Raw genomic sequence first — 82,122 nt, forward strand, 5'->3', positions numbered from 1 at the left:
AAACTGGTAAGCTAGTCGAAGGTTCATTCGCATGGCTCCTTAAACAGTATTTTAATAGCTCCAATTGGCATAACCTTTCTAAAGTCACCCAAAAACAAAAAGAACTCATCCTTATGAAGGTATGTGATACCATAGGAAACATTCCATACCAAGCAATTGAAAAGAAACATATCATAGCCGGTGTTGAACGGCGTAAAGAAACACCAGCAATGGCTAGAAACTTTCTGAAAGCCCTTAATGGACTTTTTAATTGGGCAATTGATCAAGGTCTTTTGGAAAATAATCCAACTTTAGGCGTCAAAAAACCTCCTCTTAAAAATAAAAGCGGCTTTCCTGTTTGGACAGAAGAAGATGTTGAGAAATATTATCACAAATGGCATCATGGTACCCATGAACGTGTCTGGATTGATGTTCTTTTATATACGGGCTTGCGTCGTGGTGATGCGGTACGCATTGGCTGGAAAGATGTCAAAGACAATATTATTCATCTCAAAACAGAGAAAAGTAAATTCCAAACAGATGTTTTTCTTCCCATTTTACCGGAATTAGCTAAAACGCTTGAAACTGGTCCTATTGGAGAAGAAACATTTATCTGTAGTAAAGTGAATCAAAAATTCACCAAAGAAAGCTTTGGGAATGGATTTAGAGACGCTTGTAATGCGGCTGGCATTAAAAAATCGGCGCATGGATTAAGAAAATTAGCCGCAACACGTGCAGCTAATTCTGGAGCAACAGTATCACAACTCAAAGCAATTTTTGGCTGGACAGAAGATCAGATGGCATCCCTTTATACAAAGAGTGCAGATCGTAAAAGACTAGCTCTTGAAGCTATAAAAAAGCTCCAAAAAAGTTAGGGGCAGAGACAAAAAAACGTAATAGAATCAAAATTCATTAATTCCCTTATATTCTATATAATTCTTTGATTTTATTTACTCTATACCCGCCCCTTGGGCGTACCATGTTTCTTTTTTCTATGTGTAATATATTCATTTTATTTGTGTTTTTAAAAATGAGGGATGCATAAATAAAAATGAGGGAATAAGATTTTAAAAGGAATCTCTTCGTAAAAAGGATACAAGAATCATTAGGTGATTAATTTCTTTGTTGCATTTCGAGGATAGTGCTTTACTGCGCATAGTTAATAACAATAAGAATCGATAAAACATAAGAATTAGAAGATTCTAGCTCGCGATACGGTAATTTTATAAGTCATATTCTTGCGTATGCTGTTAATTTTTAAATTAAAACCAGCCGCATCATTTATACGTTTTTTTCAACCTTCAAAATTGAAGTTTATCTCAAACGCATTTTATATGAAGCATTTCTAATTACAGTGCCTTTGTTATCACATTAAACTTTTTATAAACAAACAGACCATAAGCTTAGAATTGAAATAGCAATATAAAAATAGTTTCTTATTCACCTAACACAACAAATCAAGAAACTATAATTCAGAATACGATCAACTTATTAAATGGAATCTCTGATAATAAAAATGCATAATCCCTGTCCCCCGGTGATCTAACTACCTTATCTATTAAACAGATTCTTCATCAATCATCGAATAATTATAGATTTGCAAACACATCACTTCTTTTCAAAAATTAAACCCTCCAACAAAATTTTACACTCTATTGATAATATATTCTAAAAGCTCATATTTGAATGCTTTTTTCCCTTGTTTTTACTTTTCATTATAAACTTGAAAGTGTTATACAAGTAGTATCGCTTAAAAGAAAAAGGATTTCTAATGGTAAAGATCAAAGTAGAAAACCCCGTTGTTGAACTTGATGGGGATGAGATGACCCGCATCATCTGGAAATATATCAAAGATAAATTAATCCATCCCTACCTCGACATTGATCTAAAATATTATGATCTTTCCGTCGTAAATCGTGATGCAACCAATGATCAGGTAACTATCGATTCTGCCAATGCTATCAAAAAATATGGGGTTGGTATAAAATGCGCAACCATCACACCTGATGAAGCACGCGTTAAAGAATTTAACCTAAAAAAAATGTGGAAATCACCTAATGGCACAATCCGCAATATTTTAGGAGGAGTCATTTTTCGCGAACCCATTATCTGTAAAAATGTCCCTCGCCTTGTTCCTAACTGGACAAAGCCAATTATTATCGGACGTCACGCTTTTGGTGATCAATACAAGGCAACAGATTTTAAATTTCCAGGAAAAGGGAAATTAAGTATTAAATTTGTCGGTGATGATAATCAAGTTATTGAACATGATGTTTTTGATGCTCCAAGCGCAGGGGTTGCCATGGCTATGTATAACCTTGATGAGTCAATTCGTGATTTTGCCCGCGCATCCTTTAATTATGGACTACAACGGAATGTTCCAGTTTATCTTTCAACAAAAAATACCATTCTAAAAACTTACGATGGTCGTTTTAAAGATATCTTTCAAGAAATATTCGATACGGAATTTAAAACTGAATTTGAAAACCGTAAATTATATTACGAACACCGTCTTATTGATGATATGGTTGCTTCTGCATTAAAGTGGTCAGGTGGATACGTATGGGCATGTAAAAACTATGATGGTGATGTCCAATCTGATATTGTTGCCCAAGGCTTTGGTTCTCTGGGTCTCATGACTTCTGTTCTCATGACACCTGACGGCAAAATTGTTGAAGCAGAGGCAGCACACGGCACTGTAACACGCCATTATCGTCAGCATCAAAAGAATGAAGAAACATCAACGAACTCTATTGCATCTATTTTTGCATGGACGCGTGGACTAGCGCACCGTGCTAAACTAGATAACAATGAGAAGTTAAAAAACTTTTCCACGACATTGGAAGAAGTTTGTATTAAAACCGTCGAAGAAGGTTTTATGACCAAAGATCTCGCACTTTTGATTGGGCCTAAACAAAAGTGGCTTTCTACAACAGGTTTCCTCGATAAAATTGATGAGAATCTCAAAAAAGCAATGGGCAATTAAGTTATTACTTAAATTAAAATTCAAAGCTCTAAACAGAGCTTTGAATTTCTCTTGGCAAATTCAAAGAAGTACCTTATAAGTAAAAAGAGGATAGATTTTTATTAAATAGCAAACAACAGTGAAAAAACAGGGCTGGTCTGCGCTTTTATTGGGTAAAAATGGTCTTTGCTTTTTAACGTTTACAGGTGGAGTTGTGTTACACGCCACCAACGTTTATATTGTTATTACTATTTTACCCTCTCTTATGAATCATATTGGCAGTGAAATATATTATTCTTGGGTGGCTACTGTCTTTATTACAGCTTCACTCGTGGGTACTTCACTTGCAACAAAAATATTAGGGAAATTAGGTCCTCGCAATGCGTATGTTATTTCTGGACTTATCTTCACCCTAGGCACTTTTATGTGCAGCATTTCTTCATCTATGCCATTGTTTTTAATAGGACGCTTTATTCAAGGATTTGGAAGTGGTTCTTTGTTATCCCTATCCTATTCCATGGTACGGATTGTTTTCAGCCCATCTTTATGGTCACATGCATTAAGTATTATCTCTGGAATGTGGGGAATATCAACCTTGTTAGGACCAGCAATCGGGGGGCTTTCTGTATATTATGGCCTATGGCGAGCATCCTTTTTGATCATTGGCGTATTAGCTATATTTTTCTCACTCATCGCCTTTAAATTTTTACCAAAAAAGAATGAAAACAATGTTCCAACACCCCCTCTTCCTCTTCTCCAGCTTTTCACACTCACCTTATTGATTTTTATTATTTCTGTTGGAGGGGCTATGGAGTCTACAATAGCAAAAATTTGCGGATTAGTTATCGGACTTAGTCTTCTCTTTGTTCTAGCAAAAATCGAATCATCTACCCCTCATCCTATGTTGCCCCGCAAATCCTTTTCTTTCTCTTCTGAAATCTTTTCTGTTTACGCATTGATACTCGTTATGACAACAGTCGTATACAGTATAGAACTTTATTTTCCACTTTTTCTTCAAGAGCTTCATGGGCAAGCTCCACTTATTGCTGGTTATATAGCAGCACTTATGAGCCTAGGGTGGACATGTGGAGCCATCTCAAGTGCTGGTCTCTCCACAAAAAAAATTCGCAACATCATTGTATACTCGCCCCTATTAAAACTGTTAGGCATAATGATTCTTTTATGGCTCATCCCAACAGAAGTTTCCGCGCTTGAATATATTTTTATTATTTGCTTAGCACTGTTTTCTATTGGAATCAGTGCGGGCATAGCATGGCCACATTTGCTCACAAGGATCTTACAATGTGCAAATGATGAAGATGCTCTCCGTGCCAGTGAATCCCTTACCTCTGTACAACTATTTTCAGCGGCCTTAAGTGCAACTTTAGCAGGAGTCATCACCAATCTTGCAGGCCTCTTTAATCCTGGAGGAACAATAGGAATGATCTTAGCAGCAAAAACTCTCCTTATAGTGCTCATGGGTCTTTTATTTTGTCTTGCTATTCCATTAGCACTGCGCATTTCTTACTGCATATTGAAAAATCCAACAGGACATTCCAATAACTAAAAATAAATATAAAAATTCCTTCTTCATTTAAAAAATGAAAAATATTAAGCATGCTTCTCCATATACCATGAGATGCAAAAAAACATTAATCCACACAAAGTTAGAACACTTCCTAAAACAGCTGTATATTCATAACTATAGCCCAATTTTAAAACTAATGCTCCAGATTCTGCACCAAGAGCGTTGGCAATATTAAAAGCAGACTGCATTAATGCTCCTGCCAAAATCTGTCCCTGTAGTGCAACATCCATAATTTTTGTTTGTATAGAAGGCATAGCAGCAAAAGAAGTTCCAACAAAAAAGCATCCTATTGCCGCTGTTAACGGAGCATAGGATAAAAAGAAAAAAAGAAAAAAAACAAATACGCTCCAAAGCATAGAAAAAAATATCATCGGCGAAATACCAATTTTAACGGCCAATTTAGGCCCCAAAAGATTTCCTACCACCATACCCAATCCAACTAACGGCATGATAAATGGTACCAACTCAAGTGAAACACCAGAAATATGCATTAATGTTGGCTTGATATAAGTGAAAACAGAAAATAATCCTGACGCTCCCACCGACACCATCAACAAAAGAAGCCATACCTGCTTTTGCTTTAATGCACCCATTTCTTGCAAAGGATTCGTTTTTGGAAAACTTGAATCACAAGGAAAAAAATTCCAAATAAGCAAACAACATAATAAAGCGATCATCCCCACAAGGACAAAAGCAATCTGCCAACCAATAAGTTGACCAATCCAAGTAGCACTGGGTGCTCCCAAAACGGTTGCAATTGTTAAGCCAAGCATAACATATCCAACAGCTTTAGAACGTTCTTTCATTTCTACCATTGAAGAAGCAACCATAGCCGCAAGTCCAAAATAGATTCCATGGGGAAGTCCACTGAGAAAGCGTAATACGACTAATATACTAAAATCAGAAAAAAAGGCACTAGCAATATTTGCTAAAGCATAAAAAAGCATCAATCCTATCAAAACAGTTTTGCGTGATACCTGAGCTGTTGCCATAGCTAAAAGAGGTGCTCCAATCACAACTCCTAATGCATAAGCAGAAATATATTGACCAGCGGTAGGAATATCAACATAGGAACTTCGTGCCATCTCTGGTAGTAGCCCCATTGCGACAAACTCTGCAGTACCAATAGCAAAACTCCCCACAGCAAGAGCAAAAATTATTAAACGCCGTATTCTCGAATCAATTCCCAATGCAAGAACCTTTTGTTGATAAGAATCCCTCATATCATCACTTCTGGATAGGAGTTTTAACCGTAGATATCTGTAATACACACAAATAAAAATTCAAAACATTGTTATACGCATGCCCAATAGTCCCCAATAAAGTTTTAGAAATATTTTGATATATAAAGCATTTTATGGAGTTTTAAGTAAGATTCTTTAATGAAAAACCTTTGAAAACCTCAAGGTCACAGACGTATTCACCTATTTTTATCAGATCTGCCAGATAATAAACTTTGTCTCCTCTTTTCAGCCATTGTAATTTTACAGTGAAAACTTTATTTTACAACGGTATACTATACCCTATAAATAATTCTAAAATTTGCTGAATAATGCATTTCAAACAAGTGAACAATATCTCATCATTATCTTGATACAAAGATAAAACTTCTCCCCCAAAATTATTGTTGCTTTATTTTGCTACCTGAATACAGATCCCCCAAATCGATAAGCTATAATTTCAACTTTAGGCCATTCTTATAAATTATTATAGAGTCTTTTAAAAATTCTCATGATAATAGTGCTTGGTTTCTAGATTTATTAAATACCCTCTTTTAGACATCTTTACCCCTCCCTCATCTAACAGAGGAATCGCATCAAATATCTAACTCACTATCTGTAAATTAAAATATTCACGTAAATATATTATGATTATTTTCAGATAAATTCTATAAACAAAGCAAAAAACAAATATAATAAATTTTGTATAAGTATGTTTATTGCTATTTTATAAATATGACAATTACCGTGATTAATATTTAATTTATTATGACATAATATCTATAGTTTTATTATATAAATAATATTACATAAATCTATCTTAAAGAAGATTTATATATAAAAACTTAAAAAATAAAATTATAACATTTTAAATGTTGTAATTTTATTTTAGTTTTATTTTAATTTTCTAAAAATTTATCTGTTCGATTGTATATAATCCATTCTTTACCTTTAGTAATAAAAAACACAAAGTAGCTCATAAAAATACAATTTTCATACTTCTTTAAGAGTTCGCTAACGCCTCATTAACATTGTTGCTGTAAACAGTCATCAGAAACAGAAAAACTGTTTTTCTCCGGATCAGGTAGCGCGTACCGGAGTAACAGTTTCTGTTTTTATCTAGTAATTAGAAAAAGAATATGTGCCCTATAAAACCGCACTGTTATATCCTAAGATAGTGGAATTTTATAATTTTGGAAGATGTTTCTAATTTCATTTTTTAGCTAAATTTGTAAGTGTGAGAATAAATTCAATAAAAAAATGAGGTGCTATATTACGATTAATATTTTAGCGTCCTTGTGCCCATAGAGCACGCGTTTCAGCGCAAAAATCGGCATAACAGCCTTCCTCAATGGCATCACGAATTCCCTGCATAAGTTGTTGATAATAAAAAAGATTATTCCAAGTCAACAACATCCCCCCAAGAGATTCACCAGATTTAATCAAATGATGCAAATAAGCACAACTATAATCATGTGCTGCTGGACAAAGTGACTGTGGATCAAGAGGAAGTGGATCTTCTGCATAACGCGCATTACGCAAATTAATTCTACCAAAGCGGGTAAAAGCTAAACCATGACGTCCTGCACGCGTCGGCATAACACAATCAAACATATCAACACCACGAGCAACACTTTGTAAAATATCATCAGGTGTCCCTACTCCCATAAGATAGCGTGGTTTATCCTCTGGTAAAATCGGACAAGTAGTATCCAATACTGCTGTCATAACACTCTGCGGTTCACCAACAGCAAGCCCTCCAATAGCGTAACCTTTTAAATCGATTTCTTTTAATGCTTGAGCAGAACGTTCACGCAGTTTCATATTATCACCACCTTGAACAATCCCAAACAATGCTTTATCTGGCTGATCTCCAAAAGCTGTTTTACAACGCTGCGCCCACCGCAATGAAAGTTCCATAGCTTCTTCCATTTCTTTTTCAGTTGCGGGTAATGCAATACATTGATCCAACTGCATCTGGATATCTGCACCAAGAAGTCCTTGAATTTCGATAGAACGCTCTGGACTCATTTCATAGTAAGCTCCATTAATGTAAGAGCGAAAAATCACACCTTGTTCAGTAATTTTACGGATTCCCGCCAATGACATAACCTGAAAGCCACCAGAATCGGTTAAAATAGGTCCGCTCCAGCGTGAAAATTCATGTAATCCTCCCAAACGCGCAACACGTTCAGCTCCTGGACGTAACATTAAATGATAAGTATTTCCCAAAATGATATCTGCACCAAGATCACGAATTTGATCCATATACATAGCCTTAACGGTTCCTGCCGTCCCAACAGGCATAAATGCGGGTGTACGAACACATCCTCGCCCCGTTATAATTTCGCCTCGACGTGCATACCCATCTTGAGCAATTTTTCTATAATGAAATGTCTTTATCATAACTCTCGTCTTTTTGATTCCACCAATGCATATCTCTATAGAAAGAAAAAAGATATCCCCTTACGAGCATTGTCAAAAGCTTTATGAATTAATTTTTGATTCGCTCAATATTGTAACCAGCATCAAAAATTAAACGAGATAAAAGAACATTTCTTGTTAAGAAATCACCATAATAAAAGTGATAATCTAACTCTAGAAAAATAGTAAAATCCTTATAATATCATACCTCAAAATACCTACGCTTATCCTTAACAGAACTGCAACATTATTATCACAATAATTTCATCTTCACATACTTCCATAAGCAGTAACTTTGTACCCATAGAAGAAAATTTTGAACGCATTATACAGCTTACAATATTCTTTAACTTTTACAGATAAAAATTTTTCATCTACTGGGCACAGCGATCCTCACGCTTAATAAAAGCGCAAATGAGCATAATCATTTATCCACTCACAATATTGAGATAGCTCTTGGCATTAGAGATAATTCACAAAAGAAATTAACGTGTAAATAAAAATACTTTAAAAAACTAAAAATGCTTTTTGTAAAGATTCTCAAATACCAAAAGCTCTATCGTAACATTAGAGGCTGAAAAAGCGTATGATGGTACCCGCTTGCTCCTTCATAAGCTTTAAAGAAGGTGGTACATAATAGATTTTATACTATTTATAGCTTTAAAACTATACATGCCATGAATATCATCGTGGAAGTGAACGTTGATATGTACTAAGAAATGCTTCTTAAAAAAACACGTAAATACGCAACACAAGTGTATTCCGTTTGGAGCATTCCTCTATTAAAAAACGAGAAAAATAAAAGCGTAAGTCCATGCATAATCTTCATTATTTAAAAGATATTGCATTAGATACTTTTAAAAAAGTAAAGTTGAATTAAAAAGGAGATGGCAAGACTAGCCATTTGTTTCACTTCTGCGCCTTTTTATATTCTTCTAAGATTAAACTGTCTTCTTATTTTAAAGATTACGCCAATATATATAAACGCTGGTTTTCCACCTTGCTAGGAAAACTGGATGAGCGAGTAAAGCTCTTATCCATCTTAATATGTGTTTCAAACATGCTTCTGCATTAGGATTGGATGTTGATTTACGAGCAGAAACAAAAGCACACGCTCTCTTAGAAAGTAACATCATAAAACCATTAAGACCGACAATGGATTGAAGAGAAATGCCGAATTTTTTATAAAACACTTTGCCAAACAACAACCATAATACAACAGACTTTGCGTTTTCTTATTCTGACAGGTGTTTGTACAAATCCGTTGCGTTATATTCTTCAGGAAGATCCGATTGAAGAAAATATATGGACAATGCTTAGCTCGAAATTATAAAAGGTAAGCGTGATACTACAAAAGAGTTTCGTGTGCCTTTATTGATCAGAAAAGAGTATTTTTTCTTAGAAACTTACAATTGAAATCAGTATAGTTTATACTATTCTACATCCGCAGCAATAATGGCTTTGGTAATTGAATCTGGATCTGCAACAGGTTCACCACGTTTAATTTTATCAACATTTTCCATACCTTCAACAACCTGCCCCCATATGGAATATTGACGATCAAGCCACGGAGCATCTGCAAAACAAATAAAAAACTGAGAGTTAGCAGAATTTGGATTCTGACTCCGTGCCATAGAAACTGTACCACGCTTATGAGAAAGATTTGAAAACTCTGCTGTTAAATTTGGTTTTTCTGCCCCTCCCATACCAGCACGTGATAAATTGAATTTTTCACTATCCTTCTTTCCAAATTGCACATCCCCTGTTTGCGCCATAAAACCATCAATAACGCGATGGAAAATAACATTATCATAAGCACCTTCCCGTACCAGTTCTTTAATACGTGCAACATGACAAGGTGCCAAATCAGCAAAAAGCTCAATAACAACTCTGCCCTTTGTTGTTTCAAGAATTAAAGTATTCTCTGGATTTTTATTCTCAGCCATATGGAAAGCTCCCTTGATTCATTTCTCAACTTGTAAAATAGCAGCATTAATAACATCAGGATTTTTTACAGATCCATTATTACTTGTCGTACCTTTTTTTATTTTATCAACAACATCCATCCCCTTTATAACCTCTCCAACAACCGTATACTGACCGTTTAAAAAATCAGCATCATCAAAACAAATGAAGAATTGAGAATTCGCGGAATCCGGATCTTGTGATCGTGCCATCCCAACTGTACCACGCTTAAACGGCTGTTTTGAAAACTCTGCCGGTATATTGGGATAATTTGAGCCCCCCATACCAACGCGTTTCAGATCAAAATCTCTACTGCCTTTTTTTCCAAATTCTACATCACCAGTTTGCGCCATAAAGCCAGGAATTACACGATGAAACACAACATTATTATAGGCCCCCTCCTCTGTTAATCTTTTGATTTGCGCAACATGTTTTGGCGCCAAATCAGGACGCAGGCGAATAATGACATCACCATCTTTGAGAGATAAAACAAGAAGACTTGCATCATTTGCAGGGCTAGAATTACCAGCGACAGCGGACAATGAAAAAAAACAAAACACACATATCAAAACAGCAAAAATTCTACGAGACACACTTATTCTCCTTTAAAGACTGGAATTTCGAGCGCAAAGCTTGTGCAACATTGGGCGGCACAAATGGTGTCACATCACCTCCCATAGAGGCAATTTGACGTACCAATGTAGACGTTATCGCACGCCCAGAAACACTTGCGGGCAAAAAAACAGTTTGCAATTCAGGAGCCAGAATGCCATTCATCCCTGCCATTTGCATTTCATAATCAAGATCAGTACCATCACGCAATCCGCGAACGAGAAATGAAGCACCAACTTCACGTGCCTTGTCAATGAGAAGGTTATTAAATGAAAGAACCTGCAACCGATTAGAATCTGCACCGAAAAAGTCTTTCCCTACTTGGGTAATAAAACCAACACGCTCTTCAAAGCTAAAGAGTGCTTTTTTGTCACCCTGTATACCTATAGCGACGACCACCTTATTAGCTAACACAAAACACCCTTTTAAAACATCAAGATGACCGTTTGTAAGAGGATCAAACGAACCTGCGTAAAGAGCAATTTTCATGACTTTACTCCTTCCTCTTAAAAATTATTTTTCTTCGCTCATATCAACTGTATCAGAATGCTTCTCACCTTCATCATCTAATGAACTCGTATCATCTTCAGGTTCAGAAATACGTTCAACCGATACGACTCTTTCACCTTTGGCTGTATTAAAAATTGTGACTCCCTTAGTTGAGCGCCCAGCAGTACGAATTCCCTCAACAGGGACACGAATAAGCTGCCCCCCATCTGACACCAACATAATTTGGTCTTGCGCCTTCACCGGAAAAGCCGCTACTAATTTACCAATTTCAGCTGTTTTAGATGGATCTGTTGCACGAATCCCTTTTCCACCACGTCCCGAAATCCGGAACTCATAGGAAGAAGAACGTTTACCATAACCAAACTCACTCACTGTTAAAAGCATTTGTTCACGTGTATGAAGTTCTGCATAACGTTCATCTGTTAACTCTGTTTCAACACCCCCATCTTCATCATCCAGAATGACAATATCTTCAACATCAGCATCTGCACCAGCAGCACGCCGTTCATTCATTACACGTTTAATATAAGCAGAACGTTCAATGGACGTTGCCTCGACATGCTCTAAAATTGTCATCGAAATGACTTTATCGCCTTTAGCTAAATTGATACCACGAACTCCCACAGAATTACGCCCAGCAAAGACCCGAACATCAACAACTGGAAAACGGATACATTGTCCATTGGCTGTTGTTAGAACAACATCATCATGTTCTGTACAGGTTTCAACAGAAAGAATTTCATCTTCTTCATCAAGTTTCATCGCAATTTTACCATTACGATTAACCTGAACGAAATCTGATAATTTATTACGACGCACAGTTCCACGTGTTGTCGCAAACATAATATCTAATGCACTCCAGCTCGCTTCATCTTCAGGCAAAGGCATAATCGTTGTAATACGCTCACCTTGTTGTAAAGGAAGCATATTGATCAAAGCCCGCCCACGCGATTGGGGTGTCCCCAGCGGCAGTCGCCAAACTTTTTCCTTATAAACAATCCCACGTGATGAAAAGAAAAGAACCGGAGTATGCGTATTAGCAACAAACAACCGCGTTACAAAATCCTCATCCTTCGTGGACATACCAGAACGCCCCTTACCACCACGTCGCTGTGCACGATAGGTATTAAGAGGCACACGCTTAATATAGCCACTATGGCTCACCGTTACGACCATATCCTCTGGCGCGATCAGATCTTCACTCTCCATCTCAGCGCTACCAAAACCAAATACGGTACGTCGCGGTGTTGCAAATTCCTCACGCAGAGCACTCAACTCGTCCTTAACAATACCCATAATGCGTACGCGCGATGCTAAGATATCAAGGTAATCAGCAATATCCACACCAATTTTATTCAATTCATCAGCGATTTCATCACGTCCAAGGGCTGTCAATCGTTGCAAACGCAATTCTAAAATAGCACGTGCCTGTTCTTCAGAGAGATTATAAGTACCATCCTCGTGGATAATATGACGAGGATCATCAATAAGTTTAATCAAAGGCGCGACATCCATCGCTGGCCAGCGTCGCTCCATTAACTGTGCACGTGCTGTCTGTGGATCAGGAGCTTTGCGAATAAGCGCTATAATTTCATCAATATTGGCAACTGCAAGGGCAAGGCCAACCAAAACATGTGCTCGCTCACGCGCTTTACGCAAAAGATATTTTGTTCGCCGACTGACAACTTCTTCCCGAAAAGAAACAAATGCACGAAGCATATCAAGCAACGTCATCTGTTCGGGTTTTCCCCCATTCAAAGCAACCATATTACAACCAAAGGAAGTTTGTAGCGGCGTATACCGATATAATTGGTTTAAAACAATTTCCGCAACAACATCTTTCTTCAGCTCAATAACAACCCGATATCCATCACGATCCGATTCGTCACGCAAATCAGAGATTCCCTCAATGCGTTTATCGCGCACCAATTCAGCCATTTTCTCAATCATTGTTGCCTTATTAACTTGATAAGGGATCTCACTCACAATAATTGCCTGCCGACCACTGCGAATTTCTTCGATATCAACTTTAGCACGCATAATGATTGAGCCACGCCCTGTTTCATAAGCTGCACGAACACCAGAGTGGCCAAGGATAATACCCCCTGTAGGAAAATCCGGACCAGGAATAATTTCAATTATTTTATCGAGTGTGATATCGGGATTATCAATCAAAGCGATACAACCATCAACGACTTCACCAAGATTATGGGGAGGAATATTGGTTGCCATTCCCACAGCAATCCCCCCTGACCCATTAACCAAAAGATTGGGAAAACGCGCTGGCAAGACAACCGGTTCACGCTCACGCCCATCGTAATTATCCTGAAAATCAACAGTATCTTTATCAATATCAGCTAAAAGTTCTTCTGAAACTTTTTCTAAACGACACTCAGTATAGCGCATAGCCGCGGGTGGATCACCATCAACGGAACCAAAATTTCCCTGACCATCAATTAATGGATTTCTTAAAGAAAAGTCCTGCGCCATACGCACTAATGCATCGTAAATTGAAGCATCACCATGGGGATGAAATTTCCCCATAACCTCACCAACAACACCAGCAGATTTACGATACGACTTATTGAAAGAAAGCCCCATCTCATTCATAGCATGAAGGATACGTCGATGAACAGGCTTAAGACCATCACGGACATCAGGGAGTGCACGTGAAACAATCACGCTCATCGCATAATCGAGATAGGAGCGTTGCATTTCATCAATAATACTGATTGGTTCAATACCGGTTAGCACATCACGTTCTGGGTGTGGAGTAAGATCGGTCACAATTTCAAAACTTTCAAAAAAGAATCATTTCACTTTATTTATAGCGAAAAATACACAAAAATGCTAATTTCTCTCCCATGACAAAAAAGAAATTTAACAATATTTTTCAAGACGTTATTAATTTATATTTTAAATTACCAATAATAATTAACAATTTTCACTTCGCTAAACTTCAAAAATCTGAAACAAGCAAACCATAAAATGATCATAATACTGCAATTTAAAGACTCTTAAAAAGGGACGTCATCATCTAATTTGTGTGAAAAACTTTCTCCCAATTGATTATTATTTTGACCAAAAGCATTTCTCTGATTTGAGTGACTATCGGCAAAGCCACCACTATAACTCCCCCCTTGACTTGCTCCTTGCTCCCCGCTCGCAGCTCCCCGCCCATCAAGCATTTGTAATTCGCCACGGTACTTTTGCAAAACAATCTCTGTTGTATAACGATCATTTCCATTTTGATCTTGCCATTTTCGTGTCTGTAACTGCCCCTCAATATAAATTTTGCTGCCTTTTTTTAAATATTGCTCTGCAACTTTGACAAGGTTTTCATTAAAAATAACAATACTATGCCACTCAGTGCGTTCTTTTCGCTCATTTGTATTCCGATCGCGCCAACTTTCTGAAGTAGCAATACGCAGATTTGCCACTTGATCACCAGAATTCAAACGGCGGATTTCAGGATCCGCACCAAGATTACCAATCAAAATAACTTTATTAAGGCTACCAGCCATCGCATAAACTCCAAAATTTTAATTTGTAAAATACTCTGTTCTATAACAGTTATAACCCTCTTGACCTTCAATTTACATGTCGCAATTGACCATCAATATGGGTATTGCTATCCTTTACCAATATTGTATTCAGTGTAATTATAACAAAAGATGATAAAAACGCATAGTTTATTCCACCACGAGAGAATAAAAAGCTGCTCATTTGTATTTTTTTCACAAAACTTATACCTTCCTTTTGCATTAAAGCAGTTAAACACATTATAATTCTAAAAAAACAGTTTTATTCCATTTTAGGTGCTCAATTTTTGCCACATATGCCAAGGATAAAGTATGACTCATCAAAAATATATCTCCATTCGCGGTGCACGTGAGCATAATCTTAAAAATATTGATCTCGATCTGCCTCGTGATAAACTCATTGTTATAACAGGACTTTCTGGATCAGGGAAATCATCCTTAGCGTTTGATACAATTTACGCTGAAGGACAACGCCGCTATGTCGAAAGCCTTTCAGCCTATGCACGCCAATTTTTGGAAGTCATGCAAAAACCCGATGTCGACCGCATAGACGGTCTCTCTCCAGCTATCTCCATTGAACAAAAAACAACCAGTCGCAATCCTCGTTCAACAGTAGGTACCGTTACTGAAATCCACGATTACATGCGTCTTCTCTTTGCACGTATTGGTATTCCTCATTCTCCTGTGACAGGACTTCCTATTGAAAGCCAGACAGTAAGCCAAATGGTGGATCAAATTATGGCCTTACCAAAAGGAACGCGAATTTTTATTATGGCCCCTTTGGTGCGAGGACGAAAGGGAGAATATAAAAAAGAGCTAACAGAACTTTTAAAAAGAGGATTTCAACGCGCTAAAGTTGATGGCAAGTTTTATGAAATCCCTGATATTCCACCTCTGGATAAAAAATATAAACACGACATCGATGTCGTGGTAGACCGCATTGTTGTACAGAAGGATATCACCTCTCGCTTGGCTGATAGTATAGAAACCTGTTTACAGCTAGCAAATGGGCTTGCCATTGCTGAAATGGCAGACCAACCCTTAGCACAAAAAGAAACAACAAAGGAATCTGCTCATAAATCAAAAAATGATACACACAAACGGCTCATTTTTTCAGAAAAGTTTTCCTGCCCTGTATCGGGTTTTTCTATTCCTGAAATTGAACCACGCCTTTTTTCGTTCAATAATCCTTTTGGCGCCTGTCCTCTCTGCGATGGACTGGGCATAAAAAAAGCAATGGATCCACTGAAAATTGTGCCCAATAAAAATCTTACCCTCAAGAATGGCGCCATTGCCCCTTGGGCTAAGTCAGATTCACTTTACTATAAACAAACCTTAGAAGCATTAGGAAAAGCTTACGGTTTCAAACTCACAGATCAATGGTGTGAACTCTCTAATGAAGCACAACAGGCTATTCTCTACGGTACAAAAAGAGATGAAATTTCTTTTATCTATAAAAATAATTCTGGTTCGCATAAAACGACCCAACCCTTTGAAGGAATCATCCCTAATATGGAGAGACGCTGGAAAGAAACCGATTCTGCTTGGTCTCGAGAAGAAATCGAACGTTATATGTCTTCTTCGCCCTGCCCAGCTTGTCACGGTTATCGTTTAAAACCAGAGGCACTTGCTGTAAAAATAAACGGAATGCATATTGGGCAAATATCAGATCTTTCTATTCTAAAGGCAGATGATTGGTTTGCCAATGTTCATCAATATCTCACAAAAAAACAACGTAATATCGCCGTACGTATTTTAAAAGAAATTCGTGAACGCTTGGCTTTTTTAAATCATGTAGGATTGGAATATCTTACCTTGTCTCGAAATTCAGGAACGCTTTCAGGGGGAGAAAGCCAACGCATTCGGTTGGCATCCCAAATTGGTTCTGGTCTTACAGGCGTTCTTTATATTTTAGATGAACCATCTATCGGTTTACACCAACGCGATAATGAACGCCTGTTGGAAATGCTGCGCCATTTGCGTAATCTTGGCAATACAGTTATTGTTGTTGAACATGATGAAGATGCTATTCTCACAGCAGACTATGTTGTCGATATGGGGCCTGCCGCAGGCGTTCATGGTGGAGAAATCATAGCGCAAGGAACACCGCAGGAAATTATAGAAAATTCAGCCTCTCTCACAGGCCAATACCTTTCAGGAAAAATGGCTGTTAAAATGCCGACAGAGCGACGCAAAATATCAAAAACGAAAACACTTAAAATCATCGGCGCCAAAGGCAATAACCTCAAAAATATCAATGCGAATATTCCTCTTGGAACCTTCACATGCATAACTGGTGTTTCTGGAGGAGGAAAATCAACATTTCTTATTGAAACGCTTTTCAAAGCAGCATCACATCATATCATGGGCTCTCATCACAGCCCTGCCAGCTATGACAAAATTGAAGGATTAGAATTTCTTGATAAAGTCATCGATATCAACCAGTCTCCTATTGGACGCACCCCACGCTCTAATCCCGCAACCTATACAGGCGCTTTTACACCGATTCGTGAGTGGTTTGCCGATCTTCCAGAATCAAAAACCCGCGGTTACAAAGCTGGGCGTTTTTCATTTAATGTTAAAGGAGGACGGTGCGAAGCATGTCAAGGTGATGGAGTCATCAAAATTGAAATGCACTTTTTACCTGATGTCTATGTTACTTGCGATGTCTGTAAAGGAAAACGCTATAACCGAGAAACACTAGAAATAAAATTCAAAGGACAGTCTATAGCCGATATTTTGGATATGACAATTGAAAAGGCAGAGGAATTTTTCCAAGCTATTCCCGCTATTCATAATAAAATGGAAACTCTCATTAAAGTAGGGTTGGGTTACATAAAAGTAGGACAGCAAGCAACCACACTTTCTGGTGGGGAAGCACAACGTGTAAAACTTGCGAAAGAACTTTCTCGTAAAACAACGGGACGTACACTCTATATTTTGGATGAACCGACAACAGGTTTACATTTTCATGATATTTCCAAACTTCTTGAAGTGCTTCACGAACTAGTCGAGCAAGGCAACACAGTTATAGTCATTGAACATAACCTTGATGTTATAAAGACAGCCGACTGGATTATTGATTTAGGACCAGAAGGTGGAGATCGCGGTGGTGAAATTGTTGCAATTGGACGCCCTGAAGACATCATTAAGGTTCCCGCTTCCTATACGGGAAAATTTCTAAAAGATGTTTTACTGCGCCCATCTCTCTATAATTCTAATTCTTAGAAACGCTTTCTATTGTAAAATACAGCATACTAACAAAGCCTGTACTTTTATTATTACCTGTAAACCAACACCTAATTCCAGTGGTGCAACACGTTTGAAGCAAAGACTAAAAACAATTTAGCGCTTTATAAGCTGTTTCAGTTGTCGTATTGCCAAATAGGAACGCGCACATAATTGCGTATTTATTCTCTGTTTTGTTTATACCTGAAACGACCAGACAACCTAAACTGGGAAGAATATGAAGTTTTAAGGGTATAAATAAATTTCTATATTTCCATTTCCTTTTAATTTATCTTTATGATTTTCCAAGGCATCCACAGCAATATCTTATAATGAAGATTGCCATTGCTTCACACTTTTATTTATCGCGTTCCTTAATGAAGATCACATTCCTCACGAAGGAACAAAACGCCCCAAACGGAATATATTTGCGTTGCCAATTCCCACATCTGTTTTAAAGAAACATTTCTCAATGCTCTCAAGCCCATTTCACAACGGCTCCTATGAATGCTATAATGATAAACTCATTATTATACACCACCATCTTTACATTTATGAATCGGCATCATCACACTCTTTTCCAATATTTGTCTTCCCTACTCCCTAATATTGTAAAGCCTTTAATTATCGAAAGCTTTCATAAAAAGCATTTTATTTCTTTTTTCAAATGTTGTTATCCACACACTCATAACTATTTATGATATATAAAAGTATCGTTTTGATTGATTGACGATAAAAAGATCTAAAATGAGAAAATCTTACGCTATTAGAGTTTCTCATTCAATGTGGAGAGCGTCTAATTATCCTTATAAGTCAAGATATTATCTAATAAAAAAGAAACAAAACTCTTTTATTATATTATTTGAATTCTGTATAAGAATTGTAAGTTTTTTTCCCAAAAAACAGTATTTGGCTGTATTCTACAAAAGAAACTCTCCTAACAGAGCATAGAGTGTCATTATTTTCGACTTTTTGTGCACAAAGTATCTGTTGGACATCTTACAGTTGTCAATATAATGTGATGCAGTCTAAAAAGACAAAATAACGTTGGAGATAATTTCAGCATGAAAAAAATTGAAGCCATTATAAAACCTTTCAAACTTGATGAAGTGAAAGAAGCGCTTCAAAAAATTGGGTTACATGGTATTACAGTAACTGAAGCGAAAGGTTTTGGTCGTCAAAGGGAACATACAGAACTTTATCGTGGTACGAAATATGTTGTTGACTTTCTACCTAAAGTAAAGATTGAAATTGTTGTGTCCGATGAAAAACTGGAACAAACTGTTGATGCAATACGTAAAGCAGCTCAAACAAAACATATAGGAGATGGAAAGATATTTGTCTTTTCCATTGATGATGCAATTCGTATAGGCACGGACGAAACCGGTATCGATGCCCTTTAATAAATAACGAGAAAATTCACTTTTTTATCCACCTCAACGCCATATTAAGGAAATTGAATATGACAACCGCATCAGATATTATCAAACAGATTACAGACAACGAAATCCGTTTTGTTGATTTACGTTTTACTGATCCACGAGGAAAATTGCATCACATTACAATGGATATCGCAGAGATCAGCGAGGATACTTTTAATGATGGTGTCATGTTTGATGGTTCTTCAATTGCTGGTTGGAAAACAATTAATGAATCTGACATGGTTTTAATGCCAGATCCAGCAACAGCACATATTGATCCTTTTTTTGCTCAATCTACTTTGGTCATATTTTGTGATGTACTTGATCCTGTCTCTGGTGAGTTTTATCGTAGAGATCCTCGTTCTATCGCCAAAAGGGCTGAGGTGTATATGAAATCTTTAAACATTGGAGATACAATCAATGTGGGTCCAGAAGCAGAGTTTTTTATCTTTGATGATGTGCGCTATAAAACGGACCCTTACAACACAGGGTTTAAACTCGATTCAAGTGAACTTCCCTCTAATGATGATACGGAATATGAAACAGGAAATCTAGGGCATCGCCCACGAATAAAGGGAGGCTACCTTCCTGTTCCGCCGATTGATTCCTGCCAAGATATGCGTTCTGAAATGCTCACAGCACTCAAGGATATGGGTGTACAGGTCGAAAAACACCATCACGAAGTAGCAGCAGGCCAACATGAATTGGGTATTCGTTTTGATACACTTGTTCGCGAGGCTGACAAGATGCAAATTTTTAAATATGTTGTACATCAAATAGCAAACAGTTATGGGAAAACAGCAACCTTCATGCCAAAACCAGTTTTTGGTGATAACGGCTCTGGAATGCATGTCCACATTTCCATTTGGAAAGATGGCAAACCCATTTTTGCAGGAAATGAATATGCCGGACTATCAGAAACCTGTTTGTTTTTTATCGGTGGTGTTATTAAGCACGCAAAAGCAATAAATGCTTTTACCAACCCATCCACAAACTCCTATAAACGTTTGGTTCCTGGTTATGAAGCTCCTGTTCTTCTTGCCTATTCAGCACGTAATCGTTCTGCATCTTGCCGTATTCCTATGAGCTCCTCACCAAATTCAAAACGCGTAGAAGTTCGTTTTCCAGACCCAACAGCAAATCCCTATTTGGCATTTGCAGCCCTTTTAATGGCTGGTCTTGACGGTATCAAAAACAAAATTCATCCCGGACATGCTATGGATAAAGATCTTTATGATCTTCCCTTAAAGGAACTTAAAGAAATCCCTACTGTTTCAGGAAGCCTGCGTGAAGCGCTTGAAGCACTTGACAAAGATCGTGGCTTTCTTAAAGCTGGCGACGTTTTTGATGATGATCAGATTAATTCCTTCATTCAAGTAAAGATGCAAGAAGTCTTGCGTTACGAAACAACACCCCATCCTGTTGAATTTGATATGTACTATTCTGTTTAAACAATCAATACGCATTCTTTTGATTTTTAAAATGGAGGCAAAAGCCTCCATTTTTGTGGATATTCGTCTCATGCAAAAGCGCAAGAGGCTTTTTGCTCGTCCGCTTTTCCTTTATAATGTGTTGAATCTCTTCAAATGAATTAACAAAGGTTTCTAATGCCGCGAATTTGTTTTCTCGTTCCCATTCTTTTATGCATTGTCTTTATCACATCAACAACTGAAGCACATACAATAACCAACCAAAAACTTACAACTCTTGAGAAAGCAACATCTGCTTATAGTAAAGCACTTAAAAATGCCGATGCAAATGCCATCTTAAATGCTATTCCTCCCCAAGTCATCAACCACTTAACCGCCAAAAAAAATCTTAATCAATCACAATTTCTACAAATCATGAAAAGCCAAATAGAACGGTTGGCAGAAAGTTACAAGATTGAAACGATCAACATTGATCAAAAACAAAAACGTGAAGGTACCCTTGATAATGGTACCCCTTATTTTGTTATACCCGTGGAGCTTGTAACCACAACAAATGCTGGGAAAAAATGCTCTATTCAAACTGAAATTATTGCCCTACTTCACGATAACCAATGGTATTTTATCCGTGGCAATGACGAAGCGCTCTTAACCATAACCAATGAAATATTTCCTGGACTTGATAAAGTAAAAACCAATCCTCAAAAAGTCACAAAAATACTCTGAGCGAAAAGAATGCACGTAAATAAAAGATTTTCCCCTATAAACAAGTTGTAACAATTGTAGCAGCAGCATTAAATTCAACTTTTTTATGAGCACGGCGTGCTATTGTTTCTTTATCCGTTCCCCATTGCTCCATCATCCAATCTTCATCTAAATGGGCAATAGACCAAGCATGATCAGCATCAATGTTTCCCGCTGCAACAGCAAGAGCAATGAGAGCAGATCCCGTTAATGTTGTCATCATATAAAGTGCAGCAAGCATATAAGCAGACTCAACTCTACGTAAATAATTACTGACTGCTTGAAGTGCTTCTGGTGATTGTTCCACATGCATCAGCCCTTCTGTCAAATAAAACCTTGCACCTAGCTTTTTTTCAGCCCAATCTAATAAAGGATCCCATTGTTCAGATTGTTTTTGCACCAACTCTTTAGGTGTTTGTGCACGATAAAAGATCATATCACATGCAACGAAACGCAATAAATCTTCAAAAACCGCCTGCATATCATCAGCGATACCATCAATAACAGTATTAACCAAACGCGTCATCGGCATTTTTGCAGGATCAACAACGTGCTTTTGGTTCTCAAATTCCTGAGCAACATATTCAGCAAACACTTCTGTTGGCACATGAAAATGACGCCTTGCGGGCGTTTTTACAGGACATTCATCCAACAAAATCGTAAAGCCGCCCTCCTCACAAGCGATCTTCACTTGCTTATAAAACCGTTTTGGGTGTGATTGGAATGAAAGATTTTGAACCTTTTGAACAGAACTCTTCTTATTCAATGGCATATCAACATGATCCAAAATCTCACGCATATTTGTTTACCTCTGATCTTTTCAAAAAAAACGACTGTTTCTTTAGGTTCTGTAGCTTGAATAAGGTTTAATCTGACCTTCTTAACGATTCCAAAGAAGAAAAAAATCTTGCCAATCTCAATCTAACTTAAGAGTTATATTTCATGTTTCTTTTACAAACAAGACAATGATGATTGCCTTTTATATATTTAATACAATCATAATAGTAAAACAATTTCTAAAAGTATTATCTTAATTAAGAAATTAAACATATTGAGTTTTATGGCAAAGATGTTCACGCCTTACCAATTTGCTTATTATTCACCTACAATAGTATTATCAATACGAACAGATTCAAAAACGCTTCTCATCTAAAAAATGATAGAGCAGTGCAGTTTACGTGTCATTCACCTTCGCTTAACCATTCCAATAATCCTCTAACATATCCAATAAATACCCTGCATAGAATTTTTCTGCTCAATTACTCCCCTAAAAGACGCTGTTTTACGGCATGATAGAATAATGAACAGACAAAATTATAATTGTAAATTTTCTTTCATATATACATTATTTTATAAAGCACTAAATTACTTAACGCATTGTTCTTGATATACTCTATCATATCACACTAATTTAAATTTAGTCGCATAATTAAAAGAATAGAGATCATGCAATCTGAAAATAATACTTTTATCTATACACTTGGCCCTGCAGATACTAACTGTGCAGCAGCAGCACAGTTATGGCTTGATAATCACAATCAAAATATTTTGTCCACTGACTCGAGATCCCGTATTATCTTATACGCAACTCTTGAAGAAGCATTTAATGAACTTGCTCAGAAAAAGGATGGATATCTCTTAAGCTGTGCTGCTTACCCTGATTTGCATACACTCATATTTACCCGTTTAGGTGATATGCAATTATTTGACAGCTTTATCATGCCTACTCACTCTATGGTTTTAGCTAAACGCAATAACGCTGATGAAATTAAAACCGTAGCGACTCATCCTGCCCCACAATCTCTGGTAGCTCATCAATATGACAAAGTATTTGCCAACAGCAATGCTGATGCAGCCGTTCTTTGTAAGGCTGAAAAAGCAGATGCTTGTATCACAACATCGGTTGCGGCAAATCGCTATAAGCTGAATATTATCGAAAATTTTGAACAAATGCCAATGGCCTTTTTGCTCCACTCACTAAAGTCAACTAATCATGAAAAAATCTGAAGTGCTTCTTTCCATTGTTAACTTAGCTGACAAATTCCGTATGCGCCAAGAACGAAATGGGAGCATTAAAGAACCAACTTCAGCAGATAATAATATGATCAATGAATTGATCACTCTGCTGAACCACCATGCCAATATTCTTGACGGATTATCTCCAAAACTTTTAGCGACCATTTCTGATGATCTTCTTCAGTGGATAATCAGCGGTTTAACGACCCCTCCTAAATTTGATAATACTTTGGCTGCTTTCAAAGCCCCATTACCAGATGCTCCCTTGTTTTTCTTGGCTCCAATGCGTGCAACAAATGGACCTGATCCAGAAGGATTCCGGCTGGAATTAGTTACAGGATATCGTCATGAAACGGCCTATCTTGCTGACGCCTCAAAATATACAAATAATTATCTATCACCTTTTCAATGTATAAAAATGGGAATAGCATCAAGAGGTTTTTTAGAAGGCAATTGCATTGTTCTATTCCCAGAATCTGTAGCAGCTGCTCAAAAAATTGATAAGCAAGCATTTGCTTTGTTTTTTTTTCAGTAAATTCTTTGATATTTACAACAAGCAAACAATTGTGGAAGCTGAACGTTTACTCGGTCGAGATAGTAAATTCCTGTTCGGTCAATTGCATAGTCGTAACTTATCTAAAGAAGACATTTACGATGCTCGCTGTTTGTGGGGCTATTATCATGACTATGCACATCATACCGGACCGCGGCCATTGGATAAAAATCTGTATATAAAATTAAATTGGTTTACAGGTCTTCTAGAAGAAACTAAAGTTGATTTAATTACAGTGCGTATTATGCTACAAAATCATCCAAAATTTTGGAAAGAAATAACTGAATTTATCCTATTAGAACGCATATTTCGTTATCCAAAAGATTCTGATCAGCATATGACATTCGATGCTGGTACAGGGATCTTGCTTTTTGAAATATTGATGCGGAACAAAGCATTGATTGAAACAAATCAAGGTTATCTTCAATTTGATTTGGAGCGTCTTGAAAAAGTAATAATATTGATGATAGCAGATATAGAAGCACTTGAAGCATTAGATGATGACGCTTATTTGGCAGGAGCTAAAGATTATATCCAAAATAATCTTGGTAAGCCGCAAACTTCACAGTCACGATTTAATTTTTCAACATCATCTTATGCACAGCGAGTGATTAGAGGATTAAATCATTGAGTTTTATAAAAGGACGATTATTATTATTTACTTTTGCCATTCTAGCATTGTTTTCCATAAGTTGGTTATTATCTAAGAATTTGGTTAGCAATATACCCGTCATGCATGCGGTTGGACTTAGGTTGTTTGCCACCGCTGCCACCTTATGGCTGATTGCAATATTTCGTGAGAAAGCTGTTTTCAGATCCCTACCATTGCTTTCCATGATACCTTCTTTTTTAATTCTCTCAGTGTTAGGATTTTCGCTGTATTTTGTATGCAGCTTTGGTGCATTAAAATCGCTCAAAGCCAGTGATTTAACCATGGTGCTCGCTACTATTCCAGGAATTACTTATATATTAGGTGCATTGACAAATGTCCTTAAATTCTCATGGCTGAAGCTTAGTGGAGTGATAATTGTCAGTGTAGCAGCTGTAGTATTCAATATAAATAGTGGAGAAGGTGGATACAACCTAATAGGAATAGCTCTTGCTTTAACAGCAGCACTTTCTTATTCTGCTTATGGCTTATTGTCTAAACGTTATCTTAAAAATCTACCTTTGCTCACCTCACTGGCTTGGATCACGACAATTTCTGCAGCATCATTTATGCCATTATTTATTTTTGATCCTGCCCCACTCTTCTATCTTAAGTTAGAAGATATATTTAAAATATTGATTTTAGGAACTGTTTGCTCGGCACCAGTTTACGTATTATATCAAAAAGTTTTAGCCGAAGGAGGCGTATTATACGCCAACACTATCGGCGTATTATCCCCTTTTGCAGTGATTGCATGTGAATGGATAATCGGCTCGAGCCCTTCTCTCAATATGATCAAAATAATTGCTATGATTGTAGTTGTTATAGGGATGACACTCTTATTTATAGATGCATCAAAGGTATCTACATGGCAACATAAACGCCATTCTCAAAACTCCAAATTTAATGAGGAAACAAAATGAAAAAACTCGCGTTAGTTTGCCAGCGCAATGCAAAATTACCATTTATATTTGAAGCAGCACAAGCAGCTAATATCGAATTAGTAATGATCTATGATACCGCTGAAAGCGTTCCCTCTCAACACCCCGCAGCAGTAACTTCAACTTGGCAACTTCCTGTTTTTGATAACCCAGAGGCAGCTCTAGACACTTTTGCAACGGAAGCAAAAGAACGCAATATTTCTGGGGTTATGACCCTTCGCGAAGAAGCCATCCTATGGACAGCTTTGGCTGCAAAAAAAATCAATACTCCAAGTATTGAACCAGAAGTAGCAGCATTAACCAGAAATAAATATCTCATGCGTCAAGCTTTCGCTAAAGCAGGCTTAAGAACACCAGGATTCTTTTATATAGATCATCCAGAAGACCTATCACAAACACAAGCCTTGGATTATCCACTCGTTATTAAACCCGTCTCTGGATGGGCAAGTACAGGCGTAATGTTAGCTAAAAATTCCGCCGAACTTCCTGATCTCATTAAAGCCGTATGGAATGTTCAGCATAAAGACATGGCACGTTTTAATGATAAAAATAAACCTGTAGGTTTAGTAGTAGAACAGTATTTGCCAGGAAAAGAGTTTGTCGTAGAATGCTTTGTTGATACAGCAGGTGTACACGTTCTGGCCGTTGGAGACAAGGGACAGCCTGAGGGACCATGGTTTGAAGAAACAATTTATCGTCAACGCTGTGATATAGATGATCCTTTAATTATTGCTTTATGTGAGGCTGCATGCTCTGGAGTTAAAGCTCTTGGTATAAATATAGGTGCTGCCCATGTAGAGCTACGCCTAGATGCTAATAATTTACCTTATATCATTGAGATAGGCGCTCGTATAGGTGGATCAGGTGTTTCCCATTTTATTGTTGAGCAAGGTACAGGGATTTCATTTGCAAAACTATGTATGAATGCCGCTTTAGCTGAACAAACCCCAGACCTTCCCGATATACTCCCAGCTAAAAAAGTGGCGGCAAATTATATTATTCCTCTTCGTGGTCATGGACGGTTTTCTGGATTTTTAGGTCTAGATAAGGTTGCACAGCATCCTCAAACCGCCAGAACTATCATTTTCTTTGAAACCAATCATCTTTCACCACCTCCACCAGCATTTGGTGGATATCCTGGTTTTATTTTCTCTGTTCATAACTCAAACGAAGAAGCACGCAATTACCATAAATGGCTCGATGATACCTTAAGCATCATATGGCAAAACATTGATTTATAATGATAATTTATCTTTATTCATATTGAATAAGAACCCCGATATTGTAGGATTTTCTCATTTTAAATCTGTTTATCAGATGGACAAATTTTTTAAAGCATTTGAGAAATGCTATAGCAGATAAAAATAAATCAACATGATATTTTCATATTTATTAAAGCACATGGTACCATTATTAAAAAATTCTGCACAAACAATGGTTTTAATTCCGATAGTAGAACAAAACTTTGAAAATCACATTTATTATTTTTAAAAAGATTGCTTAAAAATGATAGCGCAAACCACCAGAAAAATGAACTCCAGAAAAACCAGCCTTGGTTAACCTATGCTGATAGCTAAGATCACTGTGAAGTGTAACTTTAGAAGAAAACTGCGCATTGATACCCAAACCTGTTTCTAAGGAATAACCGAAAGAACCCAACTGGAAAACATCTTTAAAATGAACAAATTGTTCTTTATCAAAACAATGAGCAAGATGAATATTGCCATAAAAAGAAATTATACGATCCTTTTCAGAGGCTGTAAATGTTTTACTTAAACGCCCACCAACACGCATAAACCATTGATCTATTTTTTTCATCTCAACATCAAATCCATCAATATCACGAAACTTATCAAATTGAAGATGTTGATAAATAAGCTGAAGTTGCGGATCAAAAATAAGATCTTTATATCCTGTCATAGACACTTTACCAGCAGAAAACGACACGTTCAAAGGATTTGCTTTTAATGTCGCCGTCTTACCCCAAACACGGCTACGCACATCCCCTTTAAACAAACCATAAGATAAAAGACCGTCTACGTAAAAATCAGTGTAATGTTTCACACTAGCATATGCCGTAAATGACCATTTATTAAATGTACTCTTTTGACTTTGTTCCACGTTATGAGGTTGTAAGGAAAGCTTTCCATAGGTTCCCATAATCCCAAAAGATGTCGTACTATATGCACGCTCTATTGTTTTGAGCAAAATATCTGTTTTTATAGCGTTATAATCAACATGACCATCGTACCCATATTTAAGTGTAGAAAGATCTGAGACATAACGATAACTCCCACCATAACCGTGGACAGATAAAGCAAAGTTCCCTTCAACTTTTAATAGTTTACGAGGAATAGACCGCCTAACTTGCAACTGCTTTTGTTGATAACTAATATCCATGAGCCCAACATGAAACAACGCATTTGGTAACAAAAGATAGGTCGGAACTTGTGGAACAACCTCTCTGACCTTTAACTCAGAAGGGGGAATAGCAGACACCTCTAAAGCAGGCTGAATATATTTACTTTCAAGGCGGAAATCCCAAAAATCTCCATCTCCTTCAACCAATCTTTGAGAAGTTTGTGCATTTCCAAGAGCAGAAGCTGGACCATAAGCATGAAGATAATATTGGTAAGGCAAACCCTCTAATGCGATATAAGCACGATTTAACTGAAAAGAATCCTCTGCCGCTTTTCCAGAAACCTGAATAAGTGAAATACTATGAGCATTTTCACCGGTTGCTATCTCACCCTGATTTCCTGAAACAAATTGCACATAAACTGTCGTTTTTCCAGAAACATCACCATGTATCAAAAGCCGATCAGTTTTTTTATTATCGAGCAAACCATCACTACTGAGATGTGTATTGAGATAAATATCTGCCCTATCTTGTGCACTATAAACTTCTTTTTCTCCCTTCCCAATATGAAGTGTCTGATACTCCTGAAACATTGGAGTCTCAAAAGCAATAAAACTATCAGAAACTTTCACAAATGAAATAGACGAACTTGTACGGTTTGCAACTTGCAAATCGATCTCTCTTCTTTTTGTCAAAAACCATTTTGATCCCCCTGTTAAATAAAGCTCAGCAATAGAATCATCGGCAACACGAGTCCCTCCTATCAATGAAGAAGAATTAGCCAAAATCGCTACACTTCCCCCCTTTTCAGCTGTTAATAATAAGTCACCAAAAATTTTTGTACCTTCTGTTACTCCAATATAAATACGACTGTTATGGCTATGAACAGCTGTCCCATCTGGAACCTCAAAAATCGTCCTTTTCAAAAAGACAAGCCCCTGTTCATACGCATCATTTTCCTCATCCCTCTCAAAATACATACCATGTTTGTTACCTATTGCTTTAATTGTTGAATCTTCAATATTAACCCGTGAAATTAAAATATTTCCTTCCCTACCATTATTGGATGGTGTGTTAGAATCTTGTCCAACTGTTAAAACATGAACATCCGTAGAAATAATATTCGTATTTTTTACATAAACAGAACCCTGATGTTTTACATTGAAAACTGTAGGTGTAATTTTTTCATTTGTATTTTCTTTGTCTTCTGTTTTTTGATATTTTGAAGCAATGGTAACACCATCTAAAGTCGCACTCCCCCCTCTCCCCACATAAAGCGCAGCAGCATCATTCACATCAATAAATCCACTTTTCATCTGAATACCCGCATCAGCCCTAACGAAAAGAGCACTCTCTTGACAGATACCCAAACCTTCCACTTTAATTTTTGTATTCGTTAACGTAACAGATGCTCCTCGCTTCTCTGCATAAGCAGCAATCTGAAAAGCCTCAATTGTTCCACGATCAACCTCAATCATTCCATTATCAGCTTTAAGACCTATTGATACATTTTTAAAAGCTGAATCGCTCAAAACAATTTTTCCCCCTCGTGATACAAAAACACCATAAATATCTTCTATACTCGCAGTCCCTTCAACCTCTACACGCGTTGCCTGAATAACTGTATTTGGCTCCTGCACTACTATAGCAGCAGGTAACATGAGAGAACGATCCTCCCCATTCGTTTCTTTAACAGGCGCCGTGAATTTATATACTTTATCACTAATTGTATGCTTTGAACCATCACTGCATTCATAAGGTAATTTGTTTTTGTCACATGACAGTGATGTATATGAATGAGAATGTGCCTCAATATTTATATTTAACAAAAAAGAAAAAATAGCTGCTGTAAAAACGCACGAATACAAGTGATTGTTAGATACCTTGATTATCATTGTTTTTCAAAACTTTCTTTTTTCAACAAAAACAAAAAATGCTGGCAAAAAAATAAACCACAAATTAAACACAACAAGAATAAAACAAACAAAATTATTTTATTTTTTATGATAAATTACAGCATTCAATAATATGTTTTGTGTTTTATGTAAAGAAAGAACAAAAAGTTTAAAAATACCATTTAGGATGAAAATCCCTTTAAAGAATGCATCTCAAAAACCGCTGGAAACTGCAATTACAAAAGGCCAAAAAACCAATCTTAAAAAAACGTGAAAAAATGCGAATTTTGAAGAGATATAATATTCAATTTATCTCACCACCAAAAAATAAAAATACAACAAAATGAGAATAACTTTTAAGATTAAACGATTAAAACGTTTTAATAAAACACAGCACAAAAAGATACAGTATACGAAATCTATAACCGCATCATCTCTTCAACTACAACAAAAAAACAAGAAATTGCACACTAATGTATAAGCTAATGTACACAATTTCTATATTAAAAATGCTAGATATCTAACAAAGAAATTTGAATAAATAAAAAACTTCTCCTAATACCCTATCATCAATGATTTGAATTAATAAATGTAATATTTTAGATCTTTTGATAAAATCTAAAATACAGTAAAACACTCACCATTCTGAACTTAAAAAACACCAAAATAAAATTTCATCAAAATTAGCTCTATGAAAGCTATCTGTTTATTATCGTTAAAGAAGATATTTTAGCAAAGCTATTATTTGCCATTCTTTATATTGAATAAATTTCTCTAAACAACAACTCACTATCCTCCGCTAGCATCATCTGACAACAACACTATTGCCAATCTCGTAGCTGATGAATATAACTACATTAGAGACAAAAGAGCTATATTTCTCTCTTCTCCCGTTTAATATTTTTATTTAATTATTGCTTTAAAAATTAACGTTCTACTGTTGATGATCACTTGTGCAAAGCTTTTTTTATTTTCTGGCGCTTTTTATCATTTTCAAAACGTAACATCAAATCTCGCTCTTGTTGTGTCGAATTGGTTACACCAAAAGTATCATTGTCCATAACCTGCTGATACCCTGCTACCATTAAATTGACTAAAAATGAATCACTTCGCGGCGTTGATGAAAAATAGATTCCCTTTGAATCTTGTAATTTGTACCGATAACCTGCTTTAGTCATGCACTCATAAACTGCTGCAAAATCACTTGCACGCGAATCCATATTTTCAGAAGAAGCGTAGATTGGTTTCCAACCACATTTTGACAGTGCTTGTTGGACCATAGACTTACTGACACCAGACTTTTCCCATAATTCTAACGTCGATGGGGGAGGTTTGCTAATACACCCAGCAGAGCTTAATAAAATTATAGCACTCAATAATTTCAATGTTTTTTTCATTTCCCCCTCCGTCAATATTTACGATAGAAAGACTGATAAGTCTTCTAATATTTACTCACACGCAAGATGACTTTTGTTAGCATATAGATATTGAAGAAACAATCCCACCCCCCATGCAAAAACAAGAATGGAAGGATTTTTGATTACAGCAGCCTCAATACTTAAGGTTGACATTCAGGTTGTTCTTTATGCTCTTCACAATGAGGACTATTCAAACGCCTCTCGACACTTCGCTGAGGAATAACTGCATCAGGCTGACAAATTGGAAGATTTTTATATTTCTCACACCACTTCATTCTTCCCAATTTATCTTGGAAACCTGCTTGGATCATACATGCATTCACAGACTCCTCAGCATTGAATTTCTCATCAGTACTTGTTTCTGTATCAAGACGACCATCAAGATGCTGTACTCCACATTCTAACAGAGCTTTTTTGATCTCAAGCTGATCAGCACCGGATTTTTCCCATGCATCTACAGCTGTTCGAGAAGGCTGCTCAGGGTAGCATCCAGCCATAACAAATAAGGTTATCCCGCTTAATAATTTTAAAATCTGCTTCATTTTCCTATCCTTGAGTAATTTTGATATTACGAAACAATCTATAAATTATTTTACATGCTGTTTTTTATTTCCAAAACAATGATGAACATTATCAACCTATATTATTTTTATCTTTCCGAAGATTATGCCATAATTATTATATCAAAAATACGGTAAAATTATTACTAAAATCATCTATCTATCAACGATATGCTTATAATTATTATCAATATTTTGATTATAACCAAAATAGATATTTCATATTATTGCGCCAACAGTTGTGGTACCCATAAATAAATAGCATTGACATACTGAATTAAGCCCCCCGCGTACGGGTATGAGAAACATGAAGGTAGGGATTGTGATCGTCACAAACAGCAAGACTTAAGGTTTGCATTCAGGTGCATTTTTATATTTTTTACAAAAAGGGCTGTTCAAGCGCTTCTTGACACTGCGCCTCGGGATGACAGCGCCTGAACGACAAATCGGCAAGTTTTCAGCTCTAAAAGTATAACATGGTCCACCCGCTCTTGCTACCTCTTCATCTTTATAGCGGAAACCTGATTGAAGCATGCAAGCATAAGTTGTTGCTTTTGCATTGATGCTCTGCTTTCTGTTTTCTGGATCGACATCATAAGGAGTTGGCATACCACATTCTAACAAGCCTTTTCCTATCTCTGTAAAATCTGCTCCTGGTTTTTCCCAAGCAGTCAAATATCCTGAAGGAGGCTTATTAAACTGACATCCAGCTATACTTAACAAAGTTACAGCACTTAATAATTTTACGATGTGTTTCATTTTTTACTCCATGATCTAATTCAAGGCTTTTGTTCTAAATGAGATGTGCCATAAAATTTTTGGCATTTTGGACCCGCATCTCCAAGACAGGTATGGGGATTTATGGGATTTGTAGCCACTCTCTACCATTCTATCCAAACGTTACTGCCAGCAGGTATCGTTTCGTAGGTATAGCCATTACCGCCAATAATTCTGCTTACAAAGTCAAATTTATTCCCATCAAAACCTGTTTCATGCGTCTGTGAATGGCTGCTATGATGGTCTGTCATGCCAACAATCGTCATACTTTCCCCCATTACATTGATATCTTGACCAGAAATCAGATGAGAAGCAATAATCGTAGCATCTCATTGTACATCCATATCAACATTGCCTGTTGCCTCAAGGATAGAGAGAATTGTTGTTGTGTGTGTTCAAAGCTATTGGAAGATTTCTCGTGTAAAAAGCCACTTTTCGATGATTTTTTTGCTGGTTGTAGTGTTCTTGAGCGCCTTTTATGGTAATATTGAATAATTTTGCACCGAAATACAGTTGCGGAGTGCATTTTGTCCGCCTCCACTTGTAATAAAAATTACTCTCGTATCAATATTAAAAAATAAGTTTGATCCTTCCTCTTGTGAGAGCAATAATAACAAGAGTCGTAAAACTGTCACACGTTCATTGTTCTCTTTAATTTACTCTTCTATGAGATTTTATTGTAATACCTTGCTGCTGTTTATTAAAGTTTTTGTAAAAACAATGATACAATGCCTCATGTAACTTTGTTATCCACTATTTTCTACCAACGCCAATCCTCTTTGAGAAAAAATACATAAAGAACTTTATCTTCGCTTCTAAAAGCAATAGTAATTTTCTAAACAACAAAATTTAAACAACCAATTTTTTAAAGAGCTTAAAAAACAATTCCTACAATAACTTCTTTCGTGAAACAGAACTTCATTAATACGTTTAGAAAAAAATATCTGCCTATAATCATGTATCTGGTAAAATCTATTTGCACTGTTAGGCATTTTAACCTGAAAGACTTATATTGATGGCACAGCTCACCATCAAAAAAACGCCTAATATTTATATGATTTTGTCGTTACCGTAAGCAATGGCTCACAAAAACTTCCAAAGCAAAATAATAACGAGCAGATTTTTTCAATCTAGATTGTTCTAACCTTTAGAGAAAACAATCAAACACCTGTTTTCCTGATGACATCAGCTGTTTGTTTTGAGCTTTATCTCTATTCACATTTTATTGCTGTTTCTTTTGCTTAAAATTATAAAGTTTAAGTGCATAGAAACAAATAACAAGCCAAGCAATCCAAATAACACCTATAATTAAAACTGGTCGTGTCTCATCAAAGTACCATAGGAGAATAAAAATAAAAACCATAAATAAAATAGAAAAAATCGATCCTATTGGCCAAAATGGAATGGGAAATTTTAAACCATTCTGAGCTTCTTTAGGCATCTTAATTCGCATAAAAAATTGTGAAAGTAGAATCATCATCCAAACAAAAACTGTCGCAAATGTTGCCATTGCAGCAATAAGAAAAAAAAGCTTTTCATGATAAAAATAATTAAGGACAGCACCAAGAAGAAAAATACCGAAGATCATCAAAATAACAAAAACTGGTATACCGTTTTTTGATAAATATTGAAACTTTTTTAAAGCATAACCTTCCTGCGATAAACCATGGATCATACGACAAGCACCATACATTCCACTATTCATTGCTGAAATAGCCGCTGTAACAACAACAATATTTAAAATATTTGCTGCATATGAAATCCCAAGATTTTCAAAAATGGATACAAAAGGGCTATCCATGAGACCAATCTCATTCCAAGGATAAAGAGACATTAAAATAGCTAACGTCATGACGTAAAAAAGCAAAATACGAACTGGAGTAGAATTAATTGCCTTTGAAATCGTTTGATGAGGGTTTTGAACTTCCATAACTGCCATGCCAATGATTTCTATGCCACCAAAAGCAAAAACAACAACACTAAAGCAAGCTAAAAAACCAAACCAACCATTGGGAAAAAGTCCACCATTTTTCCATAAATTATGAACAGTAACGGTAGAAAAATCTGCACCTTCACCCCACCCCCAAAAAATAATTGCTATTCCTAAAATAATCATCGCAATGATAGCGATAACTTTAATAGAAGATAGCCAAAACTCTAGTTCACCATAGACTTCTACAGCCGCTAAATTAATACCTGTGATGATTAATGTAATACTCAGTGCCCATACCCAAGGAGCAACATCAGGATACCAAAACCCCATATAAGTCGCAAAAGCTGTAATATCAGCCAAACCAACAAGAATCATCTCAAATACATATGTCCATCCCGTTAAAAAACCTGCTAATGGTGATATGTAATTTGCCGCATAACGAGCAAAAGAACCAGGCAATGGATTATGAAGTATCATCTCTCCTAGAGCCCGCATAACCATAAAAATAGCTAAACCAGCAATACAATAGGCAATCAAAACACTCGGACCCGCAAGCTTAATTGCCTGTGCAGACCCATAAAAAAGACCTGTTCCAATAGCAGAACCAAGAGCTAAAAAAATAACTTGGCGCTTACTCATCCCTCTTTTCAGTTCATTTATTGCCATTTCTTTCCTTACTTTTTGAAATGCTGACAATCCACACCACGATAACAGCTCTATGAGAAATAAAGCCTCATGTTTCTTTCACAAATATATTTCAAAAAACATCGAAGACCAGCCAGTCCAACACTTTGCTCTAAACAATGAAAAAATACTTTTATTGCGAATTATTCAGCTTTTATAGCCTACAATTTCGTATTATTTTATTCAAATAAAGTGATAATGAATTTTTTCATAATTGTCATTTAATTCATTTCGTATTCTCTAGTTTTTTACAGAGAAAATTAACCTTAATGTAATCTAAACTTTTAGGCTTCTATTTCAGTGCACTGAAATAGAAGCCTAAAAATTCATAACAAACACATTAACTATGCATACAATTATTTTTTTGTTACTTTAAGCCAACTCTCTTTGAGCTTATAAAAAAACTTTTTACGCCAATTGAATAGCTCAATTAATGATAATACGAATCTCGCAAGTTTTCAAAAGTATGAGAAAGTGTATCTACAACCCATCTTTTAAGGACTCCAGCTGCCTTAACGACAAGCTTTCCAATGAAAAAAAAATATACGGTAAAAAGAGCATCTTTGATTGTTGGTCCGATGATAGCGTTCTCCTTACCTCTGGGAATTTGCCCTGATATAGCAATAAAATCTTTGTTTTTCGCTGAAATAAGAGGCTCTTTCTCTTGGGCCACTATCATAATGAAAACTTCCTCTGGAAAGCTACCTCTCCTAAAATTTGCATGAATCTCAAGAATTTGAGAGAAAAAAAGAACTGTTATTGAAACACATAATTTAGCACTTTTAAACATTCCTTTCTCCTTTTTTATTTTAAATATCAAAAATGAACTATAAAATTCATAAAGTATTAACAAATAAGAATAATATAAAATAAAACTTTTATTTTTACTCTATACAATACATATATTATAATTTATATTTATAGAAATATAATATCACGAATATATAATTCGTGGATATTATTTAACTTATATTAAAATTTCTGATATAAATCAGAAAATATAGGTGCTTTAAGTTTATAGTTTCTATAAAATAACATAATATCTAGTTAACTACAAAAATCAGATATATACAGTAATAAATATATGATTTATTAAATAATTCAAATATTGTATCGCTCCTCTATATTTTCATATGAGAAAGTTTTAAAATTCAATATCCGCCCTTCAGCATTGACCTTCAAACAAATACTATTGAAAACTTAATGAAGGAAAAATTGTTTCTGGTAAAACAGATAATAAGTGCCCTTCACGCACAAGTATATGTGCTTGATGAAGATCTGGAGCCAGATATCGATCTTCCTTAAGAGAAGCAACATTTTTTCGTAGACATTCCATAACGGATTGCAAAAAAGTACTTGTTTTTAAAGGTGCACGATATTCAATTCCTTGTGCTGCAACAAGCGTTTCAATGCCAATAAGTGTAAAAAGATTTTCGCTCATTACCAATAACCGACGCGCTCCATGGCAAGCCATTGAAACATGATCTTCTTGATTGGCAGAAGTTGGGGTTGAATCAACGGAAGCAGGATGGGCCATTTGCTTATTTTCAGACATTAAAGCTGCCGCTGTTACTTCAGCAATCATAAAACCTGAATTAAGACCCGCATTATGCGCTAAAAAAGCTGGAAGTCCATAAGAAACTGCTGGATCAACCATAAGAGCAATACGCCGTTGAGAAATAGATCCTATTTCACATAAAGCAAGAGCAATCTGATCAGCAGCAAACGCTACAGGTTCAGCATGAAAATTCCCACCTGATACAACTTCACCATTCCTTAAAATCAATGGATTATCTGTAACAGCATTTGCTTCAATAATCAGTGTTTTTGCTGCTGCCAGCAAAATATCAAAACATGCCCCCATGACCTGTGGCTGGCAACGTATACAATAAGGATCTTGTACACGCTCATCCCCCCGTAAATGTGCTGCACGAATTTCTGAATCCTCTACAAGCTTTTCTAATGTTTTCGATACAGCAATCTGCCCATAATGTCCTCGTAAAATATGGATATCAGGATGAAATGGCGCCGTTGATCCCATGATAGCATCTGTCGTCAAAGCCCCTGCCAACAATCCACCACACAATGCCCGATAACCTCGAAAAAGACCAGCAAGTGCAAGGGCTGTTGATGTTTGAGTTCCATTAATAAGAGCTAGACCTTCCTTTGCCTCTAAAATAATAGGGGACAATCCCGCTTTCTCTAATGCAACCGCCCCACTCATACGAATATTTTGAAAAAATGCTTCCCCTTCTCCCATCATAACAGCCGCCATGTGAGCAAGTGGAGCTAGATCACCTGAAGCACCAACAGACCCTTTTTCAGGGATGACAGGAATGACGCCCTTTGCAAGCATATTTTCCAGCAAATTTACCAATTCTAGACGAACTCCTGAAGCCCCTCTTCCTAAAGAGATAAGCTTTAAGCTCATTATCAAACGCACAATATTTTCAGCTAAAGGCTCTCCTACCCCACAACAATGGGACAAAATAAGGTTTCTCTGTAAAACAGCGACATCGTCCGCATAAATTTTAATGGAAGCCAACTTCCCAAAACCAGTATTAATACCGTACACAGGCTCACTTCCAGCAGCAATTTCAGCAATGCGCTGAGCCCCTTTCTCGATAGCTAAATGCGTGTCATTATGAAGTTTACTCACTTCACCATTAAAATAAATAGCTGCAAGCTCACTAAGCGTCACCTCGCTCGGTTTCAGTATAATAGTCATAATTTACTTTCTTTTTTTTATCAAAGTATAACGTTTAGCATTATTGATCCTTCTATAAAACAAAAAAAACTATAACGACTCTTTAAAGCGAGAATGCTTTCTTAAAGGTATTCCTTACAATGGAGTTATTATCCAAAAGTAGAATAGTTTACGATAAATGAAAATGAAATATTGACAAACACAACCAAGTCATGGATTTCAAAAATAGATAAAGCTTTAATTTATAATCATAATCTAGCATGCTTCATATTAAATGAGAGAGCTGAATATCTTAAAACTCTCTCATTCCAAATCTGTGTATGTTGAATAAATCAAAACCATTCGCTTGCACGTAATAAGCGAGATTGGCGTATGGATAAAACTGTAAAAAAGGACTAAAAACTCCTCTTATGAACCGTGTCAAGGGCTGTCGCAACATTGGGAGATGAAAGTGTGGATGGTGCAGGCTTATTCTTTTATGAAGCGTAAAGATGAAAAAATCAATGGATTTATTATCAAGCTATTCTTACTAAACTTATAAAAACCTTAAATAGATAGCTGTCACAATCTATCATGATTGCAAAAATCAAACTCTATAGAAAATTAAAAAACTTATTCAACACATCACAACAGAGAAGAAATTGAGCTTATTTGCGACTTCTAAAATTGTATTTAAAGCGCCAGATTAAACCTTGAAAAACACATCTTCAATAAAACCACATAAGAATCGGCCTAACCCGTTATTTAAAATAGAAAATAAAAGAAGTTTTCTTATATCAAAAAAAATAATTAATATATTGTTTTATATTATATCTTTTAAACAGAGAAATGCTTCATATAGCATATTTATATTTTACTTTTTTGTTATATTGAATCTGAATTTAGAGATAATTTCAAAATGAGTTGTTTTTTAAAGGTGCTTCCAAGCCATTACCTTTTTTACTACAAATTTCTGATTATGATAATTTTTTGTACTTTTTCAGTTGTTTTTGTCAAAATTTATTAAAAACACTCTCATTTAATAACAAAAAAAAATCATAAAAACAAAGAATTATCAAATATTTCTATTCAATCTACCTCTTCTTATTTTATAAAATAATCTGTTGTTAAACTGCAGTAAAAAAAGCGCTTCGATACTATAATGCACTGCATAAATTTTCTATTTAAACTCTCTCATATCAAGTGAACAATGAAAATCAGCGGTAATAAGATGTCAATGTGAATGCTGAAGAAAAAAACTTTCGCCCTCAAAGTCTGCCTTAATAAGGCGTTAATTTCCTGAATACCGCCCACTCTGATGTGCTAAAAGAGCAAAAGCAATCATCGATATCGGATTATCCTGCATACATATAGAGCTCACTTCGATACAAAAGCTCCAAATTGCCTTGCACTTCATATTTCTTTATCAATGCGACCAATTGCCGCAAATATTCTTCCCCATAGCAAGCAATAGCGCGTTGCGCTTGCGTTGAAGAGCGGCTCATTCCAATAAAAGCTTCAGATGGGATCATCATCGTCCAATTGTGCGTATGAAAAAAAATCTTTTCTGGATCTACCCCAAAGCCATCAGTCATTTCCTGTAAAAAATCAAAATTACGATAATAACGGGAATAATTCGGACTCATTTTCTCTAACAATGTCTCATAAGCCTCTAGAAATTCGCTATGCTTGAAATCACGATTATTTTGAATAACCGCCATGACACCATTGACTCGAAGTTGATCTGAAACAGAACAAAGCAACTTGGGACGATCCATCCACTGAAACGCTTGCGCTGCAATGACAAGATCAACCTCGCCAATTTGAGGCAATAGGTCTTCGGCACGGCCCTGATACCACTGCACCGTAGGAAATTTTTTTCGCCCCTGCTTAATCATATCTGCCGATACATCGATAGCATGATATTGGTGCTCATTTCCTAAAAATTTAACAATTCCCTCTAATGCGATGCCTGTCCCAGCACCCACATCCACAATGGACAAATGCTTTTTGTTCTTAAAAGGATGGAGCATGGTTTTAAATAAAGTAAGGGGATAGCGAGGACGATAACGATCATAATCATTAGCCAATCCATCAAACTTTTCACTTTGCCGCTGAACACTTTCTATCATAGGACTTTCACCCTCCTTCTCAATTACTACCATACATAATTAAAAAGCCTTTTTATCCAATGTATTAAACATAACTTCTAAAGGAGGAAAATAAGAACTGCCCTGACCTTCTATCTTTCCATAAGATTGATACTTACATTTTTCTCTTTTCCAATTGTTATCTGCACGTTGCGAAACCCAAAACTCCTACGAAAATAATATATTTTTCTGTAATAATAATTGATATAAATATTATTGATCTTTTATAAGATGACATCTATATTACTATTATTATTTTAACATCAACAAGTCACTTAAGCGTACCTAAAACGCAGAGAGATATCAATTTATTGATAAATACGCCTGTTTATAAAGTTCAAAATACTTTCCACCAAGAAAATAAACCCTATATAATACATAAAATATCTGTGGAGACATCTTTATGTTAAATGTACAAACTTCTTCAATGTTTAAAATATTAAAAAAATTTCCAATCGTGATTCTTTTGGCATGGTTAGTGCCATTTTTAAGTGGGTGCGGATTTAATACGATACCAACAAATGAAGAAAAAGCACATGCAGCATGGAGTGAAGTGCTCAATCAATATCAACGTCGTATAGATCTCATCCCCAATCTTGTAGAAACAGTTAAAGCTTACGCAGCTCATGAACAAAGTGTTTTCACAAATGTAATTGAAGCACGTGCTAAAGCAACACAAGTCAACATTAATGCAGATATGTTGAATAATCCAGAAGTTATGCAGCAATATCTCAAAAATCAAGCAAATTTATCAAGTGCACTTTCGCGACTTATGGCTGTTGTTGAAAACTATCCGGATCTTAAAGCAAACCAAAACTTTCTTGCTCTTCAATCACAATTAGAAGGAACAGAAAACCGTATTTCCGTTGCGCGCCGCGATTATATTGAAACAGTACGTGCCTACAATACTGCACTCAAAACAATGCCGACGATGATTTGGGCAAAATTATGGTTTCGTGATGCTAAACCTATGCCAACTTTTACCATCGATACTGATAGCCAACAAACACCAAAGGTTAATTTTAATTAATGAAATCATTTCGATACTCTTTGCAACGTATTGTATTTCCAAAATTATGGGCTTTTATCTGCTCTCTGTATTTAGTTGCTGCATTAGGAAGTATCGCTTGTTCGCAAATAAAATTTCCTCATTTAACAGGTTATGTTAATGATGTGGCTCATTTGCTCGATAATGCAACCAAGGAAGACTTGACAAAAAAACTGGCAGCACTGGAAGAGAAAACGGGAGATCAAATTGTTCTTGTAACACTCCCTACTCTTTCGGGCAACGATATAGAAACGTACAGCAATTCTCTTTTTCGTACATGGGGATTAGGCCAAAAGAAGATCAATAATGGTGTATTACTGGTCATTGCACCGAATGAACGCACAGCACGTATCGAAGTTGGATATGGTTTGGAAGGAGAGCTAACAGATGCTCTTTCCTCTGTCATTATTAATAGCTTCATGATTCCTAATTTTCGCGAAGGAAATTATCAAAAAGGAATTGCTGAAGCAGTTGATACAATTATCAAAGTTATTACAGAAAGTGATTCTGATTTTACTTTTCGCATCAAAGAAAAAGCTAAAATCGTTGAAGAACAACGTAAACAAGCTGAAAAAGAAGAAATGATTATAAATACAATCATGTTTCTCATTCTCTTTATAGTCGTTGGTTTGCCCATTCTTGCAATGATTTTTGGTAAAAAAGTGGGCCCACAAAAGTATCTCTGGCTGGGGATCATCTTCACACCTTGGTTTCTTAACTTAAGTGCCGGTGGCAGATATCCTGGTGGAAGGTTCGGTGGTCCTCGAGGTGGAGGGGGATTTAGGGGTGGTGGTGGATCATCTGGTGGTGGTGGTGCAACAGGAAGATGGTAAAAGGAACGTGGATTTTTAAGCGTAGCAAATCTTCTTAAGATAAAATTTATGAACGTATTCTCTTTTATTCAACAATTCTATACCTTACTCTATAATCACTTTTATTGATTACAAAATAAACTCAAACATCAAGATAAATATTACCAATGACATTTGAATTGAAACATACGGATCGTAATCACTTATCACATCATTTTAATGCAATTCTAGGAAATCCACCCGTTGAATGGAAGATAAGTGATCATCTAGTTGAGTATCCTGAAGCTCTGCGTTATATGCAAGAACGTGTAGAAAAAATTCTTGCAAAAACCGCGCATGAACAAGTTTGGCTTCTTGAACACCCTTCCCTTTATACAGCGGGAACGAGTGCAAATAAAAAAGATCTTTTGGCGCCTAATTTATTCCCTGTTTATGAAGCAGGACGAGGAGGTGAATTTACATATCACGGTCCAGGACAGCGTATTGCTTATATCATGCTTGATCTTAAACGCCGGAAACAAGACATTCGTGCTTTCATTAGTGCATTAGAAGAATGGATCATACAGATGCTTGCCAACTTTAATATTAAAGGCGAACGCAGAGAAGATCGCGTTGGTGTCTGGGTTAAACAGTCTCATTGCCCATCAAAACAAAATGATCTTTCTTCCGAAGATAAAATTGCAGCTATTGGCATTCGAGTGCGCAAATGGATAAGTTTTCATGGAGTTTCTATCAATGTTAATCCTAATTTAGCCCATTATTCAGGAATTGTTCCTTGTGGAATTACAAACCACGGTGTAACAAGCTTTCTTGATCTAGGTTGCCCTGTAGCAATGCATGATATTGATATTGCTCTCAAACACGCTTTTGAAAAAATTTTTGGTCCAACAATCGATGTTTCCTAAGTGCATTGATTTTTAAATAAAAAACAGGCATAAAATTATTTTAATAAATATTTGATTTTATGAGGTGGATAGTTAAACGCTATGAGCGATAACAAAAAGGATCTTTTTAGTGTTTTAAATAAAGCCCAATCTCGGGTAAATACAAAAGAAAACACTCTGCAGTCTCCAATGAAATCAAACGCGATGATTTCAAGAAAAAGTGCAAAAGATACGCAAGAAGATGACTATAATGCCCTCTCTATTCGAGTTCTTGAGGGTTTAGAGCCGGTACGTTTACGCCCTGGAATGTATATTGGTGGAACAGACAGTAAAGCGCTTCATCATTTATTTGCCGAAATTATTGATAACGCGATGGATGAAGCTGTTGCGGGTTATGCAGATTCTATTGAGGTCTCATTAGATAGGAACGGTTATATAACCGTTACAGATAATGGACGCGGTATTCCTGTTGAAAATCATCCTCAAATGCCTGAGAAATCGACTCTTGAAGTTATTATGACACAACTCCACTCAGGGGGAAAATTTGATGGAAAGGCTTATCAAACTGCAGGTGGACTTCATGGAGTAGGAATTTCTGTCGTCAATGCTCTTTCTGATGATATGGAAGTTGAAGTTGCACGAGAACGAAAACTTTACCGCCAACGTTTCTCACGCGGTATTCCTCAATCTGGATTGGAAGATCTGGGAGATGTTTATAATCGTCGTGGTACGCGCGTTCGTTTTCATCCTGATCATGAAATTTTTGGTGAAAAAGCAGCTTTTGATCCAGAAAAAATCTATAAGATGACATGCTCCAAAGCCTATCTTTTTGGTGGCGTAAAAATTCGCTGGTCTTGTGATCCCGTCATACTTGAAGGCGCAAAAAATATTCCTGAAAAAGCTGTTTTTCATTTTCCCGATGGGCTTAAAGACTATTTACTTTCGTCACTAAAAGATGAATATCGAGTAACGTCAGAAATTTTTTCTGGCAAAACACAACACAATAATGGCCATGGCTCCGTTGAGTGGGCTATCGCTTGGCATGGTGGTGATTCTTGTGTGCAATCTTACTGCAATACGATTCCTACAGGAGAAGGCGGAACACATGAAATAGGATTACGTCAAGCTCTTTTGCGTGGATTGAAATCCTACGCTGAGTTAATAGGAAACAAGCGCGCAACGATTATTACGTCTGACGATATTATGATTTCAACAGCCGCAATACTTTCAGTCTTTATCAGTAACCCTGAATTTGTTGGACAAACAAAAGATCGATTAGCAACCATTGAAGCACAGCGTATCGTTGAGAATGCAATCCGCGATCCCTTTGATCATTGGTTAGCAAATTCCCCACAAGAAGCAACAAAACTTCTCGATTGGGTTATCGAACGTGCTGAAGAACGTGTTAGACGACGCCAAGATAGAGAAATAAGTCGAAAAACTGCTGTCCGTAAATTACGTCTGCCCGGTAAACTTGCAGATTGTAGCCAGAACCATGCTTTGGGTGCTGAACTATTCATTGTTGAAGGGGATTCTGCAGGAGGATCTGCTAAACAAGCAAGAAATAGAGCAAACCAAGCAATTTTACCTCTTCGTGGTAAAATCTTAAATGTCGCCAGTGCTGCACATGAAAAAATGAACTCAAGCCAAACAATTAGCGATCTTATCCTTGCTCTTGGATGTGGAACACGCTCCAAGTATCGTGAAAAAGATCTCAGATATGAACGTATTATCATCATGACAGATGCTGATGTTGATGGTGCTCATATTGCGTCACTGCTCATTACCTTCTTCTTTCAAGAAATGCCTGACCTTATTCATCAGGGACATTTATATCTTGCCGTCCCTCCCCTTTATAGAATATCGCAAGGAGGAAAAGTTGCTTATGCTCGTGACGACATTCATAAGGATGAATTGCTCAAAACTGAATTTACTGGAAAAGCTAAAATCGAAATCGGGCGTTTTAAAGGGCTGGGTGAAATGCGCGCAGAACAACTTAAAGAAACAACTATGCATCCTCAAAAACGTACATTGCTTCGTGTTTCTATTGATGCCGTGGAAATGCAAGAAACGAAAAAGACTGTAGAAAGTCTCATGGGAACAAAACCAGAAGCACGATTTCGTTTCATACAAGAAAACTCTACTTTTGCTTCTAATCTAGACATCTAATATAAAAAATATCCCTTTCAAACCACTGCGGCTGCGTCAATCACGCGCAGTTGCGGATTGATCGTTCCATTCCAATAATTCAAACTAAGATGACCAGCTAAATGAATCATTTCACCAATATTTTCAAAAAGAAAATCACCTAGCGATGTCCCTACAGCACGAAAAGCTATTCCTTGTAGTTTTTTTCCTTCAACATTAGATACAATGAGGCGAAGATGTCCTTTACCAACTTCAGATAGATTCACCAGTCGATGAGAGGGAAGAACAAAAACAGGTGTTGCATTCCCTGCCCCAAATGGCCCTGCTTTTTCAAGCAATTCAAACAGCGCTTCATTAACACCAGAAGCAGAAAGAGAACCATCTATACTAAGAGATTTTTTTGCACGCAACTGTGAAACCATTAAAGAAACTTTTTCTTCTAGCCATTTTCGAAAAATTTCAATTTTTGTTGATTGAATTGTAATTCCTGCTGCCATACTATGCCCCCCTCCTTTTTCTAATAAATTTAATGTAACAGCTTCACGAACGATTGCTCCTAAATCTATACCATTAATTGAGCGTCCCGACCCTACGCCATTTCCATCTTCTTTCAAAGCAATAGCAAAAACAGGACAAAAAAAACGCTCTTTGAGGCGGGAAGCAAGAATACCAATAATCCCCGGATGCCATTCTTTATGAGAAATGACAAGTGACAATGGTATTTCTTGATCTTGATAAAGAGAAGAAATGTAAGATTCCGCTTGTGCTAATTGAATATTCTCCATTTCTTGGCGTTCTTGATTAAGCCGATCTAATTGTTCTGCTATTCTGTCCGCTTCATCTTTATTCTCACAGCTAAGCAAACGTGCTCCCAAAGCTTGATCACCAATGCGCCCTCCTGCATTAATTCTAGGACCTAATAAAAAACCTAAATGAAAACTATTAAGCGGCTCCCCTATTCGTGCAACCTTTGTTAAAGCTGTTATTCCTAGATTATGCATAGAACGAGCAACTTGAAGCCCTTTTAACACAAAAGCACGGTTAACCCCCTGTAATGGAACGACATCACATATGGTTGCCAATGCAACAAGATCAAGCATACTTAAAAGATCAGGCAGCGGTCCTTGGAATTGTTTTTTCCGCAGCAAATGATGAACCCAAGCTAACGTAACAAAAACAACGCCAGCTGCACATAAATGCCCCTGTTTAGAAAAATCATCAGGACGATTAGGATTGACAAGAGCAACAGCTTCTTGATGAATCTCTGACATTTGATGATGATCTAAAATCACAACATCAGCACCAGCAAGCCTCGCTGCTTTTACGGCATCTGGACTGTTTGCGCCACAATCAACAGTGATAATTAACCGAGCGCCTTCTTGCACAAGCATCCTCATTGCTTGTTCATTCGGACCATAGCCTTCAACAATACGATCAGGAATATAAATTTTGACTTCAATACCAAAATAACGAAAAAAACGCGCTATGAGTGCCGATGAACAAGCACCATCAACATCATAATCACCAAAAACAGCAACCTGTTCTTGATTGAGAAGAGCCTTAACAATACGCTCTGCAGCGCATTGCATATCCCTAAAACTTTCTGGATCAGGCATAAGCGTACGTAATGTTGGATTAATAAAAGCAACAGCCTCAGCTTCATCCACATCTCTTGCTGAAAGTACTCGAGCTAACTGATCTGGAAAGCCAAATTTTTGAGAAATAGCGCGCGCGTTATTTATCCCTTGAATATCAAGGGCATCTAACCAAGCTTGACCACAAGCAGAAGATTCAACATTGAGAAAATAACGAGACCACTGCATTATTGCTTATTTTATAATGAAGAACGATAAAATACAATCATGCGTTAAAGATAAAATAGTCTTTTGCAACATTCATTTTAAGTTTAAATGGTCTACAAACTTCTTTTAATGGGGTATTATAATACCTTTCTTGTAACATGTTGTTTTATAAAGTTTTTATTTTCTCTTGACGTCAATCAAAAGACATTATATCAGAGCAAGTAGTATGCGTTAAATATTTCGCTATGGTAACAATTTTCAACGCAAAACAGTAAAAATTCCCTTATATTAAAAGGGTTCTAATAAAGGATACTTCTATGGCAACTTTTTCACAAAAGCCAACTGAAGTGGTGAAAAAATGGGTTATTATTGACGCAGAAAACCTTGTTTTGGGTCGTCTTGCCACATTTGTTGCTAACCGCTTACGTGGCAAACATAAAGCTACATTTACTCCACATGTTGATGATGGTGACAACGTTATTGTCATTAATGCAGATAAAATAGCTCTCACTGGCAAAAAATATACGGATAAAAAATATTATTGGCATACCGGCTATATTGGTGGAATCAAACAACGTACAGCACGTCAACTTCTTGAGGGGCGTTTTCCCGAACGCGTTATTGAAAAAGCAGTAGAGCGCATGATTCCTCGAGGGCCTCTTGGTCGCCGTCAATTGAAGAATCTACGTGTTTACGCTGGAAGCCAACATCCACATGAAGCACAACAGCCTGAATCTCTTGACGTTGGTGCTTTAAACCGCAAAAACAAAAGGATTGCTTGATTATGGCTGAAATTAATTCTCTTTCTGAGCTTAGCATAGTAACAAGTATTACAGAAACACATGAAAATGTTGTTCCTGTTCACGTGCAGAAGCTTGATTCACAAGGACGTGCTTACGCAACAGGAAAGCGTAAAGACGCTGTTGCGCGTGTATGGATTAAACCAGGTTCTGGAAAAATCACGATCAACAATAAGGAATTTGACAAATATTTTGCTCGTCCTGTTCTTAGAATGATTCTTCGTCAACCAATTGTTGCAACAAATAGGGATACCCAGTTTGATATTATTGCAACCGTTGCAGGCGGTGGTCTTTCTGGACAAGCCGGTGCAGTGCGCCATGGCATTTCCAAAGCTTTAACCTATTACGAACCAGAACTTCGCTCAATCTTGAAAAAAGGTGGGTTTCTTACCCGTGATAGTCGTGTTGTTGAACGTAAAAAATACGGTAAAGCAAAAGCACGTCGTTCTTTCCAATTCTCAAAGCGTTAATTTCAATTTTTGCAATGCATAAAGCCTCGGACAAAAACGGGGCTTTTTTAAACTGCTAAAACAGACTTTTAGATGAATGTAGGAACAAATCTATACCGATTAGAAAAAACAAGAATGCAAAACAACCTCTTCTCTTAAGATAAAAGGCAAGAAAAATAGACCGAAAAAATTCAAAACTTCAGTTTCAATTTTTTAAATCTGTTTTACTAACTTGTAATATATCGACGTGCTAAAGCACAAAAATATTTACGCGACAACTTTAGCAATCTTATAAGCTTTTCAATATTTTTTCTATCATCACTTAACAAGCTTTAGTCCAAGAAATGCTTTACCATTGTAATAAAATGAGGGACAGAAATAGGCTTTGACATATATTCTTCACATCCACTGGCACGAATTCGCTCCTCATCGCCTTTCATAGCAAAAGCTGTTACAGCAACAACGGGGATTGATCGAAGTTCTTCATCTTCTTTTAATTGTTTAATAACATCTATTCCAGAGACCTCTGGCAACTGGATATCCACAAGGATAAGAGATGGCATTGATGAACGCGCCAAATCTAATGCCATAAGACCATTACGCGTTTCAACGGTTTCATAACCACTCGCTTCTACAAGATCGCGAAATAACTTCATATTAAGCTCATTATCTTCCACGATCATGACTTTTTTTGACATTCGTATAACTCCACCCTTCTCAGATAAAATAGAGAAATAGAAATGAATCCACATTCTCTTTGCTTAAGATAAAATGATAAAATGAATTGTAAACCACAAAGAGATTAAAAGATTCCAATAAAAGCATTTTTGCAAATATTTGTAAGACGCATCGCTATACTTATTCAGTTCATCAACATAAAACCCACAAATAGTCGTAAGATTGTGTGACCTTGTATTTTTTGAGTTGATATACAAAGTTTATGGATATCTCAATTAATGCATTCGCGTTTTCATCATAAAAAAAATATCAACCACAAACTTAGCTCAAATGCGCATTTTGAAGAGAAAAAAATTTAAGTAAATTTAAAAAGCAACTGATTAGCTGAATTTAATGCACCATATACTGGCATCCACAAAACAATATCTTAATGATATAAAAGGATAAACTTATCAAGGTCATTAAGATTAAAAAAAATAAATAAACCGTGATTAAATATCACGGTTTATTTAATATAAAACATTCAATAACAGCATAATTCAAAGTTTATCAAGGATAATATCTTTTAATTCAAAGCCCATGAACTATGAGCAAAAGCATCGAATGTTCTTCCACCTGTCTCTCTGTTAGGACTCGGTGGCTTTCTAGTAAAGAAATATACAAGATATGCGATGAGACCAAAAATCGCTGTCTCCAACCCCATTAAACCCGCAACTTTTTGGACATTTTTCTCAGCCCCTTGTCCTCCAAACTGGCTAATAATCATATCAACAGCTTTAATAACTCTATTTTCCTGTGTCATTACGGAAATAAAACCAGCATTTTGAAATCTGCCATTTAAAGAATCAGCATTGGCTCTTAAAATCTGTGAAAAGAAAATCGCTACTGCAACAAAACATACTATACAATGCTTGAATATTTTCATCATAACCACCTAATTACAACATTTAGTAAAATAAATTTTCTTTACCGCCCCCTCTAAATAGAAAACATTCCGTTATCTATCGATAAAGTATATTTATCTTCTGATAATAAAAATATAATACAAAATTTAATTAATAATTTTATTTTAATTGTTATTTTTATATTATATTACACTTACAATATATCCGTTACATGTTTATTTAATAATTGTCAATTATTTTATTTGTACTTTACATTATGTAGTTTAATGATAAAAATATGTTAAAATAAAATTATTTTATTGTTTTTATTATAAATTTAGCTTTATTATCATAAATATTATTATGATTTTATAATATATAAAAATATCAATATGTTGTTTTTTAGTTACACATAATGTTTTTATTTTTTGTATAATATAGTAAAATAAATATTTTTATAAAATAATTTTTCCTTAGGATAGATTGAGAAAAAATATTTGCCCCAGCTACAATTAGCGTAAGCACCAGCTTAACTCTTTGATTGAAAAAGCTAAATTAGGTAAGATAAGGGATAACTTTGGTGAATGCGCCAAATCTAATGCCATAAGCTATTACGCATTTCAACGATTTCACAGCCATGCGTTTCTACAAGAACGTGGAATAATTTTAATAAAGTTCATTGTCTTCCACAATTATAAATTTCTAACATTAATATAATTCCACGACTTTAAGATAAAATAGAGAAATAAAAATGAATACACCTTCTTTCTAACCAAGATAAAATGATTAAAAATATAAATCATAAAAAATTTAATAATGTCCAATAAAAGCATTTTTGCAAATATTTGTAAGACGCATCGCTATACTTATTCAGTTTATCAAAATGATAATCTAGAATAGCCGTAAAATGATGTGATCGTATATTTTTTGAGTTAATACGAAAAATTTATGGATATTCAAATCAGCTCATGCCCCTTTTCATCTTAGAAAAGATATCAATCACGAAAATTAACATAGATATATATTTGGAAAAAAATTTAAATAACGTTGATATGGATAGATTATTTGCTAGCAAACAATCTTCTCTATTAAATCAGAGTGTTCACTACTGTGATATTGTAATCTCAATCACGACAACACTTCAATAACAGACTAAAATATAGATTCACTATAAGCTTAAAATAAAAATTTTGGAATTGATCATACATACAATGAATGAACCGTAAAATACAAAAGTAATCATAACACTAAAAAATGAAAAAGCTTATCACTCTTGTTCACTATTCCTTCCTCTCTCATTTTTTCTGTGTTATTTTTAAAGTCTTGTAAAAGATATGAATTACATGCAAAAAAAATTAGCCCTTTGTAATCTCTACGCCATCAATCACATTAGTTTTATTAATGATAAGCAATAACATTTGTATAGCTCTAAGCTTAGAGAGCAAAACCAGATTAAAGTATCATTTTATTTATTGTAAAGAGGATGTAAAACTCCATTTTTCTCTTATCATTGTTAAGAAAAATTGAAAAATGAGCTTATTAATATTAAAAAAATAGAAAATAATTTTTTAAAAAATAATATCTTATTTAATTACTTTTTAAAATAATATAAATATATTATGTTTATATTGTATATATTTAATTAAATAATAATATTTATAATAACACTAAAATATTACATAATAATTATCTTTATATTAAATAAAATCATAATATAAAATAAGAAATTCACAATAAAATTATGTATAATTCCATTAGTTAACCAGTACAACAAAGAAATATATTTAATTATGTTATTGAACTCAGTTGCGTTGCCATCGTTTTTGCCCGCTTTGCTTAGTGAATCCTTTTATTTCCAAGCAATTATTAACTGAATTTTGACTGCTCAGCATGCTGAAAAATCTCTATGTGATTGTTGTCTTGATAATTGCTATCATGTTGTTTGGCGAAGCTCTTAGCTTTCTATCGGGCAACTTAAAAGCTTTATTCTGTCAATTTTCTTATTGTTTAAGCAAAAACTCATCCACGTAATAATATATTGAATGTACCAACAAAATCCGCACGAATAACCACATTTTGCACATATAAAAATTACCCATCTTTGACAATTTTTTAGCACTATAAACGCAACAAAAATAAATTTTGCTCGGAGAAGAAAGCACTACTAATATTGTACACCATCTTACCATTGGCTTGTGTCATCAAGCAGCCATCTAAACTCAAACTAATCTAAAACCAAGAAATTTAACTCTCTGATTTTTATTGTAAATTCTTTGCTCATAGCTATAGAAATACAACCGATTTTATGCATGAATATGTCTAATAAAAAATCCTCATGTGTAAATTTTACATGACTTATACCGCCAGCATAAATAACGATATTTTACAGTACGATAGAATTTTTACTCAATTTTTTATTTTTATAATCATGATGACTTTCATCTCATCCCCCTAATCCATTAAATTTACGCATTGTTTTCTTATAACTTATGAAAGTCATGACCATGGAAAGAAAAGCGCTCAACAGAAGATATCCAATATTCCATTCGCCTTTACCAAGCAACAATGACACAGGCAAGGAAGCAGAAAAAGCCATGGGAAGCATAAACAAAAGCCATTTTACGATGCTTAAAGGATAAATTCCTATTGGCACAAATGAAAGCTCATAAATCATTTCATGAAAATATTCGACAGGCATCTTACGGCTAGTAATAAATGTTATAAAATTAAACATCATGAAAAAACAAATATTGACGATAAAAACACAAAATATTGCAACAATAAAAGAGATCCATCTTAGCTTAAGATCAGAAATATTCGGTAATGATACAAATAAATAGGCACTAACATAAAGGACAAAGAGCTTGATCAAATTAAGAGGTTTACACCAACCAAACAACATCAACAACCAAATTGAAACGGGCTTTATCAAGTATGGTTCAATTTTACCATCCGCTACTTTTTCAAAAAACGTTTCAATAGAATTAATAAAAATATTCAAAAATATTCCAAGTAAAACAAAGACAACAAAGATAAAATGGATTTCATCTCTGCTATAGTTACCGATCTTTCCTGAAAAAGAAGATACTCTATCAATAAATATGAATTGAATAAAATAATAGCATAGAGAAAGAATAAACTCCCCAGCCAAATTCTTACCATAAACAATCTGTCGGCGAATATTCAGACTGATAAAATGAAGGATGATTTTCATCTCAACCACCTGCTCCATTATATGCTTTCATCCCTTTATTCCAAGCGATATAAATTAAGAATAAAAAACACAAAATATAAGTAAAACTTCCGAAAATAAACTGCTGAAACAACGCTAAATTTTGCGTCGCGAAAAACTCGGCAGGAGCGGATATCATGAAACGATAAGGATTAAATTGCATAAGTGGAATAAGCCACACCGGCCAAAAAGATGGTGGTAAAAGAACACCCCCTAGAAGCGTTGAACTGAGAATACTGAAAGAGAGTAATATATTGTACTCAATCACCCAAAAGCTTAATAAGGCAATTCCAAAAGAGAGTAAAAAACAAAGCAATTGTGATAGAATAACAACCAGAAAAAAGAACAGAAAAGCGATGATCAATCCCAGAATATTTTCATAGGATAAAACAAGCTTAACAACAAAAAGAGCCAATAACGGGATGCTATATAATACACTCTCCCCTAAAAAAGTAAAAAGCATTTGTGTCATATAACTAAAGGGCTTTGTAAGATATACTTCTAATTGACCTTCTTTAACATGATGAGAGAAAAACTTAATCACATTATAACCATTATTTAAACGACCTAGGACTAAAGCAAAAGCATAATAATACATCATATCATAAAAGCTAAAGCCATTGATGGTGTTGCCCGTATCAGAGAAAAGTGCATTCCATAATAGAAGTTGAATAACAAATGGCGAAAGTGTCCCAATGATAATATCGGTAAAAAACATTGCTCTATCACTTAGAACAGTGAGTAATCCATTCTTGGCAAAAAGAAACATACCAAAGCAGTGGTTAGATAAATTCTTTAAATTTAACACGGAGCATCTCTTCAAGCGAGGGAGTGGATACAGAGAACGTACAGTTCAATTTGGTTGTAATTTCGCGTACAAAACGCGCAAAATCCTCACGGGGCAGCGAAACCTCCAGCGAGCATTCTTCAGCGTTAAAGTGCTTATCTTTTAAAGAAGTAGATAATTTTAACGCAATCTCATCAATTTTTTCTACAACAGCTGAAGGTACAGCCATGTGTTCACAAAAAAACGTTATTCTCACCAAAGAAGGAATGACATTTTTAAGCGCGTGAAGATTACCATGAAACTGTTTCTTTCCTTTATGCAAGAGAATAATATCATCAACGTATCCATCAATATCTCCCATATCATGACTTGTGATGATATACCCAGTGCCACGCTCCCTTTTCAGTTTTTTAAGAAGCTCCCTGATTTCATGCTTAGATGTAATATCAAGACCAATACTTGGCTCATCGAGAAACAACAGTTTAGGTCTAAAGGAGAGATTAAATGCCAATTCACTTTTCACTCTCTCACCCAGACTAAGCATCCGCACTGGCTTATCCATAATACGCTCAAGACCCAGCAACTCAGTAATCTCTTTAAGATCACGGGTAAAAGAGGCGTGTTCAAGACCATATAATGGTTGAACCATATCCAGACTGTAGCGTAAGGGCAAATCCCACCATAAACAATTCTTGTGACCAAAGACCACACCCAAGGACTTGAACAGATTTTTCTTCGCTTTATAAGGATCAACACCAAGGACTTTAACACATCCCTCATCAGCGTATTGTATACCAGAAAGTATTTTAATCAGTGTCGATTTACCCGCTCCGTTAGGGCCAAGAATTGCTAACGATTGCCCTGAAAAGAGGGTGAAACTCATGTCTTTTAACACATGATGATTTGTATAAACCGGCTTGAAGAGAGAAAAGACCTTGTTTTTAAAACCAATTCCTCTGTCAATGTTGCGATATATTTTTGAGACGTTATTAACGTCAATCAATAATGATCCCATCAGTCACTCCTCATTTCAACTTATCCCCCCTTTGAATGTTTCCATAATAAATATCTGTTTTTGTTCACTAGAAAAAACAAAAGTGTTCAAGCCCTCCTTAGAGCAATAAAACGCGCCTGACGTTTTATCTCCAATTTTTTGTCTAGATATTTTTTCAATGTGATGAGTTCACTTCAATGAAGCATTAAGATACTAAAAACTTATTTCTTCTTTTATGAAAGATAATCTTTTGGATAAACTAAGTAAGTAGAAAAATAATTGGTCATTGAAAGGAGAGCTTTGCTAAGAAGGCTTCATTGTGTAAGCAAAGATACAAAGCATAAATCTATACTATAAGCATATCAAACCACATTGATAACAAAACAAAAATCCTTGACAACAGGAATTTTTTGAGAGGCTACTTTCCCTCAGCATTACTATAAAATGCCTCCATTATTCCCCATGAAAAAACTAAAATTGCTTTCACTATTTTAGTAAATATCTTTCAGATTTTATCTAACTCATCTCCCTCAACAGACACGCCTCCCCAATATATGACCTCTGTAGATAATTCAAAGGAGCAGCTTCATAAACTCAGATTATTAAACGATACATCATATCCAAAATAACAATACAATCAATATGGATAAAGAGCTGTAGAAAGAAAGCCATGATATTCGAAAATTTCATCACTCAAAAACACAATTTTCTCATAGCTATTGACTTATCAAAAACTTTCTTCAAATGATGCCCTATTCATCTTATCAAATTTATAGATAAAATTTGTATCAATCAAAAAGAACAAATGAAGTTTGTTTAGTCGGTTTCAGCATCACTCTCATTAAAAGATAAAAGATTAAAACTTTGGACCATATGAGGTGGTAAAGGTGCAACAATGTCCAATATTCCTCCTGAAGGATGCGGAATACGAATACGACGTGCATGAAGATGAAGACGATTTTGAATTCCTCCTGGTAATGTCCAATTACTATCAGAAAAAAAATACTTTGTATCGCCAATGATAGGATGATCCATATGGGCTGCATGCACACGAAGCTGATGTGTTCTCCCTGTATAGGGTTCCATTTCAAGCCACGAAAGAGCCCGCCCTCGCGTATCTAAAACGCGATAGTAAGAAACCGCATGATGTGAATCTGGCTCCCCATGTTCACAAACACGCATTTTGTCACCTTGTGCAGTCATTTCCTTAACCATCCACGTTGAAATTTTGTCCTGCTTTTTTTTAGGCACGCCCCGAACCAACGCCCAATAAGTCTTTTTTGTTTCTCGCGCTCTAAAAGCAGCAGTTAAGGACTGAGCAGCTCCCCTTGATCGCGCAACAATAAGCACACCCGACGTCTCACGATCAAGACGATGAACCAAACGCGGCTTTTCACCTTTTTTATTGCGCCATACCTCAAGCATACTATCCATATGACGTGTTAAACCAGAGCCTCCTTGTACAGCCAACCCAGCTGGTTTATTAAAAACAAATACCTTTGGATCTTCATAAAGCAGCATTTTTTTCAAAACGGTCCCATCATCCTGCCCACGAAGTGTTTTATCCGTTATTGAAAGACTCTCCTTGTCATTAATAGGGAGAGGTGGAATACGAACAGCTTGCCCTATACAAAGACGCGTATCGGCTTTAACACGTCCACTATCAACCCGTATCTGACCAGAACGCAACAATTTTTGCAAAGCTCCAAAACCAAGTCCTGGATAATGCACTTTAAACCAGCGATCTAAGCGCATTCCATTTTCATCTGCCTCAACTTTTTTTATTTCTATGCCTGCCATGAAAATTCCCTTACCTGATAATTTTATTGATCTATTTTTGCGCCTTTATAAACACAAAAATTCATATTTTAGTTGGTTTTATCACACCATATTACAGTTAGTATCCAAAATTTCCTTTTCTTAACGTCCAAATTTTATTAGCTAAAAACTAAGCGTTGTAAAAATCAACAGCCTTTACGCTTAATAGCGAATGGAGATAATTAACCGTGTCCTTATTCAAAACCTATGCACGTGTTCTCACTTACCTAAATAGAGAAAAAAATGCATCCCTTTTAATCTGTACCGCTAATGTTATATTAGCTATTATCACTATTGCAGAACCTATTTTATTTGGACAAGTTATTGATTCTATTACAGACAAAACAGCTATCATCCCTACTCTTGCCATTTGGGTTTGTTTTGGACTTTCACATATTATTGCTTATGTCCTTGTGGCTCGCGGTGCTGACCGCTTAGCCCATAGACGCCGCTTAACGGTTTTAACGGAATCTTTCGAACGTATCATTGCCATGCCTTTAATTTGGCATCAACAACGTGGAACTTCCAACGCACTCCATACACTTTTGCGCGCAATAGATTCCATGTCAACCATATGGCTTGATTTTATGCGCCAACATCTCTCAACGCTTGTCGCCTTATTGGTTCTCATCCCCATAGCGTTTAATATGAATTGGCGTCTTTCAATAGTCTTGGTTGTGCTTGCCATCATTTATGTATTAATTGCACGTTTAGTGATGCGAAAAACAAAAGACGGACAAGCCGCTGTAGAATGCTATCATCATAACCTTTTTAAACATGTCAGTGACTCAATCTCTAATGTTTCCATTGTACAAAGTTATAACCGAATAAAAGAAGAAACTTCCATACTGCATCAACATACAAATGCTCTTCTTAAAGCACAAAATCCTGTTCTCAATTGGTGGGCGCTCGCCAGTGGCTTAAATCGAATGGCTTCAACAATTTCAATCGTTTGTGTTCTTCTCCTTGGAGCTTTTTTTGTTGCAAAAGATCAATTACGAGTAGGTGAAGTCGTTGCTTTTGTTGGATTTGCACAACTCATGATTAGCCGCCTAGACCAAATGAGCAATTTTATTAATTGTGCAATATCCTCACAAGCAAAACTGCAAGAATTTTTTGAAATGGAAGACTCAACCTTTCATATTAACGAACCGCAAAATCTTCCTTCCCTCCAAAATGTTAAAGGCGCCATACAATTTCATCACGTGACCTATCAATTCCCAAATTCTTCTCAAGGTGTTTTTGATATTTCCTTTGAAGTTAAAGCAGGACAAACTGTTGCGATTGTAGGACCAACAGGGGCTGGAAAAACAACATTGATCAATCTGTTGCAGCGCGTATACGACCCTACCCTTGGGCATATCTCCATTGATGGAATAAATATATGCTCAATCAATCGCGAATCTTTACGCAAATCTCTAGCAACAGTATTTCAAGACTCGGGTCTTTTCAACCGTACTATTCATGACAATATTTCAATAGGAAAAGCGAGCGCAACGAATGAAGAACTTTATGAAGCAGCAAAAATAGCAGAAGCTCACGATTTTATTCTAAAAAAAGCTGATTGTTATAACACAATGGTGGGCGAACGAGGATCTCAATTATCAGGTGGAGAAAAACAGCGACTAGCAATTGCACGCGCTGTTTTAAAAAATGCCCCTATTCTCATTCTAGACGAAGCAACAAGCGCTCTTGATGTTGAAACAGAGGCACGTGTCAAAGATGCTCTCGATTGCATAAGCCATAACCGCACTACTTTTATTATAGCACATCGCCTCTCAACAGTACGCAATGCTGATGTGATACTCTTTCTGGATCATGGTCACTTAATGGAAAAAGGAAACTTTCAAGAATTGATCGATAAAGGGGGACGTTTCTCTAATTTTTTAAAGGCAAGTGGTTTAACAATCAAACCACCAGAAAGAGAAGGAGAAAATGTTATCCCCTTACATGAAGCCATAGCATCATAAAATTAATACTCTTTTTCAAGCCAAAAAATCCTCTTCAATACAATAAGAGTTCTTATATATGATACAAGTAAAAAGATTTCTAAAAATGCCACAATCCATTTTAGGTATTTAAGAAAAATATTAAAACAGTTTAGTATTTTCTCTGCTATTGCAATTTTACTAGATTAGAACAAAAATATTTTCCTATATCTGTGCATACTGACGAGTATACATTCTCATTTAGGGAAAATGTAAAGATGTAAAGGTAAAAACAATTTCCAGTTTTACCGTCTTCTTTTAACTCAGCTTTACGAATTTCAAAACGAACTAAAGAAATATCTTTTAAATAATGAATATTATGTATTGCTTTGCACTTTTGTTTATCACGTTCTTTATAGTCCTCTCATAAAGAACAGAACATCATTGTTTTGCACATTCATATGACTTTTTTAAGAAACATTTTTCAATGCTCTTAAGCCCATTTCACAACGACATTCGTGAGTGGTTTTGATTAATTTAACATACACAGAATTTGAAATAATAAAACCCTACGAATATTCGTAGCTCTTATTCAAAAGATAAAACGATAAATTATCATTACAATTCAATACATTAAAGAAATTTTATCATAAATAAATTAGATATTAATCTAAATCTTTAGATTTATGTGATATTCATTTGATTTATATTGATAATTCATTACTTTATAACTTGAAATAAAGATTTATAAAGATAGGAGAATATTCTTTTCAAAACCTTTTAATAATAAACCAAAAAACTGTTTTCTTGTACATAACAAGCAAAATAAAAACAACACAATAGCTCTAAGATACAACAACTCTTTATAAGCCTTTTCAAGAAAAGAGATTTTATTCATTTGAAAACTAATAGAATAATGACAGCTTATAACTTTATAAGGATAATCGTATGCAATAAATCTTGTACTATTCCTTTCATAAAAAGAGATGTTTCTTCAAAAAATCTATAAGAGCAACACAATAACTAGTCTCCCTAGTAAAAGAATACACAGCAAAGCATGAAGTGCTGCATAGTCTATCTTATCTTAAAAAGGTGATTCCTAAAACGCTTGGAAGCTATAAAGCCAAATGATACAGTGGTGATAAAGACAAACACTGTCTTTATCTTTACAATTGTATTTCCCCCAATTACGCTGTATCTGCATTTCAGAAATACACCAGACAGATATTCATGATACATAGATGCCAACCCAATATAACAATGTAAAAAACACCTATGCAGAATGATTTAATTTAATTTTTTTCAAGAAAATCTTTTAGTGCCGCAAATGCCTCATCAGCTTTGTTCCCCTCAGGACCACCAGCCTGTGCCATATCAGAACGGCCACCTCCACCTTTACCACCAAGCATCGCTGAAAGAATACGAACGAGATCTACAGCATTTAATTTATCCGTTAAATCATCCGTAACACCGACAACAGCACTCCCTTTTCCATCCTCCGAGACACTAATAAAAGCAACCACTCCAGATCCAATTTGTTTTTTCTCAGAATCGACGAGCGCCTTAAGATCCCGTGGTAAAATATTTTTAACAACGCGTCCGGTAAAAGAAAACCCATTGATGATGATAATATCATCTTGGCTCCTTTCTGTGATTCCACCACTCAACATCATTTTCTTGCGTACATCATTCAATTCTTTTTCAAGTTTACGACGATCATCAAGCAAAATTCGCACCCGTTGTTCCACACCAGCAGAAGAAGTTTTTAAAAGATCAGCGATTTCATGAATACGTTCATCTTGGCGGCTAAGATAAAGACGTGCTTCTTTGCCTGTTAAAGCTTCAATACGCCGCACTCCAGCTGAAACAGAACTTTCAGAAACAATATGAATTAAACCAATATCACCTGTTCGCTCCACATGTGTCCCTCCACAAAGCTCAATTGACCAACGCTTTTTTAATCTTTCCTGTTCAAGTGGCTCCCCCATAGAAACAACGCGAACTTCATCACCATATTTTTCACCAAACAATGCCATGGCTCCTTCAGAAATGGCATCATCTACAGCCATGAGGCGCGTTATTACTTTACTATTTTGCAAAATAATCTCATTGGCTAAATCTTCTATTTTTTTCAACTCTTTTGGTGAAACGGATTTTGGATGGGAAAAATCAAAACGCAACCGATCTGGCGATACAAGAGAACCCTTTTGTGTAACATGGTCCCCCAATGTTTGGCGTAAAGCTTCGTGTAACAAATGAGTAGCAGAGTGATTCGCACGAATTTTCTTACGACGAACAATATCAACCGTTAATTCTACACAATCAGACCTCGATGCCTGACCAGATTTCACCTCCCCAATATGGATAAAAACACCATCACCCTTTCTTTGGGTATCATGCACCTTAAAAATAAAATTTTCACCAGAAATGATACCGCTATCACCAATTTGCCCACCAGATTCACCATAAAAAGGTGTCTGATTAACAACAAGCATAGCTTTCTGATCTGAAGAAATATGATCAACAATTTTACCATCACATACAAGAGCTGTAAGAATACCTTTCGCTGTCTCAGTTTCATAACCTAAAAACTCTGTGGCCCCCACTTGATCACGAACAGAAAACCAGATTTTCTCTGTTACAGCTTCTCCAGAACCAGACCAATTGGCACGTGCTTCCTCTTTTTGGCGTTCCATCGCTTTATCAAAAGCACCAACGTCAACAGATATTCCGCGACGACGAAGAACATCTTGCGTCAAATCAAGCGGAAAACCATAGGTATCATAAAGTTTGAAAGCAACTTCACCATTCAAATAGTCTCCTTCTTTAAGATCGGTACTTGCTTCGTTCAACAAACCAAGTCCTCGTTCAAGCGTTTTACGAAAACGTATTTCTTCTAACCTTAAAGTTTCTGAAATCAAAGATTCAGCACGTGTCAACTCAGGATAAGCTTGTCCCATTTCGCGAATTAAAGCAGTCAAAAGTCGCCACATTAAGGGCTCTTTAGCACCAAGAAGATGCGCATGACGCATAGCACGACGCATAATACGACGTAAAACATATCCTCTTCCTTCATTAGAAGGAAGCACACCATCAGCAATCAAAAATGCAGATGAGCGAAGATGATCAGCAATGACACGATGGCTGGCAATAAAATCACCCTTTGCCTCAATCCCTGTAATTTCTTCTGATGCAGCAATTAATGCACGAAAAAGATCAATGTCATAATTATCATGAACGCCCTGTAAAACAGCAGCAATACGCTCTAATCCCATGCCTGTATCAATAGAAGGGTGAGGTAAGTTAACACGTTCTTCCTTGGAAACTTGCTCATACTGCATAAAAACAAGATTCCAAATCTCAATAAAGCGATCCCCATCTTCATTAGCACTTCCAGGAGGACCGCCCCATATTTCATCACCATGATCATAAAAAATCTCCGAACAAGGCCCACAAGGGCCTGTTTCTCCCATCGACCAAAAATTATCAGCCGTCGCAATACGAACAATTTTTTCATCTGGAAGACCTGAAATTTTACGCCACAGTTCAGCAGCAACATCATCACTCTGATAAACTGTCACCAACAATTTATCTTTTGGCAGGCAAAATTCCTTTGTTAAAAGATTCCATGATAAAAAAATAGCTTCTTCTTTGAAATAATCACCGAAAGAAAAATTACCCAGCATTTCAAAAAATGTATGATGGCGCGCCGTATAACCAACATTATCAAGATCATTATGCTTTCCACCCGCACGAACACATTTTTGTGCCGTTGTTGCCTGCGTATAAGAAGGTTGTTCAAGTCCAGTAAAAACATTTTTAAACTGCACCATCCCTGCATTTGTAAACATAAGTGTAGGATCATTCCGCGGAACAAGCGGACTAGAAGAAAGAACTTTATGCCCATTACGATGAAAATAATCCAAAAATGTTGACCGAATATTATTAACACTATTCATGTTGACACCTGCTCAATACAGCACAAAACCATAAAAGAAAAATCCCCCCTCATTAAATCCTCTTCGCCACGCATGGAGTCAATTTAATCAAAAATGGAATATTTGTTTTAAAAAATTGAGAAAAAAATGACTGCGTATTTAAAAACTCAAACAAAAAAACAGAAAAATCTTAAAGAAAAAAATTATAGACGAAAAAAACGCCCCATCAAATGGCTTCATCACTTTCTATATTTTCTGACCCTGCATTTTCTAACAATTCAATTGCAATCAAACCAGCATTTTGGCGCAAAGCTGCTTCAATCTCTGTAGCTATTTCCACATGTTCACGTAAAAACTGCTTTGCATTCTCACGCCCCTGCCCTAAACGCTGAGAATTATAAGAAAACCATGCACCAGATTTTTCCACAACACCAACCTTGACACCCAAATCAATCAATTCACCTACTTTGGAAATACCTTCACCATAAATAATATCAAACTCAACCTGTTTGAATGGAGGTGCCAATTTATTTTTCACCACTTTAACGCGCGTCTGATTACCAACGATTGAATCCCTATCTTTAATGGATCCAATGCGACGAATATCTAAACGAACAGAAGCATAAAACTTTAAAGCGTTTCCACCCGTTGTCGTTTCAGGAGAACCAAACATCACACCAATTTTCATGCGAATTTGATTAATAAAAACAACCATACAGTTAGAGCGAAAAATTGCTGCGGTTAATTTTCGTAACGCTTTACTCATTAACCGAGCTTGCAATCCGGGCAAAGCATCACCCATTTCACCGTCAATTTCTGCTCGCGGTGTTAAAGCTGCGACAGAATCCACAACAAGCACATCAACGGCACCAGAACGAACCAACGTTTCTGTAATTTCCAATGCCTGTTCACCGGTATCTGGCTGAGAAATGAACAAGTTTTCTAAATCAACACCAAGCTTACGCGCATAAATAGGATCAAGCGCATGCTCTGCATCAATAAAAGCACAAATCCCACCACCTTTCTGTGCCTCAGCAATAGCATGGAGAGCCAATGTTGTTTTCCCAGAACTTTCTGGTCCATAAATCTCAACAATACGCCCCTTCGGTAATCCACCAATCCCTAAAGCAATATCCAAGGATAACGACCCTGTTGGAATTGTTTCAATTTCAACAACCTGCTCTTTTTGCCCAAGACGCATAATCGAGCCTTTACCAAAAGAACGTTCAATTTGTGAGAGAGCAGCATCGAGAGCTTTTGTTTTATCCACGATTATATCCTTGACCGAATTCATAATAACCTAAAACTTTAGTGTACACTGTACTTTTAATTTAACTAAAGGCTTGAGTTTAGAGTTTCACAGACTATTTCCATTCCTATCTCCACATTATGTCCATAAACATTCATGACCATCACAATAAAGAATTGGCATTGCTTATCTTATGACACATAATAAACTCCAATAAAGTAATATCTCTATGGGAGCATAGTTAACATATTTATATCTCTCTAGAAAAGGAACAATTTAATTTTAAACACAATGTTCTACAACCCTTCTGCTTATCCCTTTGATTAAATACTTGAGAGACTAAGAATTCTCCCGCTATTGATCACACAAAAAACGCATCATCAATCAACCTCATACCCTATTGCATCGAAGAACAAAACGCTATTGTGTTGCATATTCATGCACTTGATTTAAGAAACATCTCTCAAAACTTCCAAGCTCATTTTGTGACAACACCTATGAATGTGGTATACTACAAAACCCTTTAAGCGCCACCATCTTTACTCTATGGAAGGAGAAAGCCGGCACCCATCACACTATTATCATCCCCCAATGTTGCAACAGTTCTCGGCACTTGAGACAATTCATAAGAGGGATTTTTAGTCCTTTCTTGTACAGTTTTTATCACACGCTAATCCTGCTTGTAACATGCAAGCGAATAACTTGATTGCTTCAACAAATAACAGACTTGGGATGAGAGAAATTTACGGTATTTGAATACTTTCATTCAACTTACGAAACAGTCAATTATCATTATAAGTCAATATATTATTTAATAAAACCAAAAAAATAAAGCAGCTTAAAAGTTGAATGACATATTTAAATTTGAAAAAACATGCACTTTTGAAAATATCAAAAAAAATCTCTACAAGCAATGCAATAAATGTTTAAGATATAAGCTAAATTTCTCATACAATAACATAAGAGATCAATAAAAAACGTATTTCAACTCAAATTTTATTTTGATCTTTACGTTTTTTGCGCAACTGTTGCCACCACTCAAGACGTTTCACAATTTCACGCTCAAAACCACGCTCAACTGGTTTATAATAACTCTGACGTCCAAGTTTTTCGGGAAAATATTCTTGTCCTGAAAAAGCATCTGGTTCATCATGGTCATAACAATAACCACTTCCATACCCTTCTTCCTTCATAAATTTCGTAGGAGCATTAAGAATATGCTTAGGAGGTGGTAAAGAGCCATTTTTGCGTGCACAACGCAGTGCTGCTTTATACGCAAGATATGCTGCATTTGACTTTGGCGCAGTTGCAACATAAAGACATGCTTGCGCCAAGGCCAACTCTCCTTCTGGTGATCCTAAATAATCATAGGCATCTTTTGCTGCATTACAAATGACAAGAGCTTGAGGATCCGCCAAACCAACATCTTCAACGGCCATACGAACCAATCTTCGCCCAATATAGAGAGGATCTTCACCAGCATCCAACATACGTGCCAAATAATAAAGCGCAGCATCAGGATCAGATCCACGAACGGATTTATGCAACGCTGAAATGAGATTATAATGCCCATCTCGTCCTTTATCATAAATAGGCGCACGACGCTGAATAACTTTTTGCAAAGCAACAACATCAAGAATCTCTCCCAATGGCGCAATAGACCAAACTTCCTCTGCCAATGTTAACGCAACCCGCGCATCACCATCAGACATCTCTATCAAAACGTCTCTGGCATCATTATCCAAGGGAAGAGTTTTTCCCTCCACTTCTTCAGCACGCCTCAAAAGCATGTCCAAACTTTCATGATCATGAGAAAGAAATGTTAAAACACGTGCACGCGAAAGAAGGGCAGCATTCAGTTCAAAAGAAGGATTTTCGGTTGTTGCACCTATAAGTACCACAGTACCCTCTTCCATCACAGAAAGAAAACTATCCTGCTGTGCACGATTAAACCGATGAATTTCATCAACAAAGAGAAGTGTTTTATCCCCAGATATAAAACGCCTCTGCGCAACTTCAAAAATCTTTTTAAGTTCAGAAACTCCTGTAAAAATAGCAGAAACCTGTTCAAACGCGAAATTTGTTTCAAGGGCTAACAAACGTGCAACGGTCGTTTTTCCCGTCCCTGGAGGTCCCCAAAAAATCATCGATCCAATTGAGCCTGTTGCCGCCATACGTGAAAGCAAACCATCCTCTCCAATCAAATGCTTTTGTCCCACAACATCATTGAGAGAACAAGGGCGCATTCTTTCTGCAAGTGGCTGATTTTTATTAACTTGAAAATCAAACGACGAAGTAAAAAAATCTTTCTTCAAAAAAAACCTCAACGAATAAATTGGCGAATATACATACCATCACGTTCATATTCCAATTGCCACATATTTGAGCGACCTTGCATAAGAACCTTTTTCAACTGATGAACTGTTTGAATTTTATGGCCATTTACAACACGTAGAATATCTCCTGACTGAAAAATTCCAGCTGCATTGCTCATTTCCTCAAGATTGGTAATCACAACCCCTTTTGCAGATATAGGAAGATGAAAACGTCGACTATTTTGCGGTGTTAAATCTAACACCTCAGCACCAGCAAGAGGACTGTCACCCGTAATTTTTTCAGATTTTAAAAATGCAGTTTCTGATATTGATGAAACTGTTATTTGTGTTTTTAAAGTTTTTCCACTTCGTAAATATTCCAAGGCAAGACTATGCTCAACGTCAGCTGTCATCAAACGATAACCAAGACTATCTGGACTGTCAACGCGTACCCCCTGCACACTCAAAATAACATCACCTACTTTCAATCCAGCTTTTTCAGCAGGACTATCTTTGATAACTTCAACAATAAGAGCACCATAGGGACGTTCTAAACCTAAACCACCAGCAATATCAGCTGTAACATTTTGAAAAGAAGCCCCAATATAAGGCGGCACAAAATATTTTCCACCGCGTTTAACAGTATCAAGCATCACTTTTACAAGATTAACTGGAATAGCAAAACCAATCCCTACAGAACCACCGGAACGCGAATAAATAGCCGTATTAATTCCGATTAACTGACCTTTCATATCAATTAAAGCGCCACCAGAATTCCCTGGATTAATGGCTGCGTCTGTTTGAATAAAAAAGTCAAAATCAGAAATCCCAACACGTGTACGCGCTTGCGCTGAAACAATACCACTTGTAACTGTTTGACCAACACCAAAGGGATTACCAATAGCAAGAACAAGATCACCAACTTCAACAGTATCAGAATTTCCCAAAGAAAGAACCGGAAATTGAGCATCTTTTTCCTTAACTTCAAGAATTGCAATATCAGTTGCTTCATCTTTGAGCACGACCTTACTCTCAAACTCCCGTCCATCAGAAAAAGCCACTTTAATTTCGCTTGCATCTTTAATGACGTGGTAATTTGTAACGATCAAACCACGTGCATCAACAATCACCCCTGATCCTAATGACGATTGCTTACGAACAGGAAGTTTATTTTGAAAACGACCAAAAAATTGCTCAAAAAATGGATCGCCTTCAAAAGGTGATCGAGCTCTAATTTGTCGAGCTGCATAAATATTTACAACAGATGGAACTGTCTTTTTAACTAAAGGAGCAAATGAAAGAGTGATTTCTGTTTGTGTTTGAGGAACATGAGCATATACATGATCAAATGATATCTGCATCATAATTGCAAAAAAAATCCGCACCCAAAAAGAATACCTCATAATCCACTCCTTATAAAATCAGCACATTCTGTTGAAGATTAATAGAATAAAAAAACGTATCCCCGCAAATTAAGGACCTCTATTAATATTTCATAATAGAGAATAAAAACAACCTATTTGAACGATAAATATTATAAAAATAAGATAATTCAATATTCTATAATTTTCTCTCTGCACCTATTTCTCAACTAAAACAAACTTAAAAATGCTCACAAAAAAACCGCCCAAGACAAGGCGGCCTTTAAAAATCCAACAGAATAAAAAACTCTACGAAGATGTTCCCTTTTCATTCTCAGAAGCTTCCATGCGAGCACGATCCCCAGCACCCTTCGCTTCAACATCACGATCAACAAATTCTATAACAGCCATGGGCGCATTATCACCGGTACGAAACCCCGCTTTCATAATACGCAAATACCCACCGTTGCGTGATGCATAACGTGGCGCAAGCGTATCAAATAATTTTGCAACCTTTCCTGCATCACGAAGTGCTGCAATAGCTTGCCGACGCGCATGCAAACCACCACGCTTACCAAGAGTAACGAGTTTTTCAACAATAGGACGAATTTCTTTAGCCTTTGGAAGCGTTGTCACAATCTGCTCATGCTCGATCAACGAAGTTGCCATATTTGCAAACATCGCTTTACGGTGACTGGCAGTACGGTTCAACTTGCGTCCTGACTTACTATGGCGCATAAGCCCTCTCCTTAAATTCTAATTTTAATATTGATCTTCATAACGTTTTGCAAGATCATCAATGTTTTCAGGCGGCCACGCAGGAATCTCCATCCCAAGATGTAAACCCATACACGCCAAAACTTCTTTAATCTCATTCAACGATTTGCGACCAAAATTCGGTGTCCGAAGCATTTCAGATTCTGTTTTTTGAATCAGATCACCAATATAAACAATATTATCATTCTTAAGACAGTTTGCCGAACGAACTGAAAGTTCTAATTCATCCACTTTTTTGAGAAGTGCAGGATTAAAAGAAAGCTCAGAATCAGCCTCTTCAACAGGCTCCTTCTGTGGCTCTTCAAAGTTAATAAATAACGATAATTGATCCTGAAGAATGCGTGCTGCAAAAGCAACAGCATCCTCACCATTAACAGCACCGTTTGTTTCAATCGTGAGCGTTAATTTATCATAATCGAGAACTTGACCTTCGCGTGTATTTTCTACTTTATAAGATACCTTACGGATAGGTGAATAAAGACTATCAATTGGAATAAGCCCTATACGTGCATCATCAACACAATTACGATCAGATGGCACATACCCCTTTCCTGTGTTGACAATAAATTCCATACGAATTTCAGCTTCTTCATCAAGAGTACAAATAACATGATCTGGATTTAGAATTTCCATATCCCCAACTGTACTGATATCTCCCGCTTTCACGACACCAGGCCCCTCTTTATAAACGACGACACGTTTAGGCCCTTCTTCTTCCATACGAAGCGCAATTTCTTTTATATTCAGAATAATATCCGTAACATCCTCACGCACACCTGGAATCGATGAAAATTCGTGCAAGACACCGTCAATCTGCACAGCAGTAATAGCAGCACCACGAAGCGAAGATAACAAAACGCGACGAAGCGCATTTCCTAACGTTAAACCAAAACCACGCTCAAGAGGTTCAGCAATCACACTTATAATATTTGGATTATCATGTGCACATGATTCAACCTTATTGGGTTTAATAAGTTCCTGCCAGTTTTTCTGGATCATATTTTTATTCCCGTTCTTTAGTTCCGTTACCATTCAATCGTAACGACCAATGTGAACATCAGAGAAATCTCCGACAACAAAAAACAACACCCAATTAAACACGCCGCCTTTTCCGCGGACGACATCCATTATGAGGAATTGGTGTTACATCGCGAATAGAAGTAATGACAAAACCAACAGATTGCAATGCACGTAAAGCAGATTCACGCCCTGATCCAGGTCCACAAACTTCAACTTCCAAAGAACGCATACCATGCTCTTGCGCTTTTCTTGCACAATCCTCCGCAGCAACTTGAGCAGCAAAAGGTGTCGATTTACGCGCACCTTTAAACCCCTGAGCTCCCGCAGATGACCAAGCAATTGCATTACCCTGAGCATCAGTAATAGTAATCATTGTGTTATTAAATGTTGAATTAATATGCACAACACCCGATGAAATATTTTTACGTTCGCGACGACGAACACGTGTGGCTTCCTTGGCCATAATCTCCCTTTCAACGATCTCATCACTGCCGTAACATCAGCAGCTCCACCTTCTTTCCTTGTCAAACAAATCAAACAAGAAAAAGAATATATAAAAAACCTCCCACAAAGGCCCTTATTTCTTCTTACCGGCGATTGCCTTAGCCGGACCTTTACGTGTACGGGCATTCGTATGTGTACGCTGTCCTCGGACAGGCAAAGACCGGCGATGACGCAATCCTCGATAACAACCAAGATCCATCAAACGCTTAACATTCATAGCAACCTCACGACGAAGATCACCTTCAACTTGATACCCCTGATCTATTGCCTCACGAATCTGCAGCACCTCAGCATCTGAAAGCTCATGCACACGACGCCCCAAAGGAATGCCAACTCTTTCAATAATTTCTTGAGCAAATTTTGGTCCAATCCCGTGGATATATTGAAGCGCAATAATTACACGCTTATTTGTCGGGATATTGACGCCAGCAATACGAGCCACGCCTACTCTCCTTAGTTATTTTGACAAATTGTTATAAAATACCTGATATACCTTACAGAAAAAAATAGACTCAGAAAAAAATTCTTCCGAATCCTATTATTTCACTAAAATAAATTAAATTCACTTTTGATAGATTTCATCTCAAAAGTCAACTCTTTTCATTTATTTCTAAAAAAAATCTCATGAAAGAAACCCTCTAATCATACGTGTCACTTCAGCAACACCAATCATTCCATCAATAACCTTCAACATTCCCCTCTCTGAATAAAATTTTGATAAGGGAGCTGTTTTTTCACGATATTCTACTAATCTTTTTGCAAAAGCAACAGGATTGTCATCTAAACGAACCTGTCCACCAGTCGCTATTGTTTCCTCAACGCGCTTCTTCATACGTTCAATCAACACGTCTTCATCAACACACAATTCAATAACAGCATTAAGCCGCATATTTTTTGAATCCAGTATCTGTTGCAACGCTTCTGCTTGCCCCACAGTTCGCGGATATCCATCCAAAACAAAACCGTTTACACAATCAGCTTCATCAATCCGATCTGATACGATTTGATTAACAATACTATCAGGTACCAAAGCACCAGAACTTATAATAGCTTTAGCTTTTTTACCAATCTCCGTTTCTTTGGCAATCACCTCACGCAACATATCCCCTGTTGATAAATGAGGAATGTTATATTCCTCAGTCAACATTTTTGCTTGCGTACCTTTTCCCGCTCCAGGAGGACCTAAAAGAATAACTCTCATCGATTCCTTCTACCTCCACGAAGTTTTGATTTTTTTATCAACCCTTCATATTGGTGGGCAACAAGATGCCCCTGAATTTGAGCAACCGTATCAAGTGTAACAGTAACAACAATCAACAAGGATGTTCCCCCAAGATAAAAAGGAACCTGTAATGCAGATATCATAAATTCAGGTAACAAACAAACCAAGATAATATAAATAGCGCCCACAACAGTAATACGCGTCAAAACGTAATCAATATATTCGGCTGTACGCTCACCTGGACGAATCCCTGGAATAAAACCAGAATGTTTTTTCAACTGATCTGCAGTATCACTTGGATTAAACACAATAGCTGTATAAAAAAAGCAAAAAAACGCCATTAAAAATGCATAAACAATCATATAAAGTGGCTGTCCATGACCAAGAGCATAAGAAATCTCCTGAACCCATTGTGGCATTTTATCAGAAAAATTATTAATAGTGGCAGGTAATAATAATAAAGATGAAGCAAAAATAGGTGGAATAACACCAGCAGTATTCAACTTTAAAGGAAGATGCGACATATCTCCTTGAAACATTTGATTACCGACCTGACGTTTCGGGTATTGGATAAGAATTCGCCGTTGCGCACGCTCTATAAAAACAATAAGCCCAATAACCAAAACAGCAATAAGAACGATTCCTATTAAAAGAAAAGTTGATAAATCAGCCTGACTATGAGCTGTCAAAAGCTGAGCAAAAGTAGAAGGAAAATTGGCTACAATCCCTGTAAAAATGATAAGAGAAACCCCATTACCAATACCACGTGACGTAATTTGCTCGCCAAGCCACATAAGAAACATCGTTCCGCCAACAAGCGTAATAACAGAAGAAATACGAAACATAAGACCTGGTTCTAAAACAATTTGAAGCCCCGACCCTATACCGCTTTCAAGCGCAACCGCAATACCAAAAGCTTGTAGAATTGCCAATACGACTGTTACATAACGCGTATATTGATTGATAATCTTACGACCTAAATCCCCTTCTTTTTTAAGAGTTTCCAAAGAAGGAATAATAGATGTTAACAATTGCACAATAATAGATGCCGATATATAAGGCATGATACCCAGCGCAAAAATAGCCATACGCCCAACGGCACCTCCAGCAAACATATTAAAGAGTCCTAATACACCCGACGCGTGATGTTCAAATGTTTGCCGCAAAGCATCGATATTGATACCTGGAAGAGAGATGTAAGTGCCAAAACGATATACAAGAAGCGCCAACAGAGTAAACCAGATGCGTTTCTTTAATTCAGTTGCACGCGAAAAGGTGCCGAAATTTATATTGGAAGCAAATTGCTCTGCTGCTGATGCCATAAAACGTCTCCACTTTACACTCCAGTTCTTCAAATCACAGAAGTATAATCCTAAAATTCATATATGCATACACAAACAAATGCAGAACTTAAACAATTCTCCACAAAAGATCCCACAAAACAGATATTATTCTTCTTTAGGTCTCTATTCATATCAAAAAATTATCGAGCAATATCAGGAAGAATAACCTGGCCACCCACTTTTTCAATCTTAACACGAGCAGCTTGTGAAGCACCAGAAACATGAAAGGTAATCTTAGCCTTCAAATCACCATCAGAAAGAAGACGAACCCCATCTTTTTCACGACGAATAATACCAGCCTCTTTCAAAGAAACCATATCAACAGGCTTTTCAATATTCAACTTACCTGCATCAACTGCCAACTGAATACGTCCTAGTGAAACTTCATTGTAGGTTTTAGCAAAGAAATTCCTAAATCCACGTTTTGGCAAACGACGATAGATGGGCATTTGCCCACCTTCAAAACCATTAAGGGAAACACCAGAACGTGACTTTTGCCCTTTTACACCACGACCACCAGTCTTACCCGTACCGGAACCAATACCACGCCCAACACGCTTACGATTTTTTGTTGCGCCTTCGCAATCACGCAGTTCATTGAGTTTCATATCTAATACTCCCGCAACCCTTAACCTTCATCTATAACGCGAACAAGATGCCGAACCCGAGCAATCATACCCCGCACACAAAGTGTATCATCTAAAACGCGCCGACGACGCATTTTATTTAGTCCAAGCCCCTTTAAGGTTGCACGCTGAATCTGTGAGTTTCGAATAGGGCTTCCAATTTGTTCCACCGTCACAGTTTTACCACTCTGAGATTTTTTCTGAACCATTTCCTAATTCCTTTTCTGATAATCTCAGAAACTACCCTTCTAGGTCGACTAAATGGCGACGACGCGCCTGCAAAGTCGAATACTTTATACCACGTTGAGCAGCAATATCTCTAGGATGCATTTGATGTTTCAATGCATCAAATGTTGCACGAACCATGTTATAAGGATTCGACGACCCTAGTGATTTTGCAACGACATCCTGCATACCAAGAGCTTCAAAAATAGCACGCATCGGTCCCCCAGCAATAATACCAGTACCAGCAGAAGCCGAACGTAGCAAAACACGCCCAGCTCCGTGACGACCTTCAAGATCATGATGCAATGTACGCCCAGACCGAAGCGGAACATAAATCATCCCACGTTTCGCAGATTCCGTTGCTTTACGAACGGCTTCTGGAACTTCACGGGCTTTACCATGTCCAAAACCCACACGCCCTTTTTGATCTCCAACGACAACAAGAGCAGCAAAACCAAAACGCCGACCACCCTTTACAACTTTAGCAACACGATTGATATGAACGAGCCTATCGACAAATTCATTATCGCGTTCTTCTCTCTCACCACGTTCTTTTTGTGCCATTCCTCATTCCTTTTTCTTTTCCGGAAGCACGATAACAAAGTCCCTCATCAAACTGGAAGAACTTAAACGAAATACTCTAAACTCTCCTTACTCATTCATAAATAAGAAATTTTAGAAATTCAAACCACCTTCACGAGCAGCTTCAGCTAAAGCTTTGACGCGACCATGGTACACATACGCTCCACGATCAAAAACCACCTCATTAACACCCGCTTTCTTCGCACGCTCAGCAATTAACTTACCAACAGCAAAGGCCGCCTTTTTATCAGCACCACTCTTTAACGATTTTTTCAAATCACTTTCAAGAGTAGAGGCTGAAACAAGTGTACATCCCCGCAAATCATCGATAACTTGAGCATAAATGTTCTGATTTGAACGATAAACACTAAGCCGAGGACGATCATGAGAAACCATTTTAATTCTACGACGAACACGCCTTGCACGACGTTGGATAATGTCCTTAGATGAAACCATAATACAAAATCCTTATTTCTTTTTACCTTCTTTACGGAAGATACGTTCATCTGCATGCTTAACACCTTTACCTTTATAAGGCTCAGGCTTACGATACTCACGAATCTCCGCTGCAACTTGTCCAACTTGCTGTTTATCAATTCCAGAAACAACAATTTCCGTTGGCTTAGGAACAGTCACAGTAACACCCGACGGAACTTTATAAACCACATCATGCGAAAAGCCCAGAGATAGTTGAACATCCTTACCCTGCAAAGCAGCACGATAACCAACCCCATTAATCTCCAACCTCTTTTCAAAACCATCTTTCACACCACAAAAAATATTCTCAATCATTGAGCGCGACATACCCCATTTAGAACGCGCATCTTTTGACTGATCCCGCGGCATAACTGATATGATATTCTCCTCAAGTTTGACTAAGACTTCATCATTGACGACGTAACTCAGCTCACCTTTTGGACCTTTTGCCTTAACCAGCTGTCCTTCAACAGTAGCAGTAACTCCAGAAGGAATTGAAATGGGTTTCTTTCCAATACGAGACATTGTTCTAACCTACTTTTTCTTCCGTTTTCTTGACATAACTTAGAAAACACGACAAAGGAGTTCTCCACCAACATTCTGTTCACGCGCCTCATGATCTGCCATGACGCCTTTAGGAGTCGATAAAATCGAAATACCAAGGCCATTTGCCACCTGAGGAAGTGACTTAGCAGAAACATACACACGACGCCCTGGCTTTGATACACGTGAAATCTCACGAATAGCAGCCAGCCCTTCAAAATACTTCAATTCGATTTCAATTTCAGCTTTCCCATCACCTAAATCAATTCGATTATATCCGCGAATATAACCTTCCGACTGAAGAACATCAAGAACGTGCGCACGAAGCTTCGAAGCTGGAGTAACTACTTTACCTTTTTTACGACCAAGTGCATTACGAATACGTGTTAACATATCACCAAGAGGATCTGACATAGACATTAAATAATCTCCTCTTACCAACTAGACTTTACAATACCAGGAATATAGCCAATAGAGCCAAGCTCACGCAACGCAATTCGCGACATTTTTAATTTACGATAATAAGCCCGCGGACGACCTGAAACCTCACAGCGATTACGAATACGAACTTTCGAAGAATTACGCGGCAACTCTGCCAACTGAACAGAAGCTTTAAAACGTTCTTCAAGAGAAACCTTCTGATCCATAACTATTGCTTTCAAACGTGCACGACGGGCAGCATAGCGCTTTACCATCACCTCACGACGCTTATTTTTTTCAACGGCACTTACTTTGGCCATAATTTCACCTCACTACGTTTGCCGTTACGAACGAAAAGGAAAATTAAAAGCACGCAATAACTCACGAGCTTCATCATCCGTTTTTGCTGTCGTACAAACGATAATATCCATACCCCAAATTTGATCAACTTTATCATAGTTGATTTCTGGAAACACAATGTGTTCTTTAATACCCATAGCAAAATTGCCACGACCATCAAAACTCTTTGGATTTAAACCACGAAAGTCACGAACCCGCGGAAGAGCAATCGTCACAAGACGATCTAAAAACTCAAACATACGATCTTTACGCAATGTAACTTTAGCCCCAAGAGGCATCCCTTCACGAACCTTAAAGGTCGCAATAGAATTACGCGCACGCGTAACAACAGCCTTCTGACCCGTTATTAGCCCTAAATCCTCAGCGGCAAGGGAAGGCTTCTTCGAATCAGCAGTTGCTTCACCTATCCCCATATTTATTACAACTTTATCAATCCGCGGAATTTGCATCGCATTTCTGTAATTAAACTTCTCTTGAAGCACTTTACGAATCACTTCAAAATAATGCGCTTTCATACGCGGTATTTGTCTTTCCTCAGCCATTAATCAACTCTCCCGAACGCTTGGCAAAACGAACTTTATTACCATCTGCATTCACACGAAAGCCTACACGTGTAGGCTTACCATCTTTAGGATCAGCAATCGCCAAATTAGACAGATGAATCGGAGCTTCTTTAGAAATAATTCCAGCTTCTTGCTTCTGCGTTTGACGTTGATGACGTTTAATCATATTAATCCCACGAACAAAAGCCTTATTCTCTTTTGGACTAACCTTAATTACTTCACCACTACATCCTTTATCCTTACCGGACAAAACAACAACTTTATCACCTTTTCGAATCTTCTGCATAACATTTACTCCTTACAGAACTTCAGGAGCAAGCGATATGATCTTCATATGATTCCTACCACGCAATTCACGGGGAACAGGTCCAAAGATACGAGTACCGATCGGCTCTTTTTTATTATCTACTAAAACCGCAGCATTACTATCAAAACGAATGACACTACCATCTGCGCGACGAATATCCTTAGCAGTACGAACCACAACAGCTTTCATAACATCACCTTTTTTAACACGGCCACGAGGAATTGCATCCTTAACCGAAACAACAATAATGTCACCGACCGAAGCATATTTCCGCTTTGAACCGCCTAACACTTTGATGCACATGACACGACGCGCTCCAGAATTATCAGCAACGTCGAGGTTTGTTTGCATCTGAATCATGACTGGCCACCTTCTCTTAACACATATATCCGATTGTATCTTTTACACACTCGGATTTGCCTGCCAAATAACGATAAAGTTATCGCCTTCAAATTTATCAATGATAACCACACTGTTAAATTCTAAAACAATAAGCTTAACTCATTACGCTACATTGTCTTTTACAACAATCCAACATTTATCTTTCGAAATTGGTCTAGATTCCTGAATAGAAACTTGATCCCCAATCTTGAATTGGTTGTTTTCGTCATGCGCTTTATAATTTTTAGACTGCCGAACAGTCTTCTTAAGAAGCGGATGAGAATAACGGCGTTCAACTTTGACAACAACAGTCTTATCACTTTTGTCGCTAATAACAACACCCTGCAAAACGCGTTTAGGCATCTCTTATTTCCTTAAACCTTACTTTCACTTATCTTTTGACGAAGAAAAGTTTTAATACGCGCAATATCACGACGAACTTGTCTAACGCGCGCAGTCTTTTCTAATTGACCTGTTGCTTTTTGAAAACGCAAATTAAATTGCTCTTTCTTTAACTTAGCCAATTCATCTTTCATTTGGTCGAGCGTTTGCGCCCGTAATTCTGTGGCTCTCATCGCTTAACCTCATTATTCAGCAATACGCTGGATGAAACGCGTTTTTATAGGCAACTTTGCAGCACCCAATCTTAGTGCTTCACGTGCAACATCCTCCGGAACTCCATCAAGCTCAAACATGACGCGCCCAGGAGCAACACGTGCAGCCCAATAATCAACACTTCCCTTACCTTTACCCATACGAACTTCAGTCGGTTTAGATGTAACCGGAAGATCTGGAAAAATGCGAATCCACACACGACCAGAACGCTTCATATAACGTGTAATCGCACGACGCGCCGCTTCAATTTGACGAGCAGTAACCCGCTCCGGCTCAACAGCCTTCAAACCGTAGGCACCGAAATTCAAATCCGTACCACCCTTCGCAAAACCGTGAATACGGCCTTTGAACTGTTTACGGAACTTTGTGCGCTTTGGCTGCAACATTGTTCTCTACTCCAAATTTTAGTTCAATCTCAAAAACTAAGCATTTTCGCGGCGACGATTCGATGAAGAACCAGATTGATCAGCTTCCGTAGCACGACGTTCTGAAGCCATCGGATCATGCTCAAGAATCTCACCCTTAAAGACCCAAACTTTAATACCACAAATACCATAAGCGGTCTTAGCTTCTGCTGTACCGTAATCAACATCAGAACGCAAGGTATGAAGTGGAACACGACCTTCACGATACCATTCCATACGAGCAATTTCAGCACCACCAAGACGGCCAGAACAATTGATACGAATACCTTCCGCACCAAGACGCATAGCAGACTGAACAGCACGCTTCATTGCACGACGAAAAGCAACACGACGCTCTAACTGTTGAGCAATTGATTGCGCAATAATTGTCGCATCAATCTCCGGTTTACGAATCTCCACAATATTCAATGAAGTTTCAGCATCCGTCATTTCTGAGAGCTTACGACGAAGCTTTTCGATATCAGCACCCTTTTTACCAATAATCAAACCAGGACGTGCAGAATGAATCGTAATACGACACTTTTTATGAGGACGCTCAATAACAACCTTAGAAATAGCTGCCTGTTTAAGTTCCTCAAGCACATATGAACGAATTTTCAAATCTTGATGAAGAAGGCGCCCATATTCACCACTATCAGCATACCAACGAGAGTCCCAAGTCCGATTAACACCAAGACGAAGTCCTATTGGATTGATCTTCTGCCCCATTACGCGGCCTCCACTTTTTCGGTAACTTCACGAACAATAACAGTAAGATGCGAAAATGGACGTTCAATTCTACTAGCACGCCCTCGACCACGAACATGAAAGCGCTTCATCACTATCGACTTACCAACATAAGCTTCCGCCACAACAAGCGAATCAATATCAAGATCGTGGTTATTTTCTGCATTTGCAATTGCTGATTCAAGCGTTTTTTTCACAGTAGCAGCAATACGCTTGCGTGAAAACATCAAATCAGCGAGCGCTACATTAACTCTTTTACCACGAATCATTGCAGCAACTAAATTAAGCTTCTGCGGACTAACACGAATTGTCCGCGTGACAGCTCTTGCTTCATTATCTTTAAGCTGGCGCGAAACTTTAGCTTTTCCCATTCCTACTTCCTCTTCGCTTTTTTATCGGCACCATGACCATAATAAGTCCGGGTAGGAGCGAACTCACCAAACTTATGCCCAACCATCTCTTCAGAAACAGAAACAGGAATATGCTTATTACCGTTGTAAACACCAAAAGTTAAACCAACAAATTGCGGTAAAATAGTAGAGCGACGACTCCATATTTTTATAACTTCATTGCGCCCACTTGCACGTACCTTCTCTGCTTTACCAAGAAGATAGCCGTCAACAAACGGACCTTTCCACACTGAACGAACCACTTCAGACTACCTTTCTCATTTCTTGCGTTGATGACGCGTACGCATAATAAATTTATCAGTGGCTTTATTGGAGCGCGTACGCTTACCTTTCGTAGGTTTACCCCAGGGAGAAACTGGATGGCGCCCCCCCGATGTACGACCTTCACCACCACCGTGCGGATGATCAACGGGGTTCATAGCAACACCACGAACATGTGGACGTTTACCACGCCAACGTGACCGACCCGCCTTACCATCATTAATATTCCCATGATCAGGATTTGAAACAGCGCCAACAGTTGCAAAACAGCTACTCGGAACCAAACGCTGTTCACCAGAATTTAAACGAAGAATAGCCATACCATGATCTCGTCCAACCAACTGCGCATAAGCACCTGCTGAACGCGCAATCTGCCCTCCTTTTCCTGGCTTCATCTCAACATTATGAATAATTGTGCCTACAGGCATATTACCAAGAGGCATAGCATTACCTGGTTTAACATCCACATTTAAACCAGCCATAACAGAATCACCAACACCAAGACGCTGTGGCGCAAGAATATAACTCAATTGCCCATCCTCATAGCGGATTAAAGCAATAAAAGCGGTACGATTAGGATCGTATTCTAAACGCTCAACCTTTGCTGAAACATCACGTTTAAGACGCTTAAAGTCGACAAACCGATAACTACGTTTATGTCCACCACCCTGAAAACGAGCAGTAACACGACCGCGATTATTACGTCCACCCTTTGAAGACAAACCTTCAGTTAACATCTTTATAGGTTTTCCCTTATAAAGACAAGAACGTTCCACAATAACAAGCTGACGCTGCCCAGGTGTCGTTGGATTAAATTGCTTAAGTGCCATTATTCCTATCTCCGAGCCTCTTAAAGACCTGTCGAAACGTCGATAGTCTGACCACTGGCCAGAGTTACGATCGCTTTTTTGACATCACTCTGCCGACCAACTATACCTTTGAAACGCTTCACTTTACCCTTACGGACTATCGTGTTAACTGCTTTAACTTTTACGCTAAAAAGCGCTTCAATAGCAGCCTTAATCTCAGGCTTCGTCGCTTTCGGCGCGACATTAAAAGCAACTTGATTATATTCAGAAATCATAGTCGCCTTTTCAGTAATAACTGGACTAATAATTATATCATAATGGCGAAGATCTGTCATTTAAAACGCTCCTCAAGAGCCTCAACAGCTGCTTTTGATAAAACAAGTTTGCTGCGACGCAAAATATCATAAACATTAATTCCCTGAATAGGCAAAATGTCAATATTAGGGATATTAGAGGCTGCACGAAAAAAGTTAATATCAATCTCTTTACCATCAATCAAGAGAGCGTTATTAAATCCAAGCTTAGAAAAATGAGAAACAAGCATTTTCGTTTTAGCATCCTTAACAGTCAACTCATCCACAATAATTAAATCTTTCGCTTTTAATTTTGCAGATAAAGCAAGACGTAACCCAAGAGCACGAATCTTTTTAGGAAGATCATGCGCATGGCTACGAACCACCGGTCCATGCGCCTTACCCCCACCTCTAAACTGCGGTGCACGTGCAGATGAATGTCGAGCACGCCCAGTTCCTTTCTGTTTAAACATTTTTGCCCCTGTTCGCGACACATCAGAACGACCTTGGGATTGATGACTTCCCTGCTGACGACGTGCAAGCTGCCAACGAACAACACGTTGCAAAATATCCTCACGCGGAACAAGATCAAAAATAGCTTCAGAAACCTTTAATTTGCCAGCTTCATTACCATCAAGAGTTTTAATTACAAGATCCATTATTAGGCTCCCCCAACTTCAGAGGTTTCCGTCACCGGAGTAACCATTTCCGCTTTCTCCTTCACAAGACGGCGAATACCGGCAGGCTTTGGAGCATTATCAGGAAGACGCTTCTTCACAGCATCCCGTATCAAAATCCAAGAACCTTTAGAACCAGAAACAGCACCACGCACTAAAATTAAACCACGCTCACTATCAGTGGAAATAACTTCAATATTCTGTGTTGTTACACGCACTTGCCCCATATGGCCGGCCATTTTTTTGCCTTTAAAAACTTTACCAGGATCTTGGCACTGCCCTGTAGAACCATGAGCACGATGTGTGATCGAATTACCATGGGAAGCACGATGCCCACCAAAGTTATGTCGTTTCATAACACCAGCAAACCCCTTACCAATACTGGTACCAGTCACATCAACTCTTTGTCCTGGAACAAAATGTTCCACTGTAATCTCAGTACCAACATCAAGAAGATTGTCGGGACTCACACGAAACTCTGCTATTTTGGCTTTAGGCTCAACAGAAGCCTTAGCAAAATGTCCACGAAGAGCTTGTGAAGTATTCTTAACCTTAGCAAAGCCTACACCTAATTGAACAGCAGTATAACCATTCTTTTCAACTGTACGCTGAGCAACGACTTGACAATTCTCCAAACGAAGTACCGTCACCGGCACATGCTCACCAGCATCATTATAAATACGGGTCATGCCCAGCTTCTGTGCTATTACACCTGAACGCATCGGGTCTGTTCCTTCTGTCCTCAAACCTCAGAGCTTAATTTCTACATCCACACCAGCAGAAAGATCGAGCTTCATAAGCGCATCCACTGTTTGCGGCGTTGGATCAACAATGTCAAGAAGACGCTTATGTGTTCGCATCTCAAACTGCTCACGACTTTTCTTATCGATATGCGGTCCACGATTGACCGTAAACTTCTCAATCCGCGTCGGAAGCGGAATGGGACCACGGACATTTGCACCGGTACGTTTAGCAGTCGATACAATCTCACGCGTCGACGTATCAAGAATTCTATGATCAAACGCTTTCAAGCGAATGCGAATATTCTGACTGTTCATGCTCTTTATTTCCCTGTTATACAAAGTGCATTAATAATTAAAGCACTCAACAAGCATTATTTATTCAATGATCTTAGAGACGATACCGGCACCAACAGTACGACCACCTTCACGAATAGCAAAAC

Annotated in this window: 74 protein-coding genes and 1 pseudogene; 19 read left to right on the plus strand and 56 right to left on the minus strand. The window is 37.1% G+C overall.

The features are described from left to right. The 3 genes from ACFINH_RS05895 to ACFINH_RS05905 form a co-directional block, all read left to right on the plus strand. The coding region (locus ACFINH_RS05895; RefSeq protein ID WP_375632381.1) for a tyrosine-type recombinase/integrase at positions 1 to 854 on the plus strand (854 nt) is incomplete at its 5' end. Positions 855 to 1,750: 896 nt separating this feature from the next. After that, a complete protein-coding gene (locus ACFINH_RS05900; protein WP_375613103.1) occupies positions 1,751 to 2,965 on the plus strand; it encodes an NADP-dependent isocitrate dehydrogenase in 1,215 nt (404 codons plus the stop codon). A gap of 118 nt (positions 2,966 to 3,083) precedes the next feature. Beyond that, complete coding sequence (locus tag ACFINH_RS05905) at positions 3,084 to 4,511, plus strand: MFS transporter (RefSeq protein ID WP_375632382.1); 1,428 nt, start codon at positions 3,084 to 3,086, stop codon at positions 4,509 to 4,511. Between the two features lie 44 nt (positions 4,512 to 4,555). On the opposite strand, the gene ACFINH_RS05910 is transcribed toward ACFINH_RS05905, so the two are convergent. The 7 genes from ACFINH_RS05910 to ssb form a co-directional block, all read right to left on the minus strand. Beyond that, positions 4,556 to 5,755, minus strand: a complete 1,200-nt coding sequence (locus ACFINH_RS05910; RefSeq protein WP_375632383.1) for an MFS transporter — start codon at positions 5,753 to 5,755, stop codon at positions 4,556 to 4,558. A gap of 1,284 nt (positions 5,756 to 7,039) precedes the next feature. Next, positions 7,040 to 8,158 carry a tRNA guanosine(34) transglycosylase Tgt gene (tgt, locus tag ACFINH_RS05915; protein ID WP_375632384.1) on the minus strand — a complete coding sequence of 373 codons (1,119 nt, stop codon included), beginning with the start codon at positions 8,156 to 8,158 and terminating at the stop codon, positions 7,040 to 7,042. Between the two features lie 1,451 nt (positions 8,159 to 9,609). Then, the gene (locus ACFINH_RS05920) at positions 9,610 to 10,122 is read right to left on the minus strand and encodes a peptidylprolyl isomerase (RefSeq protein WP_375611520.1); all 513 of its coding nucleotides are present in this window, start codon (positions 10,120 to 10,122) and stop codon (positions 9,610 to 9,612) included. A gap of 18 nt (positions 10,123 to 10,140) precedes the next feature. Continuing rightward, positions 10,141 to 10,734 (minus strand): peptidylprolyl isomerase, encoded by a 594-nt coding sequence (locus ACFINH_RS05925; RefSeq protein ID WP_375632385.1) that lies wholly within the window; start codon positions 10,732 to 10,734, stop codon positions 10,141 to 10,143. Next, positions 10,724 to 11,242 carry a pantetheine-phosphate adenylyltransferase gene (gene coaD / locus ACFINH_RS05930; RefSeq protein ID WP_375632386.1) on the minus strand — a complete coding sequence of 173 codons (519 nt, stop codon included), beginning with the start codon at positions 11,240 to 11,242 and terminating at the stop codon, positions 10,724 to 10,726. Before coaD ends, ACFINH_RS05925 begins: the two co-directional genes overlap by 11 nt. A gap of 24 nt (positions 11,243 to 11,266) precedes the next feature. Then, positions 11,267 to 14,050: a DNA gyrase subunit A gene (gene gyrA, locus ACFINH_RS05935; protein WP_375632387.1), complete on the minus strand. Its 2,784-nt coding sequence runs from the start codon at positions 14,048 to 14,050 to the stop codon at positions 11,267 to 11,269. A gap of 230 nt (positions 14,051 to 14,280) precedes the next feature. After that, complete coding sequence (gene ssb, locus ACFINH_RS05940) at positions 14,281 to 14,787, minus strand: single-stranded DNA-binding protein (protein WP_375611516.1); 507 nt, start codon at positions 14,785 to 14,787, stop codon at positions 14,281 to 14,283. Positions 14,788 to 15,117: 330 nt separating this feature from the next. Here ssb and uvrA point away from each other — a divergent pair, with 330 nt between their 5' ends. The 4 genes from uvrA (at position 15,118) to ACFINH_RS05960 (ending at position 21,607) form a co-directional block, all read left to right on the plus strand. Continuing rightward, positions 15,118 to 18,033, plus strand: coding sequence for an excinuclease ABC subunit UvrA (gene uvrA / locus ACFINH_RS05945; protein WP_375632388.1), 2,916 nt, complete (start codon positions 15,118 to 15,120; stop codon positions 18,031 to 18,033). A gap of 1,064 nt (positions 18,034 to 19,097) precedes the next feature. Continuing rightward, on the plus strand, positions 19,098 to 19,436 hold the full coding sequence (locus ACFINH_RS05950; RefSeq protein WP_015856528.1) for a P-II family nitrogen regulator: 339 nt from the start codon (positions 19,098 to 19,100) through the stop codon (positions 19,434 to 19,436). 59 nt (positions 19,437 to 19,495) lie between these two features. Then, positions 19,496 to 20,905: a type I glutamate--ammonia ligase gene (gene glnA, locus ACFINH_RS05955; RefSeq protein ID WP_375632389.1), complete on the plus strand. Its 1,410-nt coding sequence runs from the start codon at positions 19,496 to 19,498 to the stop codon at positions 20,903 to 20,905. Positions 20,906 to 21,061: 156 nt separating this feature from the next. Then, positions 21,062 to 21,607, plus strand: a complete 546-nt coding sequence (locus ACFINH_RS05960) for a hypothetical protein (protein ID WP_375632390.1) — start codon at positions 21,062 to 21,064, stop codon at positions 21,605 to 21,607. A gap of 34 nt (positions 21,608 to 21,641) precedes the next feature. Here ACFINH_RS05960 and ACFINH_RS05965 read toward each other — a convergent pair whose 3' ends face one another. Then, positions 21,642 to 22,424: an ATP12 family chaperone protein gene (locus tag ACFINH_RS05965; protein ID WP_375632391.1), complete on the minus strand. Its 783-nt coding sequence runs from the start codon at positions 22,422 to 22,424 to the stop codon at positions 21,642 to 21,644. A 647-nt stretch (positions 22,425 to 23,071) separates the two neighbouring features. Between ACFINH_RS05965 and ACFINH_RS05970 the strand changes: the two genes are divergently transcribed. From ACFINH_RS05970 to ACFINH_RS05990, 5 genes are read left to right on the plus strand one after another with little or no spacing between them, the layout of a single operon-like run. Then, positions 23,072 to 23,632 (plus strand): prephenate dehydratase domain-containing protein, encoded by a 561-nt coding sequence (locus ACFINH_RS05970; protein ID WP_375632392.1) that lies wholly within the window; start codon positions 23,072 to 23,074, stop codon positions 23,630 to 23,632. Beyond that, a complete protein-coding gene (locus tag ACFINH_RS05975) occupies positions 23,619 to 24,176 on the plus strand; it encodes a hypothetical protein (RefSeq protein WP_375613115.1) in 558 nt (185 codons plus the stop codon). Before ACFINH_RS05970 ends, ACFINH_RS05975 begins: the two co-directional genes overlap by 14 nt. A gap of 31 nt (positions 24,177 to 24,207) precedes the next feature. Further along, positions 24,208 to 24,825: a DUF6421 family protein gene (locus tag ACFINH_RS05980; protein ID WP_375613116.1), complete on the plus strand. Its 618-nt coding sequence runs from the start codon at positions 24,208 to 24,210 to the stop codon at positions 24,823 to 24,825. After that, positions 24,822 to 25,766, plus strand: coding sequence for a DMT family transporter (locus ACFINH_RS05985; protein ID WP_375632393.1), 945 nt, complete (start codon positions 24,822 to 24,824; stop codon positions 25,764 to 25,766). Before ACFINH_RS05980 ends, ACFINH_RS05985 begins: the two co-directional genes overlap by 4 nt. After that, complete coding sequence (locus tag ACFINH_RS05990; protein WP_375632394.1) at positions 25,763 to 27,025, plus strand: acetyl-CoA carboxylase biotin carboxylase subunit family protein; 1,263 nt, start codon at positions 25,763 to 25,765, stop codon at positions 27,023 to 27,025. Before ACFINH_RS05985 ends, ACFINH_RS05990 begins: the two co-directional genes overlap by 4 nt. A gap of 259 nt (positions 27,026 to 27,284) precedes the next feature. Here ACFINH_RS05990 and ACFINH_RS05995 read toward each other — a convergent pair whose 3' ends face one another. The 9 genes from ACFINH_RS05995 to ACFINH_RS06035 form a co-directional block, all read right to left on the minus strand. Then, the gene (locus tag ACFINH_RS05995; RefSeq protein ID WP_375632395.1) at positions 27,285 to 30,038 is read right to left on the minus strand and encodes an autotransporter outer membrane beta-barrel domain-containing protein; all 2,754 of its coding nucleotides are present in this window, start codon (positions 30,036 to 30,038) and stop codon (positions 27,285 to 27,287) included. A 947-nt stretch (positions 30,039 to 30,985) separates the two neighbouring features. Continuing rightward, positions 30,986 to 31,435 (minus strand): hypothetical protein, encoded by a 450-nt coding sequence (locus ACFINH_RS06000; protein ID WP_375632396.1) that lies wholly within the window; start codon positions 31,433 to 31,435, stop codon positions 30,986 to 30,988. 161 nt (positions 31,436 to 31,596) lie between these two features. Beyond that, complete coding sequence (locus ACFINH_RS06005; RefSeq protein ID WP_375632397.1) at positions 31,597 to 31,998, minus strand: hypothetical protein; 402 nt, start codon at positions 31,996 to 31,998, stop codon at positions 31,597 to 31,599. Between the two features lie 363 nt (positions 31,999 to 32,361). Beyond that, on the minus strand, positions 32,362 to 32,775 hold the full coding sequence (locus ACFINH_RS06010; protein WP_375613122.1) for a hypothetical protein: 414 nt from the start codon (positions 32,773 to 32,775) through the stop codon (positions 32,362 to 32,364). 122 nt (positions 32,776 to 32,897) lie between these two features. Beyond that, positions 32,898 to 33,059, minus strand: a complete 162-nt coding sequence (locus tag ACFINH_RS06015; protein WP_375613123.1) for a hypothetical protein — start codon at positions 33,057 to 33,059, stop codon at positions 32,898 to 32,900. Between the two features lie 956 nt (positions 33,060 to 34,015). Beyond that, on the minus strand, positions 34,016 to 35,392 hold the full coding sequence (locus ACFINH_RS06020) for an amino acid permease (protein ID WP_375632398.1): 1,377 nt from the start codon (positions 35,390 to 35,392) through the stop codon (positions 34,016 to 34,018). Between the two features lie 448 nt (positions 35,393 to 35,840). Continuing rightward, entirely contained in the window at positions 35,841 to 36,230 is a 390-nt protein-coding gene (locus ACFINH_RS06025) for a hypothetical protein (RefSeq protein WP_375632399.1), read from the minus strand. Positions 36,231 to 36,599: 369 nt separating this feature from the next. Further along, on the minus strand, positions 36,600 to 38,138 hold the full coding sequence (hutH, locus tag ACFINH_RS06030; protein WP_375632400.1) for a histidine ammonia-lyase: 1,539 nt from the start codon (positions 38,136 to 38,138) through the stop codon (positions 36,600 to 36,602). A gap of 1,313 nt (positions 38,139 to 39,451) precedes the next feature. After that, positions 39,452 to 40,228, minus strand: a complete 777-nt coding sequence (locus ACFINH_RS06035; protein ID WP_375632401.1) for a class I SAM-dependent methyltransferase — start codon at positions 40,226 to 40,228, stop codon at positions 39,452 to 39,454. A 421-nt stretch (positions 40,229 to 40,649) separates the two neighbouring features. On the opposite strand from ACFINH_RS06035, the gene ACFINH_RS06040 reads away from it, so the two are divergent. The 4 genes from ACFINH_RS06040 (at position 40,650) to parE (ending at position 45,159) form a co-directional block, all read left to right on the plus strand. Beyond that, positions 40,650 to 41,276 (plus strand): LemA family protein, encoded by a 627-nt coding sequence (locus tag ACFINH_RS06040; protein ID WP_375629028.1) that lies wholly within the window; start codon positions 40,650 to 40,652, stop codon positions 41,274 to 41,276. Continuing rightward, the gene (locus tag ACFINH_RS06045; protein WP_375632402.1) at positions 41,276 to 42,127 is read left to right on the plus strand and encodes a TPM domain-containing protein; all 852 of its coding nucleotides are present in this window, start codon (positions 41,276 to 41,278) and stop codon (positions 42,125 to 42,127) included. The genes ACFINH_RS06040 and ACFINH_RS06045 overlap by 1 nt, the downstream gene beginning before the upstream one ends. Before the next feature lie 146 nt (positions 42,128 to 42,273). After that, on the plus strand, positions 42,274 to 43,011 hold the full coding sequence (lipB, locus tag ACFINH_RS06050; protein ID WP_375632403.1) for a lipoyl(octanoyl) transferase LipB: 738 nt from the start codon (positions 42,274 to 42,276) through the stop codon (positions 43,009 to 43,011). Positions 43,012 to 43,092: 81 nt separating this feature from the next. Beyond that, positions 43,093 to 45,159, plus strand: a complete 2,067-nt coding sequence (gene parE, locus ACFINH_RS06055; RefSeq protein WP_375632404.1) for a DNA topoisomerase IV subunit B — start codon at positions 43,093 to 43,095, stop codon at positions 45,157 to 45,159. Positions 45,160 to 45,176: 17 nt separating this feature from the next. On the opposite strand, the gene recJ is transcribed toward parE, so the two are convergent. Beyond that, entirely contained in the window at positions 45,177 to 46,961 is a 1,785-nt protein-coding gene (recJ, locus tag ACFINH_RS06060; RefSeq protein ID WP_375632405.1) for a single-stranded-DNA-specific exonuclease RecJ, read from the minus strand. A gap of 296 nt (positions 46,962 to 47,257) precedes the next feature. Between recJ and rplM the strand changes: the two genes are divergently transcribed. Both rplM and rpsI read left to right on the plus strand, forming a co-directional pair. Further along, the gene (gene rplM, locus ACFINH_RS06065) at positions 47,258 to 47,722 is read left to right on the plus strand and encodes a 50S ribosomal protein L13 (protein ID WP_015856544.1); all 465 of its coding nucleotides are present in this window, start codon (positions 47,258 to 47,260) and stop codon (positions 47,720 to 47,722) included. Positions 47,723 to 47,724: 2 nt separating this feature from the next. Next, complete coding sequence (gene rpsI, locus ACFINH_RS06070; protein ID WP_015856545.1) at positions 47,725 to 48,210, plus strand: 30S ribosomal protein S9; 486 nt, start codon at positions 47,725 to 47,727, stop codon at positions 48,208 to 48,210. A gap of 311 nt (positions 48,211 to 48,521) precedes the next feature. Here the strand turns inward: rpsI and ACFINH_RS06075 are convergent, their stop codons facing one another. The 6 genes from ACFINH_RS06075 to ACFINH_RS06100 form a co-directional block, all read right to left on the minus strand. Next, positions 48,522 to 48,887 carry a response regulator gene (locus ACFINH_RS06075; RefSeq protein ID WP_273724078.1) on the minus strand — a complete coding sequence of 122 codons (366 nt, stop codon included), beginning with the start codon at positions 48,885 to 48,887 and terminating at the stop codon, positions 48,522 to 48,524. 545 nt (positions 48,888 to 49,432) lie between these two features. Next, positions 49,433 to 49,792: a hypothetical protein gene (locus tag ACFINH_RS06080; protein WP_375613153.1), complete on the minus strand. Its 360-nt coding sequence runs from the start codon at positions 49,790 to 49,792 to the stop codon at positions 49,433 to 49,435. A gap of 2,402 nt (positions 49,793 to 52,194) precedes the next feature. Then, positions 52,195 to 52,983: an ABC-2 family transporter protein gene (locus ACFINH_RS06085; protein ID WP_375632406.1), complete on the minus strand. Its 789-nt coding sequence runs from the start codon at positions 52,981 to 52,983 to the stop codon at positions 52,195 to 52,197. Continuing rightward, the gene (locus ACFINH_RS06090; protein WP_375632407.1) at positions 52,967 to 53,791 is read right to left on the minus strand and encodes an ABC-2 family transporter protein; all 825 of its coding nucleotides are present in this window, start codon (positions 53,789 to 53,791) and stop codon (positions 52,967 to 52,969) included. The genes ACFINH_RS06085 and ACFINH_RS06090 overlap by 17 nt, the downstream gene beginning before the upstream one ends. After that, complete coding sequence (locus tag ACFINH_RS06095; RefSeq protein WP_375632408.1) at positions 53,766 to 54,785, minus strand: ATP-binding cassette domain-containing protein; 1,020 nt, start codon at positions 54,783 to 54,785, stop codon at positions 53,766 to 53,768. The genes ACFINH_RS06090 and ACFINH_RS06095 overlap by 26 nt, the downstream gene beginning before the upstream one ends. 795 nt (positions 54,786 to 55,580) lie before the next feature. Next, complete coding sequence (locus ACFINH_RS06100; protein ID WP_375632409.1) at positions 55,581 to 56,564, minus strand: RluA family pseudouridine synthase; 984 nt, start codon at positions 56,562 to 56,564, stop codon at positions 55,581 to 55,583. A gap of 206 nt (positions 56,565 to 56,770) precedes the next feature. Here ACFINH_RS06100 and ACFINH_RS06105 point away from each other — a divergent pair, with 206 nt between their 5' ends. Then, complete coding sequence (locus ACFINH_RS06105) at positions 56,771 to 58,552, plus strand: glucan ABC transporter ATP-binding protein/ permease (protein WP_375629013.1); 1,782 nt, start codon at positions 56,771 to 56,773, stop codon at positions 58,550 to 58,552. Between the two features lie 1,250 nt (positions 58,553 to 59,802). On the opposite strand, the gene alaS is transcribed toward ACFINH_RS06105, so the two are convergent. From alaS to ACFINH_RS06265, 32 genes and pseudogenes are all read right to left on the minus strand, one after another. Next, positions 59,803 to 62,469 carry an alanine--tRNA ligase gene (gene alaS / locus ACFINH_RS06110; RefSeq protein ID WP_375632410.1) on the minus strand — a complete coding sequence of 889 codons (2,667 nt, stop codon included), beginning with the start codon at positions 62,467 to 62,469 and terminating at the stop codon, positions 59,803 to 59,805. A 205-nt stretch (positions 62,470 to 62,674) separates the two neighbouring features. Continuing rightward, a complete protein-coding gene (recA, locus tag ACFINH_RS06115) occupies positions 62,675 to 63,718 on the minus strand; it encodes a recombinase RecA (protein WP_273791424.1) in 1,044 nt (347 codons plus the stop codon). A 968-nt stretch (positions 63,719 to 64,686) separates the two neighbouring features. Beyond that, positions 64,687 to 66,012, minus strand: a complete 1,326-nt coding sequence (locus ACFINH_RS06120; RefSeq protein ID WP_375632411.1) for a replication-associated recombination protein A — start codon at positions 66,010 to 66,012, stop codon at positions 64,687 to 64,689. Between the two features lie 8 nt (positions 66,013 to 66,020). Continuing rightward, on the minus strand, positions 66,021 to 67,415 hold the full coding sequence (locus ACFINH_RS06125) for a DegQ family serine endoprotease (RefSeq protein ID WP_375632412.1): 1,395 nt from the start codon (positions 67,413 to 67,415) through the stop codon (positions 66,021 to 66,023). Positions 67,416 to 67,682: 267 nt separating this feature from the next. Continuing rightward, complete coding sequence (gene rplQ, locus ACFINH_RS06130; RefSeq protein WP_273791421.1) at positions 67,683 to 68,111, minus strand: 50S ribosomal protein L17; 429 nt, start codon at positions 68,109 to 68,111, stop codon at positions 67,683 to 67,685. A gap of 24 nt (positions 68,112 to 68,135) precedes the next feature. Further along, positions 68,136 to 69,149 (minus strand): DNA-directed RNA polymerase subunit alpha, encoded by a 1,014-nt coding sequence (locus tag ACFINH_RS06135; protein WP_375611485.1) that lies wholly within the window; start codon positions 69,147 to 69,149, stop codon positions 68,136 to 68,138. Positions 69,150 to 69,243: 94 nt separating this feature from the next. Beyond that, positions 69,244 to 69,633, minus strand: coding sequence for a 30S ribosomal protein S11 (rpsK, locus tag ACFINH_RS06140; RefSeq protein WP_007347762.1), 390 nt, complete (start codon positions 69,631 to 69,633; stop codon positions 69,244 to 69,246). A 114-nt stretch (positions 69,634 to 69,747) separates the two neighbouring features. Beyond that, positions 69,748 to 70,116 carry a 30S ribosomal protein S13 gene (gene rpsM / locus ACFINH_RS06145; RefSeq protein WP_026500557.1) on the minus strand — a complete coding sequence of 123 codons (369 nt, stop codon included), beginning with the start codon at positions 70,114 to 70,116 and terminating at the stop codon, positions 69,748 to 69,750. A gap of 180 nt (positions 70,117 to 70,296) precedes the next feature. Continuing rightward, complete coding sequence (locus ACFINH_RS06150; protein ID WP_375632413.1) at positions 70,297 to 70,875, minus strand: adenylate kinase; 579 nt, start codon at positions 70,873 to 70,875, stop codon at positions 70,297 to 70,299. Next, a complete protein-coding gene (secY, locus tag ACFINH_RS06155; RefSeq protein ID WP_375611483.1) occupies positions 70,872 to 72,218 on the minus strand; it encodes a preprotein translocase subunit SecY in 1,347 nt (448 codons plus the stop codon). Before secY ends, ACFINH_RS06150 begins: the two co-directional genes overlap by 4 nt. A gap of 161 nt (positions 72,219 to 72,379) precedes the next feature. Further along, on the minus strand, positions 72,380 to 72,847 hold the full coding sequence (gene rplO, locus ACFINH_RS06160) for a 50S ribosomal protein L15 (protein ID WP_375613141.1): 468 nt from the start codon (positions 72,845 to 72,847) through the stop codon (positions 72,380 to 72,382). Positions 72,848 to 72,867: 20 nt separating this feature from the next. Beyond that, the gene (rpmD, locus tag ACFINH_RS06165; RefSeq protein WP_375611481.1) at positions 72,868 to 73,074 is read right to left on the minus strand and encodes a 50S ribosomal protein L30; all 207 of its coding nucleotides are present in this window, start codon (positions 73,072 to 73,074) and stop codon (positions 72,868 to 72,870) included. Between the two features lie 31 nt (positions 73,075 to 73,105). Further along, a complete protein-coding gene (gene rpsE / locus ACFINH_RS06170) occupies positions 73,106 to 73,654 on the minus strand; it encodes a 30S ribosomal protein S5 (RefSeq protein ID WP_015856574.1) in 549 nt (182 codons plus the stop codon). Between the two features lie 111 nt (positions 73,655 to 73,765). Further along, the gene (gene rplR / locus ACFINH_RS06175; RefSeq protein ID WP_273791414.1) at positions 73,766 to 74,128 is read right to left on the minus strand and encodes a 50S ribosomal protein L18; all 363 of its coding nucleotides are present in this window, start codon (positions 74,126 to 74,128) and stop codon (positions 73,766 to 73,768) included. Between the two features lie 12 nt (positions 74,129 to 74,140). Further along, positions 74,141 to 74,674 carry a 50S ribosomal protein L6 gene (rplF, locus tag ACFINH_RS06180; RefSeq protein WP_375621436.1) on the minus strand — a complete coding sequence of 178 codons (534 nt, stop codon included), beginning with the start codon at positions 74,672 to 74,674 and terminating at the stop codon, positions 74,141 to 74,143. Between the two features lie 39 nt (positions 74,675 to 74,713). Beyond that, entirely contained in the window at positions 74,714 to 75,112 is a 399-nt protein-coding gene (rpsH, locus tag ACFINH_RS06185; RefSeq protein WP_375613142.1) for a 30S ribosomal protein S8, read from the minus strand. 14 nt (positions 75,113 to 75,126) lie between these two features. Next, on the minus strand, positions 75,127 to 75,432 hold the full coding sequence (gene rpsN / locus ACFINH_RS06190) for a 30S ribosomal protein S14 (protein ID WP_273791412.1): 306 nt from the start codon (positions 75,430 to 75,432) through the stop codon (positions 75,127 to 75,129). A gap of 24 nt (positions 75,433 to 75,456) precedes the next feature. Next, complete coding sequence (rplE, locus tag ACFINH_RS06195; RefSeq protein WP_375611477.1) at positions 75,457 to 76,014, minus strand: 50S ribosomal protein L5; 558 nt, start codon at positions 76,012 to 76,014, stop codon at positions 75,457 to 75,459. Next, positions 76,007 to 76,321: a 50S ribosomal protein L24 gene (gene rplX, locus ACFINH_RS06200; protein ID WP_375632414.1), complete on the minus strand. Its 315-nt coding sequence runs from the start codon at positions 76,319 to 76,321 to the stop codon at positions 76,007 to 76,009. Before rplX ends, rplE begins: the two co-directional genes overlap by 8 nt. Positions 76,322 to 76,333: 12 nt before the next feature. Beyond that, positions 76,334 to 76,702, minus strand: coding sequence for a 50S ribosomal protein L14 (gene rplN / locus ACFINH_RS06205; RefSeq protein WP_004855715.1), 369 nt, complete (start codon positions 76,700 to 76,702; stop codon positions 76,334 to 76,336). Positions 76,703 to 76,846: 144 nt separating this feature from the next. Continuing rightward, positions 76,847 to 77,086: a 30S ribosomal protein S17 gene (rpsQ, locus tag ACFINH_RS06210; protein ID WP_012231991.1), complete on the minus strand. Its 240-nt coding sequence runs from the start codon at positions 77,084 to 77,086 to the stop codon at positions 76,847 to 76,849. Positions 77,087 to 77,097: 11 nt separating this feature from the next. Next, positions 77,098 to 77,298, minus strand: coding sequence for a 50S ribosomal protein L29 (gene rpmC, locus ACFINH_RS06215; protein WP_375606714.1), 201 nt, complete (start codon positions 77,296 to 77,298; stop codon positions 77,098 to 77,100). A gap of 12 nt (positions 77,299 to 77,310) precedes the next feature. Further along, the gene (gene rplP, locus ACFINH_RS06220; protein ID WP_375611475.1) at positions 77,311 to 77,724 is read right to left on the minus strand and encodes a 50S ribosomal protein L16; all 414 of its coding nucleotides are present in this window, start codon (positions 77,722 to 77,724) and stop codon (positions 77,311 to 77,313) included. Between the two features lie 36 nt (positions 77,725 to 77,760). Then, positions 77,761 to 78,471, minus strand: a complete 711-nt coding sequence (rpsC, locus tag ACFINH_RS06225) for a 30S ribosomal protein S3 (protein ID WP_375632415.1) — start codon at positions 78,469 to 78,471, stop codon at positions 77,761 to 77,763. Continuing rightward, the gene (rplV, locus tag ACFINH_RS06230) at positions 78,471 to 78,860 is read right to left on the minus strand and encodes a 50S ribosomal protein L22 (protein ID WP_273791407.1); all 390 of its coding nucleotides are present in this window, start codon (positions 78,858 to 78,860) and stop codon (positions 78,471 to 78,473) included. Before rplV ends, rpsC begins: the two co-directional genes overlap by 1 nt. A 2-nt stretch (positions 78,861 to 78,862) precedes the next feature. After that, positions 78,863 to 79,141, minus strand: a complete 279-nt coding sequence (rpsS, locus tag ACFINH_RS06235; protein ID WP_004855734.1) for a 30S ribosomal protein S19 — start codon at positions 79,139 to 79,141, stop codon at positions 78,863 to 78,865. A 15-nt stretch (positions 79,142 to 79,156) separates the two neighbouring features. Continuing rightward, positions 79,157 to 79,990 (minus strand): 50S ribosomal protein L2, encoded by an 834-nt coding sequence (rplB, locus tag ACFINH_RS06240; RefSeq protein WP_273791406.1) that lies wholly within the window; start codon positions 79,988 to 79,990, stop codon positions 79,157 to 79,159. A 20-nt stretch (positions 79,991 to 80,010) separates the two neighbouring features. Further along, positions 80,011 to 80,304 carry a 50S ribosomal protein L23 gene (locus ACFINH_RS06245; RefSeq protein WP_273723987.1) on the minus strand — a complete coding sequence of 98 codons (294 nt, stop codon included), beginning with the start codon at positions 80,302 to 80,304 and terminating at the stop codon, positions 80,011 to 80,013. Next, positions 80,301 to 80,921, minus strand: coding sequence for a 50S ribosomal protein L4 (rplD, locus tag ACFINH_RS06250; protein WP_375613145.1), 621 nt, complete (start codon positions 80,919 to 80,921; stop codon positions 80,301 to 80,303). The genes ACFINH_RS06245 and rplD overlap by 4 nt, the downstream gene beginning before the upstream one ends. A gap of 2 nt (positions 80,922 to 80,923) precedes the next feature. After that, the gene (rplC, locus tag ACFINH_RS06255; RefSeq protein WP_375632416.1) at positions 80,924 to 81,661 is read right to left on the minus strand and encodes a 50S ribosomal protein L3; all 738 of its coding nucleotides are present in this window, start codon (positions 81,659 to 81,661) and stop codon (positions 80,924 to 80,926) included. A gap of 27 nt (positions 81,662 to 81,688) precedes the next feature. Further along, positions 81,689 to 81,997, minus strand: coding sequence for a 30S ribosomal protein S10 (rpsJ, locus tag ACFINH_RS06260; protein WP_005773267.1), 309 nt, complete (start codon positions 81,995 to 81,997; stop codon positions 81,689 to 81,691). 60 nt (positions 81,998 to 82,057) lie between these two features. Continuing rightward, a pseudogene (locus ACFINH_RS06265) lies at positions 82,058 to 82,122 on the minus strand (elongation factor Tu); the annotation flags it as partial.

The organism is Bartonella sp. AA74HLJMH, assembly GCF_042197045.1.
Lineage (GTDB): Bacteria > Pseudomonadota > Alphaproteobacteria > Rhizobiales > Rhizobiaceae > Bartonella.

What these genes read in the sequence shown, in the direction of transcription:
- rplC (WP_375632416.1), bottom strand. Translation starts at nt 81,661, where the DNA reads ATGCGTTCAGGTGTAATAGCACAGAAGCTGGGCATGACCCGTATTTAT.
- ACFINH_RS05900 (WP_375613103.1), top strand. Translation starts at nt 1,751, where the DNA reads ATGGTAAAGATCAAAGTAGAAAACCCCGTTGTTGAACTTGATGGGGAT.
- ACFINH_RS06125 (WP_375632412.1), bottom strand. Translation starts at nt 67,415, where the DNA reads ATGAGGTATTCTTTTTGGGTGCGGATTTTTTTTGCAATTATGATGCAG.
- ACFINH_RS05970 (WP_375632392.1), top strand. Translation starts at nt 23,072, where the DNA reads ATGCAATCTGAAAATAATACTTTTATCTATACACTTGGCCCTGCAGAT.
- rpsJ (WP_005773267.1), bottom strand. Translation starts at nt 81,997, where the DNA reads ATGAACAGTCAGAATATTCGCATTCGCTTGAAAGCGTTTGATCATAGA.
- ACFINH_RS05995 (WP_375632395.1), bottom strand. Translation starts at nt 30,038, where the DNA reads ATGATAATCAAGGTATCTAACAATCACTTGTATTCGTGCGTTTTTACA.
- glnA (WP_375632389.1), top strand. Translation starts at nt 19,496, where the DNA reads ATGACAACCGCATCAGATATTATCAAACAGATTACAGACAACGAAATC.
- rpsH (WP_375613142.1), bottom strand. Translation starts at nt 75,112, where the DNA reads ATGTCTATGTCAGATCCTCTTGGTGATATGTTAACACGTATTCGTAAT.
- rpsN (WP_273791412.1), bottom strand. Translation starts at nt 75,432, where the DNA reads ATGGCCAAAGTAAGTGCCGTTGAAAAAAATAAGCGTCGTGAGGTGATG.
- rpsQ (WP_012231991.1), bottom strand. Translation starts at nt 77,086, where the DNA reads ATGCCTAAACGCGTTTTGCAGGGTGTTGTTATTAGCGACAAAAGTGAT.
- hutH (WP_375632400.1), bottom strand. Translation starts at nt 38,138, where the DNA reads ATGACTATTATACTGAAACCGAGCGAGGTGACGCTTAGTGAGCTTGCA.
- ACFINH_RS05960 (WP_375632390.1), top strand. Translation starts at nt 21,062, where the DNA reads ATGCCGCGAATTTGTTTTCTCGTTCCCATTCTTTTATGCATTGTCTTT.
- parE (WP_375632404.1), top strand. Translation starts at nt 43,093, where the DNA reads ATGAGCGATAACAAAAAGGATCTTTTTAGTGTTTTAAATAAAGCCCAA.
- rpsE (WP_015856574.1), bottom strand. Translation starts at nt 73,654, where the DNA reads ATGGCACAAAAAGAACGTGGTGAGAGAGAAGAACGCGATAATGAATTT.
- ACFINH_RS06015 (WP_375613123.1), bottom strand. Translation starts at nt 33,059, where the DNA reads ATGACGATTGTTGGCATGACAGACCATCATAGCAGCCATTCACAGACG.
- ACFINH_RS06245 (WP_273723987.1), bottom strand. Translation starts at nt 80,304, where the DNA reads ATGACAGATCTTCGCCATTATGATATAATTATTAGTCCAGTTATTACT.
- lipB (WP_375632403.1), top strand. Translation starts at nt 42,274, where the DNA reads ATGACATTTGAATTGAAACATACGGATCGTAATCACTTATCACATCAT.
- rpsI (WP_015856545.1), top strand. Translation starts at nt 47,725, where the DNA reads ATGGCTGAAATTAATTCTCTTTCTGAGCTTAGCATAGTAACAAGTATT.
- ACFINH_RS05975 (WP_375613115.1), top strand. Translation starts at nt 23,619, where the DNA reads ATGAAAAAATCTGAAGTGCTTCTTTCCATTGTTAACTTAGCTGACAAA.
- rplV (WP_273791407.1), bottom strand. Translation starts at nt 78,860, where the DNA reads ATGGGAAAAGCTAAAGTTTCGCGCCAGCTTAAAGATAATGAAGCAAGA.
- ACFINH_RS06100 (WP_375632409.1), bottom strand. Translation starts at nt 56,564, where the DNA reads ATGGCAGGCATAGAAATAAAAAAAGTTGAGGCAGATGAAAATGGAATG.
- ACFINH_RS05990 (WP_375632394.1), top strand. Translation starts at nt 25,763, where the DNA reads ATGAAAAAACTCGCGTTAGTTTGCCAGCGCAATGCAAAATTACCATTT.
- tgt (WP_375632384.1), bottom strand. Translation starts at nt 8,158, where the DNA reads ATGATAAAGACATTTCATTATAGAAAAATTGCTCAAGATGGGTATGCA.
- rplB (WP_273791406.1), bottom strand. Translation starts at nt 79,990, where the DNA reads ATGGCACTTAAGCAATTTAATCCAACGACACCTGGGCAGCGTCAGCTT.
- ACFINH_RS06075 (WP_273724078.1), bottom strand. Translation starts at nt 48,887, where the DNA reads ATGTCAAAAAAAGTCATGATCGTGGAAGATAATGAGCTTAATATGAAG.
- uvrA (WP_375632388.1), top strand. Translation starts at nt 15,118, where the DNA reads ATGACTCATCAAAAATATATCTCCATTCGCGGTGCACGTGAGCATAAT.
- coaD (WP_375632386.1), bottom strand. Translation starts at nt 11,242, where the DNA reads ATGAAAATTGCTCTTTACGCAGGTTCGTTTGATCCTCTTACAAACGGT.
- ACFINH_RS06020 (WP_375632398.1), bottom strand. Translation starts at nt 35,392, where the DNA reads ATGGCAATAAATGAACTGAAAAGAGGGATGAGTAAGCGCCAAGTTATT.
- ACFINH_RS06035 (WP_375632401.1), bottom strand. Translation starts at nt 40,228, where the DNA reads ATGATAGAAAGTGTTCAGCGGCAAAGTGAAAAGTTTGATGGATTGGCT.
- ssb (WP_375611516.1), bottom strand. Translation starts at nt 14,787, where the DNA reads ATGGCTGGTAGCCTTAATAAAGTTATTTTGATTGGTAATCTTGGTGCG.
- rplM (WP_015856544.1), top strand. Translation starts at nt 47,258, where the DNA reads ATGGCAACTTTTTCACAAAAGCCAACTGAAGTGGTGAAAAAATGGGTT.
- rplQ (WP_273791421.1), bottom strand. Translation starts at nt 68,111, where the DNA reads ATGCGCCATAGTAAGTCAGGACGCAAGTTGAACCGTACTGCCAGTCAC.
- ACFINH_RS06095 (WP_375632408.1), bottom strand. Translation starts at nt 54,785, where the DNA reads ATGGGATCATTATTGATTGACGTTAATAACGTCTCAAAAATATATCGC.
- ACFINH_RS05965 (WP_375632391.1), bottom strand. Translation starts at nt 22,424, where the DNA reads ATGCGTGAGATTTTGGATCATGTTGATATGCCATTGAATAAGAAGAGT.
- rplD (WP_375613145.1), bottom strand. Translation starts at nt 80,921, where the DNA reads ATGGATCTTGTAATTAAAACTCTTGATGGTAATGAAGCTGGCAAATTA.
- ACFINH_RS06150 (WP_375632413.1), bottom strand. Translation starts at nt 70,875, where the DNA reads ATGAGAGTTATTCTTTTAGGTCCTCCTGGAGCGGGAAAAGGTACGCAA.
- rplO (WP_375613141.1), bottom strand. Translation starts at nt 72,847, where the DNA reads ATGAAACTCAATGAACTGCGTGATTGCGAAGGCGCAACAAAAAATCGT.
- rplX (WP_375632414.1), bottom strand. Translation starts at nt 76,321, where the DNA reads ATGCAGAAGATTCGAAAAGGTGATAAAGTTGTTGTTTTGTCCGGTAAG.
- rpmC (WP_375606714.1), bottom strand. Translation starts at nt 77,298, where the DNA reads ATGAGAGCCACAGAATTACGGGCGCAAACGCTCGACCAAATGAAAGAT.
- rpmD (WP_375611481.1), bottom strand. Translation starts at nt 73,074, where the DNA reads ATGGTTCAGAAAAAATCTCAGAGTGGTAAAACTGTGACGGTGGAACAA.
- rpsC (WP_375632415.1), bottom strand. Translation starts at nt 78,471, where the DNA reads ATGGGGCAGAAGATCAATCCAATAGGACTTCGTCTTGGTGTTAATCGG.
- ACFINH_RS06005 (WP_375632397.1), bottom strand. Translation starts at nt 31,998, where the DNA reads ATGAAGCAGATTTTAAAATTATTAAGCGGGATAACCTTATTTGTTATG.
- ACFINH_RS06045 (WP_375632402.1), top strand. Translation starts at nt 41,276, where the DNA reads ATGAAATCATTTCGATACTCTTTGCAACGTATTGTATTTCCAAAATTA.
- ACFINH_RS05920 (WP_375611520.1), bottom strand. Translation starts at nt 10,122, where the DNA reads ATGGCTGAGAATAAAAATCCAGAGAATACTTTAATTCTTGAAACAACA.
- rpsK (WP_007347762.1), bottom strand. Translation starts at nt 69,633, where the DNA reads ATGGCCAAGGAAGCCACACGTGTTCGTCGTCGCGAACGTAAAAATATT.
- ACFINH_RS06040 (WP_375629028.1), top strand. Translation starts at nt 40,650, where the DNA reads ATGTTAAATGTACAAACTTCTTCAATGTTTAAAATATTAAAAAAATTT.
- ACFINH_RS06135 (WP_375611485.1), bottom strand. Translation starts at nt 69,149, where the DNA reads ATGATCCAGAAAAACTGGCAGGAACTTATTAAACCCAATAAGGTTGAA.
- ACFINH_RS06080 (WP_375613153.1), bottom strand. Translation starts at nt 49,792, where the DNA reads ATGAAAATATTCAAGCATTGTATAGTATGTTTTGTTGCAGTAGCGATT.
- secY (WP_375611483.1), bottom strand. Translation starts at nt 72,218, where the DNA reads ATGGCATCAGCAGCAGAGCAATTTGCTTCCAATATAAATTTCGGCACC.
- ACFINH_RS06000 (WP_375632396.1), bottom strand. Translation starts at nt 31,435, where the DNA reads ATGAAAAAAACATTGAAATTATTGAGTGCTATAATTTTATTAAGCTCT.
- rplR (WP_273791414.1), bottom strand. Translation starts at nt 74,128, where the DNA reads ATGGTTTCATCTAAGGACATTATCCAACGTCGTGCAAGGCGTGTTCGT.
- rplE (WP_375611477.1), bottom strand. Translation starts at nt 76,014, where the DNA reads ATGGCTGAGGAAAGACAAATACCGCGTATGAAAGCGCATTATTTTGAA.
- rplP (WP_375611475.1), bottom strand. Translation starts at nt 77,724, where the DNA reads ATGTTGCAGCCAAAGCGCACAAAGTTCCGTAAACAGTTCAAAGGCCGT.
- ACFINH_RS06010 (WP_375613122.1), bottom strand. Translation starts at nt 32,775, where the DNA reads ATGAAACACATCGTAAAATTATTAAGTGCTGTAACTTTGTTAAGTATA.
- ACFINH_RS05910 (WP_375632383.1), bottom strand. Translation starts at nt 5,755, where the DNA reads ATGAGGGATTCTTATCAACAAAAGGTTCTTGCATTGGGAATTGATTCG.
- alaS (WP_375632410.1), bottom strand. Translation starts at nt 62,469, where the DNA reads ATGAATAGTGTTAATAATATTCGGTCAACATTTTTGGATTATTTTCAT.
- rplF (WP_375621436.1), bottom strand. Translation starts at nt 74,674, where the DNA reads ATGTCTCGTATTGGAAAGAAACCCATTTCAATTCCTTCTGGAGTTACT.
- recJ (WP_375632405.1), bottom strand. Translation starts at nt 46,961, where the DNA reads ATGCAGTGGTCTCGTTATTTTCTCAATGTTGAATCTTCTGCTTGTGGT.
- rplN (WP_004855715.1), bottom strand. Translation starts at nt 76,702, where the DNA reads ATGATTCAGATGCAAACAAACCTCGACGTTGCTGATAATTCTGGAGCG.
- ACFINH_RS05950 (WP_015856528.1), top strand. Translation starts at nt 19,098, where the DNA reads ATGAAAAAAATTGAAGCCATTATAAAACCTTTCAAACTTGATGAAGTG.
- ACFINH_RS06085 (WP_375632406.1), bottom strand. Translation starts at nt 52,983, where the DNA reads ATGGAGCAGGTGGTTGAGATGAAAATCATCCTTCATTTTATCAGTCTG.